The sequence below is a fragment of the Polyangium sp. 6x1 genome, assembly GCF_029946515.1.
GTDB lineage: Bacteria > Myxococcota_A > Polyangia > Polyangiales > Polyangiaceae > Polyangium.
Genome location: NZ_JARZHH010000047.1, coordinates 1 through 93,673, shown reverse-complemented (window position 1 = coordinate 93,673; position 93,673 = coordinate 1). Strand labels below are relative to the sequence as shown.

Here is a 93,673-nt window from a genome sequence, read left to right as displayed (position 1 = left end):
GGTCTTGACCTGGCCCGTTCGATGAACTGCGCGGAGCGCAGTTCATCGACCACGAGTCCAGCGCTTGCGCTGGTCCAGGTCCAGGAGCGGACAGCTCCTGGTGGGGCCTGGGGCAAAGCCCCAGCGAAACGGCTTCAGGGCTTCGCGCCCCCGGCGCGGGGCGCCATCATCGCACTCCGCACGCTGGCGCGTGGCGCATCCGCGACGAGCGTCATCTCCCGGCCGGCGCCCTTCACGCCGAGCGCCGCGAGGATCTCCGCCGTATCGGGGAAATCCGCTCGATCGAGGTAATGCTCGAACAGGGACTGCACCACGGATTGGCCCGTCTTTTGATCCACGAATGCGGCGAACTTCTCGGCGGACCACGCCTCCTCGGAGCGGGCGCAGCAACGCGCGAGCTCGCGCATGGGCCCGTCGAGGCCGCCTTCCACGCCTCGTTTTCGGAGCTCGACGTCTGCGAGCAGCGAAAGGGCCGCGCCGGCCCAGTACACGCGCTGGTATGCGTAGGTCTCGTGCATGTCGATGCTCTCCTGCCGCAATGTGCGCCCCGTCCCGCGGCGGCTCCCTCGGGAAAAGCCGTCTCGCAGATCGTCCCAGGCGCTGCGCTCGTCCAGCATTCCTGCTCGCGCCATCAGGATGTCCGTGTAATACGTCGCGAGACCTTCGGAGAGCCAGGCGTCCCTCGGATGGAATCGCGGCGCCGAGAGATGAAAGAGCTCGTGCACGGCCGTCCAGTCCGTATCGAGCGACGCGGGCGTGACCGACGAACCCACCATGATCATCACCGTCGGGCCGCCGCCGCGCAGCGCCATGCCGAATCCGACGTCCGACCCCGACACGGGCAGGAGCAGCGCCATCACACGGGGCACGGGAAGCCCGTCGTGGAGCTCGGTCAGCGCGGACGCGCTTTTCTGCATCCATTTCGAGACGAGCGGCGCGCGCTCGCCGAAGCCGCTGCCGAGCGAGACGAGATCGAGCTCGGCGCCGCCCACGCGCGCTGTCGCTTGCTCGAGTTTTCCGAAGGCGGCGGCGCCTCGCAACGTGAACGCGGTCTCCGGCACGCGATGGCCTCGTGGATCGTCCGGCCAGGGGACCGCTGCGCGAACGCCTGGCGGGAGCGTGAAGCTCGCGGTCAAGAGCGTCCCTTCGGGCCGAGGCTCGGGCGCGAGCAGCCAGACGTCGGGCGCCGCGATCACGTGGGCTTCCCCGGGCGCAATCCAGAAACCCTCCCGCGGCGGCCCGAGATCCACGTCGTATCCGATACAATCGCCGTCCGCCATGGATGCCATGGGCAGGGCGTCCTCTTCGAATGCGAGCGGCACGTCTCCTGTGGCCCGCAAGATGCGCGGCCGACGCACGCGCTCGATGAATTCGGGCGTCGTCATGCGCAGCCGCTCGAGCCGCAAATCACGGGGGCACACGGTGGCGGAGAGCGTGTGAAGGTCCGGATCGATCACGAAGGAAGAATGCACCGCGGGCGCGTCGCCGGTCACCGCGCTCGCCGGCGTCGCGACCGCGCCCCCGCACCCCCCGAGCAGGAGCAGGCCCAGGCAAAAGGATTGTTGCGATACGCTCCAGGGTGTCTGGCGGTGGGTCACAGGCGTGGCCCCCGTTCTGCCGACACCCTTCGGCGAAACGCGCCCGGGGGGATGCCGACCTTGCGCCTGAACGCGCGGCTGAGGGCGGTATCGGAATCGTAGCCGACGCGCGTCGCAATCTCGGGGAGAGACTCGCTACTCGACGACAGAAGCACCTTGGCTCGGTAGATGCGCCAGTTCGTGACGTAGTCGAGCGGCGACTCTCCGACGGCGGACGTGAACGCCACCGCAAAGCTCGAACGCGACATGCCGGCTTCGTGCGCCATCTGCGCGACGGTCCACGGCCGCGTGATGTCCGCGTGCACGGCGCGGATGGCCTTCACCACGCGCCCGTCGGTGAGCGCCGTCGCCCACCCCGGCGCGAAGGAACACCCCTCGGAGAAGAGTGCGCGCATCGCCTGAACGAACAGCGCGTCGGTCAAGCGGTCGACAACGAGCCTCGCTCCGGGACGATCCTGCGCCATCTCCTTTCCCATCAAGGCGAGCGTGGTCTGCACGAGGTCGGCGTGCGCCTTTTCGAGCGACACATGGACGAGCGGCGGCATCGGTGCCACGAGCGGCTCGGCGGCGACGGCGTCGAACGAGAAGCGGCCGATGAGCAGCTCCGTCGGCTCGCCCGTGCCGCCGTACTCGACGACGTATCCGTCGTGCGTCACCCCCAGCGATTCGCAGGAGATCGCCTTGCGCTGCCGTGCATCGCTCAAGTCGAACGCGACGCCCGGCTTGACGATGAGGCAGTCGCCGGTCTCCACCACGAGCGGCGTCTTGCTCCCGCCCCAACGGAGCCAGCAGCCCCCACGCGCGACGACGACGAGCCGTGCCTGCGGGCCCGTCGAGAAGCGAATGCCCCAGGGCGCGCGGACCAGGAACTTCGCGTAGAGCGAGCCGCCGGCGTGCATCCCGCCGATGACTTCCTCGAAGGGACCCATGGGCATCACGGCCCCCAGTATTTGGACGATCGGTCAGCGAATCAAGACGCTGGTTCATGGGGCGTCCGAAACGCGGAGCTTACAGTTCCCTCATGAAGACCCATCGAACCGACACCGTTCTCGTCACCGCGGCCACGGGGCGTCAGGGAGGCGCCACCGCCCGGGCGCTCCTCGCCGAAGGCAGCACATCCGTACGCGTGATGGTGCGCAACCCCGATGCGCCGAACGCAAGGGCGCTTGCTGCGGCTGGCGCCGAGGTGGTCGTCGGCGATCTCGACGAACCGGCGTCCCTGCGCGCGGCCTGCGTCGGGGCGGATGCCGTGTTCTCCATGCAAGCACCGATCATGTCCGCGACCGGCGTCGACTACAGCAAGGAGCGCCGGCAAGGGCAGAACCTCGTCGAGGCCGCGCGCGCCGAAGGCGTCCGGACGTTCGTGCACACGGCGACGTCCGGCGTCGGCGATCACCGCAACGTCGAGGGGTGGGCCGAGGGCCGATGGAAGGCGCACGAGGTTTACTGGGAGAACAAGCTCGCCACCTGCGAGCTCGTACGGAGCGCAGGCTTCGCGCATTGGACCCTCATTTTGCCGGCCACCTTCATGGACCACTCCATGCTGGATCCGGCCGGCTTCCTCGAAGGGTACCGGATGGTCACGGTGCTCCGGACCGATCGGCTCGTCGAGCTGATCGCGCCGGAGGACGTCGGCAAAGCGGCCGCCGCGGCGATCACCGATCCTGCGAGGTTCCACGGCGTGACGCTGCAGCTCGCCGGCGAGCTGCTCACGCTTCCTCAGATTGCCGAGATCCTCTCGCGCCTCGACGGCAAGACGTACGTGGTGCAATCAGGTACGGTCGAGGAGGCCGTCGCCGCCGGAATGCATCCCGGCGTCGCGCAGGGCATGGCGTACGTGAACGTTGCCCCGGTGCTCGCGCGGCCGGAGATCGCCCGCTCCTACGGCCTCTCGCCCATCAGCTTCGAGACGTGGGCGCGTCAGCAGCGCGAAAAGCGCGCGTGAGCTCGTCGCGATCGGGCGTGACGCTCGGGGCTCCTGCCTCGGACGTGCGCGTCCGGCCGCCCCCCCCCCGCGGTCCAACGACTGTAATCACAGGCGCCTCCTTGCGTCGGCAGGGTCGTACCCCTTCCGTCGAACCGGCGGAACACCACGAAGGAGCTTGGTCATGAATGCGAAGAGTATCTACGAGGCGCTCGCCGCCCTCGGGGCAGGCGCCCTGATCGCCGGCTGCACCACGTCCCCGGCGCCGACGAACGGCACGGAGGTGAAACCCGTGGCCGAGGCTCCCGCCGCTCCCCCTCCGCCGGCGCACGAAATGCCAGGCGCCGCGCCCCCTGCGGCGACCGTCCCCGCGTCCGCGGCGCCCCCGCCCTCGGCTTCTCCAGCGAAAACCGCAGTCAAACCCGCCGCGACGCCGCGCGCGACGACGGCGCCTCCCGCCGAAACGCAGGCCGCCGCGCTCCCCGCCCCTTCGCCCGTGACCGCGACCCCGGCCGAGCCCGCCGAAAAGCCCGCGCCGTCCCCCGCGCCGACCCCGACGGCCACGCAAAAGCACGGCGCGCAGATGAGCTGCGGCGAAGGGTCTTGCAGCTGAACGCCCGAGCGCCGGAGCTCGCGGGAATCTCCGCAAGCTCCGGCGCGCTCGCCCGCGATTCAGGCAGCGCGGGGGCGCGATTCGTAGCCGGCGTCGCGCAGCGCCTCGATGAGCGCGTTCGTCGGCGCGCTCGACGGATCGTGCTTCACGAGGACCGTGCCCTCGCGGAGCTTCACGTCGACCTTCTCGACGCCGTCGAGACCGCGCAGCGCGCTGTCGATGTGACGAATGCAAGACGGGCAGCTCATCCCGTCGACGTGGAGCAAAGTCTCGTTCATGGCCTCTTTCCTTTCCGGGGAGCGGCCCGCTCGCCGCTCACACCCCGAAGACGCAGAAGCCCGCGCTTCATTTCACCCGAGGCCCCCGGTGTAATGCGCTGGCCCGGGGCGCGTCTGCGCCGGTCGACAGCGAGGTATCATGTCGACCGCATCCGTCCCCGCCCTCCTCCCCGAAAAGACCGCCCCGGCGACTCGCCGTATCGATCTGCCCGTCGAAGGCATGACCTGCGCCGCCTGCGTGCGGCGCATCGAGCGCGCCTTGCTCGCGACGAGCGGCGTCCGCGAGGCCCGGGTCAACCTCGTCACGCGCACCGCGACGATCACGTACGACCCCGCGGCCGCCGGAACCGAGGCGCTCGTCACCGCCATCGAGCGCGCGGGCTACGACGTCCCCAAGCAAGCGGCCGCGCCGGAGAGCTCCGCCGCTGCGCCGGCCGAACGCACCCACGCAGCCGACGCGAGCCTCGACCACGAGCGCAGCGTGCTCCGGCGCGACTTCGCCGTCGCGCTCGGGCTCTCCGTCCCGCTGCTCGTCCTCGGCATGTCGCACGGCCGGATCCCCGGCGCGGACGGGCCCGTCGGGCGCTTCGTGCAGCTCGCCCTCGCGACGGCCGTGATCCTCGGCCCGGGCCGCCGGTTCTTCCGCCTCGCGTGGATCGCGCTCCGGCACCACGCCGCCGACATGAACACGCTCATCAGCCTCGGAACGGGCGCCGCGTGGATCTACTCCGCGATCGCCGTCCTCGCGCCAGGCCTCTTCCCGCACGCCGCGCACGGCCAAAAGCCGCACGTCTATTTTGAAGCCGTCGGGGCCATCGTGAGCTTCGTCCTCTTCGGCAAGCTCCTCGAGACGCGCGCGAAAAAGCGCCTCACCGACGCCGTGCGTGGGCTCGTCGCGCTCAGCCCGAAAACAGCGTGGCGCCTGCGCGGCGATGGCAACCTCGAGGAGGAAATCCCTCTCGCCGAGCTCGCGCCGGGCGACGTCGTCCGGGTTCGTCCCGGCGAACGCCTGCCGAGCGACGGCGAAGTGGTCGCGGGCGCGTCGGCGGTCGACGAATCGATGCTCACCGGCGAGAGCCTCCCCGTCGACAAGACCGCAGGCTCTTCCGTGTTCGGCGGCACGCTGAACCAGAGCGGACAGCTCACGGTGCGCATCACGAAGACCGGCGCGGAGACCGCCCTCGCGCAGATCGCCTCCGCCGTCGAGCAAGCACAAGGCTCGAAGGCGCCCATTGCGCGCCTCGCGGACACGGTGAGCGGCGTGTTCGTCCCGGTGGTCCTCGGAATCGCGACCCTCGCGTTTTTCGCGTGGCTCCTCGTCGATCCCTCCGCCACGGGCCTCGCCGCCGCGGTCGAGCGGTTCGTCGCGGTGCTCGTCATTGCTTGCCCCTGCGCGCTCGGCCTCGCCACGCCCGCGGCCGTCGCCGTGGGCACGGGCCGCGGCGCGGAGCTCGGCGTGCTCGTGAAGGGCGGCACCGCGCTCGAAGCCGCGAGCCGCGTGGATACGGTGATCCTCGATAAAACGGGCACGGTCACGGCCGGCCGCCCCACGCTCTCGGCGGTGAAAACCCTGCCGAGCTTCGGCGAAGACGAGCTCCTCAAGCTCGTGGGATCGGCGGAGCTCGGCAGCGAGCATCCGGTGGCAAAGGCTCTCGTCGACGGGGCGCGCGCGCGCCAATTGGCCGTCGTCGCGCCGGAGGAATTCCGCGCGGAGGCAGGGCGCGGCGTGATCGCGCGGGTCACGGGGCGCGAGGTTCGAATCGGCACCACGCGTTACCTCGCCGAGCACGGCATCGACGCGGCGCCGCTCGAAGAGGCCGCGGACGCGCTCGCGCAGGCCGGCAGCACGCCTTCCTTCGTCGCCGTCGACGGAAAGCTCGCGGGCCTCGTGGCGGTCGCGGATCTGCCGACGGCGGAGGCGAAGGAAGCCGTCGCCGCCCTGCATGCGCTCGGCGTGCGTGTCGCCATGGCGACGGGCGATCGCGAGGCCACCGCGCGCGCCGTCGCGCGAACGCTCGGGATCGACGAGGTCCACGCGGACGTGCGGCCGGAGGACAAGGCGCGGATCGTCTCCGACGAGCGCGCGAAAGGCCGCGTCGTCGCCATGGTCGGCGACGGCATCAACGACGCGCCGGCGCTCGCCTCCGCCCACGTCGGCATCGCGATCGCGAGCGGCACCGACATCGCGGTCGCCGCGGCCGACATCGCCTTGCTCCGGGGCGGGATCGCCTCGCTCCCGACCGCGCTCGGCCTCGCGCGCGCCACGCTGCGCACCATCCGGCGAAACCTCTTCTGGGCCTTCGTTTACAACGTCGTCGGCATTCCCATCGCCGCGGGCGCGCTCTTTCCGCTGACCGGCTGGCTCCTCTCGCCGGTCCTGGCGAGCGCGGCCATGAGCCTGTCGAGCGTGTCCGTCCTCCTGAGCTCGTTGCGCCTTCGCGCGCATGGCGCGCACCGATGAGCGCGCGCGTCGAGTTGACAGGAGCGCCCGCGGAGGGGACAAACGACCCGATGGATGATCCTCGCCCGACCTCGGAGACGACCGCCGCCTTGCCCGTGGAGGGCGACGTCGCGCGGGTCCTCGTCGACAACCACCGGGAGTTTCTGGCGTTCCTCGAACGCCGCCTCGGGGACCGCGCCCTCGCCGAGGACATCCTGCAAGAAGCCTTCACGCGCGGCCTCTCGCGGCTCGAGACCATCCGGAAGGACGAATCGGCGATCGCCTGGTTCTACCGCCTCTTGCGCAACGCCGTCGTCGACCATCGGCGCCGCCAGGGCTCCGCGCGGCGCGCGCTCGACGCCTTCGCCTCCGAGGTCGAGGAGCACGCCGAGCCGAACCAGGAGGTCCGCGGCGCGATCTGCCAATGCGTCACGCGCCTCGCGAAGACGCTCAAACCCGAATATCGCGCGGCGCTCGAGCGCATCGAGGTGGAGGGCGTCGCGGTGAAGGAATTCGCCGAGGAGCAGGGGATCACGCCCTCGAACGCGGCCGTGCGCGTCTTCCGCGCGCGCGAGGCGCTGCGCAAGCAGGTCGCCGTTTCGTGCGGGACCTGCGCCGAGCATGGCTGCGTCGATTGCACGTGCGACCCCGAGGCGCACGCGCACGGCGGCTGCGCCCCGAAGGCTTGAGGAGGACCGCTCAGGCGCGCGAAGGCCGCGCCCGCGCGATCGAGACGATCACGACGCCCGAAATCACGATGAGCGCCGCGAGCCACGTCGTCGCCGAGGCCGCCTCGCCGCCGAGCCAGATCCCGAGCGCAATGGCGACGAGCGGGTTCACGTAGGCATAACTCGTCGCGATGGCCGGCCGCGTGTTCCGGATGAGATAGCCGTACGCGGAGAACCCCACGATCGAGCCGAACACCGTCAGATACGCGAGCGCCGCGAGCGAGCGGAACGAGGGCGCGAGCGGCCGCGCCTCCCCGAGGAGCGGCGAGAGGGAGAGCATGATCACGCCGCCCGCGATCATCTGCGCGGCCGAGGCCATGGCGCCCTTTGGCAGATCCAGAAACCGGCTGAGCAGCGAGCCGACCGCCCAGGCGAATGGCGAAAGCATCATGAGCAAAAGCCCGCCCGTCGATCCGCCCATCACGCCGCCGAGGTGCAAGAGCGCGGCGCCCGTGAAGCCGACCAGCAGCCCCACCCATTCGCCGGCCGAAGGCGCGGCGGACGTCCCTTCGCGTCCCGTGCGGCGCTGCACGAACGCCACGCCGCTCCCGAGCACGGCCATCCAGAGCGGCATCGTCGTCACCACGACCGCGGCGACGCCCGAGCTCACCCACCCCCGCTGCTGGCCGATCGCGAGAAACCCATTGCCACACGCGAGCAAGAGCGCGCCCACGAGCGCGGCCCCGGCCCATTGCCGGAGCGACGGCCCGGCCTCGCCGCGCAGCCGCAGCGCCCCGTACAGAATGCCGCCTGCGGACACGAAACGTATGCCGCCCATGAAAAACGGCGGCAGCGTCTCCAGCGCGATGTGCATCCCGAGGTACGTCGAGCCCCAGATGACGTAGAGGGAGAACAACGAGACGAGCACGAGCCATCGCTGCCGGAGGGCCGCGAGGAGCCGCCGAAGTTTTCCCGAAACACCTTCTCTCGACACCGTGATGTGCGCCCGCGAGAGGGCCTCGACCACGACGAGCCCCTGATCGGCGCCACGGTAGCAGCCGCCCGCCGAGAGCACCACGTCGTCCGGATCACCCTCGCGGGTGAGCCAGACCGAACCGCTCGTACACGCGAGGGCGAACGGCCCCCGGAGCTTTTGCGCCCACAGCGCGCCCTTGGCGAGATCGAGCTCGACGAGGCGCGGCGCGAAGCGCGCCACGCCCGCGCGGAAACTTGGCACGGTCGTCGTCATGCCCGGAGCTTGACCCCGGATCGGCAGCCGGCACAGATGCAGTTGCTTGGCATGTGCGACCGGTACAGTTGAGCGAACGCAGCACTGTACTGGTCGCCGCCCGCGGCAACTGTACCGGTGCGCGTAAGGCCGTCGCAGAGTATCCTTGGTCCCCGTGCAGCAAGAAACCGTCGCCGCCGGGCAGGGGCTTCTTTACGAGCGCGTCGCCGCGCACATCGAGGAGTTGATCGAGCTGGGCACGCTCCGTCCGGGGGATCGGATCCCCTCGGTGCGGAGGCTCGCGCGCCAGCAGAGCGTCAGCATCGCGACGGTGCTGCAGGCCTACCTCGACCTCGAGAACCGCGGCCTCGTCGAGGCGCGGCCGCAATCGGGGCATTACGTGCGGGCCCGCCGGGCGCCGCTCCCGCCCGAGCCCCGCGCGGCGCGCGCGTGCACGACCACGAGCCGCCCGAGCATCGAGAGCATGGTCGCGAAGCTCTATGGCGCCGGGCGGGATCCCAGCATCGTGCCCCTCGGCGCGGGTTTCCTCGATCCCGAGCTCTTGCCGACCGAGCGGCTCAACCGCGCCTCGAGCCTCATCGCCCGGACCGCGGGCGGCGCGGGCGTCGCGTACGACTTGCCGCCGGGCCTGCTCGCGCTCCGCCGGCAGATCGCGCGTCGATCCATCGAATGGGGCTGCGCGCTCTCGGCCGACGACATCGTCACCACCGTGGGAGCCGCCGAGGCGCTCCACCTCTGCCTGCGCGCCGTGACGCGGCCGGGCGACACGGTCGCCGTCGAATCCCCCGCGTATTACGGGCTCTTGCGGCTCCTCGCGAGCCTCAACATGCGCGTCATCGAGATTCCCGCGCACCCGCGCACGGGCATGGACCTCGCCGCGCTCGCCGAGGCCATGGGGCGCCACCGCATTCGCGCGGTGATGGCGATCCCGAACTTCAACAACCCCCTTGGCTCCTTGATGCCGGACGAGGCCAAAGAAGAGCTCGTGGAGATGCTCGGGCGCCGGGAAATCCCGCTCATCGAGGACGACATCTACGGCGACCTCCATTTCGGCGACGAGCGCCCGCGGCCGGCGAAAGCCTTCGACAAACGGGGCCTCGTGATGCTGTGCTCCTCGTTCTCGAAGACGCTCGCGCCGGGCTATCGCGTCGGCTGGGCTGCGCCCGGCATCTTCCGCGAGGAGGTCGAGCAGCTCAAGTTCGTCCAAAGCGTGGCCACGGCGACCCTGCCGCAGATGGCCGTCGCGGATTTCCTCGACAATGGCGGCTACGACCATCACCTCCGCGGACTCCGACGCAAGCTCGCGGCGCAGGTCGAGCGGGTGAGCGAGGCCGTGGCCGAATACTTCCCGCCCGGCACGCGCATTTCGCGCCCCGCGGGCGGTTTTCTGTTGTGGGTCGAGCTGCCGCCGGGCACGAGCGCGCTCCTGCTCTCGGAACGGGCGCTCGCGCGGGGCATTTCCGTCGCGCCGGGCCCGCTCTTTTCGGCGAAGCAGCGCTTTTCGGGGTACATCCGTCTGTCGTGCGGGCACCCGTGGTCCGAGCTCTTCGATCACGCGATTCGTACGCTCGGCAAGCTCTGCGCGGAGTGCGCGGGGTAGAACCCTGGACGTCCTGGGGAACGCGTTCCCCAGGGATGGATCGTCACTCATCCACCCCCGCGCCGGATCCCGCTGTGCAAGACCATTGATTTCGCGTATTTGACGATCTCGCGCCGTTGGCAACGACCTTGCTTGCGCCGGAGATCTCATGTCGAACGACGACACGCCTTTCGACCTCGGGCCGCCGCCTCCCATCTTCATCCCGCCGCCCGGGCCCGTCGCCGGCGCGCCGCCGCCCGCGCCCGTGGCGTTCGTCGCGCGGACGGTCGTGCCGGAGACGCCAGCGCACGCCGCGCACGCGCCGCAGAAGATCATGGCGCTGTCGGCCAAAGCCCCGGGCTCGTATACGGTGAAGTCGGGCGATACGCTCGGCGCGATCGCGGACACGCACGGCACCACGGTCAGCGCGATCCTGAAGGCGAACCCGCAGATCTCGAATCCGAATCAGATCTCCGTCGGACAGCAGCTCAAGCTCCCCGGCGCGTCGAGCGGCACCGGAGGCGCCTCGCCGCAGCCGAGCCAGCCCAAACCGCCGCCGAAGAAACCGCCGCCGAAGAAGCCGAAGCCCGACAAGGACGACGACAAGGATTCGAAGACCGAACACAAGCTCATTTTTCCGCTCTGGAAAAAACCCACGGCGAGCTGGAAGGACGGTCCCCGCTACTTCGGCTGCCCACGCTCCGGAGGCCGCAAGCATGGTGGCGTGGATCTGTATGCGCCGTTTGGCTCGAAGATCCGCGCGATCGCCGACGGCGTCATCATCCGCCCGCCGTATTTCTTCTACGATGGGACGAACGCGCTCGAGGTCTACCACCCGGGCGTCGGCGTCGTCCGGTATGGCGAGATATCGAGCAGCAAGCGGGTGAGCGTCCGGGCCGGGCAGAAGGTCAAACGCGGCGAGCACATCGCGTACGTCGGCCTGCTCGATTCGCTCGGCATGTCGATGATCCATTTCGAGCTCTACGGCGAGCGGGCGCGCGGACAGGCGCTCACGCAGATGAGCGGCCCTTACCGCAGGCACCCCGCCCTCGTGAACCCGACGAAGCTCGTCGACAAACTCTACAAATTGACGTTCAAGTGAGCGCTCCTCGGCAAGACCCTTCGGGAGAACGATGAAGCCATGAGCAACGTGAAAATCTCACTGGAATCCGGGGAACACCTCGACGTCCGCAGCTTCTCGGTGCACGAGGCGCTCAATGCGTCGTTCCAGATCGACGTGATCGCGGTCGGCGACGACGACGTCGATCTGAAGAAGATCAGCGGCCGCCCCGCGTCGTTCGGGCTCGTGGGGCACAGCGGCCCGCGCATCTGGACGGGCGTGTGCGCGAGGATCGCGCAGACCGAGGTCGAATCCGACGGGCTCTCGACGTACGCGCTCCGCATCGTCCCGGCGTTCTGGCTGCTCTCCCATCGCCGCAACCACCGCGTCTACAAGCACGCGTCCGTGCCGCAGATCGTGAAAAAGGTCCTCGCGGAGTGGCATTTGCCCTTCGAGCTCCGGCTCGACGAGGACGACTACGCGAAGCGCGAGTTCAAGGTGCAATACGGCGAGACCGATCACGATTTCGTGCGGCGCTTGCTCGTCGACGCGGGCATCTCGTTTTTCTTCACGACCCCCGAGGGCGAGAAGGAGACGAAGATGATCCTCACCGACGCGCCGAATGCCTCGGAGCCGCGCGAGAAGGCGCTGCCGTTCGTGCGCTCGGCGAGCCTCGCGGAGAAAGCGGAGCACATCACGGACGTGAGCATCGCCCACGACGTGCGCCCGGGGCGCGCCGTCGTGCGTGATTTCGATTTCCGCCGCCCGACGTTCCCGCTCGCCGGCGCGCACAGCGAAGGCGACGACGGGCCGGACAGCCTGCTCGAAGAGTATTTCTTCCTCCCTGGCTCGAGCCACGCCGCCGGCGACGGCGACGGCGCCACGCCCGTCGGCGACGCCGAGGGCAATTACCGGCACAATGAGAAAGAGGCCAAGCGCAAGGCACAGCGGCACGTCGAGGCCATGCGCGGCGCGTCGAGCCGCATCAGCTTCAACACATCGGCGACCGACGTCGCGCCGGGCACCGTCTTTTCGATGAAGGGACACCCGCACCGGGATCTCAAAAATGGAAAGAAGCTCCTCGTCCTCTCGTCGTTCCTCTCGGGCGACGTCGACGACGATTGGCATGCGGGCGGCGAGGCCGTCTCGGCGGAGAAGCCTTTCCGGCCCCTGCTCACCGCGATAAGCCATGGCGACGCGCACCGGAGCGGCGAGGACGGCGCGTTCAAGCCGCTCTCGAAGGCCGGCAAGCCGCGCATCCACGGCATCCAGAGCGCGGTCGTCGTCGGGCCGCCGGGCGAGGACATCCATTGCGACGAACATGGTCGCGTGCGGCTGCAATTTCCGTGGGATCGCGAGGCGAAGGGCGACGAGAAGGGCTCGTGCTGGGTGCGCGTCTCCCAGGCCTGGGCGGGGCCTGGGTTTGGCATGGTCACGATGCCGCGCGTCGGGCAGGAGGTGCTCGTCGCGTTTCTCGAAGGCGACCCCGACCTCCCCGTCGTCGTGGGCCGCTTGTTCGGCACGATCTCGCCGGTGCCTCATGCGATCCCGGAGCACAAGACCCGCACGACGCTCAAATCGAGCTCGAAGAACGGCGGCAACGAAATCACGTTCGACGACAAGGCGGACGGGGAGCTCTTTTACCTCGAAGCCACGAAGGACCTGCACAAGGTCGTCCAGGAGGACGAGCTCGAAGAGACGAAGGGCAACCGGCACGTCACGGTCGACGGGGATCTCATCCTCTCGGCGAAAGGGAACGTCATCATCCAGGCCGGAAAGGAGCTCGTCGTCAAGGGCGGCCCGAAGATCCAGTTGAACCCGCCCGTGGAGGTGCCTGCGGGGCGCAAGCCGAAGAAACTCGGCGGACACGGGACGAAGAAACCCGCGAAGCACGAGCCTCACGAGGCGAAGCACGAGCACGCAAAACACGAGCCGCCCAAGCACGAAAAAGAGCACCCGAAGCACGAGCACGCCAAGGAGCACCCCGGCAAATCGAAGGCCGCGAAGCAGAACGAGCTACTCGGCAAGATGAACCCCGGCCCCGCGGGCAAATACCACCAGATCGCCGCGGCCCGCAAAGCGAAGGCGGAGCATTACAAGGAGCTCGCGAAGAAGATCGGCGAGCGGTACGACATCCCGCCGGCCCTCGCGCTCGCCTGGATGAACCGCGAATCGGCGTTCGGCGAGTTCCTCGACGCGAACGGCTACAGCAAATTCGACGGGATGGGCTTCGGGCTGTTCCAGGTCGATAAGCGCTACCACACGCCGAAGGGCGGCCCTTCGGACTGGCACCACATCGATCAGGCGATGGACATCTACAAAGGATACATGGGCCAGATCAAGCACAAGCACCCCGGCTGGAGCGAGGAGGAGTACCTCGCCGCGGGCCTCGTCGCCTACAACTCGGGCCCGGGCAACGCGCAGACGCGGCCCTCGTCCACGGCGGCGTGGGGGCAGCTCGACAACGGCACCGCGCACGACGATTATTCGCGCGACGTCTGGGCCGAGGCGCAGTGGTATTCGAAGAACCTGAAGTGGTGACGGGGAGGGGCCGATGGCACTGGTAGCTCGCAAGGGCGTGGACGAATGCAGCGGGCACGACGGGTGCGCGCCGCGCAAGGCCATCGAGGGCAGCCCGGACGTCTTCCTCGACGGGCACGCCGTCGTGCGGGTCGGCGACCTCTGGGAGCCGCACGACGGCCCGGACCACCCGCACCACGACAGCGTGGCCGAGGAGGGCTCCGACGAGATCTACGTCAATGGCAAGGCCGTCGTCCGCGTCGGGGATTGCCTCGATTGCGGCAGCGTCGTGAAGACCGGCAGCATGGCCCTGTACGCCGGCGGGAAAAAGACGGCCAAGAAGAAGCCCGAGGAGCCCGAAGATCGCCCGAACCGCGCCGAGCGGCAAAACAAGATCTTGCTCACGATGAAGCCCGGCAAGATGCCGCGGGCGAGCGTGGAGGCGCCGATGGACCGGGCGCGGGCGCAGAAGCTCGTGCCGCTCGCGAAGAAGCTCGGCGCGAAATACGGCATTCCCCCGGCACTCCTGCTCGGCCTCGCGAGCCGCGAATCCGGCTTCGGCAGGCACCTCCGCGCGGACGGGTACGGGAAATACGATCCCGACGGGTACGGGATGTTCCAGGTCGACAAGGAGTTTCACAAGCCAAAAGGCGGGCCCTTCAGCATGGATCACGCCGAGCAGGCGATGAGGATCTGGAGCGACACGTACAAGTCCGTGAAAGCCGCGCACCCGAGCTGGACGCGGGAGCAATGGCTCGCGGGCTCCATCGCCGGATACAACTTCGGGCCGGGCAACGTCCGGACGCAGCCGAAGGACGCGGCGAGCTGGGCCAAGCTCGACGACGGCTCGGCGGGCGACGATTACTCGCGCGACGTGTGGGCGCGGGCGCGCTATTTCTCGAAGCGCCTCGCGTGGGACTGATCGACGGGCAGGAATCGGTTTTTCATGGACATCATCACCCTCCCGCCCTTCCTCACGGGCTCCGTCACGTGGCAAGAGCAGCCCGGGCAATGGTCGCTCACCGTCGTCTGCAAGGTGACGTACGCGCTGAAGCCCGGCACGTCGATCGTGGCGACCGAGCCCGAGGAGATCAACGAGCGCGACAACCACTGGGACGACGACCCGGGCAAATGCGTCTATGCGCCGAGCGACCTCGCGCCCTACAAACCCCGGCCAGAGGTCTTGCTCGTCGGCAGCGCGTTCGCGCCGCGGCGCGAGCCCGTGCGTTCGCTCTTCGCGAGGCTCGTCGTCGCCGACGTCGACAAATCGATCGAGGTCCTCGGCGCGCGCTCTGTCACGAGGGACGGCGCCGTCGCGGAGGGGCCAAAATGGACGCAGATGCCGCTCCGCTACGAGCGCGCCGCCGGCGGTGACGATTCGTGGAACCCCGTCGGGATCGACCCGGCCGTCGTCGACGCGTACGGGCGGCGTGCCCTGCCAAACCTACAGCCCCCCGGGCTGATGGACACGGAGGGCGCACGCCCGATTCCGACGGTCGGCTTCGGGCCCATCGCATCGGGGTGGCTCGTCCGCAGCGCAAAGCTCGGCGCGCTCGTGGGGGCGTTCGCGAACAGCACGTGGACCGAGACGCCGCTCGGGATGGAGTTCGACGGCTCGTATTTCCAGAGCGCGCCGCCGGATCAGCTCGTCTCCGAGCTCCGGCCGGACGAGTCGATCCTGCTCGAAAACATGCACCCGGAGATCGAACGATTCTCCACGCGCCTCCCGGGGATCAGGCCCCGCATGCGCGTGGAGATCGAAGGCCTGCCGCCCTGGGAGCCCGATCTCGTCGCCGACACCCTGTGGATCGATACGAACCGCGCGATCGCGAGCCTCACGTTCCGCGCCCAGATTCCGCTCGACGGCCGTGATCAGCCGGGCCGCATCTTCATCGGCGTCGAATACCCCGGCGAGCCCGTGCGGTTCCCCGAGCCGACGCGCACCGCGCCGGAGCCGCCGCCCTCGCTCGACGAGGACGACGACGATCTCGATCTCACGCAAACGACGGCCGATAGCCTCCACGGCGTCGGGCACAATCCCCTGCCCTTCGCGGCCTCGCCGGCCATGCCATTCGCGCAGGGCGCGGCCGCGCAGCCTCCGCCGTCGAAGCAGCCGCAGCCGCACGGGCCGCGCCCCCAGCCGCCGCCCGAGGACCTTCACGACACGGCCGTGTTTGTCGGGACGATCCCACGCGACGCAATGCCCGCGTGGCTCACGGCGAAGAAAAACCATCCCGCGCCTGCCCCCGCGCCCGCGCCGGCCATGCCCGTTGCGCCGCCGCCCATGGCGCAGCTTCGGCGCCCGGCTGAGCCTGCGTCCCCGGCCCCGCCGCCCGTCGTGGCGCCTCCGCCGCCCATGGCGCCGCCGCCCGTCGTGGCGCCTCCGCCTCCCCTGGCGACGGCGCCGCAGCCGCCCCTCGCATCCGCGCCCATGCGCCCGCAGGTCCCGTCGCTCCCGGGCGTCGTCGTCCCGCATTCGGCGCCGCCCGCGCCCGCCCTCCCGATGCAGCCGCCGACCGTCGCGCGGCCGGCCGGGACCACGGTGGGGCAAGCAGCGGTGCTCGCCGCGCAAAAGGCTCGCCCCGCGCCCGAGGCGCCGCCGCCCGCCGCGCCGCCGGCATCCATCGAAAAGGACCGTTCCCGCCCCGCCAAGAGCGATCCACGCGTCCTCGCCACGGCCGCATTCCTCGGCGCGGCCGAGGCCTCCCATGCCGCAGCCACGGCGCCGACGGAGGACGACCGCGAAAAGGAGCGGCGCGACAAACCCGCCGCCGCGCCTCCCTCCGCAGCGCCCACGGGTTTCCTCGTCGATCTCTTGTGGTTTGCCCCCGAGCTCCCCCCGCGGCTCCCCGAAAACGAGGCCTGGAAGCCCCTCTTCGAGCCGGCTCCGCCCGCGGAGCCCGAAGCGCCCGCCGACGAGGCCTCCGAGGACCCGTGGAATGACGAGGATCCGGAAGCTTCGCCGCCCAAGCCTCGCAAGAAACCCGAGCGCAAGAAAGAAAAGACCCCGGAAGAAAAATCGAAAGAGGAAAAATCGCGCGTCTCCCGGGTCCTCACGCGGGCCACGCCCACGCTCGACGTGGAGAATGCGCTTTTCTCGGCGGTCAACGACGACGGCGTGCTCGAACCACCGCTGCTCGTCGTCGCGGGTGACCTCGAATTGCCCTTCGACGAGGTCGAGCTCCTCAAGGTCCTGTCGAGCGCGGCCGCGCCGCTCGCCGTGGGCGACAAGAAGCTCAAGGAGACGCTCGATCTCGCGAACGAGGCGCTCGGCACCCCGCTCGGCAGCTCCGCCGACGTGGCGGCGAATTTTTCGCTCCGGGTGCGTGAGGCGTGGAGCCGGGCGAACCGCATGCTCCCGCCCGATTACCTCGACGTCCATTCGCGCCGGGTCCTGCTCGAGCAACGCAAGTACCAGAAACGCGAGCTTTCGGGCGCCGAATGGATCCGGGCGCTGCTCCATGGCCCGATGGCGGACAAGGGCATCCCCACGTACCTGCCTATCGATCTCGCGAAGAAGCTTCCGCTCTTTTCGAGGTTCTCGGCGCGCCTCGTCGTGGAGGCCTTGCCGCAGCAGGATCAGAGTGAATCGCTCGTCGTCGCGCTCCGCGTGCTCGCGCTCGCGCGCACCGTGGCGGGCCGGCCGAGGCGATGAACGCTCGCCCGCTCAGCGGCGCACGCGCACGCCCTGCCCCGTCGCAATGCCCATGAGCACGGCGGCGTGCGTGTCGGAGATCCCGAGCAGCGAAAGCACCTCCAGCGCCCCTGTCCAGGCAGGGGCGCCGGGCGCGTCCACCGCGATCCCTCCCTGCGCGCCCACGAAAAACGTCGTGGTGAATGGGATGGGCTCGAGATGGCTCGTCGTGTGCATATCGGGCCCGAACCCCAGGTTGACCTTTTGGTCCATGATGGTTTCCCCCTGCCGCAAAGGGACCGATAGGGCCACGACGGGCCCGCCATACGGGCTCACGAGCCAGGGCGCGCTCCCCGCTTCCCCGCCGACCTCGAACGAATGGCCAAACAGCGGGGCGCCGTCGAGCGTCAGCGCGACCGTCCCCTTGTTCGTGCCCGCGATCCCCGCGCCTGCCTTCAGCGCGAACCAATCGAGCTCGCCGGGATTGAACCGCCCCCACGTCCGCAGGCCATAAAGCCAGCGCGGATGGCTGTCCCCCGCGCGCACTCTCGATCCGGGCTCGGGGTCGCCGTGCTCCAGGTTGCGCGCGCCCGAGAGCCCGCCTCCCACGGTCGCCCACTCGTTCACTTGTGATTCGACCCGCAGCTCGGCCCCGACCCCGGCGTCGAGCCAGACGCCCGCGCCGAGCCCCACGACGAGCATGATCCGCGTGTCCCCCGGCTGACTCGGCCCGACGCGCGCGAGGTTCGGCATGAGCGGCGGCGGCGAGATGACGTTGCAGCTCAAACAAAATGCGGACAACACGGCGCCGAGAAGGAGGCGATGGTGGCGGAGCATCGTCCGCACTCTATCATGGCGGGCTCACCTCTTCCGAAAATCGAGCCGCCGCGGGGGACGACAGAAAGCGCCGGTCTGGGCGGCCGGGCCCTCGGGGGGATCCTCGGTGCTCGCCGAAGCTTCGAGCTCGCGGACGATGTGGCCCGAGCGATCGACGATCGCGAAATACTCCGTGGGGCCGGGGCTGCGATAGCCCTCGGCGTAGAGGTGGCCCCGGTAGGGCCCCGAGCGAATGGCCGCGACGCAATCGGTCCCGCTCGCGATGGCCTGCACCACGGGCGTTTTTCTCCGGAGGTCGACGCCGCAGACGCTCGTGTGAGTATACCGGGGGAGCTCGTATCCCCGCGCGTCGAGCAGCACGAGATCGTCGAACGCGAAGACCGGCGACCAAAGGCTCAGGCACGTGCCGTTCTTCGCGACCTCGCGGGTTTGGCCAGACGCGAGGTCATGCAGCAGAATGCGGTTGTCGGTGACCCGGAACCCGTCGGCTTCGACCGACGAGATCCCCTCGGCCCGCACGAAGACGACCCGCGTCCCGTCCGGAGAGAGCGCCGGTGAATTGTCTTTCCCCGAATCGGTGAGCTTACGCGCCGATCCATCCTGCCCACAGAAATAGATATTGCCCTCGTGCGCCTCCACGCGGGAGCGCGGCTCCACCCCCGCGCACGGCAGCGCGGCGACGGCAGCAGCGGAGGCGCTTGGCGCGGGCGCGTTCGGCGACACTCCGGTCGAAGAAGGGGCCGCCGGCGCGGATGCATTCGGGGACGCGATGGGCTCGGTCGTGACCGCGGCGTCGTTCGTCTGGGTCGCGGGGCGAGAGCACGCGGACGCGGCCAGGGCAAACGTCGCTGCGAGCACGCCGAGCGTCTTCTTCGGGTCTCCTGTCCGGGAGGGCTCGGTCATCGCGCGCGTCAACGCGTAGGGACGCGCTCCGCTTCCGAACGACGTGGGCGCGCGCCCATCCCCTCGCGACGGACGATTTCGCCGCTCCGGGATGTCGGGCCGCGGTATCATCGGCCTCCCTTCTTTGGAGCTCGTCATGACCTTCCGTTACAATGTGCTCTCCCCGGAGTTCAGGAACGACCCTTATCCGGTCTATGCGGACATGCGTCGCAACGCGCCCGTGTGTCAAGTGGATCCGGGCGGCATGTGGGCCGTCACGCGGCACGACGACGTCCTCTTCGTGCTCAAGAATCCCGAGCTCTTCTCCTCGCGTGGCTTCGGCCTCGCGGTGAACCCGCCGTGGCTCGGCGGAAACCCCTTCGCCGATTCGATGATCACGATGGATCCGCCCCAGCACGGGCGGCTGCGCGCGCTCGTCTCCCGCGCCTTCGGCACCTTCGCCATGGCGCGGGTGGAGCCGCGCGTGCGGGCGTTCGCCGAGCAGGCCGTCGCCGAGCTGCCGCTCGGAGAGCCCATCGACATCGTGCCGCCTTATGCGCTGCGCATTCCGGCATTCGTCATCGGCGATCTGATGGGGCTCTCCCCCGCGCTGCACGCGCGCCTCAAGCGATGGGCGGACCTCATCACCGGCGGCGTGACCACGGTGCGTCCGGACGAACACGATCGCAAGGAGCTCGCGCGCGGCGCCGTGGCGGACCTGCGGCGCTATTTCGGCGAGCTTTTGGAAGAGCGCCGGCGCGCGCCCGCCGAGGATCTCGTGAGTGATCTGCTCACGGCCAAGGTCGACGGCGAGGCGCTCACGCAAGACGAGCTGATTGCATTCATGACCCTGCTCCTCGTCGGCGGCATCGAGACCGCGGTGAACATGCTCGGCGCCTCGCTCGTGGTCCTGCTCGAACGACCTGAGCTCTGGGAGAGGCTCCGCGCCGATCGCTCGCGGATCCCTGCCTTCATCGACGAAGTGCTACGCTACGAGCCGCCGCTCCACGCAGTCCCGCGCACGACGACCGCGGAGGTCGAGCTCGGCGGCGTGAAATTGCCCAAGGGCGCGCCGCTTCTGGTGATGACGGGCTCGGCGAATCGCGACGAATCCCAGTTCCCCGACGGAGGCCAATTCAACCTGGACCGGCCCGGCCCGAAGAACCTGCCCTTCGGCCATGGTGTCCATTTCTGCCTCGGCGCGCAGCTTGCGCGTCTGGAAGGGCGCCTCGCCCTGGAGGCGCTCTTCCAGCACGCACGCGGCATCTCCCCCGGCCCCGAGCCGATGGCCTGGCACCGCACGCTCCTCGTGCGTGGCCCGGGCTCGCTCCCGATCGTCTTGCATTCCGCCTGAGGCTTCAGAGCCCCGTCACCGCGATTTGCTGGACGACGGAGACGGGGCTCCCGCTCTGCGTGGTCGCAGTCCCCGAGAGCCAAACGCTGCGCATTCCGGCCGCGGAAAACCCGGCCTGCGACGTGATCGCGATCCGCAGGAGGTCGTTCCGCTGCGCCGAGCCCGCCACGCGCGCCGAACGAATGCCGCCCTGGCGGTCGACGAGCACGAGCGTGAGGTCGCTCATCGTGACGCCGGGCCTCGCATGAAGAATCACGTCGTTCGGCCCCTGGACCGCGACCACGCAGGCCGGGCACGCCGGCCAATTCGGCTGCGGGAACGTCCACGGCGCGGCCGCGACGGTCCGGTACTGATGGCTCGGAATGGGCGCGGTGTCCGGGAACGACGCCTGCAAGGCGGTCGCCGTCATGAACTCGGTCGTCAACGTGGTCAGGAGCGACGACGGCAAGGTCGCATTGGGCAAGGGATCGTTTTGCGCCCCCACGGGCGCGGCGTCGTCGCAAGGCACGCCGAGCGCGCGACACAAGGAGAGGCGGTGCACGGCGCAGGCGTTCGTCCCGACGCACGTATCCGGATCCGCGCGGACGTTCGCGCCGTTTTGCTGGAGCACGACGCCCGATTGATAGATGGCGTCGAGGATCTCGGGCGCGGTGCGCGCGGGGTTATAGGCCCACATGCCCGCGGCGATCGCACTCGCGACCGCCGTCGACACGCTCGTGCCCGTCAGGAGCGGCGGCGGCGTGGGGGGCTGCCCGTTCGCATTGGGCGTGACCGCGGCGTTCGGCGTCATGTCCCAGGCCGCCGCGAGCAAGCCCAGGGCGGCGATGCGCGGACGCGCGAGCGGGCGCCCCGGGACGAGGGGCTCGTCGCCCTGATCGACGCCGCCCACCGCGTACACGACCCGATCGTACGGGGCCGGGTTCGCCGCCGCGGGCCTGCGCGGAAAACTCGGGAATCGACCGGTCCACGTCTCGACGAACGGCGCCCCGACGAGCGCATTGCACGTCGCGGCGTCCGGCATCGCGATCTCCTCCCAGCGCGCCGGACAAACGAGGCCACTCGCCGGCGTGGGGCCGCCGGTGTCATTGCCAGCGGCGGCGAGAAGGAGGGCGCCGTGGCACGCGGCATACCGCATTGCATCGAGCACGGCGCGCGCGGGCGGCGCGAGCGACTCGGGGTTTTGCGCGAGCTTCTCGGGCGCGCAGTTGTTCCGCCCCGGGACGTCTTCCCAGCCGACGCTCAGATTGATGACGAGCCGCGCATCCCCCTGCCCCGCCGTGATCTCGTTGCGCCAGGAGAGCACGAGCCGCTCGACGGCCTGCGCGAGATCCCCCTCCGTCCCGAAAAACCCGCCTTGCGTCGGGGAGGTGCTCAAGGGATTGGCGAGGTCCGTGCGGGGCAACCCGAGCGCCGTCGTGACGTGGGCCGCGCAGGGCGCCGCCTCGCCGCCCGGACAAGCGAGATCCCGGGCCACGTGCGCCACGGTATCGCCGTGCCGGCTCTGTCCGATCGCAATGCCCCCGGAGAGCGCATCGGGGGACGTGTCTGCGGCGACGATCCGCACCGGGCGCGGGAGCGTGGGATCCATGGGGGACGACGAAAACGAATCGACCCCGCCGGCCCGCCGGCCGAATGATTTGCGCGCCCAGCCCGCCGCGTCCTCCTCGTAGCCGAGCGGCGCCGTGTCGATGCAATCCTCCCCGAGCTCCGCGCCCGCGCCGACGACCGCCTGGAGCTGGTTGATCTCGTCGTCCCCCGGGCCATTCGCGCCATACGGCAAGCATTGCTTCGCGCCGGGGTTCACGCGCGCGCCGGTCCACTCGTAGACACAATACCGCGCGAGGGCGGGCGGCGGGCCGCCCACGGGTCCCTTGAAGAGCTTGTCCTCCGTCCAGATGCCGAGGGGATCGACGGGGCAAACGTCGCTGGGGTTCTCGATGGCGATCCAGCGTTGTCCAGTGCAGCCGGGGTCACCCTCGGGAGGAGGACAAGGCGGGGGCGCGGGACTGCAGGCGAGGCCGGGGGCGAGCACGGCGCCGAGGGCGACCAAGGAAAGGCCGATGCGGGACGAGGCGAAGCGGGACACGAGACCTCCACGGTGAGCGATCGAAGAACTGTACTCCGCTCACCGTGGAGATTGGACAGAGAAACCGCGTGGCCCTACGCACGCCTGCGACGCGCGAGCCCGCCGAGCGCCGCGAGGCCGAGGAGGAGGCCAAAGACGGAGCCTCTGTCGCTGCCCGAAGCGACGACGGAGCAGCCCTCGGCGGCAGCGAGCCCCTTCGTCGGCGGCAGCGATTCACCCGGGACCTCTTTGCCGCAAGGCTCGGGCACCTTGAAGCAAACCTCCTCGGCGCAACACTCGTTCATCTCTTCGTCGTGAATCCCGACGGTGACGCAAAGCTCCTCGCCAGGCGTCGCGCCCGAGAACGAGAGCCCACCCACGTATGCAATGCCACCCGGCGGCGTGGCCGGCACGTCCACGTACTCGGGCGACACGGAGACGCCGCTCGGCGGGAAGAGGAAGACGTGCTCGATCGTGTCGAGCGTGCGGTTCTCGAATTTGAACGAATAATTGAACGTGCCGCCCGGCGCGCCCGGGATGCATGCGATCTTCTCCCCCACGACGGCGAAGCAGCAGGCCGGCACGTCGAAGCAGATCTCCTTCGAGCAGCATTCGTTTGCCGAGGGATTCGACAGTCCCACGTCGATGCAGAGCCCGGAGCCTGGATTGACGCCGGAGACCGTCGCCGTGACCGTCGTCGACGCGCCGGGCTGGAGCGGCTCCGGCAACGTGACCACCTTCGGGGACACGTGCGGATCCGGCAGGAGCACGTATGTGATGGGCTCGTCGAGCTCGTTCGTGATCTCGAACGTGAGCGAATATCCCCCCTCGCCGCCCTCGCAGACGAGCGGCTCCACGTGCACGGTGGCGCACGTCTCTCCGGAGGGCGGCGGCGGCTCGCAGGATCCCTCGCAATCAACGCCGTCGTTCGGATCCTCCCAGGTCGTCTGCGTCGTGACCGAAGCGGTTTGTCCGCCGGCGCTCGCGAACACCTGGATCGTATTGCCGCAGGCCGCGAGGCTCACGGGCGCGCTGAACTGCGGATCGGCGCCGCAGTTCGAGGCGCAGATGTCAATCTCGGGCCCACCGTTGACCGTGTACCAGATGCGATCGACGGAGACGCCGCTGCTCGCCACGGCGCCCACGACGTCGGGCGTGGCCGAGGTCGCGCAGAGCGGGAGCTCGGCGGAGACGCTGAGGCCCGGCGAGACCGTGACGCGCTGGCCGCAGCCGAGATCGAGCTGCGTCGTCGCGAACGTCGCGGTGCTGATTGCGCCCGAGGGCGACTTGACGCTCGCGCCAGGCTGGAGGGTATACGCGCCCTGGGGGAGCGCGAGGCGCACCGTGCCGTTCGCGGCGGCATTCGCTTCGGCCTTCGGCCACCCCTGGAACGTGCCCTGGACCGTGTACGCGGTGGCATTGCCTTGCCAGTCCGTTCCGTTGAAGGAACCCGTCACCATCGCGTATGGATCGAAGAGGAGCCCGCTCGCGATGGAGTACGGCAGCTCCACCTCGCTGAAGCAATAGGCGTGGTCGATGGGCACGGCGTCGCCCGGCGCCATCAGGTGGCTCGTGCTATCGCGCTGCATCGTGAGGAAGCCCTCGCGCTGCGTGGACGGGTCGTAGAAATCCAGCATCAGGCCCGACTGCCTCCAGTTCGTGGGGATGTCGTAGGCATCGACGACGAGCTGCTCGTACACGGACGAGAGCGCGCCGGTGGCCGGATCGAAGCTCCCGTCGAACGAGGTGATGCTCTGTCCGGTGAACGTATCGACGTCCAGCGCCCGGACGGTGGTGCCCCAGGGATACTGGCTCGACCAGGGAGGATCCGCGGAGAACCGGAGGGCCGAGAGCGAGCTATAGGCTCCGCTCGCGACGACGTACGGATCGGCGAGGAGGATGCCGCCCTGGAACCGCGCGGGCTTCATGACGAACGGATACCGGAGCTGCCCGCCGATGTTCTGCTGGAGATCGGAGCTCACCCCGGCCTGCACGGTGATCGTACCGGCCGGCGTGCCCGTCCCCATGCGAGGCGTCGTCAGCTGCGTGGTCAAACGGCCCGTGCGGACGAGGCCCAGGCCATACATCGCGTAATCGCCGGGGACCATGTTGGGGAGCGTCCACCACGTGCCCGGCGAGGCGAGCGGCATCTCGGGCGGCGCGAAATGGCCGTAGCGCTGATTGCCGGAAGGGCCGTTGTACGCGCGGATGTACGTCTTGTCCTGCTCGATCTCCCCGAGCACGTCGAACGGGCCCCGGAGCGAGCCAAGCGCGCCGCCGCCATCGATGAACTGGGACATGTCGATGCAGATGTCCTGGATCTCGTCACACGCCGGATGCAAATCCAGCGGGATCTGGAACGAGATCGTGTTCTGCGTCGGATCGTTCCCCGTCGTGATCGAGAGGCTCCGGGTCTCGCTGGTGCCCCCGAGCTGGAAGATGTAGTGCTCGGCCGTGTTCTGGAAGCTGCTCGTGCTGTAGCTCGTCTGAATCGAGCCCGAGCCGATGACGAAGGGGGTCTGGCATTGCGGATCGAGCCCCCAGCGAACGCGCACGAGGCCGATGCAATCTGCGATGTCCGCGGTCGTCCCGGCGGGCTGCTGCGCGATGGACTGCAAGACGACGCCGGAGATGGGCTGAAACCAGTACTGCCCCGACGCCGTGTAGCTCGCGGCGGCGTAGAGGAACCCCGTCGCGCCCATTCCGTAGGTGACGCCGGCAGGCCCTCCGGCTCCCGACTCGGCGGACAGCTCGAAGCCGCGCGAGATGGGCGTCCCGGCGAGCGCGTTCGTGTTGCTGTGAAACCCGACGGGCGAAGAGCTCGACGCGTTGATCGTGGCCGACGTCATCCCTAGCTGCTGGAGCAGCGCGACGACGCTGGGGTTCGTGTTGGAGAACCGCGCTTGTCCCTTGATGACGTTGGGCTCGAGCACGACGTCCGCGAAGGCCGTCGCGCAGGGCAATACGATGGATACACCGATGAGCGTGGACAGAACTGTCCTCTTCGACATGCGAGCCATGTCCGACCTCGAAAGCAATGCCCGAGCGCCCCCGAGGACAGCGCCAGATCTCCCGGCGCGCCCCTCGTGGTCTCCCTCGTGGCGTGTTCGGCGGGCTCTACGCCGCCCCGTCCGGAGATTGGACAGAGGTCGAACAAAAATCTCGCGGACGCCTTCGCTCACTCCCCGAGCAGGCGCAGGGAGGCCCAGTCGCCTTCGGGCGAGCCCTTTCGGAGGGCGAGGGTCGCGGCGCGCAGGGCGCGGGCCGGGTCGCGCTCGATCGGCTCGGCATAAAGGAGGCGCGTCGCCTGCTCGGCGAGCGCGTCGCCCATCGGGCGGGGCGTCGCGACGGCGGCGCGGGCGCCCTTCAAGAGGAAGGCCTGCGCGAGGCCGAGCCCTCCGCCCGCCGCGTCGACCTCGGAGGCGCGCGCGGTGTCACAACCCGCGAGCACCACGACCTCGGGCACACGCGCGAGGGCCATCACGTCGGCCACCGAAAAACGCCCCCGACGGGCGAGGCGGAGAGACGCTTCGAGGCCGTCCGGCCCCTCGAACGTCGCATGCCCCGCGTAATGCAAGAGCCGCACGGAGGGCAGCTCCAGCGCGTCCCGCACGGCCTCGTGGGTCGCGGCCTGGCCGAGCAGCGATACGACCCGCAGGCCGCGGGCTTCGAGCGCGGCGACGACCGCCCCCGCGCTCCCGCGCGCGCCGGGCAGATCCTCCGTCGGATCGGCGATCACCACGGCCGTCGCGCCGCCGGGCGGGCGCGCAGGCCGCGGCGCGAGGTCCATCGAATACACGACCTCCGCGCGCTCGATCAGCGGCGCTCCATCGAACGGGAGCGCGTGCCAATCCGTCGACAAAAGCTCTCCCGGTAAAACCAGGCGCACGCGACGAACGTCCGCGAGCGCCGATCGAAAAGGCCCGAGCCACGCCTCGGCGCGCTCGGCCGGCACGCTCTTCGGCTCCGACGATCCGAGCCGCCGCGCCTCGACCTTCCGCCCGCCGTCTGTCAGGACGAACCCCGCGAGCCCCTCGTGCACCGGATGCACCACGAGGAGCGCCTCCTCCGCGGTCAGAACGGACGCAGGCGGCGCCTCGTCTTGCGCCTCGCCTGCGCCGAGCGCCGCGAGCGCCCGGTCGAGCGCGCTCCGCAGCGCCGCCCGCTCCGCTTCGAGCCCGCCCGCGCCCGGCCCGCGCGCCGCAGCCTTCTCCTCCAGGACCGCGCGCTCGCGCCGGTAGCCCGCCACCGCCTCGTCCCAGCGCCCTCGCGCCTCCGCGGACAGCGCGCCCACGCGGTTCACCCAATGAAATGCCTGGACAAACCCTGCGAGCGATCGCCGCGCAGCCTCCATGGCCTCACGCGCCGCCCGCGCGTCGCCCCGCTCTGCCTCGCGCACCAAGAACTCCACCCAGAGCCGCGCGCCCCGCTGCCTCGCCGAGAGGAACGATCCCCGACCCTCGCCGAGCGGCACGCCCCGACCCCACGCCGCGAGCGCCTTCTCGGCCTCCACGAATGCCGCGCGCGCCTCCGGGCGATTTCCGAGCGCCGCGAGCGCCTCGGCGCGGCCAAGCGCGCCCTCGAAGACGAGCTCGGGCAAAAACAGCCGCTCCCCCTCGGCCCGCAGCGCCTCGTGCGCCGCGAGCGCGTCCTTCGGTTTTCCCTCGGACAGGAGGAGCCGCGCCTCGATCATCCGTTGCCACCCGCCGAGCTCGGCCCAGCCGCCCGCGCGCTTCGCTTCGTCGAGGCGCGCCCGCGCCTCTTTGCCTCGCCCCATTTCATGCTCGACGAGCGCGAGATTCACGAGCACGTTCCCGAGCCCCGCCGGGCATCCCTCGCGCGTGAGCGCGAGCGACTCTTCGAGCACCCGTTTCGCCTCGTCGAGCCCTCGCCCCGATCGCGCCGAGGCTCGAAGGGCGATCCACCCGGCATTGCTCGCGAGCTGCGCGCGCCGGCAAGCGTCCGCCGACGGCCCCGCGAGCGCCCGCGCCTGCCCGAGCCGCGCCGCCGCCTCCTCGTGCCGCCCGAGCACCGCGAGCACCTCGGCCTCCTGCTCCAGCACCGCGCTTCGATACGCGTCGAGCCCGAGCCGCTCGGCGCCGGCCGCCGCGGCCGAGAACGCGCCGAGCGCCGCGCGCAGGTCCCCCGTCTCGATCCCGAGCAATCCCTTGTAATAAGCCGCCTTGGGCTCTGCCTCGGGGCACGCCGAAAGGAGCGGCCCGAGCCCTTCGAGCAAGGCGCGCGCCTCGCCGAACGCGCGTTTGTCCAGGAGGAGGCCGTACGAAAGCGCGAACGTATCGTCGAGCTCGTCCGAGGGGCGCCCCGCCGCGCGATCCTGCGTGATGGCCTCCCGAAAAAGCGCGGCCGCCTCGTCGAACCGCCCGCGCGTGGCCATCAGGATCCGCGCTTTTTGCCGGGTCGCGGCCCGCTTCGCGTCCGGCGCCCCTCCCCCGAGGACGCCCTCCACGAGCGCGGACGCCCGATCGAGCTCGCCGCGCTTGCGCGCCGCCTCGGCCTGCACCAGTGCGTCCGGTAAAACCTCCGCCGGCGCGGCGGCGCACGTGGACACCTGGCTCCTCGACGCGCCCTCGTTTTGCCCGCCCCCGCCGAGCGCGCCGCGCGGCCGCGAGAGCGTGATCCGCAGCCGATGCGCCGACAAACCGGCGAGCATTTCCCCCGAAACCGCGGCCCGCGCGAGCGTCGGTTCGTCCGGGAGCGCCTCGGGCCGGCCCAGAAGCAGAACGATGTCCCACGCGCCTTCGGGCACGTCCCCGAAGAGCGCCGCCGCGGTCCCCTCGATCCGCACGACGCCGCCGGCGCCGACGACCATTGGCGGTTCCCACGGCTTCGCGGCGCCCTCCCGCACGACAAACCCACGCACCGCGATCGCCCCCGATACGGGTGAAGCGGGCCGCAACGCGAGCGAGAGCCGCGAGGCCGGATCCAGCCGGATCACCGCGTCTTCCGGGGGTTTGTCCCCTCGCTCGGCCTGGTTGCCTCCCTCGACGGAGAGCGTATAGGCCGCAATCGGAGCCGGCGCGTCCCGGCGCAGGACGACGAACAGCGCGAGCGCCCCGAGCGCCGCGGCGAGGAGCGCCCCGACGAACCCGAACCTGCGGCGCGCGCCCGCCTTTTTCGCGGTCTCGATCGGGACGACCGGCGCCGGTGGGGCTTCTTCCGGCGCGCGCTTCGCGTCGAGCGCGGCGAACACGCCGCCTACGAGCGCGCTTCGTTCGGCCTTGTCGAGCGGGCGCAAGAGCGCGGCGAGCTCTTCCTCTTCGCGCTCGCGCGCGCGCCGGGCGAGCGCCTCGATCCGCGGATCCTGCTCTTCGTTCATAGCCCCTCCTCCCGGGTCCTCGCGCGCGCGGCCTCGTCCTCGTCGAGGATACGCCGAACGCGCTCCCGGAGCCGCTGGCGCTGCTTGTACACCGCCTCCCGGCTCTTGCCCGTGACCACGCACATCTCCTCGATGGATCGCTCGTCCACGAAGAACGCGAAAAACCCCTCCCGCTCCTCGTCGTCGAGCTCGGCTTCGAGCCTCCGGAGCGCCTCGCGCGAGACGATCGTGGTCTCGTGGCACGGCCCGCCCCGCGGCAGCGCGAGCTCCAGCGCCTCCTGCTCGGTCGCGATTTCGGTGAAGGGGCTACGCACCCGGCTGCGCAGGATCGAGCGGACGTGGTTCTCCGCGATGGCCCCGACGAACGCGCCGAGCGGCCCCGCCTCCGGATCCCAGCGCGCGAGGAGGTTTCCGCTGAAGACGTGCACGAAGACCTGCTGGCAGAGGTCCATCATCTCGGTGCGCAGATCCCCCTTCGAGCTGCTGCGCCGGACGAGGACGCGGGCGACGCGGGCCTGGATCACCGGCGCGAGCACGTCCTCGATGAGCACGCGCTGGGCCGCACGTTGGCCGCCGAGCGCGCCCCGTACGAGCGCCTCGATCTCCGACGAACCGTGCGCGCCGCTGCTCTCCGACACGAAACTTCCCGATGCTTCCCGTTCTAGCGCTCATACCACCCGGAAAGGCCGGGGAGCAAGCACGGGCGTGGGGCCCTTCCAGCGCCCGCCCCCTTCGTGGTAATCGACATGGTATGATGCCCAAGGATTTCCCACGCCTCCGCTTTCTCGCCGATCGTACGAGCCTCCTCCTCGCCGCGGCGCTGCTCGCGGCGTGCGCGCGCGGCGAGAGCCCCGCGCCGGCCGAGAGCCGCCCGCTCGCGGGCTCGGCGTCCGGCCCGAAGGTGTCGGCTGCGTTCGATCTCGACGCGAGCCTCCGCGCGGCGCGCGCGAGGTTCCGGATGGAGAACGGCCGGTTCATCGGCGCGGGGTCCGGTCACCAGATCACGGCGACGGCGGACGCGTTCGAGATCGTGCCCGTCGCGCCCGCGGCGTCGCCGAACACGTCGCCGCGGGCAGGAGCGCCGCTGCGACTGAAGAAGGCGCGGGTCACGCGGGGCGCGGTGGAGCTCGGGCGCGGCGCGGGCGCGGGGCGCGTCGAGGCGGATGGGCACCTCGTCGTTTCGCGCGGGGACGTGGAAGAGCACCTCGAAAATCGGAGCGGCGGCGTCGAGCTCTCGTATTCGTTCGCGCGCGCGCCCGAGGGCGCGGGGGATCTCGCGGTCACGCTCGACGTCGGGGGCGAGGCGTTCGTCGGCGAGACACGCGACGGCTACCATTTCGTCGATCCGGCCACGGGGCTCGGCGTGCGGTTCGGCCGGGCGACGTGGATCGACGCGACGGGGAAAAAGGCGCGCGTCCCGGTGCGCGTCGAGGAAGGGCAGATCGTGATGCGCGTGCCGGAGCGCGTGCTCGCGTCGTCGGCGTATCCGGCGGTGCTGGATCCGCTCCTGTCGCCGGAGCTCGGGATCGATACGCCGATCGCAGGCCTGCCCGCGGGGAGGCGGCGGTTCCGGCCGGCGGTCGCGTGGAACGGAAGCCATTACCTCGTCGTCTGGGAGGGGCAGCGTTACATCGATCCGACCTCGGAACAACGCATCTACGCGGCGCGTATCGCCGCCGACGGCACCCTCCTCGACGCGACGGGTTTTCCTGTCCTGGGGAGCTCGAACGCGATCAAGCCCGCGCTCGCGAGCGACGGGAACGGGTTCTTCTTGACGTACCAAACGGGCGTCGCGAACCAGATCAACAACACGGGCGTGTACGGCCAGCGCCTCGACGGGGACGGCAAGCCGGTGGGCGCGCCGATCACGCTTTCCACGTCGACGACGATCCGGCAGAAGACGCGGGTCGCGTACGACGGCGCGAATTACGTCGTGGCGTGGGTCGATGGTGGCACGGGCCTGTATGGTCGTGTCTCACCGGCCGGGCAGGCCCTCGATCCAAGCGGAATCACGGTGGGCCCGAGCTACCGATTGGACGTCGCGTCGAACGGCGCAGGGGCGCTCCTCCTGCGCGAATCAGCCGGGGCCGGGTATGCGCACCGCGTGGATACGCAGGGCGCGCTCGTCGACGCAGCGGGCATCGAGATCATGACGCCCGCGCCGCTTTTCTCCACGTGGGATCCGGTGCCGGTGTGGACGGGGAAGGAGTACTTCATCGGGTACGGGCAATACGACGACGACACGTACGCGACGACGATCATGGGGACGCGCTTCGACGCGCAGCAGGGCACGGTGCTGGATCCCGCGGGGATCGCCATCAGCGGGCCGGTGTACGATGCGACGGAAATCGACGTGACGACGGACGGGACGAACACCGTCGTCACGTGGTGCGATTACACGGCAGACTTCGTCGCGTATCCGCTGCGCCGCGCGCGTGTATCTCCGCAGGGCGTGGTGCTCGATCCGGGCGGCGTGACGTACACGAGCCTCGGCGCGTACGGGCAAAGCGCCTCGAACGGGTCGCAGGCGCTCGTCGTGTGGCAAAACGCGTATTTCGACGGGTTCTTCCCCGGCGGTTACTCGATCCAGGCACGTCGGTTCGCCCCGACCGGCACGGAGCTCGACGCGTCGCCGCTCCTCGTCTCGGGCGGCGCAAATGACCAGCGATCGCCGTCGGCGACCTTCGACGGGAAGAACTTCATCGTCTCGTGGTCCGACGCGCGTGATTTCTTGCTGGGGCAGGGCACGAACCTTTATGCGGCGCGTGTGACCCCGGCAGGCGTCTCCCTCGATCCGAGCGGGATCTCCGTGGAGGGCGGAGCGGACGACGTGGAGAAAACGAGCGTCGCGTTTGACGGGACCAACACGATCCTCGGCTTCTCGACCCTCCTCAACGGGTATGACTATTCCACGGCCTCGAGCTTCGTGAAGCGCATGGATACCCAGGGCGTCGTGCTCGATGCGTCCTCGATCCATCTGCCGCATTTCTCCGACACGAGCGACCGCGTGGCGCTCTCCGTGGGCGCGGGCCGGACGCTCCTCGTGCAGTCCGGATACGACTGGGACCTCGGGGACTACGGGATCGCCTTGCAGACGATGGATACCGGGGGACAGCTCTCCCCCAGCGGTATCCTCGCGCTGGAATGGCCCCGGGACCTGAGTGCGTCCTTCGACGGGACGAACCACCTCGTCGTGTGGAATCTGTGGAATGGGCCCGGCGTGCGCATGGCGCGCGTCGATTCGATGGGCGCGCCGGTGGATCCGTCGCCGCTGACGCTCCCGGGCTCCGGCAGCGTCGGCGGCGTCTCGACGGTGTTTGACGGGACGAACCATGTCGTGTTCTGGTTCGACCCCGCCGCGAGGAAGCTCCTCGGGGCGCGGGTGAGCCCGGCCGGCGCGCCCCTGGACGCGACGCCGATCGAGCTCGCGAGCCACCCCGGCTGCGGCTATCTCGGGCTGGGGGAGCGCGGCGCGATCAGGGATGGCGACCGGCTCGTCGTCGCCTACCGGACGTGCGGCCCGACGATGACCGATGAAGCGGCCCTCGTCCTGGACAGCAATCTCACGGTCATCACGAGCTTGCCGATCACCACGGACGACCTGCCGAAAGGGATTCCGTCGCTCGCGTCGACGAACGGCGGCAAGGTGCTGGTCACGTATTCGACGTTCCACGCCGAAGCTCCGTTCGGCAGCGCGCGGGTGCAGGCGCGGCTCATCGAGCTCACGTCGTGCACGACGGACGCGCAATGCAACGGCGGCCAGTGTGTGAGCGGGACGTGCTTGAACGAGGGGATCGGTGTCGGAAGCACGGGAAGCGGTGGCGCGGGCGGAGCAGGTGGCATGGGGGGTTCGGGCGGCGCCGGTGGAATGGCCGGCGCCGGTGGAATGGGCGGCACCGGAAACGGCAGCGGCGGCGCGGGCGGCTCCGGCGATGCGGGCGGTTCCGGTGGAATGGCCGGCGCGGGCGGCTCCGGCGGTGCGGGCGGTTCCGGTGGAATGGCCGGCGCGGGCGGTTCCGGTGGCGCCGGCGGTAGCGGTGGAATGGCCGGCGCCGGTGGCTCCGGCGGCGCGGGCGGTAGCGGTGGAATGGCCGGCGCGGGCGGCTCCGGCGGAATGGCCGGCGCGGGTGGCGCGGGTGGCGCGGGTGGAATGGCAGGCTCCGGTGGTATGGCCGTCACGACGGGCACCGGCGGCGAAGACCAGCCCCCGTTCGTCGCTGTGGGCGGTGGCGGGTGCACGTGCCAGGCGGCAGGTCAGGACGCGTCGTCGCTCGCTCCGCTGGCCGGGGCGGTCGTCGCGCTCCTCGGCGCGGCGGGACGTCGGACCCAAGGGCGAGGACGACGAACTTGACCTCACCCACGCCGCCCCCCGGCGGAAAAGAAAGCGGAAATTAGACACCTGCGCGGCGAGCTGCCCGGGACAGAGCGCCGCGCCTTCGTTCGTCGAGCCGTAGGGTCCCCTGCGGCTTTACGCCGGTCCACCGGGCACGAGACATGGGGCATGCACGCGCCCGTGGACCGGCTCCGTCGGAATGTCCCCGTCATCGCCGCGCTGAGCCTCGCGCTCCCGGTATGCGGGACCGAGCAGGCCCCGGGCGAATCCGCCGCGACTCCGCTTCGCCCGCGGATCGACGAGGCCTTCGCCTTCGCCGAAAAACGGACGCGCGCCACGATCGAGGAGCTCGCTCGCCTGGATCCCGACCATTTCGCCTCGCTTTTCCCGGTCGTGACCAAGCCTTCGCCGCCCGACCTCGGGAGCTGGGAGCAAAAGCCCGTCGAGGACTGGCGCAGCGGTTTTTTCCCGGGCGTCGTCTGGGAGCTTTATCGTCACGGGCGTGATCCGCGGATGCGGGAGGCCGCGCTCGCGTGGACGTCCACGATGGCGACGCTCGAAAATGTCCCGATCGATCACGATCTCGGTTTTCGTTTCCTCCCGACGTTCGGCGAGGCCCTTTTCGTGCTGGACGAGAGCGACGATCCGGGCGGCGTCGTTCGGAGACGCGCGCGGGGCGCGATCGAGCGGAGCGCTTCCTCGCTGAATCAGCTCTTCGACGCGGGCTCCACGCCGGTCGGGGCGTACCGCGCATTTCCGCTCTCCAACGATTACCTCGCGCCTTATCCCGTGTACATGGACAGCATGATGAACGTCGAGCTCCCCTTGCTCGCCTGGGACCTCGCCGGTCGTCCTGCATCCGGGCCCTCGCGCGTCCTCTACGAGCACGCCGTGACCCACGCGAAGACGGTGATGGCGGAGCACGTGCGCCCGAACGGCAGCACCTACCACATCGTCCAGCACGAAGAGGGCCAAAGCCCCGGGGCGGGCCGGATCCACAAAAAGATAAGCGATCAAGGGTTTGCCGCGGAATCCACGTGGTCACGCGGCCAGGCGTGGGCCATTCATGGATTCACCACGGTGTATCGCTTCACCAGGGACGATCCCTCGGTCGATCCGCGCCGGTTCCTCGAAACGGCGATGCGCGCCGCCGATTATTTCATCGAGCACCTGCCGAACGACACGACCGACCCGTACAACCACGTCCCCGGCGACTTCGTGCCGCCCACCGATTTCGACGCGGCCCTCGGCGAGCCCGAAGGCCCCTGGAACGACGCGAACGGCGACGGCGTCCTCGGCGACAGGCGTCCGGGCACGCATACGTTCACGCCGCGGGATTCGTCCGCTGCCGCCGTCGCGGCCGCGGGCTTGCTCGAGCTCGGCACGCTCGTCGACGATCCCGACCTGCGGGAGCGGTATCTCGGCGCCGCCGAGAACATCCTGTTTGCGCTGCTCACCTTCCGCGCCCCCGACGGCACGCGCGCCTATCTGGCGGTAGACTCTCCGCACCAAGGCATCCTGGCGCGCGGGTCCACGTCCTACGGATTGCCGCAGCAATCGCTCTCCTTCGGCGATCACTACTTCCTCCAGGCGCTCCGCCGCTGCCTCGACCTGGAGACGCGGGAGGGCGAGGCGCGTCGATGTGGCAGGACCCTCGATCCGGGCCCGTGACCGCGCGCCCCTCGACGAACGACAGGGCCCGATCGGCGTCGAGCTCGCTCCTGCCGCCGGGCTACCGCTCAGGGGGCTCCCGCATAGAGATAGGTCCAGACGGGCAAGAATACGTACGCTCCGTCAGCGTCCTTCGGCGAGGAGCCGCCGGCCTGCGTGGAGCCGTGACCGTCGTTCGTGTCCGCCGACGAAAGGAGGCGATGGCTGTCTCCGTAGGGCGGCATCGCGCCGTCGACGGACGTCGGCGCGCCGGGGAGGCCAAGATCCTCGAACGATTGCAGGTGCCCCGGGTGCTGTGAGTCGGCCGTATGGGTCAGGGCGTAAAACCGATCAATGGGCGTGATCGAGGCCGCCTTCAGCCAGGCCTGGTTGCTGTCGAGGGGCCCGGAGAGGCTCACGACGCGGTGGACGAGCCGGTGTTTCCCGATGACCGCCGACGTGCTCGCGCCGTGCGAAATACCCGAAATGACGATCTTGTCCCAGCGGGGTTTGTCACCGTCGACGAAGTACGTCCAATCGCCCGCCGGGTTTTGCGCGGCGAGATACGCGAGCCCCTTGACGATACGCGTCTCGATGCTGTCCGGCGGAGCGATGTCGACGAACGGATGGTGATTCGTGCCGTCGAACGCTTCGAGGCGGCATCCCTCGATGTCGTCGCCGCAGTTGCCCACGCCGTAATCGCTGAGGTAGCAGGGGCCGAGCACGTGGAAGCCGAGGCCGGCGAGCACCTCGCCGTGGGCGTTCGATCCACACGTGGAAGGCGCGCCCGCGCCGTGCAGATACACGACGAGCTTCCCGCGCGGCGCGACCCGCGTATCGAGGAACGCGACCTGCGTGCCGAGGGCCTTCGTGGCGGCCGGATCCGCCTGGTCGGCCTTGAAGGAGACCTGGTAGAGCTGCGGGTTCGTCGTATCGACGCTGGGCCCGGGATCACCGCCGCCGGCGCCGCCCATTCCGCCGGCGCCGCCCATTCCACCGGCGCCGCCCATTCCACCGGCGCCGCCCATTCCACCGGCGCCTCCCGCTCCGCCGGCGCCTCCCGCTCCCGCTCCGCCACCCCCGCCGCCGGAGCAACCGGCGGCAGCCACGGCCGCGACGAAGAACAACGAGCTCGTAAAAACGCGCAGTTCGATTCGCATGGTTTCCGTCCTTTCAACGAGCCCGGCGGCGGCGTGCGAAGAAGAGTGCAGCGAGGCCAAGGCCCACGCCGGCGAGGCCCGGACGATCGGCGCCGGAGACGCTGCAGCCGGTCTCGAGCACGCGGTGCTCGACAGAGTAATCGAGGACCAACTTGAAGGCTTGCCCGTCGGCCTGGAGGTTGAGCTCGTCGTGGTGGTCGCCCGGCGGCCCGCCCACGGCGTCGCCCGTGGAACCTCCCTCGACGTAGAGGAAGCCCGTCTCGCCGGGCAGGACCAGCGTCTGGGTACCGTCGAACGTGAAATCCTGGGCCACGACGTCGAAAGCGCAATTGTTCACGAGGCTGACGGTGCCGTGACAAACGCAGCCGTTCTCGGAATCGATCCGGTCGAGCCGCGCGCATGCGGGCGCGCCTTCGAGGGCGGCTTCGAGCTTGATGACGGCGTCGCACCCGTCCCCCGCCGCCTGGGGGCAGCCGGCGCGCGCGGCGCGCGGCGCGAGGGCGAGGACAGCGGCGAGAGGAATGGCGACTGCAAGCAATTTCATGCAAGACCTCCGTGCGAGCGACGCTAGCACGAAACCCCACGGAGCACGGTGCCTCGCGTCCCGCATCGACGGGGCATGCCGGCGAGCCGGCTGTCGCTCCCCTTCTCCTCTGGCCCCAGATGACACGGATCTGGCACGCGCGAACCTGCCGCGGCTTGGCGCGTCGTGTCAAGATCCGCATGTTCCCGCACGAGGTGAGCCATGTCCGTTTCCCCGACGATCGAGGTTCGGAACCTCCGGTTCGAGACCGACGAGCGGATCCCGCGTTTTTGGCATGGAGGGCGGCGGGCCGTCACCCTCTTCTTCGACAACCTCTCCATCTTCTTCCCGGCGGGCGAGCGATTCTTCATCGCGGCCGTGAAGGCCCATCGGGACAGGGTGCGTGATCCCGCGCTCCTCGCGGAGGTCAAGGCCTTCGCCGCCCAGGAAGGCATTCACGGCCGCGAGCACGACCGGTACAACGAGATGCTGCGCAAGGAGGGGTATCCGATCGACGCCATGGAAAAGCGCGTCGAGCGAATCCTCCGCCGCGCGACGAAGCTCCTGCCGCCGCGCTGGCAGCTCGCCGTGACGTGCAACCTGGAGCATTTCACCGCGCTGATGGGCCATTTCATCCTCGGAGATCCGCGGCTCCTCGAAGGAGCCCACCCGGAGATGGCCGCGCTCTGGCGCTGGCACTCCGCCGAGGAGAACGAGCACAAGGCCGTCGCCTTCGACGTCTACCTCGCGTCGGGCGGCAACGCGCTCGAGCGGTGCGCCCTGATGATCCCGACAACCCTGATCTTCTGGGGGAAGGTGATCGAGCACCAGGCGCGGCTCATGCACGAGAACGGCATTCTCTTTTCGGCGCGGGAATGGGTGTCGCTCGTCGATTTCCTCTTCTTCCGCCCGGGAGGCATGTTCAAGCTCTTCCTGCATTACCTCGATTACTACCGGCCCGGCTTCCATCCCTGGGACATGGATAACAGGGACGAGCTCGAACGGTGGAAGGCCTCGTATCGACCCGCGACCTCGTCGTAGAGGTCAGGGTTTGCGGAGCATGCCAGGGGTTCGCCCGGTCCAGCGCCGAAACGCGCGCGCAAAGTTCGCCGCGTCGGAGTAGCCGAGCCGCTCGGCGATTTGCTCGCGCGAGAGGCTCTCGTCCCGGAGGAGGAGCATGGCGCGCTCCTGCCGGAGCTCGTCGAGGATCTCGGAATAGGAGGTGTCCGCGTCCGCGAGGCGACGCTTCAGCGTGCGCGGCGAGACGCCGAGGTGCTGCGCGATCTCCTCGAGCGAGCGATATCCCTCCGGCAGCGGCAAGAGCTCGCGTACCCTCGCCGCCGTCCGATCGTCCCGCCCGAGGGCCTGCATTTCCCGCTCGCATTGCTCGCGCGCGAGCTGCATCGCCACCGGATCGGCCATGTCGAGGGGCAGATCCAGGACCGAGGAGGCGAAGACGATGCGGTTCGAGGGCTCGCCAAAATGAATCCGCCCCGGCGCGATCTGCGAAAACCGCGTGAAATAAGGGGGCTTTTCGAATGCGAGGTACGCGTCTCCCACGAGCTCCTGCTTCGTGATGTCCCGGCCGATCCGGGCAATGCCGACCATGAGCGCGATGAGAATGAACTCACGCGCTTCGCCGAGAGGCGCGCGCTCCTCGAAGACGAGGGACGCGGTATCGCCCTCGACGTGCAGGTGGAAGGCGAGCGCCGTGGTGCGGGTCGGCACGAAACGAATGGCGAGCTCGAGCGCCTGGCGGATCGTCCCGGCCGTCATGGCGGCGAACCCGAGATACCCGTGCGACGAGAGGCGCATCTGCAGGCCCATGAAAACCGCGAGCCCCGGCTCCCCGGTGAGCGCCGTCGCCCGCTTCACGAGCGTGCCCGTGGTGTCGAGGGTTATCCGGGCCGCCGGGTTCGTCAGGGATTCGCGCGTGAGCCCGAGCCCGGAGAGCAGCTCGTCGGGCGCGACACCCCACCGCGCCGCGAGATCGACCAGGTGCAGCGCATACGCCGCCGGCAGATCCCCCGTCGCGTTACCCACGCCCATGAGCGCAAGAGAATCGAATACGGCCGCCGCTGTCAAGAGGCGCGCGCGGGGTCACGGGTCCTGAAACCCATTTCTGCGGTACGTGAGGACCAACGTATCGCGATGTCCGTACGGCAGAGCCCCCGATTCTCCTCCGAGGAGCGGCTGGATCGGCGTGGACTCGTGGATCACGCGTTCGTCGTCGAGCAAGAGGAAGGACCAGGGCTCGGTGAGCGTGAAGCGGATCCCCTGCGGGCCACGCGCGTCGAAGACGCGGGTCTCCCCGCCGCGAATCCCGCTTCGCGCAATCAGGAACAGCGCCACGAAGTCGACGCCGTCGCGATGCGCCCCCTCCGGCGTGGGCCGGCCGATTCCCTCGCTCGTGTCGATGCGAAACTGGTGCGCCTCGACGTACCAGGGGCTCCGGGGGTGCCCGATCTCCGAGCAGACCCGCGCGAGCCCCGTGAGCAAGGCCGACCAGAACGGCTGCCCGATCAAGGTTTGCCGCATCGGCTCGAACCAGCGCTCCATGCCGCCGTGGAGCGCATTGTATTGCAGAGGTTGAAAGTGCGCGCGGTGCGGGACGAGCCGGCAGGAGGCCTCGTCGACGAGGAACGAAGCATGCCGGCGCCGCCGGTAGTGCCCGCTGTCCTTGAGGTACGGGTCGAGCGGCATGTCGTCCCATTCCGCGGCGAACGACGGGAGGTCCGGGCGCGACGCGCCTTCGAGGCCCTGAATCCAGGACGAGCTCGCGACGGCGAACCCCTGCCGGCGCACCGTTTCCACGATGTCGGAAGGCGGGGTGATCGGCGGTTCGAACTCGGCGGGCGACATGGGCGCTACCCTAGCACGGCCGCGGAGGCGCGCTCCCCTCCCGCGCGGCGCGCGTCACCGCTGGGAAGCGATGCCGCCACGGGGCGGCCTCTTCGAGCTGATAAGCGAGGCCGAGCAGGGTCGCCTCCTGCCCGAGCGGCGCGGCGAAATGGCTGCCGAGCGGTAAGCCCGATTCCGAGGAGCCGAGCGGCACGGACATGGCCGGCACACCTGCCATGCTGTGGATGGGCGTGTATCCCGCGAGCACCTCCGTGCGACGAATGAGCAGCTCGCGATCGAGCTCGGGCGCGAGCGTGCCGAGGTCGTACGGCGCCACGGGGAGGGTCGGGCACAAGAGGACGTCGTAGCTTTCCATGTAGGAAAGCATTCGCACGGACGCGTGGGCGAACGCGGCCTGCGCGCGCGCCTGGGCGCCCTCGGGCAAACTGCGAGAATGGTGGATCAGCGCAAGGGTGTAGGGCTCGAGGTCGTTCTCGCCGATGGGCCTTCCGAACATGCTCTCCAGCGTACGGGCGAGGTCGCGCATGAAGCAGCCTTCCAGCGTGAAAAACGCCTCGGAGAGCGACGCGCCGTCGACGGGCGGCGGCGGCGCTTCCACCACCTCGTGCCCGAGCTCGGCGCAGAGCCGCATCGTCTGCGCGAGCGAACGCATCACCTCGGGATCGGGCGCCCGCCCGAGGAGCGTCGTCGTGTACACGCCGATACGCAGCTTTCGATCGAGCGGACGATCCACGTATCCGACCCGAGGCATTGCGCCCGGGTCCTCCGTCAGCGATAACAAGAGCGCACTGTCACGCACGCTCCGGCTCACACAATGCTCGATGAGAATGCCCAATGGGTCGACGTACCCCGTGGACACGCACCGCCCGCGCCCCGGCTTGAAGCCGAAGAGACCGCAGGCGGACGCGGGGATCCGGATCGATCCTCCGCCGTCGTTCGCGTGTGCCATCGGCACCATCCCGCTCGCGACCGCGGCCGCGGCGCCGCCGGACGAACCCGTGGCCGATTTCGCGAGATCCCACGGATTGCGCGTGATCCCCGCGAGAAGGGTCTCGGTGCTGCCGAGCAGGCCGAACTCGCTCGTCGTGGTTTTTCCGAGCGTGATGAGCCCCGCGGCATCGAACCGCTCGGTATAAGGCGACCCGGCGGGCGCGACGTAATCGCGGAAGAGGCGCGAGCCCATCGTGAGCTTGTGCCCGGGATACGCGAGCACGTCCTTGAGGAGGAACGGCACGCCGCCGAGCGGCCCGGTAGGCCGCGCTCGGGCCTTCTCCCGGGCCGCGTCGAAGTCCACGCTCGCAATCGCGTGGACCACGGGTTCGAGTTTTTCGATACGCGCGATGGCCGCGTCCACGAGATCGAGCGCGCTCACCTCGCCCGACGTCACGAGGGCTGCCTGCCCGACCGCGTCGAGCTCCCAGAGATCTTGGCTCATGACTGCACCCATTTGGCAAAGCCGGACAAACCGGCGAGCTGATAACTCCAGAACCCTTGAAAGGCCTTGCGGATCTGCGCCTCGTCCTCGTGGGATTCGAGGATCGACACGATGGTGCGGACCGTGTTGCGGAAGATGGTTTGCAACACGAAACGCGCGACGGGGCTCACGCGCCTCTGCGGCGCGTCTTTGCGGAGCTTGGCGAGCGAGGGGCGCATGAGCTCCCGCACGAACGTCTCGGCGAACGGCTCGTGCCGCGAGCCCTCTGCCCGGTCGAGGAGCGTGATGACCTTCCAGCGATGCTCGATCCAGAAACGAAGCAGCTCCTCGCCGCGCTCCTCCGCGCCCGCGTCGAGCTCCGTGGGCGCGGGCGCGCGCACGAGCGCTTGCACGCGCCTGCGCGTGAGCCGGAGGAATTGCGCCGCGAATTCGTCCGGGAGCACGGCGTAGAACAGCGCGTCCTTGTGCTCGAAATACCGATAGATGTTGCCGGTCGAGACCCCGGCGCGCGTGGCGATGGCCGCCATCGTCGCGCCCTGGTACCCGGCCTCGGCAAACACTTCCTCGGCCGCGCGAAACACCCGCTCGCGCACCTGTTCGTTGAGCTGTCGTGCCACGTCGTCCCGCTCTCTAAAGTGAACAGTACGTTCACTTTAGGGGGACGTCAAGGGTGGGTGGGCGAAAAGTGAACGAGGCGTTCACTTTTCGCGGAGCGTGATTTCGGGGCGGCTACTCGTCTTCCTCTTCCTCGTCGCCCTCGTCCTCGTCTTCCTCGTCTTCCTCGTCGCCCTCGTCCTCGTCTTCCTCGTCCTCGTCGCTCTCGTCCTCGTCTTCTTCCTCCTCGTCGCCCTCATCCTCCGCGGGCTCGATCTGCCAGCGCTCGACGACGGCGTCGACGAAGGCCTGCTCCTCCTCGGAGACGTCATCGTCGGAGCCGACGATCTCCTGGAGCTGGGACGCGATTGAAGCGAGCACTTCCTGCGAAAACACCTCGCCGAGGATATCGATGGTCTCCTCGATGATCTTCTCGTCGTCGATGCGACGCAGCGCATTGCGGAGCACCTTCTCGGCGCCTTGCCGCGAGCCGAGCTGCTCGAGCACGGGCGTGATGTGGTCGGCCGTGGCCTGGAGCTCGCTCTCCGAGACGTCCCCGTCCGCCCCCGCAGCGACCAAGAACAAGAGCGAGAGCCGCACTTCGAGCGGGACGTCGCCCATCCGATCGAGCAGGCTCGCATATTCGTCCTCGTCGAGCTGCGCGAGGACGCTGGAGACGTCCTCCAGCACGGACTCCTCATCCTCGGACCACGTCTCCTCGTCGGGCGGGAGCATGTCGATGCGCTTGATGATCCACGAATCGCCGAAGTTGTATTCCTCGTTCATGAGGTATCGATAAGGGATGTAGCAATACCCCTTGTCGCCCCACTCCGGCCCCCAGGAGTTGCGGACGATGAAGACCTGGTCCGGGTCCGAGTAGCCGACGCAGAGCATTGCGTGCCCGCCGTGGCTCTCGCGCCCGGTCTCCCGCGTGGTCGGGACAGGAACGAGGCCCGCCGTCTTGTGCTTGTCGAACGAGGAGAAGAGCTTGACGCCGAAGATGATCGGGTGTCCCTCCGCGAGCGCCGTCTTCCAGGCGTCGAGATCCGTCGGGACGAGCTCGGTGTCCTCGATGAGGAACTGCGAGGCTTCCTGGTACGCCTCGTCCGAGGGCTGCTCATTGACGACCCCGGGGTCGAAGGCCCAGGTCTCCTCCGAGCACGCGCCGTACTTCTTCAGGCTCTCGATGACGGATTGCAGGACGCTGCCCTCGTCCGCGATGTTCTCGGGATCGTCGACGGCGCGGCCGTTGTAATAGATGAAGAGGCGGCTGACGTCGTAGGCCTCGTCCCCGAGGTGGCGCTTGACGAGGTACTCGTAGGCGCCCGCCGTCGCGTTGGCGGCGCAGCTGTTCGTTTCTTCTTGATTCTCGATCGGCGACATGAAGGGCCGGAGGTCGACCTTGGGAGGCAACCGCGAGACGCTGCCGCGGCCGACGACGTAACGCTTCGCCGCGGCCTTCGGCGGCGCGTACCGATATCCAAGGACGGCCCGTGACGAGCCGTCGGCTTGCGTGAAAGTGAACGTGTTCATTGCGGCTGTCCCTCGCTGCGCGGGAGTCACCCCGCGATCATTGGGGCTTCTCTTACAACAATCACCGAGGAAGGGGATACCCCAAAATGCTCCCCCGGGAGCAAGCTCAGAGGTAGACCCCACAGACGAGCCGCTGGAGGCGGATGCGCGAGGTCTGATCCACCTCCGAGACGACCGAATACACGAGGAGCACGGCGTTCCCTGTGGGGGATACGAGGACGGCGATGGGCTGGGACACGCTCGACTTTTCTTCGATTGTCGCCTCGATGTGGAAGTAGCCCCCCGCGCTGATGCGCGCCACCTCGATACGCGTGGAGGTCAGCGCGCCGGAAGACCACGCGACGACGAGATCGTCTTTCATGCGGCCGGCGCCCAGGGTCGCAGGATGAATGTCATTCGACTTCGCAATCTCGAACGGCCCGTCCACGAAGTTCCCCGCCGCGTCGAGTACCTGGGCCGAGAGCGAGGTCGAACCGAGGGCGTCCGTGCGCCCCCACGCGAGCCACGCGCCGTCACTGCGAGCCGCCATGGCGAGCCCCTGGATCGCCGCCTGGCCATCGAGGGTCGACGCGGCGAGCTCGGCGACGACCGGATTGCCATCGGTGACGCGCGCGACGACGACCTGCTTTGCGGTCGAGACCGAGCCCGTGCAGCCCGAAGCGCTCGCCGGCTCATTGCTCGCGAAGCCCACGAGCGCCCCTTTCGCCGTGGAGACCGCGTCCATCAGCACCTCGCCTTTCGTGCAACCGACGGGCGTGAAGCCTTCCGCTTTGGGGAGCTGTCCACTGTAGCGACCGAAGCCGACGAGGAGCTCGCTCATGGCCCCCTCGTGGGGACGTCCGTATCCGATGATATGCCCTTCGGTGTGCATTCGCAGGAGCGCCGCCTGGGTTCCGTCCAGCGGAAGGGGGGTGGATTTGGGAAGCATGCCCAGGGCGGGCAGGATCGAATACGAGATCGGAGCGGCGCCCATGTCGCGGAGCACCGAGAGCTCCATGCTCGCGCCCTTCGATACCGCGAAGGGCCCTTGCGCGTCGGCCAGCACGACATTCGACCCCTCGACCGGCGGCCATGTGTTCCACGGATCCAGAAAAAAGCGGAGGTGAATCTCGCCCAAGGCGCCCGCAGGCCCCTCCACCGGCCCCCCCATGAAAGCGAGCACCACGTTCTTTTCATCGAGGCCCGATCGCACGAGCTTCGGGGAGAGCGCCGACAGGTTCGGCGGCGTATCGAGGACCAGCGACTCCCCCGCGGGGAAGAAGAAATCACATACCGCCCAGCCAATGGTACCGCTCCCCCCTACCCCGGCCCCACCCGCCCCGACTCCGCCGGCCCCACCGGTCCCGCCTCCGCCGGTCCCGCCGGAGCCCGCCGACGTAGCATCCACTTGTTTGACCGTCTCAACGCCGCACCCTACCGCTGCGGCGAGCGCGACGCCCGACATCCAGGAATAACGACACGCCTGCATACGCATGTCGCCGAGATTACCACGATCCGCTCAGGGCAACGCGGATCTTCCTGCGCACCGGAAGCCGAGCCAGGACAGGCGCATCTCCGGCTCGCTGCGCAGACGGAGGGTCAATCGCTCGTCGCGGGGGACGTAATCGAACCAGGAGCCGCCGCGGAAGACGCGCTGCGCGGTCCCGGGCTTCTCGGCGTAATTGCTCGAGTAGCCGCTCGCCGTCCACTCCGAGACGTTCCCCGCCATGTCGAGCACCCCGAACGGGCTCGCGCCCTTGGGAAACCGGCCGACGGAGGCCGTCGACGGATATCCGTCGTCCCCCGGGTACATCGAGGAGGAAGGTTCGCGTACGTCCGCGCCCGCATTTCGATCGGCGCGGGCTCGCATTTCTTCGCGTCGACACACGCCTTGTACGCGCCGACCGTGACCTCGGTGCGATCCATGCAAAACGACTCGACCGCGGCATCGTGCACGGGCTTTTCGTCAGGGTCGTCGTAAGGGTAGCTCGATCCCATCTTGACGATGCCGACGCGACGGACGAAGGCGCCGGCGCCGCGGAGGACGACGAGCCGGCCGCACCGCTACGGTGATTCTCCGGCGCAGAGGACGCCGAGGGCCATGCCCAAGAGCCGCAAGAACGAACGAGGAGCCCTCGGATCCATGGCGCGCATCCTCGCACCGCCGCCGCGTCGACGTCCAGTGTCCAATCCTCGGGGCACGCGGCGTAAGGGCTCGTGTTCTCGACTTCGAGGTCCTCGCCCCCGTGCCCGAGCCCCCCGCTTTCCCCCTTCGATCCCGGCTCGCCCGCACGGTCGCGCTCGCGTGGCGCGCGAGCCCATTCGCCCTCGCGGCCATGATCCTCGCCGCCCTGCTCGCGGGCGCCGCGCCGACCGGCATGGCCTGGTACGCCCGCCGCGTCCTCGACGGCGTCGCCCGCGGCGAAAGGCACGTGGTCGTCGTCGGTATCGTCGCGGAGGCGGTACTCCTCTTTCTCACGTACGTCGCCGGGGGCCTGAACCAGTTCGCCACCGCGCGCCTCCGCCTCGCGCTCGGCTTCGTCCTTCAGCGGGCGATCCTCGAAAAGGCGATCGCGGTTCCTTATGCCTGCTTCGAGGACGCAGGCTTTTACGACGCGCTCACGCGGGCGCGGCGGGAGGCCGTCGGTCGTCCGGTAGCGCTGCTCGCCGGTTTTTTCGCAATGGCGCAAGCCTTCGCGGTCCTCGCTGGCTCGGCGGCGCTCCTCTTTCGGTTCTCGCCGCTCTCCGCGCTCGCGATCCTCCTCGCCGCGCTGCCAAGCTTCTTCACGGAGACGCGCTTCGCGACCGCGCTCTTCCGTCTCCAGAATCAGCGCGCCACCGAGGCGCGGGAGCAAGCCTATCTGGAGCAAATCCTCACCCGCGACGACCATGCCAAGGAGGTGCGCCTTTTCGGTACGGGACCGATGTTCCTCGAGCGCGCGCGGCGGGTATTTTCGCTCGTATTCGAGGAGGATCAGGCCCTCGCGCGGAGGCGGCTCGTCGTGGGCCTCGTCGCGGACCTCGTCGCGCTCGCTCTTTTCTACGCGGTCTACGTCTCCGTGGCATTTCGAGCCCTCACGGGGGCGCTCACCGTCGGGGACCTCGGCCTCGCGCTCGTCACGTTCAAGCAGGGGGACGGCGCATGGAAGCAGGCGCTCGGCAGCTTGCGCGGGCTCTACATGGACCAGCAGTACCTCGGAAACCTTTATGGGTTCCTCGATCTCCCGGTCCCGGGCCAAAGACCGATCCTCCCCGCGGCACGCGCGCGCGAGGAGCAGGGGCTCCGCTTCGAAAACGTCGGCTTCACGTACCCGGGAGCGAAACGCCCTGCGCTCGTGGGCGTCGATTTTTTCCTTGCCCCGGGGAAGAAGCTCGCCATCGTCGGCGAGAATGGCTCCGGCAAGTCGACGATCCTGAAGCTCGTCGCCGGCCTTTACGAGCCCACCGACGGGCGCATTTTCCTCGACGGGCGGGAGATCTCCGCCTGGGATCCCGAGGCGCTCCGCGCGCGGCTCGCCGTGGTGTTCCAGGACTTCGTTCGTTATCAGCTCCCGGTCCGCGAAAACGTCGCCCCGCGCGCCGCCGAGGACGCGGTGCCGGACGAGGCGATCACGCGCGCGCTCGCGCGCAGCGAGGCGGCCCCGGTCGTCGAAAAGCTCTCGCGGGGCCTCGATCAGCGGCTCGGCAAATGGTTCCCCGGCGGCGTCGATCTCTCGGGCGGCGAGTGGCAAAAGCTCGCCCTCGCGCGGGCGTTTCTCCGAGAAAAAGCCGATCTGCTCCTCTTCGACGAGCCGACCGCGGCGATCGATCCTGCCGCGGAGGCGGCGCTCTTCACGCGCGTCCGTTCCGAGACGGTGGGCCGCATGGCGATCCTCGTTTCGCATCGATTCTCCACGGTCCGGCTCGCCGACGAGATCCTCGTGATGGAGGGCGGGCGCGTCGCGGAGCGGGGCGACCACGACGCGCTCCTCCGCGCGGAGGGTCGTTATGCGGCCCTCTTCCGCCTCCAGGCGGCCGGCTACCAGTGACGAAACAAAATTTCGACGACCTGTCCAATCCCCGCGGGCCGGCGCGTAAGGCTGGATGTCGAGAGACTCGACGTGACCGCATCGAAGGAGAACCCGCATGTCCCTACCCAATGACGACCAGAACATGACCCCGCTCTTCGCTTACCTGCTCGTCGACGACGAGCAGACGCCGGCGACGGAGATGAACACGAGCGGCGGCGGTACGGCCCCGACGACCCATTGCCTCGACAGCGAGTGCACCAAGAAGTACCCGTCCGACGCGGACGATTGCTACACGTACAAGCCCTACTGCGATTACACCTGACCATCGATCGATCCCGAGGAGCCATGGCGCGTCACGAGCATCGCAGCGCGACGACCTCGCTCGCACGGATCGAGTGACCGGTATGGCTTCACGGATCGTGTTGTTGCTCTCCCACGCGAGAGAGCCATTCGTCACCGAGCGCGTCGCGGAAGAGCTCCGCCGCCGCGGCGCGCTCCCTCATCGCCTCGATACCGATCGCCTCTTCGAGGACGGTACGTTCGGCATCTCGCTCGCCGCAAAGGACCCCGGCACGGTATGGGTGCGCGGCGAACGCCTGCGGCCGGACGCCATATGGCTCTGGCGCGTGTGGCCGCGCATCGAGGCGAAGGGAATGGCGGCGGAGAAGGAGGTCGTGAACCGGGAAGCGGGCGCTCTCTTTTTCGGGGCACTCGCGCTCCTCGAAGGTCGATGGGTCGACGCGCCCGAGCGCGCCCGCGCCGCGGAGAACAAGCTGCTCCAGCTCCGGCTCGCGCGGGAATGCGGGCTCCGGATCCCCGACACGCGGTTCACCTCGGATCCGGACGCGGCGCGCGCGCTCTTCGAGGCGCACGAGGGGCGCGTCGTGTGCAAGCTGCACGCGCCGCTCGAATACGGAATGCAAGCGGGACGCGCGTTCCCGACACGTCGTTTGCGTACCAAGGATCTCGCGCACCTCGACGCCTTGCGAAGGGGGCCGATGATCTTCCAGGAGGAGATCCCGAAGGCCCTGGAGCTGCGCGTCGCGTGGGCCGGCGGGGCCGCCTGGACCGGCGCCCTCGACGGGAAAGAATGCGGCGCCGATTGGCGCTTTTCACAGGCGGGATCCTGGAAGCCACACGCGCTCGACGTGGCGACGAAAGGGAAGCTCGCCGAGCTCATGAGGCGCCTCGGGCTCCGGCAAGGCTGCCTCGATTTGATCGTGACGCCGGGCGGCGAGACGGTGTTCCTCGAAGTGAACCCCACCGGCGAGTGGGGGATGCTCGAAGCCGAGCTCGGGCTCCCGATCGCCGCTTCGCTCGCAGAAACCCTCCTCCGGGAAGACGACGAACCATGAAAGTCCTCATTCTCACGCACAAGAACGACGCCCCTCCCTTCATCGAGCGCGTGGCCGCAGAGATTCGCAGCCGCGGCGCCGAGCCGGTCGTCTTCCACCTGAACGATTTTCCGGTGAAGGCGACGATCACGTTCGGTCAGGAGTCGGACGGCGAGTGGTTCCTGTTCAATGGCCACGCGATCGGCGAAGGCGACGCGATCTGGGGGCGCCGTTATCACCAGGGGGTCGGTTTTCCCGAGAAGATGCACCCGGGCCACAAGCAGATGGCCCTCGCGGAGTCGGACCGGTTTCTCCATGGCGCGCTCGCCGCCTGCCCCGCATTCAAAGTGGACGCCTATGCGCGGGTCCGAGCGAGCGACCACAAGCCGCTGCACCAGCGCATCTTCCGGGAGGCCGGAATTCGAACGCCCCGCACGCTCGGCACGAACGATCCGGCGAAGGCGCGCGCGTTCCTTTCGAGCTGCCCGAACGGCGCCATCGTGAAGATGCTGAGCGCGGAGCCTTTCGTGAAGGACGACGGCAAGCTCCAGGTGGTGATGACGAGCGAGGTGCGCCCGGAGACGGCGGAGCGGCTCGAACAGCTCCGCCTCTGCCCGATGTACTTCCAGGAGCGCGTCGAGAAAGCGTTCGAGGTGCGCGCGACCGTGTTCGGCACGAAGATCTTCGCCGCGCGCATCGACTCGCAACAAGTCGAGGGGGCGGACGTGGACTGGCGAAACAAGGGGCTCGCGATGATCGATCAATGGCGCCACCACGACCTGCCGAGACACGTCGAGGACGCGCTCGGTCGTTACCAGGAGGCCATGGGAATGCAATACGGCGCGGCCGATTTCATCGTGACGCCGGAGGGCGAGCACGTGCTGCTCGAAGTGAACCCGGCCGGGGAGTTTTTCTGGCTCGAAGCAAACCCGCCGCATCACCCGATGGTCGCCGCCCTCGTCGACGTGCTCGTGGGCGCCCCCGGGGCGCGAAGGCGCACTATCCAAACCGATAACGCACGATCCGACCCGCTTTTTTGAGGGCCGGGATCGACAAGAAGATGCGGGAGAGCAGGCGCGTCGCCCTCGACATCCTGGCGAGCTGCGCCGGATCGTGGCTCGACACTTCCCCCACGAACACGAGCTTCGGGACCTGCGCTTCGAGGTCGTGGGGATCGTCGAGGCCCCAGTGCACGGACGCGCCCGTGGCCCGGATCGATTGATGACGCCGGAGGAGCCGCACGCCAAAGCGGCTGTAGCAGTCGAAGCCCATGTCGCCCGCCGGGAAATGCGCCGTGATGCGGTTGAAGAGGCGCGGGACCTCGTCCTCGCGTAGATAGGGCAGGACGCCCTCGGCAACGATCATCGCCGGACGATCCGCCGGCACCGCGTCGAGCCATTGCGGATCCGTGAGCGACGTGCCGAGGAGGGTAGAGCCGGCGCGCTCCGGATAGAGGCGACCGCGCAGCGCGATGACCTCCGGATAGTCGACGTCGAACCAGCGGACGCTCGCCGGCGGATCGACCCGAAAGACCCGGCTGTCAAGCCCGCAGCCGAGATGCAGCACGATTGCGTCGGGGTGGCGGCCGATGAATTCTCGAGTCCAGTTGTCGAGGAGATGCGCGCGGATGGCCAGGGAGATCATGTCGTCCCGGCGGACCTTCAGCTTCGAAAAATCGTAGTTCACCCGGGCGATGGCTTCGGCGGCGAAGCGATCGCGCAGGAGGGAGTCGGGCATGCGGCTCTCTTCGGCCTTGCCGTACACCGTGAGGAGAAGGGTCTCTTTCTCCTCGCGCAGCGTCACCTTTTCGTCTGGCGTCATGTCCATCCCATACCACGACGAAGCGTCGGAATGCGGTCCATGCTTCAGCGGCTTTCGAAGATCTTCCGCGAGGCGAGGCCGCGTGCCGCCTGGAGGACCGTTCTCACGATGGAACCATTGACGCGGCGGCCGGCCCGTGAGACCCCGGATCGCCGACGCGGGTCGGCGGAGGTCCCACGGTGAGACAACAACACTACCGTTTTGCGCATCAGGTCTTGATGAGCGCCGTGCTGCGTGACCCGTCCGGGTGGTGGGCGGCCGCGGCGGCCCAGGGAAACGCGATGCTGCAGCAGGCGTGGGCCGCCGCCGGCGAGGGCCTCGGGCCCGAGGATCGCGCGGACGGCACGGCGCTCACGCTCGCGCCGGTGTACCCCGCACCCGGTGTCGAGGCGCTCCTCATCACTCTGCCGCCCCCGCAGGCGCCCACCGAGTGCCATTACATCGCCCTCGTGCGCGCGGCCGGCCAGCCGCCCCGCTATTTCGTGGCGGAGCGGGGCATCGAGGGGGAGGGCGGCGCACAGCGGGCGTACTGGGCCGAGTGGCGTTTTTCGCCGGGCGGAGGGATCATGCGCATGCGCGGCGCCGATCTGCCCGCCATCAGCCCCGAGGCATTCGTCGCCGCGGCCGTCGCGTCGTGCGGCGCGGCGCCCCCCGCCCCGCAAGCCGCTCCGTGGCAAGGCAGCCGGCCGAACACGCCTGCGAAGGTGAACCGTGTCGGGCTGTTCCTCGGGGCCGGCTGTTTTACCCTGTTCCTGTTCGTGGCGAGCATTGGCGGGTATCTCCTCTACCAGGAAGAGGGGCGCGGCCTGCACGTCCCCGATACCGAGGTCGCGAGCGTGGCCATCGAGCCGGACAAACCTTTTCAAATTCAGTTCAAATGGGACGGCACGGGGTACGCGTTCAACAACGTCTGGCTCGTGGTCGACGAGGGGACCACGAGCGGCGCGAACTTCAAGGTCGGCGGCAACGTCTCGTGCTCCCGCGGGAGCCGGGCGGAGAAGGTCGACGCGAGCCTCACACGCTACGGGGCGCACAACGTCGAGCGGAAGAGCGGAGCCGGGTTCTCCGCTTGGCTCTACTTGATGGACGAGTACGAGCATTCGTCGAGCCGGCCCATCGAATGCTCGGGCGTGATTGCGCCCACCGAGGGCACGTGGACGAAAGCCCGTATCGTCGTCACCCAGCGGCAGCGTCCCAGCGATTGGTTTGCCCAATAAGCAGTTCGATTCGCGCGTGGGGGACGCGCGCGCCTGCGTACGCTCGGGATCGAGCGCCGCAGCCATCGGCGCACGAGCTCGCTGGATCCGCCTCCGTTTCGCCTCTCTGCCTTCCCTGGATCGGGCACCTTGCGACCCTGCCCGGCGCGCCGCAAGTACGCCTGCGAAAAAGACGGAGCGCGGAGGGAGTGCCTCGTGGCCGAAGGGATGATCAGCATCCTCGATGGGGCGACGTTCGTCACGTCCAATCGAACGGGGGACATCGACGCGGCGCCCGATCAGCCGCACGGGCTCTTCTACAAAGACACGCGCCACCTCTCGCGCTGGACCCTCCGCGTCGATGGTCAGTGCCCCGCCTTGCTCACCGCGGACAACGTGGAGTACCACTTCGCTCAGTTTTTCCTGTTCCCGCGTACCGGGAGCATCTACGAAAATCCCTATCTCTCGATCATCCGCCGCCGTCATGCAGGCACTGGCTTCCGCGAGGACATCGAGGTCATCAACCATTCCATGAAGCCGACCACGATCGAGCTTCGCATCGAGGCCGCCGCCGATTTCGCCGATCTGTTCGAGGTCAAGGACGCGCTCGCCAAGAAGGGGGAGCTCTACCGCGAGGTCCGGGGGCAAGACCTCCTGCTCGGATATCGTCGGGAGACCTTCGTGCGGCAAACCCTCATCCATTCCAGCCAACCCGCCGACGTGAGCGAGGAAGGCTTCGTTTTCAAGATCGAGATCCAGCCGAAGGCCACGTGGACGACGACGTTGTCCGTACGCCCCCTGGTCGGTCACGTCACGGCGCTCGAACCGACGGAGCTGATCAAGCGAAACCTGCGCGAAGACTTCACGCGATGGATAGAAAATGCGCCGCTCGTGAGCAGCGATCCGCCCATCATCCAGCAGGCATACCTCCGGAGCATCGTCGACCTCGCCGCCCTTCGCTTCTACCCCTACCCCGACGTCTTCCCGCACTTCGCGCTTCCGGCCGCAGGGCTGCCCTGGTTCATGGCGCTCTTCGGCCGCGATAGCTTGATCACGAGTTATCAAGCGCTGCCCTTCCTCCCCGAGCTCGCCGCGACCTCGCTCGTCGTGCTCGGGGAGAGGCAGGGCCGCGCATGCGACGATTTCCGCGACGAGGAGCCGGGGAAGATCCTGCACGAGCTGCGCTTCGGCGAGCTCACCGCCTTCGGCGAGAGGCCGCAGTCACCTTATTATGGCACCGCCGACGCGACCCCACTCTTCCTGATCCTGCTCGACGAATACGAGCGATGGACCGGCGACGCGGCGCTCGTACGTCGCCTGGAGAAGGTCGCGCGCGCCGCGCTTGCGTGGATCGACCGGTACGGCGATCGCGACGGAGACGGATACATCGAATACGAACGGAAGGCCGAGACCGGCCTCGAGAACCAATGCTGGAAGGATTCCTCGAACGCGATCCTGTTCGCAGACGGGACGCTCGCGGAGGCGCCGCGTGCGACCTGTGAGCTGCAGGGGTACGCGTACGACGCCAAGATCCGGTGTGCGCGGCTCGCACGGTCGATCTTCGGAGACACGGCCCTCGCCGAGAGATTGGAGCGCGAGGCGGCCGACCTCAAGGCGAGATTCAATCGAGATTTCTGGATTCCGGAGCGAGGCTTCTTTGCTCTCGCGCTCGACGGTCGAAAGCGCAAGGTCGACAGCCTCACGTCGAACATCGGACACCTCCTGTGGAGCGGGATCGTCGAGGACGACAAGGTCGAATCGATCGTCCGCCACCTCATGGGCCCGGCGCTCTTCTCCGGCTGGGGCGTCCGAACCATGGCCGAGGGCGAAGCTGGGTTCAATCCGATCGAATATCACAACGGAACGGTCTGGCCCCACGACAACGCCCTCATCGCAGCGGGGCTCTCGCGGTATGGTCATCGCGAGGAGGCCAGCCGCATCTGCGCCGCACTCTTCGAGGCCGCGATGTTCTTCCGTTATCGCCTGCCGGAGGTCTTCGCCGGCTACGAGCGCAAGAAGACCGGCTTTCCCGTCGAGTACCCGACGGCGTCGAGCCCGCAGGCCTGGGCTTCGGGAGCGCCCCTGCTCGCCATTCGCGTCCTTCTGGGTCTCGAGCCGAAGGGCGAAGAGCTGACATCGGCGCCCGTGTTACCGGACAACATCGCGTCGCTCGCCGTCCGCCGTGTGCCGGGACGATGGGAGCCCGCCGATGTGAGCGCAGCGCGCCCGGATGCCCGGACGCGCATCGACCTGCTTCGAGATTGGCTCGCCGAGAGGGAGGAGGGCCGAAAGGCCGCTTGAGCTTCGATCTTCTATGCGCCGGGGCGGCGCACGTTCATGCGGCCTTCTGGCCCTGGAGCGCCGCTTCGAGCTTCCGCTCTGCGTCCTTGGTCAGCGAGGTCCGCAGCACGGTTCCGCCGTACTTGGAGAGCTCGGGGATGACCTTGTCGGCCGTGACCTTCCGGGTGAGCGTGAAGATCGCCGAGCTCCCTGATTTCATTTGCTCCGCGAGCCGCTTGATGAACGCATCGTCGATACCATAGTCCGATGCCTTGCCCGTGAGCGCGCCTGTCAATGCTCCGATGGCGAGCCCGAACACGGGGGCGAGGAAGATGAGGCCGACCAACATCCCCCACAATCCGCCCGAGAGCGCGCCGGCGGCCGTGAGATCCTTGCTCTGGTGGAGCCGGATCTTTCCGTCCTGACTCTTGGTCACATAGCAGGCGTCCTCGAGATCGACGAGGTTCTCGCTGCTGAGTCGGTGGATGGTCGACATGACCTCGGCCGCTCGGTTTTCCTCGGGATATGCGATGACAACCAGATCACTCATGTGGAGCTCCTTCCGGTGCCTGTGAAAAGCAACGGCCATGCCGGCGGGAGCTTCAGGTGGGGGCATTCTGGGGCAGCGGGCGGCCGGCGTTTTTCATGAGGAACGCACGTCGTTCAGCGCTGGCGCGCCGTGTACAGGAGCCTGAGCTGGCCCATCTCGGCGGCGTTCTTCATGAGCTCGATGTTTGCCCATGCAATCACGTGGCTCAGGGGTTTGTCGAACCACGCGACGTGCCGATCCAGATCGGCCTCGGTGAGACCGTCGAGCGCCTCCACCCATTGATCACGCAGGCGGGTCAGCCACGCGGCGACGCCCGCGGCGCTGCCGGGCCAATCCACGGTCTTCGCGTGCTCGATCATATCGAGCGCCTCGCCGCGCCTCGCGCCGAAGGTATGGGCATGGGCGCCCGTCCACCACCAGCCAATGTGCCACGTGATCCAGCCCATCGTGGTCGTGGGCGGCGGATCCGGCTCGGGCAGGACGAGATCGGCGACCCAGCGGCCGTCGACCGGCCTCACCGTCCACGCCCCGGGGGCGGGCTCCCACAAGCACATGTCGTCGCGGAGGGCGTCGAGGTGCAGCGCCAAGAGAGACCAGGACACGTCGAGCTGGTAGCGCAGCGTCGGTAGCAGCATCACGGCATCGTAGCCCACGCGGCTCGCCGGGTCACACGTCGGGCCGATAGATCCTCGGCCCGTCTCACCCGTATAGTAGGGCCTTCCATGACGCCGCCCCTCCCTTCGAAGTGGATCGCCCTCTCCCTCCTGTTTTCCGCCGCCCTCGGGTGCACGAGCACGCCGCCGGCCGTGGCGCCTCGCGCGGAGAACGCGCCGCCAAGCACGCCGCCCGTGTTCGCCCTCGCGGCGACCGTCGCCGATACGGCCGAGGACCCCGAAGACCGCGGCGTCGCGTCGCGAATCACCAAGGTCACGGTGTACTCCGATCGGGCGCTCGTGACGCGCGAGGCGACAGTGCCGCTGACGACCGAGCCCGTGGTCTTCCGTTTCAAGAAGCTGCCCGGCTGGGTCGACGAAGGCTCCGTGCGGGCCTCCACGAGCGCCGGCAAGATCGTGGACGTGGCCGTCGATCGGCGCTTTTTGGCGCGATCCACGGATGACGGGTTTCGCAAGGTGGAGGAAAAACACAAGGCGCTGCTCCGGAAGCTGCAAGCGCTCGACGACGAGCTCGCGATCCTGAACGCGCAGCAGCAGCACGTCGAATCGATCAAGGTGTTTTCCGTGGAGAAACTCGAGGGGGACGCCGTCACCAAGGACATCAAGGTCGACACGTATGGCCAGGTGATCGATTTCGTCTCCGGGGCGCTGCGCAAGACGAGCGCGTCGCGGCGCGAGGTGCAGGCGGCGCGCGAGCAGCTCGCCCCCGACGTGGAGGCGAGCGCTCGCAACCTCGAAGAGCTGCGCCGCCTGACGAAGCTGGAAGAGACGACCGTGCTCGTGACCGTGCAAGGCAGCGCCGCCGCGAACGCGACGTTGACGCTCACGTATGCCACGCCCGGCGCCACGTGGGAGCCGATGCACGAGGTTCGCGCCAGCGCGGCCGATGCCGACCATGTGGAGCTCACGTCGTTCGCAGTGGTCACGCAGACGACGGGCGAGGACTGGAGCCACGCCGAGCTCTCCTTCTCGACGCAATCCTCGTCCGATAGCGAGCGCATCCCCGAGCTCGAAATGCTGGCGCTCGGAAAGACCCAGGAGGTCACCCGGAGCGTCACGCGGCAGGTCACCTCGTTCAGCGCCGCGCAGAAGAAATTCGAGGAGCAGAACCGCCACTGGAACCGGATGAACCAGGCGACGTCGCAGCGCATCTCCGAGGTGGAGCAGTTCGAGCAATCCTATTCGACGAACCTCGCGCTCCTCGAGCGCGTGCAGAGCAAGACCGTGGAGATCTTCCAGGGCCTGCAGACGCGCGGCACGACGGCGCATTTCACCGCGAAGGACCCGGCGATCGTCCGCTCGGACGGCCGATCGATCCGGCTGCGCATCGGGTCGAGCCGCATCAAGGCGCAGCGCCACATCATCGCCGCCCCGGAAGAATCACTCAATGCCGCCGTGACCCTGGAGATGGCCAACAAGACGAGCCAGCCGCTCCTGCCCGGCAGCGTCGCCCGTTATCAGGATGGCGCGTTCCTCGGCATGACCGACATCGATTTCGTCGCCAAGGACGAGGACTTTTCGGTTTTCTTCAGCGTGGCCGACCAGGTCAAGCTCACGCGGGAGCTCGACAAACACCAGAGCTCGCTCCAGCGCAACGCGCGAAACCGCATGCAGCTCGCGTTCGTGAGCAAAGCGAAAAACCTCTCGGATCGCCCCGTCACCGTGGTCCTCGCCGAGCGGATCCCCGTCTCGGAGAACACCGACATTCGCGTGAGCAACGTCAAGATCTCTCCGAACGAGAAGCCCGACGCGAAGGGGATCGTTCGCTTCACGGTGACGCTCGCGCCGCGCGAGGAGCGCGAGTTCCGCGTGTCGTACCAGGTCGAATACCCGCCGTCGCTCGTGTTCGACGTGCGGCGCAAGCAGATGCAATCGCCGCCCTCGCCGAGCCCCGCCGCCCCGCGGAAGAAGATGGACTTCGAGGAGCGGATCATCGACTTCGAGCAGCAATTCTGAAGAGCCCCCCGCCGCGCGCCTCCGGGCCCGCCGCGAGCGGCAGGATGGCTCGATCGACGGGCGGTCGCCGGCCGAGCCGAGCGACCAACGGCACGGGTGCGTGCGGCGCCGCGGGGTGGCGAAGAGCGTCCAGCGCTTTATGGATCCTTCGCGGCCAAAGGAGTCGTTTTTCCTATGGATTCCAGCGCATCTGGACGACAAGGCGGCCCGGAACGCTCGCGGAGCAGCCGCGAGAGGCCGGTAGCGACGAGGGGAACCATGAACCCAAGTGCACGAGCAGAGCTCGAGAGCAGGGGGACCACGCCGGCGCCGGCGAACAGCCTCGATCAGGTGCGCGAAATCCTGTTCGGGGCCGTCGTCCGTGATTTCGAGCGAAAATTCGCGCGCATCGAGAGCCTGCTCGCGTCGCAGGGCGACGAGCTCCGCGCCGATACGAGGCGCATGCTCGACGTGCTCGAAGCCCACGTGAAGCGAGAGACCGACGCGCAGAGCGCGCAGCGGGAGTCCGACCGCACCGCGCAGATGGCCGCGCTGAACAACATCGCCCGCGAGGCGCGGGACGCCGTCGCCGAGCTCGACCAGCGCATCAAGAAGCTCGAAGACGGGCTCGTCCGGGCGCAACGCGAGTTCCGCCAGCAGATCCTCGACGAGGCCAAGGGGTTCGTCGAGCAATCGCGCTCCCTCAGGGACGAGCTCATGTCCACGCTCCAGCGTGAGCTCGCCCTGTGCACCGGCGAGCCCTCGGAGGCCGTCGGCCCCGCGAGCGGGGTCGTCGAGGCCGCACGCCCCCTGGAGCCTCGCACCGAGCAGTCATGAGCGCCCGCCTGCGAGCGCGGGCGCGGCGGCGAGACCACGACTACACCCTCGACGACCTGCGCCCGTTCCTCGTCCAGCCCGAACAGGAACGGCTGAAGTCCCTCGAACACAAGCTCGAGACCCCCGATGCCCTCGCAGAGGCCATCGGCGAGGTCCTGCCCCGGGCGGCCGTCATGAGCCAGAAGCGCGGCGAGGAGCTCTCGTCCGCGATGCAGCCGCTCATGCTGTCGAGCATCCACGAGGTCGTCCGGAAGAACCCGGAGCTCTTCGCCGACGCCATCTTCCCCTCGATCGGCCCCGCCATCCGGAGGGCGGCCCGGGCCGCCCTCGAAGCGTTCGTCCAGCGGGTCGACGACATGGTCCAGCGGACGATGACCGTGGAGAGCCTGCGCTGGCGCATCGAGGCGGCCCGCACCGGTCGGCCCTTCATCGAGGTCGTGATGCTCCACAACCTCGCTTACCGGGTGGAGCACGTGTTCCTGGTGCACCGCGAGAGCGGGCTCGTCTTGCAGCACGTCGCCGCGGAGAGCGTGGCGCCGGAGGATCCCGATCAGGTGTCGGCAATGCTCGCAGCCCTCGACGATTTCACGCGCGACGCCTTTCGCGAAGAAAAAGAGGCGGGCCTGTCACGCTTCTGCGTCGGTGGGCTGACGGGGGTCGTCGAGCACGGCCCGCGCGCCATGCTGGTCGCCATCGTCCGCGGGATCGCGTCGAAGGACGTGGAGGCGTCGCTCGCCGAGACGCTGGAGCTGATTCATCGCCAGTACGCGGCCCCCCTGGAGCGCTTCCAAGGCGAGGTGGCCGCGTTCGAGCCGACCCGCGACGCGCTCGTCGGGTGCATCCGAGAGGAGCGGATCCAGAAGCCGGCGAGCCGCCGCCGCGGCCAGCTCGTGCTCGGAGCAATCGCAGTGCTGGTCATGATCGCCGTCGGGATCACGTGGAGCCTCTGGCACGACCAGCATCGGCGCTTCGCCGCGTACGTGGAGGCGCTCGGCGAGGAGCCCGGATTGACGATCACGAGGACGGGGCACGACGGGGGACGCAGGTTCGTCGAGGGGCTCGGGGATCCACTCGCGCTCGACCCGGCCGCCCTCCTCGCGGCCCATGGGCTCGACGCCTCGGATGTGGAGCTGCGCTTCAAGCCGGTCTACTCGCTGGATCCTCCGATCACGGAGCGACGCGCCTTCCAGGTGCTAAAGCCGCCGCCTGGGGTCTCGCTAAGCCTCGTGAACGGGACGCTCCTCGCCGCGGGCGTCGCCGAGCGCGCGTGGATCGACCGGGCGCGGCTGCTCGCCACGAGCCTGCCGGGCGTCATGGCGCTCGACGACACGCGCCTCTTCGAGGCCGAGGCCATCACGTCCGCAGAGGCCGCGGCGGCCGCGCTGGAGGGCATCCAGATCTCGTTCCCGCTCGGCTCGACTCGCCCGCCCCACGCCGAGCGCGCCCGCCTCGACGCCGCGGCGCGCGCCGTGCAAGAGATCCTCGGCGCCGCCCCGCGGGGCGGCCTCTCCGCGCGGATCGAAATCGTGGGTCACGCCGACGCGACGGGCACACCCGAAAGAAACCAGCGCCTCAGCGAGGAGCGCGCTTCGATGGTGGCGGCCGAGCTCGACGAGCGCGGCGTCGCCACGTCGCAGCTCTCCGCGCGGGGCGTCGGTCACGCGGATCTGGCTGCGCGCAAGGTCACGTTCGCCGTGCGCCTTTCGCCGGCGAGCGAGGGGTCATGAGCACGCTGGAGAAGCGGAAGGTGTGCCTGCTCGGCGCCACGGGCGTCGGCAAGACGAGCCTCGTCGCGCGCTTCGTCCGCAGCATCTTCTCCGATCGGTACCAGACCACGATCGGGACGAAGATCGAGACGAAGCACCTCGTCTACGGCGAGCACGTGCTCGTCCTGGTCCTCTGGGATCTGAGCGGCGAGGACGAGTTCCAGCGCGTCCGCCTCTCGTACCTGCGCGGCGCCGCGGGCTATCTGCTCGTCGCCGATGGGACCCGCCGCGCCACGGTGGAGACCGCGATGGCCCTCCACCAAGCCGCCGCGGAGCACCTCGGCGACGTCCCTCGCGTCCTCGTGTTGAACAAGGCCGATCTGCGCGACTTCTGGGAGCTCGACGACGCCTACGAGCGGGAGCTCGCCTCGCGCTGGCCCGTCTTCGAGACCAGCGCCAAGACCGGCGCGGGCGTCGAAGAAGCCTTCCGCGCGCTCGGCAACGCGCTCCTCCAGCGCTGAAGGGCTCGCTCACCATGGAGATCTCGATCGTGAGCTCGATCCTCGCGTCCCTCGGGAAGGTCGTCCTCGAACGCCAGGTGGATGGTACGTTCTTGCAGCGAGGCGACGCGCCCGACTGGTACACGCGCATGACGCGGGGCGTCCTGCTCGCGAGCACACCCATCCGCGTGGAGGCCATGTTCCCGTTCCTCGAGGTCTTCCTGCCCGAGGCGGAGGCCGTCTGGCAGGGCGGAGGCGCGACGCGGCTCGACTCCGACGTCTGGTGCGAGACGGCCGAAGGCGGCGAGGAGCTTCCCCTCGAAGCGACCGCGCTCCTCGTCGGCACCTCTCGGCTGCTCGTGATCACCCGCTCGGACGAGCTCTTCCACGAGCGGCGCCTGGTCCTTCAGCGCGCGCGCGAGCTGCGCATCACCTACGACGCGCTCTCCCGCGAGATCGAGCAGAAGGACATCCTCGTGCACTGCATCGTCCACGACCTCGCGAGCCCGCTGCAGACGATCCTCGGCGTGCTCTCGTCCCTCGACGAGCGCGATCCGCCGGGCGAGGACGGCGTCATGATCGACCTCGCGCTCGACGCGGCGCTCCGGCAGCGCTCGATGATCCGCGAGATCCTGAGCGTGTTCGCCTCCGAGCACGAGGGCCCGGACGCCGCGCACGAGGAGACCGTGGTGTGCGATCTGCGCGCCGGGCTCACCCGCGTCGTCGCGGAGCACGAGCTCACGGCGCGCGGCCGGAACGTGCGGATCGAGCGGGACATGCCGCCGCCGGGCAGCCTCGTCGTCGCGGACGAGCCTCGGCTCGTGCGGGTGCTCGCGAACCTGCTCGACAACGCGGTCCGGCACAGCCCGGTCGGGGGCAACATCCGCGTGCGCGTGCGCGAAGAGGACACGAGCATCGAGGTGAGCGTGGAGGACGAGGGGCCCGGCGTGCCGCCTTCGCTCGCGCCGCGCCTGTTCCAGCGCTTCGGCCGGGGGATCGGGCCCGAGGCGGGCACGGGGCTCGGGCTCTACTTCTGCCGCATCACCGTCGAGCGCTGGGGCGGCACGATCGGGTACGCCGCGCTCCCCGAAGGAGGCTCCCGGTTCTGGTTCCGGCTCCGCAAAGCCCCCACCTCGACAGGGGCCATGGCGGCGTGAAGGAGTGAGGAGCTAGGAAAGGACGGGCCATGGCGAAACTCCTGATCGTGGACGACGACGACGAAACCAGGATCTGGATGGCTGCCGCGCTCGCCGACGTCGGGCACGACGTGCACACGAGCCCGAGCAGTCGCGACGCGCTCCAGGGAATCTCGACATGGAAGCCGGACCTCGCCCTCGTCGACATCCTCATGCCGGAGATGGATGGGTTTGCCTTGAACCGCGTCCTCCGGGGCCAGGGCATCCCCACGGTCTTCGTCACGGTGGTGAAGCGCGAGGCCGAGGCCATCCTCCACGGCGTCTCGGGGTACATCGAGAAGCCGGTGACGGCCGGGGAGCTCCGGGCGGTGGTGGAGCGAGTCCTCGGCGGGGCCGCGGGCGGGGCCATCCTGCTCGTCGAGGACGACGCGTTCCTGCGTCACGTGTATCGGTCGGTGCTGGAGCCACGGTTTCAGGTGCTCGAGGCCGAGAACGGCCGCGAGGCGCTCTCCATCCTCGCGTCGCACGCGGTCGCGCTGGTCATCACGGACATCCACATGCCCGTGATGAACGGGGTGGAGCTCGTCCGCGCGATCCGCAGCGACGCCCGCATCCGCGATCTGCCCGTCGTCGTGCAGAGCTGCGACACCTCCGCGGTCCGGTCTCCCATCTGGTCGGGGCTCCACGTCTCGCGCGTCATGCCAAAGGAGAATTTCATCGAGTGGCTGCTCGGACAGATCGAGGAGAAACTTCCCATTGTGACGGTGCAATCCGCTTGAGCGACGCGTCACGCGCGGGCGTGGTACGCTTCCGCTCGTCATGCGCGCGACGTGGCTCACGGACATCCACCTGAACTTTCCCCTCCCTCGCGCTCTCCACCGATTCTACGAGACCGTCAGGGCGGAGGCGCCGGACATCGTCTTCTTGACCGGTGACATCGCCGAGGCCGACTCGGTCGTGCATTTCGTCGACGAGATCGCGACGAAGACCGGCGCGAAGGTGTATTTCGTGCTGGGGAACCACGACTATTATCGATCGAGCATTCGCCACGTACGCGAGCAGGTCACAGGCATCCCCGAGCTCGCGACCTGGCTGCCCGGCGTCCATCCGGTGCGGCTCACCGACCGCGTCGTGCTGCTCGGCGTCGATGGCTGGGGTGATGCGCGCTGCGGCAACCTCGATTCGCCGATCCAGCTCTCCGACTGGCACCTGATCACCGACTTCTTCGAGGCGCGCTGGGATCCTTTCGCGCGGATCGAGCTCCTCCAGCGGCTCGGCGCCGACGAGGCCCGCGCGCTGCGTGAAAAGCTCGCCCGCGCGCCCGAGACCGAGGAGCTGTTCGTCCTGACGCACGTCCCGCCCTTCCCCCAATCCTGCTGGTACGAGGGCGCGCAATCGGGGCCGGATTGGCTCCCGTGGTTCACGTGCGTCTCGACGGGCGAGGTCCTCCGCGAGCACGCCACGAACCATCCCGGCACGCGCATCACCGTGCTCTGCGGGCACACGCACGGGCGTGGCGTGTTCGAGGCCGCGCCGAACCTCGTGGTCCGCACGGGAGGCTGGCCGCCGGACGTCGACGATTACGGCAATCCCATCGTGCAATCGACGTTCGAATTCTGAGCGTGGTCACGCCCGCGCCCCGGAGACCTCACCGCTTCGGCTTGCGCCGCGCCTCGCCCGATCCTCGCCGGAGCACGACGATCCTGCCCGTCGGCGTCGCGACCGTCTTCTCGTGGGCCGCCCCTTGCTCGGCGAGCACGCGCTTCGCCTCGGCGAGCTCCTCGTCGGCGCGCTGGCCTTTGACCAGGAGCACGAGTCCGCCCGGCTTCGCGAGCGGCGCGGTGAGCGGCACGAGCAGGTTCAATCGCGCCACGGCGCGCGCCGTCACGACGTCGAACCTCCCGCGGAGCTCGCCTGCCCCGAGCTGCTCGGCGCGCCCGGTGCGCGCTTCCACGTTCCCGAGGCCGAGCGCGGCGGCGACGGCCGAGAGAAAGACTGTTTTTTTCTGGGTCGCGTCGACCAGCGTGACCTGGAGATCGGGCCGAGCGATCGCGATCGGAATGCCTGGCAGGCCGCCGCCCGAGCCGACATCGACGAGCCGCGATCCCGCGCCGACGTCCGCGAGCAAGGGCACGAGCGTGAGCGCGTCGAGCGCGTGTTTCTCCCAGGCTTCGCTCGGATCTTTGATCGCGGTGAGGTTCATCTGCTCGTTCATCGCGAGCAGGCGCGCGAGGTAGTCGCCGAGCGTCGCGAGGACGGGCGCGTCGAGGCGAACGCCGATCTCCGCGAGGCGCGCCTCGAAGCCATCCGGAGGCGAAAGAGGCGTGCTGATCGGGAGCGGGAGGGGAGGACGGGCGGCCTGGGTCACGCCAACGGACGTAGCACGCCCCGGCGCACTCGGCACAAGCAGGCACAGCCCACGGAGGCATCGACGCGAAAAACACCGGCGCGCGCGGCGGCACGCGGGTTGCCACGTGGCTCTTCATGCGCGTCTTCCTTCATCGCCTTCTCGTCGCTTCTCAATGGGGCGCAAGCCTCCTCCTGGCCTCGGGGTGCGGGGCCGACGTCGAGGGCGGCCCCGGCGCCCCTGGCCCGGCGGCCCCGACCCAGAACCTCGAGCCCACCCCGGCGCCCGCCTGCTACGGGCCCGTGCACGAGCCCTCGCCCGAAATTGAAATCGGCTATTACGGCCAGTGCTGCGACATCACGCTCTGCACCGCGCCCCTGAATGGCGTGTGTCCGGGCACGGACGAGGTCGTCCTCACGGGCCGGCCGCCGGGCTCCGGGGAATGCGAATGCGAGCCGCTCCGCGGGCCGTATGCCAATGAAAATCCCGCCGCCCCGGAAGCGTGCTGTTATCTCGTCGGCTCGATCGGCTGCACCGGTCGGCCCCTCCTCGTGCAGGGGAAACCCCGGCTCGCCGACGTGCGCGAAGGGCCGAGCGCCTGGTCGAGCGCGCTCGACGCGCCCGCCGATCGCGCGACGGCCCTGCGCAATTTCAATGCGGCCCTGCACGAGCTCGATACGGCCGCGCTCCCGGCCGAGGTGCGCGCCCTCCTCGCGCGGCGCTGGGCCGAGCAAGGCCGGAACGAGCACGCCTCCGTGGCCTCGTTCGCCCGCTTCTCGATGGCGCTGATGGCGCTCGGCGCGCCGCCCGCGCTCGTCGAGGCGGCCCATCATGCGGCGCTCGACGAGGTGCGGCACGCGCGCCTCGCCATGTCGCTCGCGTCGGCGTATGGAGGCGCGCCGCTCGGCTTCGGGCCGCTCGCCGTGGACGGGGCCTTCGAGGATCTCGGCTCGCTCACGGCGGCCACGCTCGCCACGGTCGTCGAGGGGTGCGTGGGCGAGACGCTCGCGGCCATCGAGGCGGCCGCGTCGGCCGCGGAGGCGGGGCCACGCGCGGTGCGCCTCGCATTGCTGGAGATCGCCGAGGACGAAATGCGCCACGCCGAGCTCGGCTGGGCCTTCGTGCGCTGGGCGATCGGCACGGGCGGCGCGGCGCTCGCGGCCGAGGTCGCGGCGACGCTCGAAAAGGCGCTCCGGATGGCGTGCGCGGACGCGAGTGTCCCGGGGGAGGAGCCGCCCCGGGAGCACGGCTTCCTGCCCGCGGAAGAGGTCCTCTCGCTGCGGCGGCAGGCGGCGGCGCAGGTCCTGCGCCCGGCGGGCGACGCGCTCGTCGAGCAGGGTCGTGCCCATGGCGCGGCGCGATCGCATCGCCATTCGACGCAACCCTTCGTTTCGTGAGGGCGACCCGGCTCACTCCGCCAAACCCTCCGCGACCGCCACCCGAGGGCACGCCTACCGTCATCGCAATGACACCCGCGGCGTATCCCGATAATCCCGTCATCGAGCGCACTCCCCGACATGACAACGCTTTTCGGGCGGCTGCACTTTTGATACATCCGCCGAATGGGGATCGAGGAACGTACTGCGCCGGCTTATTTCGAGGACCCGAAGATGCTGCGAGCGCTCGCGCGCGAAACGCCCACGTGCATCGTGGGCCTCGACGCGAACGGGACCATCGTGGCCTGGAACCCGGGCGCCGAGCGGATGTTCGGCTACAGCGAGGCCGAGATCGTCGGAAAGACGATGCTCGACCTCCTCGGCCCCGACGCAGACGTCGACCGGGGCGCGCTCCTCGCCCAGCTCGACACGCAGAGCCCGCCGTCGTTCACGGCCCCGTGTATCGGGAAGGACGGCGCGCGCATCCATTGCGAATGGGTTCTCCGCGCCCTGCGCGACGAAAACGGAGAAATCATCGGCCGCGCCGCTTTCGTTCGTGACACGACCGAGGCGACCACGACACGCGACACGCTCGCCGCCGAGCGTGGCTTTCTCCGGCGCATGCTCGACAATACCCCGCTCGTGCTCTGGTCCACAGACGAAAAAGGCATCTTCACGCTGTCCGACGGCGCCGGGCTGCGCGCGCTCGGCTATGCGCCCGGCGAGGTCGTCGGCGTGAGCGCATTCGATATCTACCGCGACGTCCCCGAAATCGTCACCGCGATCCGCGGCGCCCTCGCCGGCATCCCCTCGGTCACCCTCGCCGAGGCGGGCGGCGCGTCCTGGGAATGCCGATACATCCCGATCACGGGCGAGGATGGCGACACGGTCACGGGCGTGCTCGGCGTCGCGATGGACGTCACCGAGCGTATCGAGGCCGAACGCACGCTCCGCCAGCAGCTCGACCTCATCGCGCAGCAAGAGGGCGCGATCCGCACGCTCTCCACGCCGATCGTGCGCGTCTGGGAGGGCGTGCTCGCGCTGCCGCTCGTCGGGGCGATCGACGCGGGGCGCGCCGAGCGGATCCTCGCCACCTTGCTCGACGCGGTCGTGGCGGACCAGGCGCATTACGTGATCCTCGACATGACGGGCATCGACGGGGTCGACACGACGACCGCCGATCACCTCTTCAAGGTGCTGCGCGCGCTCGGGCTGCTCGGCGCGACTGCGCTCGTGACGGGCGTCAATCCCGGCGTGGCCACGGCGCTCGTGGGGCTCGGCGTCGATCTCGGGAGCGTCGTGACGCTCGGGAACCTGGAGGAGGCCATCCGGTACGTCATGAAGCGCCGCGCCGCGAGGCCGCGCCGCGCCCCTGCACCTTCCGACAAACGGGTTTGACGCCCACACGTCTCGGTCGTTTTTCGTTCCAGACGCCCGTTTTCGTCCTCTACACTCGACGCGGTAAGCAAGGAGCTTCTGCATGTCGATGAAGATGGCCTATCGGGTTTTTCTGGGTCTTTGTGCGCTCGGCGGCGTCGCGTGCTCGAACGCGGATTCGCAAGGGAACGGCGGTGAAGGCGGGGCAGGCGGCGACGGGAGCGGCGGCGCGGCCGGACAAGGAGGCACGCCGAGCAGCAGCTCGTCAAGCGCGAGCGGCGGCCCGGGCGGCGGCGGCCCGGGCGGCGGCGGCCAGGGCGGCGGCGGCCAGGGCGGCGGCGGGGCCGATCCCTACGAGGCGGCCCGGCAGGCGTGCGTCGACACGATCAACGCGCACCGCGCCGCGAAGGGGCTGCCGCCGTATGCGCGCTGGAAGGAGGCCGAGCCCTGCGTGGACCAGCAGGCGACGTGGGATCAGCAAAACAACAAGGCCCACGGCTCCTGGGGCATGGGCCTTTACCCGACCTGCAATGGCAGCGGCCAGAACGAGTGCCTGGGCCACGGGGCCGAAAACGTCGCGGGGTGCCTCGATCAGATGTGGGCCGAGCGAGACCAGGCCGGCTGCTCCGGCTGCGACGCCTGCAACGAGGGGTACAACCCGAACTGCCCGAATTGCGATTTCTACGGGCAATCCTCGGGCGACGTCTGCGGGCATTACGTGAACATGAGCGCGAAGTACTTCTCGAAGGTCGCCTGCGGCTTCAGCCCCGTCGGCGGGTGGATCGCGATCAATTTCCAGTAACGCTCACTTCGGCGTCTCGACCGGCGCGCAGGTGGAGACGCCCGCGCCGACGATGTTCGTGCCGAGGCCCGTCTTCACGACGGTCGTCGTGCCGGTCGAGGGTCGATATTGCTGGATCTGCGAGTCGCCCGTGGGGCTCGTGAACAGCCAGAAATCGCCGCCCCAGAACGCGAACGCCCAGCCGCTCCCGATCGACACCGAGGGTTGCGGGGCCTGGCTCAGGATGTTTCCGGAGGCCTTGTCGATCTCCGCGATGATGATCGGGGTGTAATTGAAGAAGCCAAAGAGACGCGCGTCGCCCGTGCCCGTGAGCTCGGCCGCGCCGGAGAGCTGGTCCCACGGGCCGACGAACGACAGCTCGAGCGTCTGCGTGTTGATCCGCGCGAGGCCCTTGCCGTTGTAGTCGGCGACGTAGAGCGTCTCGGCCGAGCTGCCCTTCGAATCGGAGACGAACCCCATTCCGAACGTGGAAAACCCCTGCTGTCCCGGGGCGAACGTCGTCGCCGCGCAGGCCGCGGTCTTCACGTCGACGTGGTAAATGCGGCCGTCGCTGAAGAGGATCCACGCGGTCCCTTTGCGATCGACGGCCATCGAGAACGGCGTGCCGAGGCCGCCGGTGGGGCAGTCGATCACGCCGATGAGCTTCACTTCGAGCGTGGGGGGGTTGAAGCTGTAGAGCTCGTTGTCCTGACCGATGATGTAGACGAGCTTCGCCTCCTCGGCGCACGTGTCGTCGCCGGAGCCACCTCCTGCGCCCATGATTCCGCCGTCGCCGAAAAGATCTCCGCCCTCGCCGCCCGATCCGGCGCTCCCGCCGGCCCCGGCGCTCCCGCCGTGCCCTCCGCTCGATTCGCCGCCCTCGCCGCCGCTCCCCGAAGGACGCGTGCCCGTGGGCGTGACCCCGCAGGCAGAGAAGACGACCACCGCGGGGACCAAGAATTGCAACGAGCGGTGAAGTAAATTCATGGGAAACCTCCGCCCCCGAGGATAGGAGGGAACCCGAGCCACGTCACGCGCGCTTTTACACGAGGCTCAACGAAGGTCGATGATGAAGTCGGCGATGAGTCCGGCGACGAACGAGCGCGTGTCCAGACCGGTCGCGGGCGAATAGAAACGCGTCCAGGTCACGTACGGGGTTAGCGCCAGAAAGTCGAGCTCCGGGCCCGCGCTGTATCCGCCGGTAAAACCGAAAGGAACGGAGAGTGTTCCCCGGGGATCGCGGAGGTCCGAGACGAAGAGCACGCTCGCCCCGCCGAAATGAAAACGATCGGTGATCTGGACGTAAACGTTCAACGGGACGCGAACGCCGAAATGCGAATCCGGCGTGGGATACCAGGGGACATGGAGTCCGGTATCGACACGGAAGCGCTTGTTCGGGCGGAGGATGGTGGGCAGTCCCGGCTGAACGTAGTTGACGAACGGGTGCGCGGGGTTCGGGTCGAACACGGCCAGGAAGGAGGCGCCGAGGTCGACGGGCCGGGTTTTCAGGAAACGGCCGGTGAACGTGACGCGATTCGTGCCCGGCGGCGGCTTTTGACCGATGTAATAGGGGCCGATCTGGATATCGACGTGCATCTCGGGGGCGATGCCCCAGAGGGTGCCGAAGCTCGTCCCCAGGCGGTAGAAATCTTCCCCGATGGGGTGCTCGACGAACGGGCTCAGGTAGGGATCGAGCAGCCCCGGGCTCAGGATGAGCCCGCGCTCCACCATCGGCGTGGGACCGCTCGGTTTGCTGCGATCGACCCTGGCCGTGCCTGCACGCGCCGAGACGGGCGGCGGCGTGGCGGCCGAGGCCCGAGCGCTCGACGAGAGGACGAGCACGAGCGCTGCGAATGCTGGCCATGAGAGGTACGAGCCCACGAGGTCTGGGATCGTCATGGAGCCTCGACCCCTCGGACGTCAGCCCCGGGCGTCCGAAGACCGGCCGGCCGGATCTCAGCCGGCAGCTCGGCGTTCGAGGCTCGAGAGCACGCTCTGGCCCTCGGGTCCGCCGAAGACCGTCGCGGGGACGCCGAGAATGCCCCATTCGAGCAATTGCTCGAACGACCTCGACGAGGTCGCGAAGTAGCCGATACACGGGGAGGCTCCGAGCTCGGGCCTCGCGCTCGTCAGCTCGTCGAGCCACCGCGCGCGCTCGCGCAGCGCGGCCGCGACCTCCCGGGGACGCGCGGCATGCTCGGTGAGCGCCGCATACCCGATGCGGAGCCGCTGCTCGTCCTTGGGCAGCTCCGCGAACGCGTCCCGCGTCTCCTTCCGAAATCGCTCGGGCACCACGCAAATCCCCGCGTGATCCGGGACGAGCCATCCTTTCGACAGCGACGTGAGGAGAAGGGCGCTCTCGTCGTCGAGCAAGGACCGGGCCTCCTCCGTCGGCGGCGTCGCATACACCGAATCGAGGATCAGCATGCGCCGCTCGTCCACGCGCGCCCAGCGCCGAAGCTCGTCCGCTTCGCGCGGCGTGAGCGTCGACCCCCACGGTTTCAGGGGCTCGCAAATCAAGAGCGCGTCGAGCGCGTCGAGCGCGGGGAGGCCGACGCGCGCCTCCCACGGGACCATCGTCGCTCCCGCCTCCGCCGCGAGGCGCAAATAGACGGGATAGACATCGGCCGGCACGCCGACACGCGCGCCCCGCTTCGCGAGGAGCCCGAAGAGCGCGCGGAGGGAACGGCGGACGCCGTGGCTGACCTGCGTGCGCGGCTTCAGCGCTTGCGGGAGCCCGAGGTGCGCGAGGAATCGCTCCGCGAGGTGACAACGATACGGCGCTTCCGGGTGGGTCGAGGGCAAAATGGCGGGGAACGCACGCCCGAGGCTCCGGTAGACGTCGAGTTCCGCGAGATCGACGAGCGAAGGACGCGCGGCCCGGAGCTCGGCGCGGCGCGCGAGGAAGGTTTCGTGGTTCATAACGTGGAGCTCGGATCTTCCAGCGAGGCGAGGCAGGTTCCATCGGCCATCACATTCCACGAGCGAACGAGGCCGTGCGTCCGCTCCCATCCGACCGAAGGCTCCGTGTACGCGGCCACGCGGAGCGCGCGGCCTCCGATTTCACCTTCGAACACGGGGCTCCCCCACGGCAACTCCGCGCGCTTCTCGAAGCCGAGCTCGACGAGCGTGCGGAGCACGAGCGAGAGAGGCACCTGGTTTGTCTCGCAGTACTGGTTCGCCACGCTGGGCGCCCACGGGTTCTCCGAGAGGCTCGAAACGTAGAGCTCCTTGAAGCAAACCTCCTGAAACCCATCGGCGACGCTCCGTTCGAGGTACATGCGCACCTTCGCCGCGTCGTCGACGCCGCCCCGCTGAAGCACGCAAATGGCCCGCGTGCGGAGCCCCGGCGCACGTCCGAGCGCGCCGGCGTCGACCTCGATCCCCATGATCCGCGCATCGTCCTCGCGCGTCACGCCATGCCGGCTCACCGCGAGCGTGGTGAGCCCGGCTTCCCGGAGAGCTTCGAGCTCTGCGAAATCGAGACGTGCGCCGTTCGTGATGAGCAGGGTTGTCGGGAACAACCCGGCGAGGCCACGCACGAGCGCGCGGAGCTTTTCGGGTTCGAGCAGCGTCGGCTCGCCGCCGCCGGTGATGACGGCGCGCTCGGCGCCCCGCTCCTTTGCGAGCTTCGCCCAGGCGAGGTACTGCGGGAGCGTGCCGCTCCGCTGGCGCGCGAGATCGGACACGCTGGCCTTCGAAAAGCAGAATGCACAACGCGCCTGGCAGGCCTTCGCGACGGGCAGCACCGACACGCTCCGCGGCCGACACTTCGCCCATTCGACGAGCCCGTCGTCGTCGAGGCGAAAGGCCTCCGCAGTGATTTCCTCGTGCCGCGTCGGCACGAGCGAATCTTTTTCGTCGACCCACGCCACGCCGCTCAAGGGGATCTCGCTCGCCGGCCAGCGCCAGCCGATGTTCGTGCCGGTCACGTCGTTCGGGCGCATCCCCTCGGGCCCGACCGGGAGCCGCGCGCGCAGCGCCACCACACGATCCTTCGGCCGACCGAGCTTCGCCACGAGCCGCCGCGCCTTCTCGAGCCCCGGCGCCCACCGCTCGTCCTCCTTGAGCATGTAGAACGCGTCGGGAAACCTGGATTCGCCGATCAGCGCCTTCGAATACCGCATCCCATAGCGGTCGAAGCCCCGCAGCCAGTTCGAGAGCGGAATGAAGGCGACAAAGGAATCCATACCCACCATGGTTCTCGACGCGGAGGCGCGCGTCAACCCGACTCGCTCGGTCTCGTCCGCCGCTCCACCCGCTTTCGGAGCGCCGCGACCTCCGCCGGGAAGGCGGCCGCATGGTCGGCGAGGCTCGTCCGGAGCTCGGCCGAGACGTCGATGTTCATGGCCTTCTCGGCCTTCTTGCCGGCGAAGGCGAGGTACCAGGGGGTCACCCCGAACCGACGAAACCACGCGACGAAGTCCGAGAACGAAAGATCGAGGGGATAGAGCTCACACCCGTCCTGCGCGAGGCCGATCCGGTAGGGGGCTCCCTTTGGATCGAAGTAGTCGATGGTGAGCCACGTGGACGCGCCGGGCACGGAGACGAGGAGCTTCGACCGCTTGAGCGCGTTCAAGCGATCGAGGTCGCGCCTCGACTCGACGTCGAATCCGTCGCTCCAGAGCTCCTCGCAGAACGGCTGGTCGTAGAGGTCCCCCATCTCCACGTCGTTCTCGTAGTCCCTCCGGCTGCGGTATTGTCGGTGCGGGCGAAACCCCGCGAACGCTGCTTCGAGGCCGCAGATCGAGGCTTCCTCGCCGAGGAGCACGCCACCGCGGGTGGCGCGGAACGCGAGGCCGTCGCTCCTTTCGTAGAATGCAGCGACGTCGTCGGGGAGGTCTTTTCCGAGCACCTCACGAATCCGGCTCGCGAGTTCCGCGAGCCGGCTCTTGGGTCGCCGGAGAGTGATCGTGACGTCACCAACGGCCTCGATCTCGATCGTCTCGTCCATGGCTCCAGGAAATCGTGCGCTCGCGCTCGTGTCAACCATCCGACAGGTGGTTTCTTCCCTGGGGCTTCTGCGATCCAACTGGATCCTCGAAGCTTCACCCCTGCGCCGGGAAAGGATCTCGATTTCCTGCGGAAAGGGCACGGGCAGGATGCCCGGGCTCGCTGGCACAGGCATTGCGCAAGGCCCCGCGCCCATGAGATCACCCATGCATGCCTCGTCCCGGCTCCGCCGGCTCTGCGCATCTCTCCTGCCGCTCGCCGCGCTCGCGCTCCCCGCGTGCGGCGCGAATGAATTCGGTTCGTCCGAGGGCCCGCTCGCCGAGACGGAGCAGGCCTTCACGGTCTGCCCCGACGGCGCCACGGTCGAGGGGATCGACGTCTCGGTGTGGCAGGCCGAGGTGAACTGGGATCAGGTGAAAGACGCGGGCATCACGTTCGCGATCGCCCGCGTGAGCTACGGGACCAGCAAGGACACCTGGTTCGACACGAACTGGAGCGGCATCAAGTCCGCGGGGCTCGTGCGGGGCGCGTATCAGTTTTTCCTGCCGAACCAGGACGCCATCGCCCAGGCCGATCTCATGATCGACGCCATGGGCGCGCTCGGCCCGGGGGATCTGCCGCCGGTGCTCGACGTCGAGGACATGTCCGGGCAAAGCAAGTCCACGGTCGTCAGCAAGATGAAGCAATGGCTCGGCCACGTCGAGGCCGCCACGGGCACGAAGCCCATCATCTACACGGGCAAGTATTTCTGGCAGGACAACGTCGCGAGTTATGATTTCGGCGATTATCCGCTCTGGATCCCGAACTACAGCTTCGATTGCCCGAACCTGCCGGACAACTACTGGGACAAATGGATCCTCTTCCAGTACACCGACAGCGGCTCGGTATCGGGCGTCTCGGGCAACGTGGACCGCAACCAGTTCAACGGAAGCCTGGCCGATCTGATGGCGTTCGCGAACAGCGGACCCGAGTATGCCGCGAAGTTCGTGAGTCAATCGTTCCCGTACGCGAGCGAGGGGCCCGTGCAGGTCGAAGCGGGCGGGACGCTCGAAGCCTACATCGAGATGCGAAACGTGGGCACGAAGGCGTGGGACAGCGGCACGCGGCTAGCGACCACGGAGCCGCGCGACCGGACGAGCCCCTTCGCGGGCCCGGAATGGCCGGGGCCGAACCGTTATGCGCGCGTCGACGGCACGGTGCCGCCGGGCGAGACGTACAAGTTCACTTTTACGTTGCACGCTCCCCAGGAGACGGGCGTGTACGACGAGCATTTTGGTCTCGTGCAAGAGGGCGTGGCCTGGTTCGGTGATCCGGGTCAAGGCGGCCCGCCGGACGCGCAGCTCGAAGGTCTCTTCGAGGTCGTGCCCGGTATGGGCGCTGGCGTGGGCGGCGCGGGCGGCGCAGGCGTGGGTGGCGCAGGCGAGGCCGGCGCAGGTGGAGCGGGCGGAGCCGGCGGTGATGGCGGCGGCCTCGGCGCGAGCGACCCGAGCATCGATTGCGCGTGCGCAATGGCGACGGGCGACGGGCCGAGCGCAGGGACCTTCGGGTTCGGGCTGTTCCTCGGGCTCGGGGTGGTCCTGCGGCGGCTGGGGCGCAGGCGCGAGCGCCAAGAGCAGCGAAGCGACATGTAGGCCATTGGCCTACATCAACAATCCTCGGGCGTTCGTCAGTATATGCCTTGACAGGCATATACTGACTCGGGCATATACGCGCCCATGCTGAGCGCGTTCGAAGTCGTGGCGGAGCCGAACCGAAGGCGCATCCTGGACGTTCTGCGCGAGGGGTGTTGCCCCGTCGGGGAGCTCTCGCATCGGCTCGGGCTCACGCAGCCCACCGTGTCCAAACACCTGCGCGTGCTCAAAGATGCGCGTCTCGTCGATGTGGAGCAGGCCGCGCAGCGGCGGCTGTATCGCCTGCGCCCGGAGCCGCTTCTCGAGCTCGACGCCTGGCTTGCGCCTTATCGCGAGCTCTGGTCGCGGCGGCTCGACGCGCTCGAGCGGCACCTGGATGCCATGGCGGACGAGCCCCCCGAGAGCGCCCGCCCGAGCCCGACCCCGAGGAGACAACGATGAAAAACGGGACGTTGATCACGATAAGGCAATCACGTCGAGCTCCGGTTCGAGCGGCGGCTCGCCCACCCTCCCGAAAAGGTTTGGCGCGCGCTCACGGACAGCCAGGAGCTCGCCCACTGGTTCCCGGCCCGCATCGAGGGCGCCCGCGAGGCCGGCGCCGAGCTGCGCTTTTTCTTCGCGGAAGGCGCGCCCGGCACGGGAAAAATCTCGGTCTTCGATCCGCCGCGGGTGCTCGAATATACGTGGGAAGGTGACGTGTTGCGGTGGGAGCTCCGGCCCGAGGGCAAGGGCTGCCTCTTGATTTTCACGACAATCCCGGCGGACCGGGCAAACGTCGCCCGCGACGCCACGGGCTGGCACTTCTGCCTCGACAACCTGGAAGCGGCAGTCGACGGAACGCTCGCCGCCGGGTTCGACAAGGAGCGCTTCTCGGCGCTCAATGCGGAGTACGCCGCGCGCTTCGGCCTGGGCAGCTTCCCGGCCTTCATGACGGGCGCGGCAAACCGGGTCGCGGCGGACTCGTGGAGCATCCCCGGCGTCGAAGCGTACGTGTTCGACGGCGCGAACGGCACCCAGATCTTGCTTTGCCACGCGAAGACCGACGCGGACACGGAGGAGCAGTGGCGGGATGCCGACGAGTACCTCGCGGTCCTGGAAGGCAAGTACGTGCTGCGCATCAATGGCATGGACATGGAGCTCGGCGCCGGGCGTGAATTCGTCGTCCCGCGGGGCGCGCGGGTCTCGGGGAGGTTCTCCGCGGGCACGCGGACGATTCATGCGTTCGGTGGGCGGAGCCTCGTGCGGGGTGGGGTGTAGGGCACAGGCTAAGGGTGCGACGATGGGAGGGGCGGCTTCCAGGTTGGCAAGAACTGTGACGAGCTGGTAATGTTGTCACATGCCCCTCCCCTCTAACATTACGCAGGAACATGTGCGTCAGGCGATCCGCCGCTTCTCCGTGGGTCACCCGCACGGATTCGGGCCGTCGAGCAAGTACGACCTCGTGTATGAGGGGCACCGCTATCCACCCCAAGCCATCCTTGGGATCGCGGGAGAGATCGCGCACGGTTCACCATTGACGCCCGAAGATTTCTCCGGTGGCGAGGCTCAAACGAATGCCGTTCTTCGCAGGCTTGGTTTCGTGGTGGAATCACGGTCATCAAGCCCGAGGAGCCCATCCTGGACCTTGCAGCCTGGGGAACGCATCAAGCGGAAGGCGCTTCATGATGCATACGGTGGAAGCCGACAGACGGGAATCAGCCCCTGCGCGCGGACGCCCCACGTCCTCGTCTTCACCGATCCAGCGTCCGGGGAGCAACACGGATATTTTGATCGGTGGGACGCAGACGGTACATTTCACTACACCGGCGAGGGACAACGAGGCGACCAGCAATTTACGCACGGTAACGATGCAATCCTCAAACATCGGGAGACCAAACGAGCACTCCGCGTGTTTCGAGGTGCCGGAGGAATGGTCGAATACCTCGGCGAATTCGTGCTCGATCCAGATCACCCCTACAGCATCACCGAGGCTCCGGAAACGGGGGGTGGCGCGCTGCGCAAGGTGATTGTTTTTCACCTGCAGCCCGCGGAGCCGATACAATCACTGGCGGGGGAGAGCACCGTCAGGGTGATACCCCTCGAAGCCCACGCAACCGAGCGAACGATGGCGCAACCGCGCTTCGAGCTCATTGAAGTTGTCCGACGCGAGAGCTCGCTGATCCAGCGCTACGCAGCCTGGCTCCAGATACGCGGCATCCAGGTTCAACGTCTCGCGTGTTCGATTGCAGGTGCTGGCCCCGGAAGGGAGATGTTTAGCGACATCTACGTCCCTGAGCGCCAACAGCTCATTGAGGCGAAGGGCGTAGTGACCCGAGAGGCCATCCGCATGGCCATCGGTCAGCTCTTCGACTACCGGCGGTTCACCCCGCAGGGAACGCGCCTTGCTGTGCTCCTGCCCCGCTTTCCAGGGCCCGATTTAGAAGACCTTTTAAAGAGCGTTCAGATTGACTGCATCTGGCGAAGGGACGAGGCCACCTTCATCGACAATGCGGACGGAGGTTACGTTCGATAATACACATCGACCGCGCTCGACCCGAGCGCCTGGCACGGCGCTGCCGTTCCTGATACGCTCGCCCCCCGAAAGGAACCATCGACGATGAGCGAAGCCACGCGCAACCCGATGACCTTGAAGCCGGTGGTCCTCGAGCTCCCCGGCATGCACGAGGTCACGGTCCGGACGGATATCGACGCCGGCGGTCCGACCCTCGATGTGTACGCCCCGCCGGGCGACGGCAGGCCGAGGCCCGCCGTCGTGTTCGTGTCGGGATACCCCGATCCCGGCTTTGAAATGATGCTCGGATGCAAGCTCAAGGACATGGCGTCGTACGTATCCTGGGCGCGGCTCGTGGCGGCGTCCGGAATGGTGGCGGTCACCTACGCGAACCGAACGCCCGCAGACGTGGCCCTCGTGATGCGGCACCTTCACGCGCACGGCGCGACGCTCGGCATCGATCCCGACCGGATCGGGGTGTGGGCGTCCTCGGGCAACGTCCCCAATGCGTTGTCGCTCCTGCTCCGCGACGCCGAGGTGCGGGTCGCGTGCGCCGTCCTCGCCTACGGTCATACCCTCGATCTGGACGGCGCGACGCACGTCGCCGATGCGGCCAAGCAATACTATTTTGCGACGCCGGCGGCCGGCAAATCGGTCGACGATCTCCGGGCCGACGTGCCGCTCTTCCTCGCGCGCGCCGGCCGCGACGAGACGCCCGGCCTCAACGCCACCCTCGATCGGTTCGCCGCTGCGGCGCTCGCGCGCAACCTGCCGATCACATTGACGAACCACCCGACCGCGCCGCATGCGTTCGACATCGTCGAGGACAGCGAGATTTCGCGGGAGTCGATCCGGCAGATGCTCGGCTTCTTGCGCTTCCACCTGGCAGGTTGAGCGGCGCAGCGGCGGCCCGAAGAGCAGCCCGAGGCAAACCTCAGCGCGCGCGCCGCCGCCGCATCGCCGCGAGCCCCATCATCGCGAGCGCCGCCCACGCGGCCCCCGTCGTCTCCTCGTCGCCGACCACCCGGCACCCGCACGACCCCTCGCTCCCGCCATTGCCGGTGCCGCCGGCGCCGCCGGTGCCGCCGCTCGCGCCGCTCCCCGCCGTGCCGCCCATTCCGCCGCCGCCCGCGCCGCCCTCGCCGCCGGAGCCGAAGATCCCCGACGAGCTGCTGCTGCTGTCCGAGCTGCTCGGGGCCTCCACGCATTGCCCCTCCATGCACGCCTGGCCCGTCGGGCACGTGGCGCCCATGCAATTGTCCACGCACGTCCCGCCCGCGCAATGCTTCCCGGCGTCGCACGTCACGCCAATGCAGGTCGGCTCCACGCACAGGCCGCTCGCCGTCTCGCACGCCTCGCCGCCGGCGCACGGCAAGCAATCGCAGCGCGTGACGCACACGCCGCCGTCGCATACCTGGCCGCTCTCGCACGTCACCCCCGCGCACGGGTCGACGCACGCGCCCACGCGACAGACCTGCGGGAACGGACACGTGACGTCGTCACACGGCCCCTTGCAGACGCCGCCGACGCAGACCTTGCCGACCTCGCAGGACACGTCCTTGCACGCGGCATCCACGCAATAGCCGCTGCTGTTGCAGGCCTGGTCGGGCAGGCAGTCGAACTCGCCGCCCTTGCAGCTTTGCACGCACGCGCCCTTGTCGCACACGAACCCACTCGGGCAGATGTCCCCCTCGTCGACCGTCCCGTTGCAATCGTCGTCGATCCCGTTGCAATTCTCGCCCTTCGGCTGCGTGAGCTCCTGGCAGACGACGCCGTTCGACGTGCATTGCGTCAAGCCCGCCCCGCAAGCGCCGGGTTTGCCGGTGTCGCAGGGCTGGCCGCCGCCGGAGCAGGTGATGCCTGTGAGAAAGAAGACGTCGTCGTTGAAATCGCCGTCGTTGTTCCAGCCCGACGCGGTGGTGGCCCCGTCCTCGAACGCGATGTAATAGGCGTTCGCCGTGGTCTTCGAGGCGTAAATCATCGCCGTGATCCACGGCGCCGCCGGGTTGCAGTTGGTGCAGACGTTGTTGTACGCCGGGTTCGTGTAGTGCGTCTCGCCGCCCACGAGCGCGAAACCGACGAGCCCGCCGGCGTAGGCCGGATCGTTCTTGATCGACGTACCGTTGAACGTGGTGCCGACCGGCGAGTTCGCCGGCACGAGGACGTGCAGATCGGCCGGCTGCGGCTTCTGCCCGGTCTCGTTGTACCAGGCGAGGCCGAAGTGCGAGCCCGCCTCGTTGAGCACGAACGTCGCGGTGAAGCCGCAGAGCGGCGAGAACGCGTTCGGCGTGGTGTGCGCGTCGGCTTTCCAGTCGACGGGGTCGCCCTGGTTCTGGAAGAAGGTGTAGAGCTGCTCCTCGGCGTTGTTCGAGTCGAGCGGCACGACGAGGCCGTTCGGCTCGGTGACGGTTGCATGGGCAGCGCTGGAAGCGAGGACGAGGGCGAGGGAGGAAGCCAAAAGCGGTGTGCGGCGCATACCCCCCAGGCTACCGCACTGCCGCACGCTTGTGGGAGCTCTCCTGGGGAAGAATTCGTGCGCTTCCGATCCTTCGGCCCAGCGGGGACGACTTCGATCAACCGAGCCGCATGACCACCGCCGCCGCCCGCGTGAGCTCCTCTTTGCTCGCCTCTGGACCGAGGAGCTCCGCCGCTATCCGTCGCGCCGTCGGCACCGCGTCCGCGACGAGCGTTCGCCCGGCGGCGGTGAGCACCGCGAACGTGACGCGTCCGTCCTCTTCACTCGCCTGGCTCGTGATGAGCCCGCGCTGCGTCAGCGGGCGCAACATCCACGTCACGCCCGAGGCTGTCACGCCGAGCTGCTGGGCCAGATCGGTCCGCCGGAGCCGGCGCTCGGGCGCCTGGTCGAGCACCTGGAGCAGGTGCAGATCGTTGAGGCCGATGCCGTGCACCGCGCCGAGCGAGGCGTCGAAGCGGCGTATTGCGGTCGCGTGCGCCCGGTTCAAGTCCAACAAGAACGTCAGATGATACGCCGACATGCTCTCCTCTCCGTTGCTTGAGTTCTCAAATAAATCGCTTGCCGAGGGGGTGCAAGGATGATAGTTGAGAACTCAAGCAACACACAAGGAAGAGGCGCATGTCCACCCACGAAGAGACCGATTCCCGTTCTCCTGCCCAACCGTTCTGGTTGCGTGGTCCCTTCGCCCCGGTCACGGACGAGGTGACCGCGCACGATCTGCCCGTCTCGGGCGAGCTCCCGCATGACCTCGCCGGGACGTATCTGCGCAACGGACCGAATCCCAAGGACGGCGCCTCCCGGCATTGGTGGTTCGGCGACGGGATGGTGCACGGCGTCCACCTCGAACACGGAAAGGCGCGCTGGTACCGAAACCGCTACGTACGGACGGCCAGGTATGGCGGGACGAACCTCGGGGCCGCGGCAGACGGCGAGGACGCGAGCGCGGCCCGGGCGCGGCGGCTGCGCGGCGGCGGCACCTCGAATACGCACGTCGTCGAGCACGCGGGCCGCCTCCTCTCGATGGTCGAGGCGGCGCTGCCGATGCAGCTCGATCGGGAGCTTTCGACCGTCGGCGCCTTCGATTTCGACGGGGCCCTGGACACACCGATGACCGCGCACCCGAAGCGTTGTCCCGCGACGGGCGAGCTCCACTTCTTCGGCTACCAGCCGATGCGGCCCTACCTGACGTATTACATCGCCGATGCGGGTGGACGCGTGATCGCGAAGCGGGAGATCGAGAACCTCGGCCCCTCCCTCATGCACGACTTCGCCCTCACGGAGCAATACGCGGTCTTCTTCGATTCTCCCGCCCGCATGACGCGCGACTGGGGCGACGGGATGCCATTCGAGTGGAGCGAGACCCACACGGCGCGCCTCGGCGTGGTGCCGCGCGCGGGAGGCACAGCGCGCTGGTTCGACATCGAGCCCGGTCACCTCAGCCATACCGCCAATGCATTCGAGCTCGACGGGACGATCGTCCTCGAGGGGGCCCGCTGCGCGCGCTTCGAGGTCAGCCCGCCCTGTCTCCATCACTGGGAGATCGACCTCGGGTCCGGCCAGACCCGCGAACGTGCGATCGACGCGCGCATCGTCGATTTCCCCCGCATCGACGACCGCCGGATCGGGCGGCCGCATCGCTACACGTACGTCATCGAGCTATGCGATTTCGTGGACGGCACCCCGACGGGCGCGCGCCTGCGCCGCTATGACAGGACGACGGGCGCCTCGGCCGCGCAAGACCTCGGCCCGCGGCGCATCCCCGGCGAGTCGGTCTTCGTCCCCAGGGGCGACGATCCTTCCGAGGATGCGGGCTATCTGCTCAGCATCGTCTACGACGGCGAGCGCGACGGCAGCGAGCTCGTCGTATTGGACGCCGCGACCTTCGGCGCGCCCCCGGTGGCTCGCGTCCGATTGCCCCAGCGCGTTCCCTTCGGCTTCCACGGGACGTGGGTGCCGGCTCCCTGAGGGCACATGGCAGGGTCACGCCTCCGTCGAGCTCTCCGCCTCGTCGGCCGTCTGCGCAGAGCCCGCAGTCTTCACGGGCGCGAGCAGCAGCCGCCCGAGGACGAGGCCGACGATCGCCGCGCCGCCGCTCGCCGCGAGCACGCCGAGCTTCGCCGCGGCGAGCAGCGACGCGTCCGAGAACGCGAGCTGCGCGATGAACAGCGCCATCGTGAACCCCACGCCCGCGACGACCCCCAGCACGACGAGGTGCCGCAAGCGCATGCCGAGCGGCAACGTCCCGAGCCGCAGGCGCAGCGCGATTGCGCTCGCGAGCAGCACGCCGATCGGTTTGCCCACGACGAGCCCCACCATGACGGCGACAAGGACACGAAACGCCGCGGGATCGAGCGAGCCGCCCGTCACGCGGACGCCCGCATTCGCCAGCGCGAACACGGGCATGATGCCGAAGGCCACCCAGGGGTGCAGGGTCGCGATCAGGCTCTCGGCGGGCGACATGGCTTCACGGCGCGCGACGTCCACGTGCCGCAAGGTCTCCGCGAGCGCGTGGGACGAGAGCGCCTCGGGCGGGGTTTTTCCGAGGCGCTCGAGCTCTTCGCGGACGCCGACGACGAACCCATCCGGCCCGAGCCACGCGCGCACCGGCGTCACGAGACCGACGAGCACGCCGGCGATCGTCGGGTGAATGCCGGCCGCATAAATGCCTCCCCACACGACGAGGGCCGGCGGGACATACGCGAGCTTCGCGCGCACGCCGAACCGCTGCATGGCGAGCAGCCCGCCGAACCCCGCGGCGGCGACGAGCAACCCCGAAGCCGCGATCCCCGACGAATAAAAGAGCGCGATGACGACGATCGCCCCGAGATCGTCGATGACCGCGAGCGCGAGCAAGAGCACGCGTAGCGCAGCCGGCACGCGCTTGCCGAGCAGGGTGAGAATGCCGACGGCGAAGGCGATGTCCGTCGCCATCGGGACGCCCCACCCGGATCGGGTCGCGGGGGCCCCGGCAAGGGTCAGGTAAAGCGCGGCCGGCGCGAGCATGCCGCCCAGCGCGGCGGCCGCGGGCAAGGCTGCGCGTCGCCACGTGGAGAGCTCGCCGTGATGGATCTCGCGGCGGATCTCCATCCCCACGACGAAAAAGAAGATTACCATCAGGCCGTCGTTGACGAACCACTCGAGCGTACGCTCGAACGTGAATGCGCCGACGCGGATCCCGAGGGGGGTGTGCCAGAGGTGGAAGTAACTCTCGGCCCATCGAGAGTTTGCCCAGACGAGCGCGACGGCCGCGGCGACGAGCAGCAGGATGCCGCTCGCGGCCTCGATCTGGAGGAATCGCTCGAGCGGACGGCCCGCGAGCCGCGTGAAGCGCAGGAGCGGCTCCCAGGCCTCGGGGGGCGACGAAGGCAGGGGGCTCCGCCCCGTTCCGTGCTTGATCGACATGCTTCATCCCTCGCCGGCGGAATCGCCGGCTGGGATGGCGGCCCGACCATCCTCGATCCTGCAGCGCCCGTCGCTGCACCCTTCCTGCAAACGCGCGGACAAGATGGCACGGCCTCGCGTCCCCGTCGAGGGGCATCCGGGCGAATTCATGCGCTCTTCGGCCATTGCCGATCACCTCCGCGCGGCGCCGCTCTCTGCCCTCGGGAGCGTGAACCGGAACGTCGTCCCCTCGTCGTCGCTCTCGACCCAGATCCTGCCGCGGTGCGCCTCGATGATGCCCCGACAAACATACAGACCGAGCCCGACCCCGAGCACGGGCCCCTTGTGCAGCCGCCGAAATCGCTGGAAGAGGCGGGGGATGTCCTCCGCCGGAATCCGCGCGCCCTGGTTGTGCACCGAGACCCGCGCCCCCTCCTCCGCGCCCTCGATCTCGACGCGGATCGGCGTCTCGGGCGCGCCATACTTCACGGCATTCGAGAGCAGGTTCCCGAGCACCTGCTCGATACGTGTGGGATCCACGAGCACGGGCGGGACGTCGCCCACGACGTCGATCTCGCCCCAGCCTCCAAGGGAGGCGCGCTCGACGGCGCCGCGCACGAGCGAGGCCAGATCCGTCGGCTCGAGCGCGAGCTCGAGCTGCTTCGCGTCGATGCGGGTGGTATCGAGCAGATCGCCGATCAGCCGATTGAGCCGCGCGGCGCTCTGGGAGATGTTTTCCGCGCGCCGCTTCTGCGTGGGCTCGTCGGTGCGCGCGAGGAGCGCCGCGTGGCTGGCGATCGCCGTGAGGGGCTGGCGTAGCTCGTGCGCCACGATGGAGCTCCACTCGTCGCGAAGCTGTTCGAGCCGCTTCAGCCGCGTGATGTCCTCGTACGTCGCAATGGCGCCGAGGACGTGGCCATGCGCGTCGCGGACGGGGCTCGCGCTCTCGAGCACCGGCAATCCCGGATCGTCCGGGCGGCACACGACGAGCTCGCGGCTGCGCGTCTCCTCGCCGCGAAGCGCGCGCGCCATGGCGTGCTCCTCCGGGGGGAGGGTTTTTCCGGAAGGATCACAGAGCGGCGCGAGGTAGGAAAACGAGACCTCGTCGGGCCGCGGCGGTCGGCCCAGGATCTCCGCGGCCCGCCGGTTCGCCAAGGTCCGCTCTCCCCTGGCGCCGAGGGCCAGCACGATCCCCACGGGCGTGTGCTCGATGACGCTCCTCAATCGGCTCCGATCCGCCTCGATTTGCTCGACGAGCTGCTCGCGCTCCTGCTCGGCGCGCTTTCGCTCGGTGATGTCACGCGCCACGGCGATGAGGCCGATCGGGACGCCGAGCTCGTCCCGGATCGTCGTGCCCTTGATCTCCACCCACGCGAGCTCGCCGTTTTTCCGGTAAAACCGGAGGAGCAGCGACTCGGCGTTCGGATCGCCGCGGAAACGAGCGTAGGTCTGCCGATCGTCCTCGTGCGCGATCTTCGCGGCGAGCTCCGGATCGGCATACCATTGCTCGACGGGATACCCGGTCAGGGCGAGCACGGAGGGGCTCACGTATTCGAAGCGACGGTGCGGCTTGAAGGCGACCTGATACACGACGTCCGACGCGTTCTCGGCGAGAAACCGGAACCGCGCCTCGCTGAGGCGCAGCGCCGCCTCGGTGCGCTTGCGACGCGAGACGTCGCGCAGGGTCATGAGGTGAAACCCCGGGACGAAATGCGCCCTCGCGCCGAGCTCGACGGGGATCGCGCTCCCGTCGTGCAGGTGCAGCGTGACCTCGAGGTCGAGCTCCCCCTGCACGGAGAGGCGCTGCCACGGCGCTTCGAGGAGCGCCGCCGTGGTGGGCGTGACGAGGGAGGTCAACCGCCGCCCGACCAGCGCCTCGCGCGTCTCGTGGAAGAGCGCGCACGCGGCCGGGTTCGCGTCGACGAAGCGCATCTGTTCGTCGAGGAGGACGATCGCCTCGCGGGCGCTGTGGAAAATCGCGTGGTACTTGCGCTCGCTCTGCCGCAGCCGGTCCTCGATCCGCCGCTTCTCGGTGATGTCCTCGATCTGCGAGATGTAATGGAGCGGCATGCCGCGGGCGTCGCGGACCATCGAGGCGCTCAGCATGACGTCGACGACCTCGCCCGTCTTGCGGAGGTAGCGCTTGGCGAGCTGATAACGCTCGATCTCGCCGCGGATCAGCCGCGCCGCTTGCTCGAGGTCGATCTCGAGGTCCTCGGGGTGCGTGATGTCCTGGAAGCGCATGCGCTCGAGCTCTTCGCGCCCGTAGCCGACGATGTCGCAGAGCACGCGATTGACGCGGACGAAGCGACCGTCGAGGCCCACCACCGCCATTCCGATGGGTGCGTCGTCGATCGTACGGTTGAGGCGCTCCTCCACGTTGCGGAGCACCTCCTGGGCACGCCCGAGCTCGTCGATGTGCTTCAGCAATCGCTCCTGCTGGCGGGCCCCGTCGAGCGCCCACGCAAAGACCGAGGCGAGCGCCGCGGCGACGGCCTGCGGCTCGTCCCGGTCGGAGATCCCGTGCCCGATGCCGCACGTGACCGCCCCGAGGATCTGCCCCGCGGCGAGGAGCGGCGCCGCGATCACGAGGTTCACCTCGCAACAAGAGAAAATCGCGCGCGTATCGGCGAACGCGCTCGCCTCCGGCATGGTTGCCTCGACGCGCAGGGGGCTCCGCACGGCGACGGCCTCGGTCACGAGGGTGGCGCCTCGCGCGGGCTCGACCTCCGATGCCCCTGCAATGGCCGCGCTCGCAATGCCGCGCTGCACGAGCAACCGGAGTGATCCGCCCTCCCCGAGACCGTACAGGCGGACGATCCGCGCGTCGAGGTGACGCTCGAACTGCACGAGGAGCGTATCGATCACGTATTCGGCCGAGCAGACGCCGGCGGCGAGCGCCGCCACGGACTCGGCGACGGCGCGCGCGACCCGCCCCCCGGGCTGTTCGCCTCCCTGTCCAGGTTTCGCGGCGCGCGGCGCGAGCGGCTTCGCACGGTCCGGACTGGATACCGATGCCTCCGGCTCTCGCTTCACGGCCAGGCTCATGCGGGCGGCTCGTCGTCCTCCGCAGAATATAGGACCTGCGAGGGTCGAGGGCCACTCGCGCGCGCGGGCGGCCTGCCGCGCCCGACCATGGATGCACGGCGCCCTGGCACGCCCAGCGGCCCGCCTGCTAAGGTGGGGGCGCATGAAGCCTTTCTGCTATCACGACGGAAAGATATTGCCGACGGAGAAGGCGACGTTACCGGTCACGGATCTGGCGGTGCTCCGGGGCTATGGCGTCTTCGATTTCCTGAAGACGGTGAACGGCAAACCTTTCTTGTGGAAGGAGCACTGGAGGCGCTTTCAGCGCTCGGCGAAGCTCCTCGGCCTCCCGATCCCGCTCCCGGAGAAGGCCGTTCGTGAGGCGGTCGCGAAGCTCCTCGCGAAGAACGCGGGAGAGGACTGCAACATCCGGCTCTTGCTCACGGGCGGCGTCGCCAGGGCCGGGCTCCTCGTCGACAAACCGCTACTTTATATTTTCTCCGAGCCGATCCAGCCCCTCCCCGGGAAGGTATTCGAGAAGGGGGCCAAGGTCATTCGTCGTCCGCACGAGCGGGTCGTCCCGGAGGCCAAAACGACGGAATACCTGGAAGCGGTGCGCCAGCAGAAGGCGCGGATCCGCGCCGGGGCGATCGAGATCCTCTACGTGGTGGAGGGTCGGGTCCTCGAGTGCACCACCAGCAACTTCTTCATCGTGAAGGGCGATCGGGTGATCACCGCGCGTGAGGGGGTGCTTCTCGGGACGACCCGAAATCTCGTGATCGATCTCGCGAAGAGAGCCGGAATCGTGGTGGAGGAGCGAGACGTGTCGGAGGCGGAGCTCGCCGCGGCCGACGAAGCATTTCTCACGGCGACGAACAAGAACATCGTGCCGGTGGTCCGCGTCGACGACCTCACGATAGGCCGTGGAAAACCGGGCACGGTGACGCGCCGGTTGATGACCCTGTTCGCCGATTACATGGCCCGTCATTGACCTCTACTCGCGCGGGGGCACTTCGAAGAAATCGGCGACGTCTTCCCGCGCGACCGGGCCGAAATGCCCGACGAAGAAGCGCTTGGCGCCGGGGCCGAGCTCGCCGAGCAGCCGGGCGATGTCCCTCTTGTTGCCCTCGACATCGCACATGAAGAGGTGCGTCTCCGCGCCCGATCCCACGAGCGAGCCGCGGAACAGGTCGCCCACGAAGGCGGCGTCCCCTGCCAGCACCACGAGCGAGCCTCGGGTATGCCCCGGCAGCGGGACGATACGGCCCGGGACGCCCGAAATCGACGCGAGGTCCAGAGGCTCGGTCACGGCGATGTCCGCGTGGAATGGCGTGTACGTTGCCCCCTCGTCCTCGGCGTGGCGCCACCGGCCGAGGAAACCCGTCGGGCACAGCGGCTCGTTTTTTCCTGTCGAGAGCATTCCCTCGTCCCCCTGGCCCGCGACGACGCGCGCCTGGAAGCGCGACTGAAAGTGGCGCGCGGCGCCGGCGTGATCCGCGTGCCCGTGCGTGAGGACGATGGTCTTCACCAGGGCCGGGTCGAGGCCCGCGTCGCGCAGGTCCTGCTCCAGCGCCGGCGCGTTCTTTTCGTAGCCCGGGTCCACCATCACCATGGCGCCCTTGGCGACGAGCAAATGGGTGTTGATGGAGTCGTGCGTGAAGGTATGGACGTCGAGCCCGGACTGCGCCGAGACCTGGTGCGTGGAGGAGCAGGCCGAGAGGAGCAGGCCGAACAGAGCACCGGGCGCCAAGGCACGCCGGGCAAGGGAAGACAAGAGAGCGCGCGCGAAAGAGTTCACGCGCGCAAGCATAGTGCGATTCCACGCGACGTCTAGAAAAAGCGGAACAGAATACGATGTCGAATCGCGTGAGGGTGCTCTCGCGGAGGCGCGCTCGCCTGACCGTTTCGAGCTTCCGCGTCGAACGTGAACGGGTGGGCGCCTTTACGTGGGCGCGGCGCACCCCACGTTCCGGGCGGGGAAAGGGGGGACTTCTCATGTCCATCGGAAGAAAGGTCGCCGCAGAGGCCGTCGGGACGTGCTGGCTCGTGCTCGGCGGCGTCGGCAGCGCCGTCCTCGCGGGCGAGAAGATCGGATACCTCGGCATCTCGCTTGCGTTCGGCCTCACGGTGCTCACCATGGCTTATGCAATCGGCCATATCTCGGGCGCGCACCTGAACCCGGCCGTCACCGTGGGTCTCGCAGCGGCCGGGCGCTTTCCGCGCGAGGAAGTGCTGCCGTACATCATGGCCCAGCTCGTCGGCGGGTTCCTCGGCGCGGGCGCGCTGCTCATCATCGCGCGAGGCATGCCCGGCGGATACGACCCTGTCACGAGCGGCCTCGGCGCGAACGGCTACGGCGCGCATTCGCCCGCTGGCTACTCCGCGGCAGCCGCATTCTTCGTCGAGGTCGTGCTGACCTTCTTCTTCGTCATGGTGATCCTCGGCGCCACGTCGAAGCGCGCGATGAATACGTTCGGCGGCCTCGCGATCGGCCTCTGCCTGACGCTGATTCACCTCCTCGACATCCCGATCACGAACGCCTCGGTCAACCCCGCGCGCTCCACGGGGCCCGCGCTGTTCGTGGGTGGCTGGGCGCTCGCGCAGCTCTGGATGTTCTGGGTCGCGCCGCTGCTCGGCGCTGCTCTCGCGGGGCTCGCGGCGCGCGCGCTCGAGCCGGATCAGGTGCTCCGCAAGGCGCGCCCGGGGCCGCCAGGGCCGGCCGAGCAGTTGCCCACGCGGGCGTGAACCCAACGCCGGGGAGCTATCGGCGAACGAGCTGAATGGCCTTCTCGGGACACGCGACCACGCACAACCCACAGGCTTTGCAATGGTCCGCGTTCGGCGTGTAGGCGGTTTGCCTGCCGTGCGCGCGGCTCTTCAGGCGCGCGAAGAACCCGAGCCCGTCGAAATCCGCATCCTCCATCCGGCGGACCTCGAACACGCCGTACGGACAAACCTCCACACAATCGCGCTTGCCCTCGCACCGCGCTCGATCGACGACGGGTGAATATTGCCCAGGTTCGGCGCGGCAATCCTCGCCCGGGCGATCAGGGTGCTTCGCGGCCCGGCGTGCCTTTTCTTTGTTGATGCTCTCGTGGCTCATCCACCCCAAGATACGGCAGGGAGCCGGGGGCGCTGCGTGAAAAAGTGTGAAGCCGAGCAGGAAACTTGCATCATACACGGTTCGACGGGACGTTTCTTGACGCTTGGAGACCGTGTGCTTAGCTGCCAACTCGAAAATGCGCCCCGCGAACCCCATCCGATCCTCGTACGCGCTCGGGATCGCCGCGGCCACGCTGGCGGCTCATGATTTCGCCTTTGCGTGCTCGGGTCCGGGGGCCGAGGAAGCAATCCTCCGCGCCGAACGGCTCGGCTTGATCCTGTGGGGCGTGACGCTGGTCGTCGCGGTGGGATCGTTCTTCGTTCCTCGGCTGCGCGCCGCGGGCATTCGGAAGCAATGGCCCTTGCTCCTCCTCGTGGTGCTTCATCCTGGGTTGTGGATGAGCGCGCGCTCCGGGGACTGCGGACGAACGCTGGTGGAAGGCTCGATCCTCGTCGCGGCGCTGGCTCCCCTTTTGGCCGGGCTCCTGTTCTGGCGCGCGGCGCGCGCGGCTCGCTAGGCCAAAGCTTCGCGGATATCGACGTCGGCGTCGCCATCGTCCCAGGCCATTGTCGTCCCGCCGCGCACCGCGTAAGGTGCGCGGCCCATGAGGCACCTTTTCGATCGCCGCGTTCGCGGCCTTCTCCTTGGCAGCACCCTCGCCCTCGCCGCGTGCGGCGGCGATGAGAATCCCCCTCCTCCCAGTGGCCCGGAAAAGCCGGAGCTCCCGGCCCCCGAGGTCGCGGGGACGCCCGAGACCGACGCCCTCGCCGATGCCCCGGCCCGCTGCGGGCAGGCCGATCACGCCTGGCTGAGGGACCTCTCGCTCGGCGAGATCACCACGCACAGGGCGACGGCCACGTATCCCAAAGGACTGCTCGACGCGCTCGCGGCCGAGGCGCTCGGCAACCTGCCCGTCCCGCTCAAATACGACGTCGTGACCCACGTCTTCACGTACGTGACGCAGGATCGCGGCAAGACGGTGGAGGCGTCGGCGCTGCTCGCGTGGCCGACGACCGTCCCCGAGGACGCCGAGGCGCTCCCGACGCTCATGGTCCTGCACGGCACGAGCGGCTTCACCGATGGCTGCGGCCCGAGCGCGGAGACGGAAACCGCGGCGCTCGCGGCCGCCCTCGCGTCGATCGGCTACGTCGTCGTGGCGCCCGATTACATCGGCCTCAAGAACGACCCGCCGGCCACGGGCTTCTTGCACCCGTACCTGGTCGGTCAGGCGACGGCCATTGCCTCGCTCGACGCGGCCCGCGCGGTCCTGCGCCTGCCCGAGGAGATCCGCGAGGGCGGCGCGCGTCCCTCGGCGCGGCTCGCCGTGGTCGGCGGATCCCAGGGCGGACACGCGGCGCTCTGGGTGGATCGTCTCGCGCCTTATTACGCTCGCGAGCTCGACGTCGTCGGCATTGCGACGACGGTCCCGCCCGCGGACATGCTCGGCGAGGGCCAGCTCGCGCTCACCACGCAGCGCGAGTCGACCGCCAACATGATCGCCTTTTATGGCGCGAGCTCGGGCTGGTACGACGCGGAGGACAAGCTCGGGGAGGTGCTGCTGCCGCCGCTCGACAAGGACGTCCCCGCCGCGCTCGGCGCGGGCTGCGATCCGGGGGATCTCCTCGCGGGCAAGGACATGCTTTCGGCCCTCTTCCAGCCCGAGGTGCTCGACGCCGCCGCGTCGGGCGCACTTTCGGAGCTCGCGCCGTGGGGCTGCATGGCCGCCGAGAATGGGCTCACCACCACGAGCGTGTCGCGCATCCAGAAGGACGCCGCGAGTTATGGCATCCTGTTCATCACGGGCGAGGCGGACAAGCTCGTCGATACGCCGACCGAGCGCGCCGCATTCAAGACGCTGTGCGACGCGGGGATGCCCATGCGTTACCTCGAGTGCGCCGGCGCCTCGCACACGAAGGCCACGACGTGGGCGCTGCCGGAGATCCTGACCTTCGTCGGGGATCGCGTCGCGGGCAAGCCCTTCGAGAAGGCCTGCTCCACGGGCGCCCCCGTCACCTGCGCCGGAACCCCGGCGCCTTGACCGTGTATTTCGCGTCGGAAAAGGACGCGAAATACACGGAGCGAAGGCGGCGCCTGTTCGCCAGCACGTCGCGTGACGCAGGGCCAGAATCGGCCATGGTATCGCCGCTCTCCATGCGTCACGCGATTGGCGGCCAGGATCGTCATTACATTGACGTTGCCCGCGTGGAGGGTGGCCTTCCTTAATGGTCAAAAGGCCGCAATATCGATTGACGCCGGTTCGAGCAGTGTGTTAGCCCAAACGATGGGGAGAGCGTTTTGACCCATCGTAAGACACCCGTCGTTCCTTCGCGTCGGGGGATCATCCCTTCCAACCGAAGAAAGGTCCTCGTCATCGACGACGACGACGACTTCGGCCGGCGCGCGGCGTGGGCCCTCGAAGACGCGGGCTTGAGCGCGCGTTTTCACCACGGGCCGCAAGGGAGCTTGCAGGCGATACGAGAGACGGCCTGCGATGTGGTGCTCCTCGACGTGAATATGCCGCAGCTCGACGGCCCGCGTCTGATGCGGATGATCCGCGAGACCTTCACCGCGCCGCGTGTCCGCGTGATCCTGTGCAGCAACATGCACAAGGCCGTCTTGCAGCGGCTCGCCGATCAGCTCGGGGCCGACGGCGCCATCCCGAAGCCCGAGGATACGCAGGAGCTCGCCGGCGCTCTCGAGGTGGCGTTGCTCGTCGAACCGTCGAGCCGGGTGCGCGTATCCGCGACGGCGCCCTTTTCCGATCCGCTCGGCGAGCCGCCGCCCAGGCAAAGCAGCGGCGAAGGTCCCCCTTCCACGAGGCGGATGAAGGCAGCGGAGACGGGCAGCCTCGACATGACCATCGAGCCTCCGGACCTCGTGGTGCTCAAGGCGCGGGGCTCCGTCGCGCATGGTAGCGGCAAGGCCGCGCTCTCGCGGCTGGAGGCGTGGGCCGGCCCGCGCCCTTATTATCTGATCCTTTTCGACATGTCCGAGACCGTCGACCTCGACGCGGCGGCGCGGGACCACATGAGCGCCTGGGCCAGGCGCGTGCCGCCCCACGCGATGGCCGCGTTCGGCGCGGATTTCCATATTCAGGTGGTCCTCGAAATGGTCCAGCGGGCGGTGTCGAAGCTGAGCGGGAAACCCCTGCACCGACATTTCTCACAAGACGAGGCCACGGCGAGGGCGTGGCTCGACAAGATGCGGCCCGGGCTCGTCGGAGGGAGCTGAGATCTTTGCCGCCGCTCGGCCGCTTCATGCGGCGCACGCGCGGCGGCGCGTCGATACGCCACCGCAGAGACAAACGGAGCATACGTAATGGCCCCCGAGCAACCGCTCTTCATGAGCGATTTCCTTGCGGAATCCGAGCTGCTCGTCGCCTCGATGGTGCGCTCGCGTGATGCCCTTCGGGCTTGCCCCTCGGACGCGGCCGCCCTGCGCGGGCTCTCCCGCGATGCCCACACGCTGCGTGGCATTCTCTTGATGGTCGATCTTCCGGCGCTCCGGGACCTCGCGGGCCGGCTGGAGCAGGCCGTCGGCGCGCTGCGACGGGAGGCGGGCCGGAGCCCCGAAGACGCGCTGCGGCTCGTCGACGAGGCGGTGCGAGCGCTCTCGGATCTGCAGCGCGGCACGACCACGCAGGGCGGGAGCCACGCCCCGGCGCGCGCCGATGTGCGAGGGCGCGAGGCCGTCTCCACGACGCGGCGATCGCGAACGATCCTCATCGTGGACGATAGCCGTACCGTGCTCCGCGTCGTGCAGCGCGCGCTCGAAGAGGCGGGGTTTCGCGCAATCACGGCGAACACGCCGGCGTCGGCCCTCGAGGCGTTGTCCCGGGAGCCGCCCGCGCTGATCCTGCTCGACCTCTCCATCGCCGAGCAGGACGCCGGCGCGCTGCTCCGACGGCTCTCCCGGGACGGCGTCTTCCACCGGGCGCCCGTCGTTCTTTTTTCCAACCAACCGGAGGCCTCGCTCCGCGCGACGGCCAAACGCCTCGGCGCCGCGGGGCATCTGCGCAAGACGGGCGACGCGCGCGAGATCGTCGCAGCCGTCTCCGCGCATCTCGAAACGCCGGCGCGGGCATCGGGGGGACCGTGAGCACGCGGAATGACATCGGGCGGGAAATCGCCGAGCTCAAGCGCCGGCTCTACGAGCTCGAATGCACCACCTCGGCCCACGAAGCCGACGAGCCATTGCCCGTCGAGGGCGAGATCCAGGCGGTCGTCTGTCGTGTCGAGGAGACGCGGGTCGCCTTCCCCCTCGACGTGGTCGAGCGGGCGGTCCCCGCGGCCGCGATGGCGCCCTTGCCCGAAGCGCCTCCGTGGGTGCACGGGCTCTTGAACCTCCGAGGTCGGGCGCTCCCGGTGCTCGATGTCGCGGCCCGGATCGAGCGCCGCGGGCGAACACTCGACCTCGACGATCAAATCGTCATCTGCCGACACGAAGCGCAGCGGATCGGCCTCGTCGTGCAGGAGGTGCTGGGCGTGCGCACGCTCGCGCTGGGAGAGCGGACCAACGGCCTGGGAGCAAGTTTGCCCCTCGCGCCCTACGTGCGAGCGACGCTCCGCGACGCGAAAGGGCTCGTGCTTCTGTTCAGCCTGAGCCGCCTGATCGCCACGTCGGACATCCCGCCGCTCGAAGAGCCCTCCGGGACGACAAACGCCATGCGCGAGGAGAACCTCGGGCGATGAGCGGAGCGGGCGGGCTCGACGCGCTCCTCGACGCGATCGCGCGCGAGAGCGGGCTGTCGCCGCGCGACGACTGGGCGGAGCAGGCCTCGCGTGGGCTCGAGACCATCGCGGTTCGTCGCGGCACCACGGTCGAGGCGCTGAAGCGAGAGCCGGCGGCATGGCCGTCGCTCGTGCCGGAGCTGCTCGATCACCTCACGGTCCGGGAGACGTTTTTTCTTCGGCACCAGGGCCATTTCGATTTTCTGGTCGACGCGCTTCATGCGCGGCTCACGGCCGAGCCGCTCTCGACTGCGTGCGTGCTCTCTGCCGGCTGCGCGAGCGGCGAGGAGCCGTATTCCATGGCCATCGCCGTCCACGCGCGGCTCGGCGCGAAGGCGCTCGCGCGCGTCCGCATCCTCGCCTCCGACATCAGCCCCGAGGCGATCCGCAGGGCGCGCGCCGCCGTCTACGGCACGTGGGCCTTCCGCGACGCGCCGGCCTGGCTCTCGGTCAACTACTTCCAGCGCGGAGAAGCGTCCGGCGCAAAGGTGGCGGAGATCGTCCAGCGGGCCGTCACCTTCGACGTCGGGCACGTCGCGCATCACGCGGCGACGTTGCCCGCGGGCTCGGTGGATGCCGTGTTCTTCCGCAACGTCGCCATCTACCTCAACCCGAGCGTGATCGCCGACGCGTATCGCGAGTTTCACCGCGTGCTCAGGCCGGGAGGATTGCTCGTCGTGGCGCCCGCCGATCCTCGGCCGAACACAGCGCATTTCGTCGACGCGGGCCACGAGAGCACGAGCGTCTACCGTGCGCGCGCGCCGGGCTTCGACCCCGACGTCCAGCCCGTTCCGTCGAGCCGCCGAGGCCGCGGCGCACCTCGGTCCTCGCGCGGCGCGCGCCCCACGTCGCCTTCGCGCCCCTCGCTCGCCGCGGCCGGACGACCGGCGCGCGCGGCGGTTCGCCCCGCCCCG

At 69.0% G+C, this 93,673-nt stretch carries 76 protein-coding genes and 2 pseudogenes; 43 read left to right on the top strand and 35 right to left on the bottom strand.

What is annotated here, in order from left to right; translation table 11 throughout:
• Positions 1–134 precede the first annotated feature (134 nt).
• Together QHF85_RS33945 and QHF85_RS33940 are read right to left on the bottom strand one after the other, a co-directional pair.
• A complete protein-coding gene (locus QHF85_RS33945) occupies positions 135–1,472 on the bottom strand; it encodes a hypothetical protein (RefSeq protein WP_281331554.1) in 1,338 nt (445 codons plus the stop codon).
• A gap of 122 nt (positions 1,473–1,594) precedes the next feature.
• Complete coding sequence (locus tag QHF85_RS33940) at positions 1,595–2,533, bottom strand: AraC family transcriptional regulator (RefSeq protein ID WP_281331553.1); 939 nt, start codon at positions 2,531–2,533, stop codon at positions 1,595–1,597.
• Between the two features lie 86 nt (positions 2,534–2,619).
• Between QHF85_RS33940 and QHF85_RS33935 the strand changes: the two genes are divergently transcribed.
• Positions 2,620–3,543 (top strand): NmrA family NAD(P)-binding protein, encoded by a 924-nt coding sequence (locus tag QHF85_RS33935; protein WP_281331552.1) that lies wholly within the window; start codon positions 2,620–2,622, stop codon positions 3,541–3,543.
• A 163-nt stretch (positions 3,544–3,706) separates the two neighbouring features.
• Positions 3,707–4,135 carry a hypothetical protein gene (locus QHF85_RS33930; protein ID WP_281331551.1) on the top strand — a complete coding sequence of 143 codons (429 nt, stop codon included), beginning with the start codon at positions 3,707–3,709 and terminating at the stop codon, positions 4,133–4,135.
• Between the two features lie 59 nt (positions 4,136–4,194).
• On the opposite strand, the gene QHF85_RS33925 is transcribed toward QHF85_RS33930, so the two are convergent.
• Entirely contained in the window at positions 4,195–4,413 is a 219-nt protein-coding gene (locus QHF85_RS33925) for a heavy-metal-associated domain-containing protein (RefSeq protein ID WP_281331550.1), read from the bottom strand.
• 139 nt (positions 4,414–4,552) lie between these two features.
• Between QHF85_RS33925 and QHF85_RS33920 the strand changes: the two genes are divergently transcribed.
• Together QHF85_RS33920 and QHF85_RS33915 are read left to right on the top strand one after the other, a co-directional pair.
• The gene (locus tag QHF85_RS33920) at positions 4,553–6,874 is read left to right on the top strand and encodes a heavy metal translocating P-type ATPase (protein WP_281331549.1); all 2,322 of its coding nucleotides are present in this window, start codon (positions 4,553–4,555) and stop codon (positions 6,872–6,874) included.
• Positions 6,875–6,924: 50 nt separating this feature from the next.
• Positions 6,925–7,542, top strand: coding sequence for a sigma-70 family RNA polymerase sigma factor (locus QHF85_RS33915; RefSeq protein ID WP_281331548.1), 618 nt, complete (start codon positions 6,925–6,927; stop codon positions 7,540–7,542).
• Between the two features lie 10 nt (positions 7,543–7,552).
• Here QHF85_RS33915 and yedA read toward each other — a convergent pair whose 3' ends face one another.
• Positions 7,553–8,770 (bottom strand): drug/metabolite exporter YedA, encoded by a 1,218-nt coding sequence (gene yedA, locus QHF85_RS33910; RefSeq protein ID WP_281331547.1) that lies wholly within the window; start codon positions 8,768–8,770, stop codon positions 7,553–7,555.
• 154 nt (positions 8,771–8,924) lie between these two features.
• Between yedA and QHF85_RS33905 the strand changes: the two genes are divergently transcribed.
• The 5 genes from QHF85_RS33905 (at position 8,925) to QHF85_RS33885 (ending at position 17,584) form a co-directional block, all read left to right on the top strand.
• The gene (locus tag QHF85_RS33905) at positions 8,925–10,370 is read left to right on the top strand and encodes a PLP-dependent aminotransferase family protein (protein WP_281331546.1); all 1,446 of its coding nucleotides are present in this window, start codon (positions 8,925–8,927) and stop codon (positions 10,368–10,370) included.
• 148 nt (positions 10,371–10,518) lie between these two features.
• Entirely contained in the window at positions 10,519–11,451 is a 933-nt protein-coding gene (locus tag QHF85_RS33900) for a LysM peptidoglycan-binding domain-containing protein (RefSeq protein ID WP_281331545.1), read from the top strand.
• Between the two features lie 39 nt (positions 11,452–11,490).
• Positions 11,491–13,950 (top strand): type VI secretion system tip protein TssI/VgrG, encoded by a 2,460-nt coding sequence (gene tssI / locus QHF85_RS33895; protein WP_281331544.1) that lies wholly within the window; start codon positions 11,491–11,493, stop codon positions 13,948–13,950.
• Positions 13,951–13,963: 13 nt separating this feature from the next.
• A complete protein-coding gene (locus QHF85_RS33890; RefSeq protein WP_281331543.1) occupies positions 13,964–14,851 on the top strand; it encodes a PAAR domain-containing protein in 888 nt (295 codons plus the stop codon).
• A gap of 24 nt (positions 14,852–14,875) precedes the next feature.
• Positions 14,876–17,584, top strand: a complete 2,709-nt coding sequence (locus tag QHF85_RS33885; RefSeq protein ID WP_281331542.1) for a DUF2169 domain-containing protein — start codon at positions 14,876–14,878, stop codon at positions 17,582–17,584.
• A 12-nt stretch (positions 17,585–17,596) separates the two neighbouring features.
• On the opposite strand, the gene QHF85_RS33880 is transcribed toward QHF85_RS33885, so the two are convergent.
• Complete coding sequence (locus QHF85_RS33880) at positions 17,597–18,400, bottom strand: hypothetical protein (RefSeq protein ID WP_281331541.1); 804 nt, start codon at positions 18,398–18,400, stop codon at positions 17,597–17,599.
• A gap of 24 nt (positions 18,401–18,424) precedes the next feature.
• Entirely contained in the window at positions 18,425–19,303 is an 879-nt protein-coding gene (locus tag QHF85_RS33875) for a hypothetical protein (RefSeq protein WP_281331540.1), read from the bottom strand.
• Positions 19,304–19,439: 136 nt separating this feature from the next.
• Here QHF85_RS33875 and QHF85_RS33870 point away from each other — a divergent pair, with 136 nt between their 5' ends.
• Positions 19,440–20,636, top strand: coding sequence for a cytochrome P450 (locus tag QHF85_RS33870; protein WP_281331539.1), 1,197 nt, complete (start codon positions 19,440–19,442; stop codon positions 20,634–20,636).
• 4 nt (positions 20,637–20,640) lie between these two features.
• On the opposite strand, the gene QHF85_RS33865 is transcribed toward QHF85_RS33870, so the two are convergent.
• The 4 genes from QHF85_RS33865 to QHF85_RS33850 form a co-directional block, all read right to left on the bottom strand.
• On the bottom strand, positions 20,641–22,722 hold the full coding sequence (locus QHF85_RS33865; protein ID WP_281331538.1) for a S8/S53 family peptidase: 2,082 nt from the start codon (positions 22,720–22,722) through the stop codon (positions 20,641–20,643).
• Positions 22,723–22,796: 74 nt separating this feature from the next.
• Complete coding sequence (locus tag QHF85_RS33860) at positions 22,797–25,712, bottom strand: hypothetical protein (RefSeq protein ID WP_281331537.1); 2,916 nt, start codon at positions 25,710–25,712, stop codon at positions 22,797–22,799.
• 167 nt (positions 25,713–25,879) lie between these two features.
• Positions 25,880–29,038 (bottom strand): CHAT domain-containing protein, encoded by a 3,159-nt coding sequence (locus QHF85_RS33855; protein ID WP_281331536.1) that lies wholly within the window; start codon positions 29,036–29,038, stop codon positions 25,880–25,882.
• Positions 29,035–29,676, bottom strand: coding sequence for a sigma-70 family RNA polymerase sigma factor (locus QHF85_RS33850; protein WP_281331535.1), 642 nt, complete (start codon positions 29,674–29,676; stop codon positions 29,035–29,037). The genes QHF85_RS33855 and QHF85_RS33850 overlap by 4 nt, the downstream gene beginning before the upstream one ends.
• Before the next feature lie 113 nt (positions 29,677–29,789).
• On the opposite strand from QHF85_RS33850, the gene QHF85_RS33845 reads away from it, so the two are divergent.
• Together QHF85_RS33845 and QHF85_RS33840 are read left to right on the top strand one after the other, a co-directional pair.
• Positions 29,790–33,389: a hypothetical protein gene (locus QHF85_RS33845; protein WP_281331534.1), complete on the top strand. Its 3,600-nt coding sequence runs from the start codon at positions 29,790–29,792 to the stop codon at positions 33,387–33,389.
• Positions 33,390–33,539: 150 nt separating this feature from the next.
• Positions 33,540–35,042 (top strand): hypothetical protein, encoded by a 1,503-nt coding sequence (locus QHF85_RS33840; protein WP_281331533.1) that lies wholly within the window; start codon positions 33,540–33,542, stop codon positions 35,040–35,042.
• 68 nt (positions 35,043–35,110) lie between these two features.
• Here the strand turns inward: QHF85_RS33840 and QHF85_RS33835 are convergent, their stop codons facing one another.
• Together QHF85_RS33835 and QHF85_RS33830 are read right to left on the bottom strand one after the other, a co-directional pair.
• Positions 35,111–36,181 (bottom strand): hypothetical protein, encoded by a 1,071-nt coding sequence (locus QHF85_RS33835; RefSeq protein WP_281331532.1) that lies wholly within the window; start codon positions 36,179–36,181, stop codon positions 35,111–35,113.
• A 13-nt stretch (positions 36,182–36,194) separates the two neighbouring features.
• On the bottom strand, positions 36,195–36,725 hold the full coding sequence (locus tag QHF85_RS33830; RefSeq protein ID WP_281331531.1) for an MXAN_0125 family MYXO-CTERM protein: 531 nt from the start codon (positions 36,723–36,725) through the stop codon (positions 36,195–36,197).
• Positions 36,726–36,926: 201 nt separating this feature from the next.
• Here QHF85_RS33830 and QHF85_RS33825 point away from each other — a divergent pair, with 201 nt between their 5' ends.
• Positions 36,927–37,745, top strand: coding sequence for a metal-dependent hydrolase (locus QHF85_RS33825; protein WP_281331530.1), 819 nt, complete (start codon positions 36,927–36,929; stop codon positions 37,743–37,745).
• A 3-nt stretch (positions 37,746–37,748) separates the two neighbouring features.
• Here the strand turns inward: QHF85_RS33825 and QHF85_RS33820 are convergent, their stop codons facing one another.
• The 8 genes and pseudogenes from QHF85_RS33820 to QHF85_RS49845 form a co-directional block, all read right to left on the bottom strand.
• A complete protein-coding gene (locus QHF85_RS33820; RefSeq protein ID WP_281331529.1) occupies positions 37,749–38,753 on the bottom strand; it encodes an AraC family transcriptional regulator in 1,005 nt (334 codons plus the stop codon).
• A 51-nt stretch (positions 38,754–38,804) separates the two neighbouring features.
• Positions 38,805–39,566, bottom strand: a complete 762-nt coding sequence (locus tag QHF85_RS33815; protein ID WP_281331528.1) for a 2OG-Fe dioxygenase family protein — start codon at positions 39,564–39,566, stop codon at positions 38,805–38,807.
• 10 nt (positions 39,567–39,576) lie between these two features.
• Positions 39,577–41,001 carry an amidase family protein gene (locus tag QHF85_RS33810; protein ID WP_281331527.1) on the bottom strand — a complete coding sequence of 475 codons (1,425 nt, stop codon included), beginning with the start codon at positions 40,999–41,001 and terminating at the stop codon, positions 39,577–39,579.
• Entirely contained in the window at positions 40,998–41,618 is a 621-nt protein-coding gene (locus QHF85_RS33805; protein WP_281331526.1) for a TetR/AcrR family transcriptional regulator, read from the bottom strand. The genes QHF85_RS33810 and QHF85_RS33805 overlap by 4 nt, the downstream gene beginning before the upstream one ends.
• Before the next feature lie 112 nt (positions 41,619–41,730).
• On the bottom strand, positions 41,731–43,128 hold the full coding sequence (locus QHF85_RS33800) for a C1 family peptidase (protein ID WP_281331525.1): 1,398 nt from the start codon (positions 43,126–43,128) through the stop codon (positions 41,731–41,733).
• 106 nt (positions 43,129–43,234) lie between these two features.
• Complete coding sequence (locus tag QHF85_RS33795) at positions 43,235–44,515, bottom strand: hypothetical protein (protein WP_281331524.1); 1,281 nt, start codon at positions 44,513–44,515, stop codon at positions 43,235–43,237.
• Between the two features lie 111 nt (positions 44,516–44,626).
• Positions 44,627–44,977, bottom strand: a complete 351-nt coding sequence (locus QHF85_RS33790) for an SUMF1/EgtB/PvdO family nonheme iron enzyme (RefSeq protein WP_281331523.1) — start codon at positions 44,975–44,977, stop codon at positions 44,627–44,629.
• A gap of 62 nt (positions 44,978–45,039) precedes the next feature.
• Positions 45,040–45,105 (bottom strand): annotated as a pseudogene (locus tag QHF85_RS49845) (hypothetical protein); the annotation flags it as partial.
• Positions 45,106–45,353: 248 nt separating this feature from the next.
• On the opposite strand from QHF85_RS49845, the gene QHF85_RS33785 reads away from it, so the two are divergent.
• The 4 genes from QHF85_RS33785 to QHF85_RS33770 all read left to right on the top strand — a co-directional run bounded on the left by QHF85_RS33785 (position 45,354) and on the right by QHF85_RS33770 (position 49,491).
• Positions 45,354–47,135: an ABC transporter ATP-binding protein gene (locus tag QHF85_RS33785; protein WP_281331522.1), complete on the top strand. Its 1,782-nt coding sequence runs from the start codon at positions 45,354–45,356 to the stop codon at positions 47,133–47,135.
• A gap of 97 nt (positions 47,136–47,232) precedes the next feature.
• Positions 47,233–47,439: a microviridin/marinostatin family tricyclic proteinase inhibitor gene (locus tag QHF85_RS33780; protein WP_281331521.1), complete on the top strand. Its 207-nt coding sequence runs from the start codon at positions 47,233–47,235 to the stop codon at positions 47,437–47,439.
• Between the two features lie 82 nt (positions 47,440–47,521).
• The gene (locus QHF85_RS33775) at positions 47,522–48,472 is read left to right on the top strand and encodes an MvdC/MvdD family ATP grasp protein (protein WP_281331520.1); all 951 of its coding nucleotides are present in this window, start codon (positions 47,522–47,524) and stop codon (positions 48,470–48,472) included.
• Positions 48,469–49,491, top strand: a complete 1,023-nt coding sequence (locus tag QHF85_RS33770; RefSeq protein ID WP_281331519.1) for an MvdC/MvdD family ATP grasp protein — start codon at positions 48,469–48,471, stop codon at positions 49,489–49,491. The genes QHF85_RS33775 and QHF85_RS33770 overlap by 4 nt, the downstream gene beginning before the upstream one ends.
• On the opposite strand, the gene QHF85_RS33765 is transcribed toward QHF85_RS33770, so the two are convergent.
• Positions 49,451–50,272, bottom strand: coding sequence for a class I SAM-dependent methyltransferase (locus tag QHF85_RS33765; RefSeq protein ID WP_281331518.1), 822 nt, complete (start codon positions 50,270–50,272; stop codon positions 49,451–49,453). The genes QHF85_RS33770 and QHF85_RS33765 overlap by 41 nt on opposite strands.
• Before the next feature lie 179 nt (positions 50,273–50,451).
• Between QHF85_RS33765 and QHF85_RS33760 the strand changes: the two genes are divergently transcribed.
• Together QHF85_RS33760 and QHF85_RS33755 are read left to right on the top strand one after the other, a co-directional pair.
• Entirely contained in the window at positions 50,452–51,489 is a 1,038-nt protein-coding gene (locus QHF85_RS33760) for a hypothetical protein (RefSeq protein WP_281331517.1), read from the top strand.
• A gap of 195 nt (positions 51,490–51,684) precedes the next feature.
• Positions 51,685–53,769, top strand: a complete 2,085-nt coding sequence (locus QHF85_RS33755; protein WP_281331516.1) for a glycogen debranching N-terminal domain-containing protein — start codon at positions 51,685–51,687, stop codon at positions 53,767–53,769.
• A gap of 34 nt (positions 53,770–53,803) precedes the next feature.
• On the opposite strand, the gene QHF85_RS33750 is transcribed toward QHF85_RS33755, so the two are convergent.
• Together QHF85_RS33750 and QHF85_RS33745 are read right to left on the bottom strand one after the other, a co-directional pair.
• Positions 53,804–54,298 (bottom strand): DUF1269 domain-containing protein, encoded by a 495-nt coding sequence (locus QHF85_RS33750; protein WP_281331515.1) that lies wholly within the window; start codon positions 54,296–54,298, stop codon positions 53,804–53,806.
• Positions 54,299–54,411: 113 nt separating this feature from the next.
• The gene (locus QHF85_RS33745; RefSeq protein ID WP_281331514.1) at positions 54,412–54,933 is read right to left on the bottom strand and encodes a DinB family protein; all 522 of its coding nucleotides are present in this window, start codon (positions 54,931–54,933) and stop codon (positions 54,412–54,414) included.
• Between the two features lie 87 nt (positions 54,934–55,020).
• On the opposite strand from QHF85_RS33745, the gene QHF85_RS33740 reads away from it, so the two are divergent.
• From QHF85_RS33740 to QHF85_RS33710, 7 genes are all read left to right on the top strand, one after another.
• Positions 55,021–56,928, top strand: coding sequence for a mucoidy inhibitor MuiA family protein (locus QHF85_RS33740; RefSeq protein WP_281331513.1), 1,908 nt, complete (start codon positions 55,021–55,023; stop codon positions 56,926–56,928).
• A 258-nt stretch (positions 56,929–57,186) separates the two neighbouring features.
• Positions 57,187–57,744 carry a hypothetical protein gene (locus QHF85_RS33735; protein WP_281331512.1) on the top strand — a complete coding sequence of 186 codons (558 nt, stop codon included), beginning with the start codon at positions 57,187–57,189 and terminating at the stop codon, positions 57,742–57,744.
• Positions 57,741–59,471, top strand: a complete 1,731-nt coding sequence (locus tag QHF85_RS33730; protein WP_281331511.1) for an OmpA family protein — start codon at positions 57,741–57,743, stop codon at positions 59,469–59,471. The genes QHF85_RS33735 and QHF85_RS33730 overlap by 4 nt, the downstream gene beginning before the upstream one ends.
• On the top strand, positions 59,468–59,971 hold the full coding sequence (locus QHF85_RS33725; protein ID WP_281331510.1) for a GTP-binding protein: 504 nt from the start codon (positions 59,468–59,470) through the stop codon (positions 59,969–59,971). The genes QHF85_RS33730 and QHF85_RS33725 overlap by 4 nt, the downstream gene beginning before the upstream one ends.
• Before the next feature lie 14 nt (positions 59,972–59,985).
• Positions 59,986–61,107 carry a HAMP domain-containing sensor histidine kinase gene (locus QHF85_RS33720; RefSeq protein WP_281331509.1) on the top strand — a complete coding sequence of 374 codons (1,122 nt, stop codon included), beginning with the start codon at positions 59,986–59,988 and terminating at the stop codon, positions 61,105–61,107.
• Positions 61,108–61,136: 29 nt separating this feature from the next.
• Entirely contained in the window at positions 61,137–61,865 is a 729-nt protein-coding gene (locus QHF85_RS33715; protein ID WP_281331508.1) for a response regulator, read from the top strand.
• A gap of 40 nt (positions 61,866–61,905) precedes the next feature.
• Complete coding sequence (locus QHF85_RS33710; protein WP_281331507.1) at positions 61,906–62,706, top strand: metallophosphoesterase; 801 nt, start codon at positions 61,906–61,908, stop codon at positions 62,704–62,706.
• A 28-nt stretch (positions 62,707–62,734) separates the two neighbouring features.
• On the opposite strand, the gene rsmG is transcribed toward QHF85_RS33710, so the two are convergent.
• The gene (gene rsmG, locus QHF85_RS33705; RefSeq protein ID WP_281331506.1) at positions 62,735–63,454 is read right to left on the bottom strand and encodes a 16S rRNA (guanine(527)-N(7))-methyltransferase RsmG; all 720 of its coding nucleotides are present in this window, start codon (positions 63,452–63,454) and stop codon (positions 62,735–62,737) included.
• 116 nt (positions 63,455–63,570) lie between these two features.
• On the opposite strand from rsmG, the gene QHF85_RS33700 reads away from it, so the two are divergent.
• The 3 genes from QHF85_RS33700 to QHF85_RS33690 all read left to right on the top strand — a co-directional run bounded on the left by QHF85_RS33700 (position 63,571) and on the right by QHF85_RS33690 (position 66,988).
• A complete protein-coding gene (locus tag QHF85_RS33700) occupies positions 63,571–64,830 on the top strand; it encodes a hypothetical protein (protein WP_281331505.1) in 1,260 nt (419 codons plus the stop codon).
• 165 nt (positions 64,831–64,995) lie between these two features.
• Positions 64,996–66,207 (top strand): PAS domain S-box protein, encoded by a 1,212-nt coding sequence (locus QHF85_RS33695; RefSeq protein ID WP_281331504.1) that lies wholly within the window; start codon positions 64,996–64,998, stop codon positions 66,205–66,207.
• A gap of 82 nt (positions 66,208–66,289) precedes the next feature.
• Positions 66,290–66,988 (top strand): hypothetical protein, encoded by a 699-nt coding sequence (locus QHF85_RS33690; RefSeq protein ID WP_281331503.1) that lies wholly within the window; start codon positions 66,290–66,292, stop codon positions 66,986–66,988.
• Positions 66,989–66,991: 3 nt separating this feature from the next.
• Here the strand turns inward: QHF85_RS33690 and QHF85_RS33685 are convergent, their stop codons facing one another.
• From QHF85_RS33685 to QHF85_RS33665, 5 genes are all read right to left on the bottom strand, one after another.
• Entirely contained in the window at positions 66,992–67,954 is a 963-nt protein-coding gene (locus tag QHF85_RS33685) for a hypothetical protein (protein WP_281331502.1), read from the bottom strand.
• Between the two features lie 66 nt (positions 67,955–68,020).
• Positions 68,021–68,866, bottom strand: coding sequence for a hypothetical protein (locus QHF85_RS33680; protein WP_281331501.1), 846 nt, complete (start codon positions 68,864–68,866; stop codon positions 68,021–68,023).
• Positions 68,867–68,923: 57 nt separating this feature from the next.
• Positions 68,924–69,889, bottom strand: coding sequence for a hypothetical protein (locus QHF85_RS33675; RefSeq protein ID WP_281331500.1), 966 nt, complete (start codon positions 69,887–69,889; stop codon positions 68,924–68,926).
• Entirely contained in the window at positions 69,886–71,157 is a 1,272-nt protein-coding gene (locus QHF85_RS33670) for a radical SAM protein (protein ID WP_281331499.1), read from the bottom strand. The genes QHF85_RS33675 and QHF85_RS33670 overlap by 4 nt, the downstream gene beginning before the upstream one ends.
• A 32-nt stretch (positions 71,158–71,189) precedes the next feature.
• Positions 71,190–71,921 (bottom strand): hypothetical protein, encoded by a 732-nt coding sequence (locus tag QHF85_RS33665; RefSeq protein WP_281331498.1) that lies wholly within the window; start codon positions 71,919–71,921, stop codon positions 71,190–71,192.
• A 205-nt stretch (positions 71,922–72,126) separates the two neighbouring features.
• Between QHF85_RS33665 and QHF85_RS33660 the strand changes: the two genes are divergently transcribed.
• The 5 genes and pseudogenes from QHF85_RS33660 to QHF85_RS33640 all read left to right on the top strand — a co-directional run bounded on the left by QHF85_RS33660 (position 72,127) and on the right by QHF85_RS33640 (position 76,936).
• Positions 72,127–73,551, top strand: a complete 1,425-nt coding sequence (locus QHF85_RS33660) for a GH25 family lysozyme (RefSeq protein ID WP_281331497.1) — start codon at positions 72,127–72,129, stop codon at positions 73,549–73,551.
• A gap of 84 nt (positions 73,552–73,635) precedes the next feature.
• Positions 73,636–73,992, top strand: coding sequence for a metalloregulator ArsR/SmtB family transcription factor (locus QHF85_RS33655; protein WP_281331496.1), 357 nt, complete (start codon positions 73,636–73,638; stop codon positions 73,990–73,992).
• Between the two features lie 51 nt (positions 73,993–74,043).
• Positions 74,044–74,808: pseudogene (locus QHF85_RS33650) on the top strand (SRPBCC domain-containing protein); the annotation flags it as partial.
• 79 nt (positions 74,809–74,887) lie between these two features.
• Entirely contained in the window at positions 74,888–76,063 is a 1,176-nt protein-coding gene (locus QHF85_RS33645) for a hypothetical protein (RefSeq protein WP_281331495.1), read from the top strand.
• Positions 76,064–76,147: 84 nt separating this feature from the next.
• Positions 76,148–76,936, top strand: coding sequence for an alpha/beta hydrolase (locus QHF85_RS33640; protein ID WP_281331494.1), 789 nt, complete (start codon positions 76,148–76,150; stop codon positions 76,934–76,936).
• A gap of 40 nt (positions 76,937–76,976) precedes the next feature.
• Here the strand turns inward: QHF85_RS33640 and QHF85_RS33635 are convergent, their stop codons facing one another.
• Together QHF85_RS33635 and QHF85_RS33630 are read right to left on the bottom strand one after the other, a co-directional pair.
• A complete protein-coding gene (locus QHF85_RS33635) occupies positions 76,977–78,518 on the bottom strand; it encodes an MYXO-CTERM sorting domain-containing protein (protein WP_281331493.1) in 1,542 nt (513 codons plus the stop codon).
• Positions 78,519–78,615: 97 nt separating this feature from the next.
• Positions 78,616–79,038, bottom strand: coding sequence for a MarR family transcriptional regulator (locus tag QHF85_RS33630; RefSeq protein WP_281331492.1), 423 nt, complete (start codon positions 79,036–79,038; stop codon positions 78,616–78,618).
• A 98-nt stretch (positions 79,039–79,136) separates the two neighbouring features.
• Between QHF85_RS33630 and QHF85_RS33625 the strand changes: the two genes are divergently transcribed.
• Positions 79,137–80,483, top strand: coding sequence for a carotenoid oxygenase family protein (locus QHF85_RS33625; protein ID WP_281331491.1), 1,347 nt, complete (start codon positions 79,137–79,139; stop codon positions 80,481–80,483).
• 15 nt (positions 80,484–80,498) lie between these two features.
• On the opposite strand, the gene nhaA is transcribed toward QHF85_RS33625, so the two are convergent.
• Both nhaA and QHF85_RS33615 read right to left on the bottom strand, forming a co-directional pair.
• On the bottom strand, positions 80,499–81,920 hold the full coding sequence (gene nhaA / locus QHF85_RS33620; protein ID WP_281331490.1) for a Na+/H+ antiporter NhaA: 1,422 nt from the start codon (positions 81,918–81,920) through the stop codon (positions 80,499–80,501).
• A gap of 171 nt (positions 81,921–82,091) precedes the next feature.
• The gene (locus tag QHF85_RS33615; RefSeq protein ID WP_281331489.1) at positions 82,092–84,947 is read right to left on the bottom strand and encodes a PAS domain S-box protein; all 2,856 of its coding nucleotides are present in this window, start codon (positions 84,945–84,947) and stop codon (positions 82,092–82,094) included.
• 142 nt (positions 84,948–85,089) lie between these two features.
• On the opposite strand from QHF85_RS33615, the gene QHF85_RS33610 reads away from it, so the two are divergent.
• Positions 85,090–85,917, top strand: a complete 828-nt coding sequence (locus QHF85_RS33610; protein ID WP_281331488.1) for an aminotransferase class IV — start codon at positions 85,090–85,092, stop codon at positions 85,915–85,917.
• A 3-nt stretch (positions 85,918–85,920) separates the two neighbouring features.
• On the opposite strand, the gene QHF85_RS33605 is transcribed toward QHF85_RS33610, so the two are convergent.
• Positions 85,921–86,724 carry an MBL fold metallo-hydrolase gene (locus tag QHF85_RS33605; protein WP_281331487.1) on the bottom strand — a complete coding sequence of 268 codons (804 nt, stop codon included), beginning with the start codon at positions 86,722–86,724 and terminating at the stop codon, positions 85,921–85,923.
• A gap of 197 nt (positions 86,725–86,921) precedes the next feature.
• Here QHF85_RS33605 and aqpZ point away from each other — a divergent pair, with 197 nt between their 5' ends.
• Entirely contained in the window at positions 86,922–87,671 is a 750-nt protein-coding gene (aqpZ, locus tag QHF85_RS33600; protein WP_281331486.1) for an aquaporin Z, read from the top strand.
• Between the two features lie 16 nt (positions 87,672–87,687).
• Here aqpZ and QHF85_RS33595 read toward each other — a convergent pair whose 3' ends face one another.
• On the bottom strand, positions 87,688–88,029 hold the full coding sequence (locus QHF85_RS33595) for a 4Fe-4S binding protein (RefSeq protein ID WP_281331485.1): 342 nt from the start codon (positions 88,027–88,029) through the stop codon (positions 87,688–87,690).
• Positions 88,030–88,165: 136 nt separating this feature from the next.
• On the opposite strand from QHF85_RS33595, the gene QHF85_RS33590 reads away from it, so the two are divergent.
• The 6 genes from QHF85_RS33590 to QHF85_RS33565 form a co-directional block, all read left to right on the top strand.
• Positions 88,166–88,546, top strand: coding sequence for a hypothetical protein (locus tag QHF85_RS33590; protein ID WP_281331484.1), 381 nt, complete (start codon positions 88,166–88,168; stop codon positions 88,544–88,546).
• 87 nt (positions 88,547–88,633) lie between these two features.
• The gene (locus QHF85_RS33585) at positions 88,634–90,067 is read left to right on the top strand and encodes a lipase family protein (RefSeq protein ID WP_281331483.1); all 1,434 of its coding nucleotides are present in this window, start codon (positions 88,634–88,636) and stop codon (positions 90,065–90,067) included.
• A gap of 257 nt (positions 90,068–90,324) precedes the next feature.
• Complete coding sequence (locus QHF85_RS33580; protein WP_281331482.1) at positions 90,325–91,260, top strand: response regulator; 936 nt, start codon at positions 90,325–90,327, stop codon at positions 91,258–91,260.
• 111 nt (positions 91,261–91,371) lie between these two features.
• Positions 91,372–92,127 carry a hybrid sensor histidine kinase/response regulator gene (locus tag QHF85_RS33575; RefSeq protein ID WP_281331481.1) on the top strand — a complete coding sequence of 252 codons (756 nt, stop codon included), beginning with the start codon at positions 91,372–91,374 and terminating at the stop codon, positions 92,125–92,127.
• Entirely contained in the window at positions 92,124–92,720 is a 597-nt protein-coding gene (locus tag QHF85_RS33570) for a chemotaxis protein CheW (RefSeq protein WP_281331480.1), read from the top strand. The genes QHF85_RS33575 and QHF85_RS33570 overlap by 4 nt, the downstream gene beginning before the upstream one ends.
• On the top strand, positions 92,717–93,673 hold a 957-nt coding region (locus QHF85_RS33565), incomplete at its 3' end, for a CheR family methyltransferase (RefSeq protein WP_281331479.1). The genes QHF85_RS33570 and QHF85_RS33565, both read left to right, overlap by 4 nt.

Bases quoted from the DNA above. Each gene is read 5' to 3' on its own strand.
- QHF85_RS33940 (WP_281331553.1), bottom strand. From the start codon at position 2,533: ATGCCCATGGGTCCCTTCGAGGAAGTCATCGGCGGGATGCACGCCGGC.
- QHF85_RS33935 (WP_281331552.1), top strand. From the start codon at position 2,620: ATGAAGACCCATCGAACCGACACCGTTCTCGTCACCGCGGCCACGGGG.
- QHF85_RS33930 (WP_281331551.1), top strand. From the start codon at position 3,707: ATGAATGCGAAGAGTATCTACGAGGCGCTCGCCGCCCTCGGGGCAGGC.
- QHF85_RS33925 (WP_281331550.1), bottom strand. From the start codon at position 4,413: ATGAACGAGACTTTGCTCCACGTCGACGGGATGAGCTGCCCGTCTTGC.
- QHF85_RS33920 (WP_281331549.1), top strand. From the start codon at position 4,553: ATGTCGACCGCATCCGTCCCCGCCCTCCTCCCCGAAAAGACCGCCCCG.
- QHF85_RS33915 (WP_281331548.1), top strand. From the start codon at position 6,925: ATGGATGATCCTCGCCCGACCTCGGAGACGACCGCCGCCTTGCCCGTG.
- yedA (WP_281331547.1), bottom strand. From the start codon at position 8,770: ATGACGACGACCGTGCCAAGTTTCCGCGCGGGCGTGGCGCGCTTCGCG.
- QHF85_RS33900 (WP_281331545.1), top strand. From the start codon at position 10,519: ATGTCGAACGACGACACGCCTTTCGACCTCGGGCCGCCGCCTCCCATC.
- tssI (WP_281331544.1), top strand. From the start codon at position 11,491: ATGAGCAACGTGAAAATCTCACTGGAATCCGGGGAACACCTCGACGTC.
- QHF85_RS33890 (WP_281331543.1), top strand. From the start codon at position 13,964: ATGGCACTGGTAGCTCGCAAGGGCGTGGACGAATGCAGCGGGCACGAC.
- QHF85_RS33885 (WP_281331542.1), top strand. From the start codon at position 14,876: ATGGACATCATCACCCTCCCGCCCTTCCTCACGGGCTCCGTCACGTGG.
- QHF85_RS33880 (WP_281331541.1), bottom strand. From the start codon at position 18,400: ATGCTCCGCCACCATCGCCTCCTTCTCGGCGCCGTGTTGTCCGCATTT.
- QHF85_RS33875 (WP_281331540.1), bottom strand. From the start codon at position 19,303: ATGACCGAGCCCTCCCGGACAGGAGACCCGAAGAAGACGCTCGGCGTG.
- QHF85_RS33870 (WP_281331539.1), top strand. From the start codon at position 19,440: ATGACCTTCCGTTACAATGTGCTCTCCCCGGAGTTCAGGAACGACCCT.
- QHF85_RS33860 (WP_281331537.1), bottom strand. From the start codon at position 25,712: ATGTCGAAGAGGACAGTTCTGTCCACGCTCATCGGTGTATCCATCGTA.
- QHF85_RS33855 (WP_281331536.1), bottom strand. From the start codon at position 29,038: ATGAACGAAGAGCAGGATCCGCGGATCGAGGCGCTCGCCCGGCGCGCG.
- QHF85_RS33845 (WP_281331534.1), top strand. From the start codon at position 29,790: ATGATGCCCAAGGATTTCCCACGCCTCCGCTTTCTCGCCGATCGTACG.
- QHF85_RS33840 (WP_281331533.1), top strand. From the start codon at position 33,540: ATGCACGCGCCCGTGGACCGGCTCCGTCGGAATGTCCCCGTCATCGCC.
- QHF85_RS33835 (WP_281331532.1), bottom strand. From the start codon at position 36,181: ATGCGAATCGAACTGCGCGTTTTTACGAGCTCGTTGTTCTTCGTCGCG.
- QHF85_RS33830 (WP_281331531.1), bottom strand. From the start codon at position 36,725: ATGAAATTGCTTGCAGTCGCCATTCCTCTCGCCGCTGTCCTCGCCCTC.
- QHF85_RS33825 (WP_281331530.1), top strand. From the start codon at position 36,927: ATGTCCGTTTCCCCGACGATCGAGGTTCGGAACCTCCGGTTCGAGACC.
- QHF85_RS33820 (WP_281331529.1), bottom strand. From the start codon at position 38,753: ATGGGCGTGGGTAACGCGACGGGGGATCTGCCGGCGGCGTATGCGCTG.
- QHF85_RS33815 (WP_281331528.1), bottom strand. From the start codon at position 39,566: ATGTCGCCCGCCGAGTTCGAACCGCCGATCACCCCGCCTTCCGACATC.
- QHF85_RS33810 (WP_281331527.1), bottom strand. From the start codon at position 41,001: ATGAGCCAAGATCTCTGGGAGCTCGACGCGGTCGGGCAGGCAGCCCTC.
- QHF85_RS33800 (WP_281331525.1), bottom strand. From the start codon at position 43,128: ATGAACACGTTCACTTTCACGCAAGCCGACGGCTCGTCACGGGCCGTC.
- QHF85_RS33790 (WP_281331523.1), bottom strand. From the start codon at position 44,977: ATGCGAGCCCGCGCCGATCGAAATGCGGGCGCGGACGTACGCGAACCT.
- QHF85_RS33780 (WP_281331521.1), top strand. From the start codon at position 47,233: ATGTCCCTACCCAATGACGACCAGAACATGACCCCGCTCTTCGCTTAC.
- QHF85_RS33775 (WP_281331520.1), top strand. From the start codon at position 47,522: ATGGCTTCACGGATCGTGTTGTTGCTCTCCCACGCGAGAGAGCCATTC.
- QHF85_RS33770 (WP_281331519.1), top strand. From the start codon at position 48,469: ATGAAAGTCCTCATTCTCACGCACAAGAACGACGCCCCTCCCTTCATC.
- QHF85_RS33765 (WP_281331518.1), bottom strand. From the start codon at position 50,272: ATGACGCCAGACGAAAAGGTGACGCTGCGCGAGGAGAAAGAGACCCTT.
- QHF85_RS33750 (WP_281331515.1), bottom strand. From the start codon at position 54,298: ATGAGTGATCTGGTTGTCATCGCATATCCCGAGGAAAACCGAGCGGCC.
- QHF85_RS33745 (WP_281331514.1), bottom strand. From the start codon at position 54,933: ATGCTGCTACCGACGCTGCGCTACCAGCTCGACGTGTCCTGGTCTCTC.
- QHF85_RS33740 (WP_281331513.1), top strand. From the start codon at position 55,021: ATGACGCCGCCCCTCCCTTCGAAGTGGATCGCCCTCTCCCTCCTGTTT.
- QHF85_RS33735 (WP_281331512.1), top strand. From the start codon at position 57,187: ATGAACCCAAGTGCACGAGCAGAGCTCGAGAGCAGGGGGACCACGCCG.
- QHF85_RS33730 (WP_281331511.1), top strand. From the start codon at position 57,741: ATGAGCGCCCGCCTGCGAGCGCGGGCGCGGCGGCGAGACCACGACTAC.
- QHF85_RS33725 (WP_281331510.1), top strand. From the start codon at position 59,468: ATGAGCACGCTGGAGAAGCGGAAGGTGTGCCTGCTCGGCGCCACGGGC.
- QHF85_RS33720 (WP_281331509.1), top strand. From the start codon at position 59,986: ATGGAGATCTCGATCGTGAGCTCGATCCTCGCGTCCCTCGGGAAGGTC.
- QHF85_RS33715 (WP_281331508.1), top strand. From the start codon at position 61,137: ATGGCGAAACTCCTGATCGTGGACGACGACGACGAAACCAGGATCTGG.
- QHF85_RS33710 (WP_281331507.1), top strand. From the start codon at position 61,906: ATGCGCGCGACGTGGCTCACGGACATCCACCTGAACTTTCCCCTCCCT.
- QHF85_RS33700 (WP_281331505.1), top strand. From the start codon at position 63,571: ATGCGCGTCTTCCTTCATCGCCTTCTCGTCGCTTCTCAATGGGGCGCA.
- QHF85_RS33695 (WP_281331504.1), top strand. From the start codon at position 64,996: ATGGGGATCGAGGAACGTACTGCGCCGGCTTATTTCGAGGACCCGAAG.
- QHF85_RS33690 (WP_281331503.1), top strand. From the start codon at position 66,290: ATGTCGATGAAGATGGCCTATCGGGTTTTTCTGGGTCTTTGTGCGCTC.
- QHF85_RS33685 (WP_281331502.1), bottom strand. From the start codon at position 67,954: ATGAATTTACTTCACCGCTCGTTGCAATTCTTGGTCCCCGCGGTGGTC.
- QHF85_RS33680 (WP_281331501.1), bottom strand. From the start codon at position 68,866: ATGACGATCCCAGACCTCGTGGGCTCGTACCTCTCATGGCCAGCATTC.
- QHF85_RS33675 (WP_281331500.1), bottom strand. From the start codon at position 69,889: ATGAACCACGAAACCTTCCTCGCGCGCCGCGCCGAGCTCCGGGCCGCG.
- QHF85_RS33670 (WP_281331499.1), bottom strand. From the start codon at position 71,157: ATGGATTCCTTTGTCGCCTTCATTCCGCTCTCGAACTGGCTGCGGGGC.
- QHF85_RS33665 (WP_281331498.1), bottom strand. From the start codon at position 71,921: ATGGACGAGACGATCGAGATCGAGGCCGTTGGTGACGTCACGATCACT.
- QHF85_RS33660 (WP_281331497.1), top strand. From the start codon at position 72,127: ATGCATGCCTCGTCCCGGCTCCGCCGGCTCTGCGCATCTCTCCTGCCG.
- QHF85_RS33655 (WP_281331496.1), top strand. From the start codon at position 73,636: ATGCTGAGCGCGTTCGAAGTCGTGGCGGAGCCGAACCGAAGGCGCATC.
- QHF85_RS33645 (WP_281331495.1), top strand. From the start codon at position 74,888: ATGCCCCTCCCCTCTAACATTACGCAGGAACATGTGCGTCAGGCGATC.
- QHF85_RS33640 (WP_281331494.1), top strand. From the start codon at position 76,148: ATGAGCGAAGCCACGCGCAACCCGATGACCTTGAAGCCGGTGGTCCTC.
- QHF85_RS33635 (WP_281331493.1), bottom strand. From the start codon at position 78,518: ATGCGCCGCACACCGCTTTTGGCTTCCTCCCTCGCCCTCGTCCTCGCT.
- QHF85_RS33630 (WP_281331492.1), bottom strand. From the start codon at position 79,038: ATGTCGGCGTATCATCTGACGTTCTTGTTGGACTTGAACCGGGCGCAC.
- QHF85_RS33625 (WP_281331491.1), top strand. From the start codon at position 79,137: ATGTCCACCCACGAAGAGACCGATTCCCGTTCTCCTGCCCAACCGTTC.
- nhaA (WP_281331490.1), bottom strand. From the start codon at position 81,920: ATGTCGATCAAGCACGGAACGGGGCGGAGCCCCCTGCCTTCGTCGCCC.
- QHF85_RS33615 (WP_281331489.1), bottom strand. From the start codon at position 84,947: ATGAGCCTGGCCGTGAAGCGAGAGCCGGAGGCATCGGTATCCAGTCCG.
- QHF85_RS33610 (WP_281331488.1), top strand. From the start codon at position 85,090: ATGAAGCCTTTCTGCTATCACGACGGAAAGATATTGCCGACGGAGAAG.
- aqpZ (WP_281331486.1), top strand. From the start codon at position 86,922: ATGTCCATCGGAAGAAAGGTCGCCGCAGAGGCCGTCGGGACGTGCTGG.
- QHF85_RS33595 (WP_281331485.1), bottom strand. From the start codon at position 88,029: ATGAGCCACGAGAGCATCAACAAAGAAAAGGCACGCCGGGCCGCGAAG.
- QHF85_RS33590 (WP_281331484.1), top strand. From the start codon at position 88,166: ATGCGCCCCGCGAACCCCATCCGATCCTCGTACGCGCTCGGGATCGCC.
- QHF85_RS33585 (WP_281331483.1), top strand. From the start codon at position 88,634: ATGAGGCACCTTTTCGATCGCCGCGTTCGCGGCCTTCTCCTTGGCAGC.
- QHF85_RS33575 (WP_281331481.1), top strand. From the start codon at position 91,372: ATGAGCGATTTCCTTGCGGAATCCGAGCTGCTCGTCGCCTCGATGGTG.